Below are 115,343 nucleotides of genomic sequence, written 5' to 3'. Positions count from 1 at the left end.
TCGACAAAAGATGAAGAGTAAATTTATTTTCATATACACATTACGAAAAAAGAATACCGTTAATCGATTGCTCGAATGGACTTACATGGAATGATACCCCCGCTACGGGAGCAAAAGTCACTGACTATATCAGGATTATCGACAAAAAAAGGCCCGTCGGATAATCCGACGGGCCTTCATATGCAGTGGCTCAAACTACAGCTTTAACTCTTACCAACCAAGGGTCAGATAATCGTGCATGGAGTTGGCGGCAGCACGACCTGCGCCCATGGCCAGGATAACGGTTGCAGCACCGGTCACAATATCACCACCAGCCCAGACACCTCTCATGGTAGTCTTGCCGTTGGCCTCGTCCGCATCGATGTTGCCCCATCTGTTCAGCTTGATATCAGGAGTTTCCGCAGTGAGCAGCGGGTTCGCACCGGAACCTACAGCCACGATACAGAGATCGGTTTCCAGGTGGAACTCGGAACCCTCGATGGCTACCGGGCGGCGACGTCCGGAAGCATCCGGCTCGCCAAGTTCCATCTTCAGGCATTCCATACCGGTCAGACGACCATTCTCGTCACCAATGTATTTAGTGGGGTTGGTGAGCAGAAACAGCTCTATACCCTCTTCTTCCGCATGATGAATCTCCGCGGCACGGGCAGGCATCTCTTCGCGGGAGCGGCGGTAAACGACACGAACCTTCTCCGCACCGAGACGCATTGCGGTACGGGCCGCATCCATGGCCACATTACCTGCACCAAGTACGGTGACGTTTTTGCCCTTTGGAATTGGAGTATCCACTTTCGGGTACTCATAGGCCTTCATAAGATTGGCCCGGGTCAGGTATTCGTTGGCTGAGAGGATGCCGACCAGGTTCTCACCAGGGATGTTCATAAAACGTGGCAGACCTGCGCCAACGCCAATGTAGACGGCATCGAAACCTTCATCCAGGAGTTCCTGAATGGAAACAGTCTTGCCTACCACGGCATTACACTCGACTTTTACGCCAAGACGCTCCAGAAAATTGACCTCCTGAGCCACGATAGCCTTGGGTAGACGGAACTCCGGGATTCCGTAGACCAGAACGCCGCCCGGCTTGTGAAAAGCTTCAAAAATGGTGACGTCATGACCTTTGACAATGAGGTCGCCGGCAACGGTAAGACCGGAAGGACCGGAACCAACCACGGCAACTTTCTTGCCGGTAGGCTCAGCTTTTGGTGGCAACTCGCCGGTACCGTTTTCACGCTCGTAGTCGGCGCAAAAACGCTCAAGGTTACCAATAGCCACCGGCTCGCCTTTCCTGCCAACGATACATAAACCTTCACACTGGGACTCCTGCGGGCAGACACGGCCACAGACCGCAGGCAGGGCATTTTTGCTCCAGAGATTACGAATAGCGCCAGTCATATCACCCTGACTCAACAGATCGATGAAACCTGGAATATCAACACCTACCGGGCAGCCCTGAACACAGGCCGGCTTTTTACACTGCAGGCAGCGGGCAGCTTCTTCCTGGGCCATTTTCACAGTATAGCCGGTGGGTACTTCAAGAAAATTGCGCGCCCTTACCTTCGGCTCCTGCTCAGGCATGGCAATTCTTGGATTTTTGGTATTCTTCGCAGCTTTCTCAGCCATTGTTTCCTCCATATATAGAAACGATCAGACCATTACGTCTCAATCGTCACTTATCTATTTATGCTCCGGCTTTTCCGGAGACCAGATCACCTGAAACCAAGATTTTAGTTCGCGTCACGAATGGTGCAGTACTCGTCGTGGCATTTCTTTTCTTCTTCCTGGTAGGCACGGAGACGGAGCATAAGCTCATCGTAGTCGACTTTGTGACCGTCAAATTCTGGGCCGTCTACACAGGCAAATTTGGTCTCACCGCCAATTGTGACACGGCAACCGCCGCACATGCCGGTGCCATCAACCATAATGGGGTTCAAGCTGACCATGGTTGGAACATCATAGTCTTTGGTTATATTGGAAACAGCTTTCATCATCGGCACAGGGCCAATAGCGACTACCAGCTTCACATCTCCGCCTTCCAGCACCTCTTTCATAACCTCTGTTACGAAGCCGTGATGACCGTAAGAGCCGTCATCGGTGCAGACACGCAGATCGTTACTGGCATCTTTCATCTGCTCTTCCATGATGAGCAGGCCTTTGTTTCTGGCACCTATAATACACGTAACATCGTTGCCAATCTCTTTGAGAGCACGGGTGATCGGATGAAGGACCGCTACACCGGTACCACCGCCAACGCAGATCACTTTGCCAACTTTTTCGATATGGGTTGCTTTACCCAGGGGACCGATGACATCCTGGTACCCATCGCCGACCTTCAGATCCCTGAAAATCGCAGTTGATTTGCCAACAACCATGTAGATTATGGTGATGGTTCCTTTTTCCGGATCGGTATCAGCCATGGTGAGAGGAATGCGTTCACCTTCCTCATTGGCTTTCAGGATTACAAACTGGCCAGGTTTCGCCTTCTTTGCAATGAGCGGAGCCTCAATCTCATTGAGAATCACCGTTCCTTCAGCCATTTCTTCTCGTCTTACAATCTTAAACATATTGTCCTCCGGGTTGATAAATACCATTGGCCTGAACAGGTTACCTACAGTTCAGCTATATGATGAAACGAACCACTCCCGTACTATGTTCATAACTACGTTCTACATTTCTTCGTAGCAAAATATAAGAACCTCGGGCTCCTGCACGACGATGAGCATATCGCCGCACTCGACGCTAAAAAATGAACGCTCGTTCGGATTCCCTTTCGGTTTACGTACTTCCGGGTCTTTCGGTAATTCGGGTAATTGCACTGCGTCAGCCAACGCTTAGCCCATTTACAGGGGTGTAGTCAAGACAGAAAATCTCTTTTAGATAAAATAGTTACTCCATAATGCCCTACCGTGTCAGGTGACGAAGAAATTTGTGCATCTTCGTCATGTTGTGCACATCCTCCCGCCCCGAGCCTATCCAGGTACAGCAGTTACAACAAACATTCAATTTGCATAAATTGATTTCACTTGACCAGCATCCAAAATCAATAGTACACATATGTACTATGTATCTCACATAATGTATAGTCATTGAGCAAAGAGCACTTTACCAGATAAGCTGGCATCATTAAACCGTAATCCTTTACTCAAGGAGGAAACAGGAGCATGAGCAAGCTGTATGAGCTGTACAAAGCTGTTGGTAATGAGGCGTTTTCCCATGAAATCACCAAGATTGCCCCTTATTTTGGCACAATTGACCCGATGTTTGTGGCATTGCGTCCCGGCTATGCCGAAGTGACCATGCCAAACACCCCTGAAGTCCACAATCATATCGGCAGCGTCCACGCCATAGCCATGTGTAATGCCGCTGAAGTTGCCGCGGGCCTGATGACCGAAGTATCCATCCCCAAGAACTGCCGCTGGATACCCGTCGGCATGAGTGTGAAATATCTGGCCAGGGCCTCAACCGATCTCAGAGCGATTGCTGATGGTTCCGGTATCGACTGGGAGATCCCCGGCGACAAGGATGTTCCGGTTTCAATTACTGACACTGAAGGTGTGGAGGTTTGCTGCGCTGAAATCACCATGAAAGTGAGTGAACTGACAAAGTAACGGGGATAGTTGCAGCTATGGAACATCAGCTCTTTTTCAAGCTCAACCTCTCCCAACGGGTGTTAATAAAGTGGGTAGACCGGGAAATGACCGATCTGGTCGGTGCCACCACCACCCAGATCGCCGCCATCCTCTACCTGATGGAAAACGACGGCTGTCAGCCGGTAGATTTGAGCCGGGAACTGTTGCAGAACAAATCCGCCATCACCACCCTCGCAGAACGTATGGAAAAAAATGGCTTGATTTACCGGGCTCCATCAGCGAAGGATGGTCGCGCCTCAATCCTTCATCTCACTGAAAAAGGTAGAGAAATCGGGATAAAGGCCATACCCTATATTTCTGAATACAACCGGGAACTGATGAAAGGATTCAGCGAAGTGGAGGTGGCTGTTATAGACCGTTTTTTCGAATCGATCATGCGACGCTTCGAGACTGTGCCTGATAATTACTTCAAAAGGTTGAGCGAGGAATAAAAGAGCTGAGTGAGGAGCAGAAGCTACAGCCCTACTCCTCGCTCCTTAATCCTCACATTATATCAACCAAGCTCCGCCCGGATTGCCTCAGACACTTCACGGGTCAGCCTGAGCACCTTGGTCGCCTGCTCCAGGCTGATGGTTCCGGTTCCGCAACTTGGGGTGATAAAGGTTTGCTCGTAAACAGTCTGCCTGGAGATACCAAGCTCTTCAAGCTGTGCCGCCTGCTCAAACCATTGCTTTACCAGTTCCTCGGTATTGGCTGCCTCCACAAACTCGGCATTGGTCGGCACTATTCCGGAAGCGAGCATACCGCCCCTGGCAAAGAAATCCCTGAGCTGATCAGGATAGAGCACCAGGCGGTCGAAGTAGCCATAGGCATCATAACTCAGCACATCCACCCCGGCCTCAAAGAGCAGTGACCACTCGGTATTGCCGCAGACATGTACCCCGTTCAGCCCCCCCTCTGCCTTCACCGCATCGAAGACCTCAGAAAGACAGCCAATAACGTCTTCCTTGGTAATGGTGATAAAAGCGGAAGTACCAAAACCAGACAGACCAGGTTCATCGAAGAAAACAATAGCAGGAGTCTTGATTTCCGCCATCTTGCGTGCCTGGTACTGGGCTTTCAGAGCCAGCATCTTCACAGCCGCGTCACGGAGTTGATCATTATAGAAGATCGCCCTGCCCGCCTGGTCCACGGTACCGGTACAGAAAGTGATCGGGCCGGTAATCTGCCCCTTCAAACCAACAAGTTCCTCCTTTTTACTACCGGCGAGTTCAATGAATTCAAAAAAGCCCCTGGCAATATCAGGAGTAAGAGCAAATCTTGAATCCCCGAGCGGCATGGCCCCTTCGGTGACCATCAGATAATCTTCAAAAAAGGCCAGGAACTCAGCATCAAAATTTTCGCTTTCGCCGTTAATAAAGATTTTGCCGTCACATTCATCTACGCCGGGAAAACCGGGAAGGAACTGGGGCACCATGCCCTCCTTCTTGTATATCGGCAGCTGAGGCCAGATTGGCATCTCAGGAGTATATTGAAAAATAAGCTCTGCAGCCTCTTTATGATCCGCAAGCGGGAGACTGCCAATGAGCAGAGGAAGACAACATGGTTTAAAATCAGACATCTTTACAACCCTTTTGTAAGCGTTCATTCAATGATGCATCAGAAGAATACTAATAACTGTAATTCCGCTCGCACCTCTGTCACTTCGTATTTCATGTCACACGGTCCGCCCGCTGTTTTTTGATCTCAAGTTTGTATAAAATGAGTACGGAGGATCTGCTCGATAGAGCCCTGTGACAGGCACCTTCAACCAACTTCAGCTCTAAACAGCACGAATGAAAACGATATTTTTCTTAACCCACCCCTTTATTCGGCTCCATGCAATTGCTATGATTACTGCAAGGCGATTTTTCAGGCGTTAAGTAATACTTTTTTCACTTCGTCTTTCCCGGCCGGCAGGCCCTGGGCGAAATAGCCTTCCGAAAACTTCCGCTGATGGGACTGAGGATCTTCTCGGAACACGTATCAATACCAGAGCAGCAATGAAACTTCAACACTATGATGTCCTCAAATCAAGGAGAATACAATGAAAATTGAAATCGATAATAGAGTTGTGGAGATCACTCCTGAGTCAGAAACAGAAACCGAACAGCTCGATGCACTCTGGAAAGTCATAATCGACTGTGTTGGCAGCAATAAGCGGTTATTGCCCATCGGCGAATATATTCCCGGGAAATCAGATCTGGCCAGATTTTCAATAGAAGGCTGAGAGCAATCACCTCCGGCACAAACAGACGCCGGAGGTGACTACAAGGCCGCCCCCTACAATCTTGTTACTTCAACAAGATAGCGAACACCCTTGTCAATCTCAGTATTACAACCTTGATTTTTGACCTCAACAAGACAATATTGTTTAGGTTTTAATAATTCACAATTCTCTGCCGCGCATTCCTCACTGTGTCTGGTCACACCCCAGCTGTCTGCTCCTGCTCGCAGTAAATAGTCCGGCTTTCCCCCAATTCCTTGATTAGAATCAACATGAAGCCCAATTTTCTTGAATATATACAGGACCGGGTCATCCTCGGCGACGGTGCACTCGGTGCCTACCTTTACCAGCGCGGAGTAAGCCGGGACAAGAACATAGACCTGCTCAACTTGCAGTCTCCCGAGACGGTACATAACGCCCATGAAGAGTACATTCGAGCCGGCAGCCAACTCATAGAGACAAACACCTTCGGCGCCAGTCGCTATCAACTCGAACCAATGGGTTTTGGCGATTCGCTACGGGAAATCAACCGGGCCGGCGCTGAAATTGCGGTAAAGGCCGCTGGCGGCAAAGTCTTTGTCGCAGGTTCCGTCGGCCCATCTGGGATCCGCTTTCCGCTTATCGATGAAGAGACAACCATAGATGAGATCAGGGATTCTTTTCGGGAACAGTTCCTGGGTCTTGCCGAAGGCGGAGTCGACGCATTCATTATCGAAACCTTCAGCAGTCTCGACGAAATGCTGCTTGCTCTTGAAGTGGCAAAAGAAACTGTTACGGATATGCCCCTCATTGCCCAGATGGTCTTCCCGACCGGTGGCACCACCACCCACGGGGAGGACGCCCTCCATTGCGGTGAAGCGATGCTTCGTGCCGGAGCCGATGTTATCGGCACCAACTGCGGCCGTGGCGTCGATACCGCCGCTACCGCGATCAGAAAAATGGCCCAGGCAGGCGGTGGCAAGGCTATTCTCTCCGCTTTCCCGAATGCCGGTATGCCGGAGATGATAGGACACAGAACCATTTATCCGGCCCAGCCGGACTACATGGCCAAAAAAGCGGCCGAGATGATACGCGGCGGCGTTCATCTTATCGGCGGTTGCTGCGGCACAACACCTGCTCATATCCAGCAATTCAAATCGGTCCTCAAAATTAAACCTGTCCGCCCAGCGGCACACTCTGCGGTAGCGCAGGCCGCTACTGAACCTGACAGTGAAAGAACTACCGGGCCAGGCAGATTTCTGGCTGGCCTTACCGGTGATCGCCTGCCAATAATTGTGGAACTTGACCCGCCCACCCATCTAGACATTGAACATGTGCTGACAGGGGCTGAAAAACTTGCCGAGGCAGGTACCGATGCCATATCCCTTGCCGAGAACCCCCTGGCGATACTGCGAACCGGCAACCTTGGTCTCGCCTCGCTTATTCAGAAACAGGCAAAAATCTCAACCATTCTTCATCAGACCGGGCGGGACCTCAATGCGCTTGCTCTTCAGGCCCGGATGATGGAAGCACACCTGCTCGACATCCCTGCGGTTCTCGGGGTAACCGGCGACTCAGCCACAGGCACCGACCAGCCTGGCGTAAGCGGCGTTTTTGATCTACGCTCCCACGGCATTATCTCCATGCTGAACGGTCTCAACAATGGTGCCAACATGGCAGGGAAATCACTTAAAAAAAATACTGATTTTTCCATCGGTGCAGCCTTTAGCTTCAGGCCGCAAAACCCCGATTTCCAGATTCGCCGCCTGGAAAAGAAAGTTGAACTCGGGGCCCGCTTTGTTATGACGCAGCCGCTGTTTTCGGCTGAAGCGATATCACAGATGGTGGAAAAGACTTCCCACATCAATGCCTTGATCTTCCCTGGGATATTTCCACTCATCTCCCTTCGCAATGCCGAATTTCTACATAACGAAGTTCCAGGAATCCATGTCCCGTCAAAAGTGCGTGAGCAACTTGCCAGGTACGACCAGGTTGCCGACCAGCGCAAGGTCGCACTTGAGCTTACTGCCCAACTGATTGACCAGGTCGCCACCATGATAGATGGCATTTACCTGATCAGCCCTCTCAACAAGTGGGACATCGTCCTCAATTACGTAAAACAGATCCGGAACGCTCAATACCAGGGCAGTGGTCGCATTAAGGATTTCACCCGCGCCTAGCCCTTTTGTGGTGCCACAGAACCACTCCTGGCACCACATTTTCGACCAATTGTGCAAACGTTGCTATCACAAAGATTCATTCAGATTTATTTAGTTATTTCATAACTCTTACTGATATACAGCTCTATTTATCAATTATTTTTCTGGTGCAAAATTCCAACACAATCCTAATTACCCGAAACTACTGAATTGCAGCTCACACGCGCGTTGACGATCGGTCGCTCGGCTCCGTTTTCTCAAGCCCCTGTAGTAAGTTACAGCCTAATCTAAACAATTGACTTTTAAAAATCCTCTCAGTAGATTCGGTTCAGCCTCATTGGTTATGGCAGGAAACAGGCCAACTTAGATATGAGATAATTGTCCCCCCATGTTTGGGCCGACAACTGTCTCCAACACTGATGACACTTAACGGACACCAGCGGTATGGTATGTAACCAACTATCATATTTCCCGTTCTCTTCCGCTCGCATTTGCAAGCGTTACCGAACCGCTATACTCCGTATCCCTGAACTGGCTTATCCCAGATCACACTCCCCTTGAAAAGATCCCGCCTTCCAGCGCCCGTGAGAGTATCACAGACGCTTATCAAGCATGCTTAAACGATTCGCGCATGCAGAGTATTCAGCAAAACCCAGAAATATAAAACGGAGGTCAACTAATTACATAATGGTGATATCAGCCATAGCAGCCTGAAAAATGATGTTTTTTGTTCTGACTGGCAATCGAATTTACCTGCTCCATAACGCGGGCAGGGCAGAAAGAGGATTGAGTTTATGGCAGAAAGCAGTATCAAAATCAAAGGCAAGAAAGAGAGCTTCTTCATCGACCAGGTAAAGGAGATCCTGCCGACAGGCGGGAACCTCAATCTATGTCTCACCTGTGGCGCTTGCGCCTCAGGGTGCCCGGCTACGGGACTTTCAGACATGGATCCGCGCAAATTCCTGCGCATGTGTGCCATGGGCATGGATGAAGAGGCAACCAAATCACCATGGGTCTGGATGTGCACTATGTGCCAGAGATGTATCTACGTCTGCCCCATGCAAATCGACATTCCTCAACTGGTTTTCAACGCCCGCGCCAGCTGGCCGCGTGATGAACGCCCCAAGGGTATTCGCGACTCCTGCGACATGGCCCTGAGGAACCCCTCCAACAGCGCCATGGGAACCGCTCCCGACGACTTCATCTTCGTGGTCGAAGACGTTCTGGCCGAATATCAGGAATCACAGCCCGAGTTCAAGGATATGGCAGCGCCCATTGATAAACCCGGCGCCCATTTTTTCCTGAATCAGAACTCCCGTGAACCGGTAACCGAACCGGATGAACTGGTACCGCTCTGGAAGATCCTGCACCTGGCAGGAGTAGACTGGACGTACGGTTCCAAAGGTTGGGCGGCAGAAAATTACTGCCTGTTCCTGGCCGACAATGAATGCTGGGAGCATGTTACCCGGGTCTCGGCCAACCAGGCCAACGAGTTGGGGACAAAGGTCTTTCTCAATACGGAATGAGGACACATCACATTCTCAGTCCGGGCCGGACTGAAAAAATTCGGTGTTGAGCATAACTTTGAAGTTGCATCCATCTATCAATACTACGCCAAGTGGATCCGTGAGGGTCGACTCAAGGTGAACTCCGACTGGAACCGCGATCGCAAGATCAAGTTCACCATCCAGGACCCATGTCAGATCGTCAGGAAGGGCTATGGTGACGCTGTGGCCGATGACCTCCGTTTTGTCGTGAAATCAGTGGTCGGTGAAGAAAATGTCATCGAGATGACACCAAACAAATCCAACAACTACTGCTGCGGCGGTGGCGGTGGCTTCCTGCAGTCTGGTTACCCTGAAGAACGCAGGGCCTACGGCAAGAAGAAGTTCGACCAGATTATCGAAACCGGAGCCGATTACTGCATCACCGGCTGCCATAACTGTCACGCCCAGGTCCATGACATCGGTCATCATTTCGGTGGAACATACAGCACTGTCCATCTCTGGACACTCATCTGCCTCTCACTGGGAATTTTAGGTCCCAATGAGCGGGAATATTTAGGAGAAGATTTAAAAGACGTAGACGTTTTTCACCCCGAAACAGCTCTTTTTTAGTGGCCATACGATGTTTTCACCAATGTCCTGGAGCTGATCACAACTTACAGGAATGAAGGGAGCAGAAACGTATGAGTTTTCAAAAGCGATTAGCAGCGAACGAGTTTGTTGTTCTGGCCGAGATGCACACACCCAAGGGGGTGAATATCTCAAGGCTGGTGAATGACGCCCGCAGAATGAAAGGGAAGATCGACGGAGTTGTCATCCCGGACATGGACAACGGTATTATGCGAATGAGCAGCATCGCCGGCGGCGTGCTGATGCAGCAGCAGGGTATCGAGTCAATTCTGCATGTGTATTGCCGTGACCGCAACAGAATGGCCCTGCAGGGTGACATTCTCGCGGCCCATGTACTTGGTATCCAGAACCTTATTGTTGCCCATAGCGAGGATATTGAAAATGGAGACCATCCTGAAGCTGTCGTGGTCAATGACCTCAACGAAGTTGAGTTGCTGAAAGGCATTGCTCAGCTACAGCGTGGAAAGGACATGGAAGGTTTCGAACTTGACGGCGTTCCCACATTCACCACCGGTTGCACTATCGAACCTTTTGCCGATGAAGCGCAAATGGTACAGCAACTCAAACTGGCCAAAGACAAAGTGGCAGCAGGTGCCTCATTTGTCATCACCCCGGCGGTGTTTGATATAACGCACTTCAGTGGCTTTTACTCCAAGGTTCGCGAACTGGGCGTTCCTGTTATTCCGACCGTATTTCTCATCAAGTCACTGGCTATAGCCCAGTACATAGCCACCACGGAACCCAGCTCCCAAATCTCCAATGAGCTCATCAGCCGTATCCGTAAATCCCCCAACCGCGACCAGGAGGGGGTCAAGATTGCAGGTGAGACCATTGCAGCATTACGTGAAATGACCCAAGGCGTGCTGGTGCAGACGCTCGGCTGGGAACACAAGCTGCCTGAGATCCTGGACGCGGCAGGAATGTAATTAGAGGCGGCATATTGCAGAAGGATTGACCGATTATTTCGTTTAACCCTGCGTAACCTGTGCAAATGAAGGGTAGAAATGCAGAACACAAATAAACTTCAAAGCAGCAACAAGGTACTTGTTATCGGTGGAGGCATGGGTGGTATTCGTACTGCTCTTGATCTTGCCGAGGCGGAGAAGGATGTTGTGCTGGTGGATAAGGCCCCCGCTATTGGCGGCCTTATGACCCAGCTGGACAGAACCTTCCCCACCAATAACTGTGATCTCTGTACACTGGCTCCCAATCTCTCTGAGAGCAGCAGGCAGGATCATATCGATCTACTGGCACTCACCAGCGTCACCGACGTTCAAGGCGAAAAAGGCAACTTCACCGTCAGCCTTACCACTGCCCCACGATACGTCAATCTTGATAAATGTACAGCCTGTGGTGAATGCCATAAGGCTTTTCCGGAGTGCGTAACCTTCACTCCCGGTCTCGATCACCGCGCGCCTACCTGCATGCGGTACCCGCAAGCTACGCCACAGGCATTCGCCATCGATCTGACTAAATGCGACGATGTGGAAGCACTTATGAAGGTGTGCCCGGCCGGCGCTATCAACCCGGACGATATCGGTCGCAATCAGGAATTGAAATGCGGAGCTATCGTTTTCAGCCCCGGCGCATCTCTTTTTGATCCGAGCCACCTCGACTATCTGGCCTATGCAACACAACCAGACGTGGTAACCAGCCTGGAGTACGAGCGTATTCTTTCTGCATCCGGTCCTACCCAGGGCAAGCTGGTTCGCCCCTCCAATGGTGAGCCACCAAAGAAAGTAGCCTGGATTCAATGTATCGGCTCACGCGGTCTGCAAAAAGGTGCCGGTGAGCATTGCTCCAGTGCCTGTTGTATGTTCGCCATGAAAGAAGCGATGGTTACCAGGGAGCGTTTCGGTGACGATATTGAAGCGACCATATTCTATATGGATATGCGTACTTTCGGTAAAGACTACGAGCTGCTTTATACCCGCGCCAAAGATGAGTTCGGCGTTCGTTTCGTACATAGCCGGCCACATAGTATCCTCCAGCCTGAAGGCGAAGAGAAACTCCTGCTCTCCTACACCAACGACGGGTCAACCGAGCAGCATGACGAAGCATTCGACATGGTGGTTCTCTCCACCGGCTTCAAGGTTGGTGACGACGTCAAGGTGCTGGCCGAAAAGATGGGTATCGAACTGCGCAGCGACGGCTTTCCTAAAACCGAGTCGTTCAACCCACAGGCAACCTCGGTTCCCGGTATCTATGTTTGTGGTGCCTACCAAGCGCCGAAAGATATCCCCGAGACCATGATCCAGGCGAGTGCCGCTGCCTGTATGGCCTCTCGCGATGTCGAGTCCGTCAAGAAAACCAAACATGCCTCAGAACTGTTCCCAGCCGAGCGCGAAGTTGCAAATGAAGCACCCAAAGTTGGTGTCTTTGTCTGTGAATGCGGTGAGAATATAGGCAATACCGTCAATGTTGAACAACTTGTCGAGAGCGCCGGCAAGATCTCCAATGTTGCCGTGGCCCAGGCTGTCGGGCATGGCTGCAGCAGGGAATCGATGGCAACCATCAAGGCTACCATCGAGGAGCAGGGATTAAACCGCGTTGTTATAGGCGGCTGCTCCCCGCGCACCCACCAGGAGAAATTCCAGGATCTGCTCCGTTCCACAGGTCTCAACAAGTATCTGCTTGAAATCGCCAATATACGTGAGCAGGCAACCTGGGTCCATCCAGGTGATCCCGCAAGAGCGACCGCCAAGGCCGAAGATCTTATCAAGATGGCTGTGGGCGGCGTATTAAAGGCACAACCTCTTGCCGACCAGACCCTGCCGATGAACAAAGACGCCCTCGTGGTAGGCGGCGGTGTGGCAGGTATGACCGCTGCTATCGAATTGGCTGATCAGGGTTCCAAGGTATATCTGGCAGAGAAGTTTGATCAGCTTGGCGGTATAACCAGTATGCTCAGCAAGACCCTCGAGGGTGCCGACGTTAAAGCATTCCTGGCAGAATTGATAGAAAAGGTTAATAGTCACGAAAACATCGAGGTTATTACCCGTGCTCTTATCGTCGACCATACCGGTATGCCCGGCATGTTCAAGACCGGCATGCAGGTAGGCAAGCAGTTATTCTATCGCCAGATCTCCCATGGCGTGACAATCCTTGCCACCGGTGCCAAACCAAACCGCCCGGATCAGTACCTGCTCGACAGGTCTGACAAGGTAGGTACCCAGATCGAGATTCAGAACATTCTCGACGAAACTCCTGAGTTGGTGAAAAGCTGGGACAACGTCGTGATGATCCAATGCGTTGGCTCCCGCAACGAGGATAATCCAAATTGTTCACGCATCTGTTGCCAGAATGCGATCAAAAATGCTCTGCGGATAACTGATATCAACCCGGAAGCCAGAGTTTTCGTACTCTACCGCGACATGCGCACCTACGGTTTCCAGGAAGAGTACTATCGCAAGGCCAGAGAAAAAGGTGTCATCTTCGTCCGCTACGACCTCGACAACCTGCCACAGGTAGCCGAGGCAGACGGCCTGATCGACGTAACCTTCACCGACCCGCTTCTGGGCAGAGAGATTACCGTAAGCGCTGACCAGCTCTGTCTCTCCACCGGCCTGATCGCCGATCAGGACACCAACGAGGAGATTGCGATGATCTTCAAACTGCCGCGGACCCACGACGGCTATTTCCTTGAAGATCATATCAAGTTGCGACCGGTTGACCTCCCTGAACCCGGCTTTTTTATCGCCGGTACCGCCCACTCACCGAAGTCCATTCGCGAGAGTGTCTCCCAGGCCAGAGCTGCTGCTTCCAGAGCGCTCACCATGCTGACCAAGGATACCATCAACCTTGGCGCACGGGTGGCACGGGTTGACGGCGATAAATGTGCAGCTTGCCTGGTTTGTGTACGCGCCTGTCCTTTTGACGTGCCGTTCATTAACGCAGACGGCTATTCCGAGATTGATCCGGCCAAGTGCCAGGGTTGTGGTGCCTGTGCTTCAGAATGTCCTGCCAAGGCCATACAGCTTATGGAATTCGAGGATGACCGCATACTCGCCAAACTCCAGGAACTCTTTCTGAAGGTGAACGCATAATGGAAACTTTTGAACCGGTAATTGTGGCTTTCTGTTGCCACTACTGTGCTTATACAGCGGCGGATATGGCAGGTAGCCAGCGTATTGCCTATCCCTCCAATGTCAAAATCATTCGGGTACCCTGCTCCTGCAAAGTAGACGCCCTGCACCTGGTAAAAGCCTTTGAAAAAGGCGCCGACGGGGTCTATGTGGCTGGTTGCCTGAAAGGAGATTGTCATTTCAAGAAAGGGAACGACCAGGCTGCAAACAGGGTCAAATACGTTCAGAAATATCTTGATGAATTGGGTATCGGCCCTGAACGTCTGGCCATGTACCGTATGTCGGCCGGCATGGGAAACCAGTTTGCGGAAACCGCAAAAGAGATGACGGAAAAAATTCGCGAGCTCGGCCCGAGCCCGATCAATGTCGCCACCGCCCAGCTTAAAGGGCAGGCGGCGTGATGGCAGGTAAAACCAAGAAGGAGAGTGAATTACAATGATCACCGCTGAACGTAAACCTCTAGAAGAACTGATTGAGTACATCTCACCTTACCAGAAGATTCTTCTTGTCGGCTGCAACGAGTGCGTCACCGTCTGTGCCGCCGGTGGACGCAAAGAAGTCGGCTTACTCGCCTCGGGTCTGCAGATGTCCATGTTGCAGAAAGGCAAGAATATTGAAATACGGGAACACACCCTGGAGCGCCAGTGCGACCCTGAATATGTGGAAGAACTGATCACCATGGCTGACGATGCCGATGCCATCATGTCCATGGCCTGCGGTTGTGGCGTACAGACCCTGGCCGGTCGCTATAAAGACAAGCCTGTTTTCCCTGCTGTAAACACCAAGTTCATGGGTGCCTCGGAGCAGCAGGGAGTCTGGGCCGAAAGATGCCAGGGCTGCGGTAACTGCCTGCTTGGCGAGACCGGTGGCATCTGCCCCATCGCTCGCTGTGCCAAGAAATTGATGAATGGTCCTTGTGGTGGTTCAACTAAAGGCAGCTGCGAAATCGACCCCGAGGTCGATTGCGCCTGGCAGCTGATCTGGGATCGCCTCAAGGCTCTCGGTCAGACCGAAAACTTTGTAAAGATTAATCCTGCAAAAGACTGGCGTACCGGTTATGGCAGTGGACCCCGTAAGATCATCAGAGAGGACTTGGCAGAATGAAAACTGAGAGCAGATTAGAAAAAGTACTCGCAGCAGGCCATCTTGCAGTTACCGGGGAATGTGGTCCCCCACGCGGAGCGATGCCTGATAAGGTCCGGGAGAAAGCCAAATACCTGGAGGGTGTGGTCGATGCCGTCAACATCACCGATAACCAGACAGCTATGGTACGCATGTCCAGCTTTGCTGCCTCCGTCATCTGTAAACAAGAAGGGCTGAATCCCTTATTGCAGATGGTAACCCGTGACCGTAACCGTCTGGCCATGCAGGCAGATATCATTGGCGCCTACTCTCTTGGCATAGATACCATGCTCTGTCTCTCCGGCGATCATACCAAATTTGGCGATCACCCAATGGCAGCCAACGTTCATGATATCGACTCTGTCCAGCTGATCCAGATGGTCAAAGATATGCGTGACGAAGGCAAATTCCAGGGTGGAGCCGAAATCAAGGGTGCGCCCAAGATGTTCATCGGTGCCGCCGCCAACCCATTTGCCGATCCGTTTGAGCTTCGCGTAATGCGTCTCGCCAAGAAGATCAACGCCGGGGCTGACTTTATCCAGACCCAGTGCATCTTCAACATTCCCAAGTTTGAAGAGTGGATGGAAGGCGTACGCAAAATGGGTCTGCACAAGAAAGCCTACATTATGGCTGGTGTTACACCGATTAAATCTGTTGGTGCGGCACGTTTCATGAAGAACAGAGTGCCGGGGATGGACGTTCCTCAAGAGATTGTCGATCGCATGGCGTCTGTTCCTAAAGAGCAACAGCCTGAAGAAGGCGTCAAGATCTGCGTTGAGGCTATCGAGCGCATCAAAAAGATCGAGGGCGTCGCCGGGTTCCATATCATGGCTATCGAATGGGAAGAAAAAGTTGAGGAAATTTGCGAAAGAGCGGGACTTCTGCCACGCCCTCAAGTATAAATGCGTGTTAGGATGATATCAATTCAACCTTGTGCAAGGAGGAAGTACACGTGAGCGATAAGCAACTGATTTTGGTCGTAGATGACGATACAGATCTCGTGGAAATGGTCTCCATGAAACTGGAAAATGAACACTTCCGGGTAGCCAAGGCGTATGATGGCATTGAGGCTATGGACAGGATTCAGGAAGAACGTCCCGATCTCATGGTGCTCGATGTAATGATGCCCAGAAAGGATGGCTACACTCTGTGTGATGAACTTAAAACATCAGACGACTACAAGGATATCAATATTGTCCTGTTAACCGCTGTTACCGAGGCTATCGGTACCACCAACTATACCCATCTGGGGGGCAAGACTACCCTCGCCGATGATTTTATCTCCAAGCCGATTGACCTGGATAAACTCGTCGGGATAGTTCGTGACAATCTGTAGTATATAAAGTTCACTCTACAGGTGACTTTACACAGTAGTACAACTGCTGCAGCGGTAGAGGCAAGTCCATACCCTGCAGCAGTTTTTCTGATATATTTCAAATTGCAGCACGTAATCCCGCATTTTCCATAAACATGTGACATTCGCGGGTTGTGTTCGTTTTTCGTTTTTTTGCATGAAAACCTCTAAAACCGCTCATCTCCACTATGGAGGTCCATGGATAGAGAGCTTGCAAGAACAGAGAATCGTCTCAGTGTTGGCGGAATAAAGCTCAGCCCCGAGCTTGTTCTATTCAAGTACTCACGCCGCATACACCAGCCGTGCGCCCTGCTTTCGGCACTCCGCACACTTTCCCGTCAACAGATCAACATTTTCTTTCTCAGCCAATCGCTGTACGCTGAAAAAAGTTCCGTTACAACCAACTTTTGCACACTCCCCGAATATACAGACACCACCCTGGCCGCGCTTACGGGAATGAAACCGGCAGGGAAGAATATTACGACTCATTCAACCGTCGGGGCACTGAGCATATACCCCCACAAACATAATTTTTCATTATTAGGTAAGGTTCTCTCAACATTAGTTGGAGATGGACTGCCAATTAATGGCCTCTGTACTTCCGTCTCGGCCTTATCCATCCTGACTGATTTTAGCCAATATGACGCTGCACTATCAGCTTTAGCGAAGGTTCTCGATCTGCCGGATAATCACTCGCCATTTCGTCAGGAATTTCGCATTCGACAGATCAGCCCCTGATACTTTCTCCCTCAGCTTCATGGAGGTACGATTTGGAAACGATTGCAGTATATTGGGAACCGGTAGTACGGGTTTATGGCTATGAAATCAAGCGTAACATATCCCTGATCGAACTGGACTTGCCGTTTGACAAGCTTGAGGCCGCAGGTGAACGTGCAGACCAGTTAGCCCGCAATAATAAAGGTTTCACCATGACTCTGGTTCAGCAGGACTCTGAACGCAGATATCGTTTCTGTATTGCCACCGACAACGAAGATGCAGATACCGTAGTCAGAATATTCTGCCAGATTGCAGCTACATCCGATGATGTGTTGGTACGCGAACCTCGCAAGGTCGAATTGCTCTCCTTTCATGGCCCCCACTTTCAGGACAGGTATGGAATCGCCGAAGCAACCTTCAGCACTTTGGCTCAAAGCGATATACTGATTTATGCCGCGAGTTGTACCGGCACCAGTGTCTATCTGATAGTGGAGGAAGGCAAAGCCGAAGAAGCCCGAAATATACTTTCAGCATCATTTGTAGTTCCTGAACCCAAAGCCAGAAAAGACCTGCTGCGAAATTGAACACCCTTTAAATCTCATTTATGGAGTTGTTACTGGCATGGAACGTTTTTTGGACGAACTCGACTGGCGGATACGAATATTTGATTCGCTCTCTCATCCTACCCTGATACTGAACAGGGAAAGAGAGATTATTGCCGCCAACAAAGTTTTTTACGAACGATTTCAAACCAGTCGTGAAGAACTGGCAGGCCGATGCTGTTATGATAAAAAAAACAATCAGCTCCTCGCCTCATTTCTGCCCTGTACCACTGAACGGTGCCCCCATCAAATTGCGGTCGAAACCGGCACCACACAATCGATCCAGATAAAATCTACAGATCTTTCCGGTAACCTCAAGTGGGAAGAACGCTTCTTCTCCCCCATCCTCGATGATAACGGCGAAGTAAAATACATCATTGAATCAATCAGGGATATTAGTAAAATCAAGCATCTTGAGCGAAAATACTCAAAAATGCGGGAGTTGATCGATAAGGTTGTGCAAAGCTCAGTCAGCGCCATTGTTGCAGCAGACCGTAGTGGGGAAATCATTCTGGTCAATGAAGCAGCTGAAAAGTTATTCGGCTATTCACTCCTGGATGAAGAATCAATAAGCATTGAGGATTTCTACCCCCCCGGCGTGGCGCGGGCAATAATGGAGGACCTGCGTGATGAGTCCATCGGCGGCCGGGGTAAACTCCCTGTCACCAACGTGGCAATAGTCTCTCGATCAGGTGAATCGATCCCTGTGGAAATGACTGCGGCCATAATTTACGAGGATGGTACAGAGACAGCTACCGCAGCCATATTCAATGACCTTCGTGAAAAGCACGCTGTCGCCAGAAGGCTCAAGGAAACAGAGGTTCAACTGGCCCACTCTGAAAAACTCGCATCTATCGGACGCCTTGCTGCCGGAGTCGCCCACGAGATCAACAACCCGCTCACCTCGATTCTGCTTTACGGCAATATCATGTATAACGCGCTTGAGTCTGACCACCCGTTTTCTGAGAATCTCCGTTTTATTCTTGAAGACGCAGAGCGTTGCACCTCGATTGTCAAAAACCTGCTGGCCTACTCACGACAGACCAGCCCGTCACGAGCTATTTTCTATCTCAACAATATGGTCAATGAAAGTCTGGGCCTGATTCGGGATCAAAAACTCTTTATCAATGTCAAAATTATCAAGAATTACGATGAACGGCCAATACTTGTTAATGCAGATAAGAATCAGCTTTGTCAGGTGGTTATCAACCTCTTGCTGAACGCCTTCGACGCCATGGGAGGAAATGGCACCCTCACCCTTACAACCTATAAAACCGAAGACTTCAAAGCTTTTATTGAAATTAAGGACTCCGGTGACGGTATCAGCAGCGAGATTCGCTCGAAGATTTTTGATCCTTTCTTTACCACCAAACAACCCGGTAAGGGTACTGGTCTCGGACTCAGCATGGCATATGGCATAATGCAGGAAAACGCAGGAGAAATTTACCTCAAGGAAACGGGCGATGACGGTACGACAATTGTTCTCGAACTTCCGGAAGAACCGGTTAACGACGATTTTCCATATTGCTCTATCTGTTGATAGATATTCCTGATTATCCCTCACGCGCTGCTTCACGAAGCAAGAGGCGTGAGGAGCAAGGAGTTAGGTGGAAAGGTGTACTATATTAACCTTCAGGAAGCGTTTCCTGCAACACGACCTAATGAATCTATTCAAGAAAAAACATTTGCCCATCTGTCACGCCTCACACCTCTCTCCTCCCCTTTTCAAGCTAAAGATTAGGGGTAATAAGCGTCCCACAGGGCTCGCCAGGTGTAATTTAATGGCTGACAGAATTCCAATGATAAAAGCCTCATACAACTTTGGCAGTTAGAAGAAAGATATTTAAACAACCTATTCCCTTAGAAGCTTGATCAATCCCTATACAAATTTAGATATTTATGCAAAAAACTTTATAAGAATATGGATTTGGCAAACAATACACGTTATAAATCAAGGAGCCTCTGACAAACGTTTACCTCAATCTTTTTTATCAACTCCAATGCTGAACCATAAGCCCTTGAAACCATATCATACATCTAAAACTACCTAGCCAGCTGAAAAGACAACGGAGGGATCCAGCAGCACAACTACACAGATGTAATCAGTATTCGAAAGGAATATATAACCAATTACATAGCGTGTTTTTGTGAAGCCTTAACAAGTTCAACCACGAACATAACAGAGGGCAGAGAGACCTATTATGAACTTCAACATACTTCTGACACTAGCAGTTCTCACCTGTCTGGTAGGTTTGGCGCTCCGACTCTACGCATGGTTTTCCCAGGGAATTCATCCGCCATCATTCTCTATTTCACCCTTTCAAAGACTAACCTGGGCCCTGCAAGCTGTTGTTGCCACTCTTTTCAGCGGCAAGGTCATCTCGCTCATCAAATCGATATTCACCGATCTGCTTTTTCAAAAGCGGATAATGCAGAAATCACTCCTTCGCTGGACCGCGCACAGCCTCATCTTTGCTGGTTTCATACTGCTTCTTTTGATGCACGCCATGGAGTCGGTAATCAGTGCCAACCTTTTTACGAATTACGTCTCTACCCTGAACCCATATCTCTTTCTCCGTAACCTCTTCGGAGTAATGGTTCTTGCTGGCATTGGTATCGCGGTCTTCAGAAGAATCACGCTCAAGTCAAAGCGTCTCATAAGTTACAATAGTGACTGGGCTGCCTTGATTCTGGTTGGGGTAATTATTTTATCAGGAATGCTGCTGGAAGGTTCGCGCATATCCTCCTACACTGTTTTCCAGTCGATGATGGAGGAGTATGGTGCATTCGACGAGGCAGAAGCTGCCAATGTTGAGGCGTTCTGGGTCGCTGAGAATGGTCTTGTTTCACCGAATATCTCTGGCCAAATTCCAGCCGCGCAGATTGAGCTTGGTCGCGAGGCGAACAGCTTCAGCTGTATTGAGTGCCACGCCTCAAACAGTTCCGCTTTTGCCAGTTACAGCCTTAAGGCTATAACGCGTCCCTTTGCCATGATTCTTGGCGACAGTACAGCGGTAGGCTTGTTCTATTTTCTCCACGTACTGTTCTGTCTGACCTTCCTCGCCTGGCTGCCGTTCAGCAAGATGTTTCATATCATCTCCGCACCGGTCAGCCTTCTTTCAAGAAGCGTAGTCGGCCCGGGCGCCCAAGAATTAGAAGAGAATGAGGGGCCCGGTCTCGCCAACACACTTACCAGTCAGATGGTTGGCCTGTCTGCCTGCACCCACTGCGGATCATGCTCTACAGAATGTTCCTCTTCCATGTTTTTCGAATCATTTAAAAATGATTTCATCCTTCCTTCAGAGAAGATGCAGTTTCTCAAGCATCTGGCAGCCGGCAATCCGATTGCCCCCCAAACCCGCAAGCAACTCCAGGAAGGGTTATACGTCTGCACAAGTTGTGACAGGTGCACCGAGATCTGCCCATCCGGAATCAACCTTAAAGGTATCTTCATCAATGCCCGTTACGCGCTTCTGGAAGACGGCATACCCGAAAAGACCCTGATCAGCCACTTTTCCTTTCCGCTGGCTCTTGCTCAACGATATCCAGACAGTCATCTCAAGGCGCTGAAGGCAGTTGAAGAAATATTTCGCAGAACCTTCCAAAAACTCACGGACCTTGCCCTGCCACTGTCTCTCTCACCTGCCGGAGGCATGCTGAATGACAGTTATAAAAGTTGTTACTCCTGCCAGCGATGCACCAACATCTGCCCCGTGGTCCGCAGTTACAGCAATCCTGTCGAGTCTCTTGATATGCTGCCACATCAGCTCATATACAGCCTCGGAATCGGTAACAGTGAAGTCGCCATGGGCTCTCAAATGATCTGGAGTTGCTCGACCTGCTACCTGTGCCAGGAACATTGCCCCAACCAGGTTGAACTCACCGATATTTTTTACAACTTGAAAAACGCTGCATTGAAGAAAATTGATTCCGGAGAACGCTCATGAAATACGCTTTTTTTCAAGGCTGTAACATCCCAATACGCATACAGCAATATGCAACGGCGACAGAGGCTGTATTGAAAGTTTTTGATGTTGAGTTGCACGTGGAAAACGATTTTAACTGCTGTGGCTATCCAATGCGTAATGTCGATGAAAAATCGTATATTCTGCCTTCAGCAAGAAATCTCGCCCTGGCTGAGAAAGCCTGCCTCGACATCATGGTGCTCTGCAACTGCTGCTTCCAGAGCCTGAAAAAAGCACAGCATGTACTCGCCAATGACGAAGCTCTAGCCGCTGAACTCAATGAGGTACTGGCCAGAGAAGGTCTGGAATATACGGGCAAGACGCAGGTGAAACATTTCCTGACCATCCTCCATGACCAGATTGGTATTGATACCATCAAGTCCAAACTCCACTACCGATACACCAAACTCGATTGCGCAGTGATTCATGGCTGTCATCTTCTGCGACCACGAAAAATCACCAATTTCGATGACTCTTTTGTACCCGCGATTACCGATTCGCTCATGCAGGCTGCAGGGGCAAAGAGCATCGACTGGCAAGGGCGGCTCGAATGCTGCGGCGCGGCCCTGGCCGGCATCAATGATGAACTCGCCAACAGTTTACTCGATGAAAAAATCAAAGGAGCCCAGGCAGCAGGAGTTGATTTTATCGTGCCGATCTGCGCATACTGCTATCTTCAGTTTGATATCGCCCAGGTCAACAACCTGAAAAAACAGCCGGATAAAGCTACCGATACGCCCTTCCCCGTATTGTTGTATCCGCAACTGCTCGGTTTATGCCTGGGACTTCCACCCACCACTCTTGGCCTGCCCGATAATCAGACCATCAGCAGTGATGATATTGATTCGTTACAATCCCTGCTCGGTCCCCCGGTCGAGCCCAAGAAGAGTCGTAAAAAGGTCAAAACAACTACCTGAGCTCCATAGATTTTCTCGCTTTAACATAGATGAATTAAAAGCCATCCTTTTATCCGTCGGGGTGGCTTTTTACTTTCATAAATTCCATGAATGGTATTATCTATGACTTGACCCGAATGACTCATGAGACAGTCGGGTTAACCGGAGCGGAGAGTGACAAAAGAGAATCGCTCTTCGTCTTTATATTTGCCCGGAAGGATGTCGCTGTTTTAGATGGATGGCGTGTCAATTCTAAGCATGCCATACTTCTACACCAAACTTCCTGCCGGTGCAGTACAACGTGTCATTTTCAACCTGGAACGGAGATAGTATGGGTAAAGTTATAGCTTTTGCTGGCAAAGGCGGCGTTGGGAAAACCACCGTTGCATCCCTCGTTATTCGTCATCTTTCCAATACCGGTCAAACACCGATTCTCGCGGTTGACGCCGACCCCAATAGTAATCTCGGGGAAACATTGGGAGTCGAGGTACCGACCACTGTAGGAGATATCCGGGAAAACTATATGCGTGACCCGCAAGGTGTCCCTTCCGGTATGGATAAGGTGAACTATCTGGAAACACTTGTTGAGCAGGCCCTCATCGAGCGGTCAACTTTCGATTTGCTGGTAATGGGCAGACAAGAAGGCCAGGGCTGTTATTGCATGGTCAACAATATTCTCAATAATTTTACCGATCGTCTCGCCGCCAGCTATAAACACCTGATCGTCGACAACGAAGCCGGCATGGAGCACTTAAGCAGAAGGACCTCCGGCAAGGTTGATATGCTCTACCTGGTAACCGATTACTCTTTGCGTGGTTTACGCGCTCTTCGCCGTATTTACGAGATGCTCGACAGCCTGAAACTCGAAGTTGTGCGGCTCGGCATTGTAGTTACCCGGGCTCCGGAAACCTTAGGTGAGGCATTCATGGCAGAAGTCGATGAAATCGGGGTGGAAATAGTTGGAACGATTCCGAATGACCCGGCTTTGCTCGAATTCGACATGGCTAAGCGATCGCTTATGGAGCTTGATGATTCTTCACCCGCTGTGCTCGCTGTTCAGCAAATGATGGAAGAAACCATCACTGCCTGAAAAACATTTCCACCCGAATATGTCATCAACTCAGGCGGTGTCTGCCTCTAAGATATTGTCGGCACTGGTCAGAAAACTACAGGTCCCGACAGTCACCCGAGTTTATGACACTGCAAGGGCAACCTCGGGCCAACGTTGAAAAACATGGTTAACATGGAAAATCTTAATATCCCTATCCCCTTGTCCCTCTCGCCTCACTTCTTGAAGCTGGGCTTTTCAAGCTGAAGATCAGGGGGAGTCAGAATAGCAAATACCAAAAGGGTGAGTTTAGCGACTCACCCTTTTTTATTCGTCTTTTTTTGATTCAGGTCAATTACCTCAATGTTGATTTCCTGTAGAGTTGTCATAGAATAAGAAAACGCTTAAATGTTTTCTGCTACTATTATCGAATTTTGCCAGAGAGGTAGATATGCGATGCCCCGGCCAGGATACCCAGTATTGGGATGCAGAAGCGATCTATGACGTCAACTGCCCACAGTGCAACAGTATCGTTGAGTTTTACAAGGATGACACCCAGAGAAAGTGCCACTCCTGCGGACATCGCTTTGTAAACCCGAAAATGGATTTTGGTTGTGCGAGCTATTGTCAATTTGCTGAGCAATGCGTCGGGACTCTCCCCGAAGGAATGGTCATTTCCAGCGACAACCTTCTTAAAGATAAAGTCGCAATTGAAATGAAGAGATTTTTCCGAAGTGATTTTAGGCGAATAGGCAGATCAATGAGATTAGCACGTTATGCTGAGCCCATAGCCATAACGGAAGGGGCGGCCCTTGGTCCGACATTATGTGCTGCCTACCTGCTTGAGGTTCATTGCTTGGAGAGTAATGACCAGGTCGAAATGAAACAGACTACGGTCGAACAACTGCTCATCAAAGCTGGGGCCGAGCCTCCGCTGAGACAGCAAGTGCACTCTCTTCTTGGCCTCCTGACCCGATCTGATTTCGCATCATCTCCGGAAATCAGAACCCTTTATGACGCAAAACGTATTCTGGAAATTGATGAACAGATTAAAGCTGGTAAGGTTTCTGCTGAAGATCTTCAAAAATTGCCAAACACCCTGGCAACATCAACAGGAAGAGATACTGCAGAAAAAGTCATCTCGGGACACCTGAATGGCTCTGCCGAAACAACCGGATCATAGGCGGAGGGTGAAAACCACTCCTTTAGCAGGAGTGGTTTTCAATTCCGGTCATGGGTGCTCAATCGTTATAGTGAGAACTTATTCTTCATGGCAGAACCAAATTGAACAGCCTGCTCATCTGAGGGAATCTCCTGTGCCAGTTTATCAATGGCTGTAGCCAAATCCTGCTCGTCTGCCAGATGCTCCTCGCAGATTATTGTGGCCATAGGACCAATAAAGATTGCCAAGCCCTCTTCAAGTGCTTTTTTCTGATCCTCATTCAACATACCACCTGCATAGGTCCTCGATTCAATCGCAGGCCCCAGCCCGGCTACCGCCGACAGATAGCGTAATATCTCTTCGGTATCAGGCAACTCACAGTTAAGTTCCGGTGCACCACCGTCACTGAATCGAACCCGGCCCATTTTAATTTCGGGGATCAACCGCAGGGCTTCATCACCACGTTTATTGAAGAAGTATATATAGCTGATCTCTCCATTGTTCAGAACCAGTTGCGCCGACTGATTGGCATCGGTCGCAATGTACATCATGCCTGATCTCTTATCGGCACAATATCTTTTCAGCAGAGAAACAATTTCAGCAAATGCAATACTCTCGTCATGGCTCATTTCTTCTTCCGCAGTCTGTCAAATGCCATTTGCAAACTTACGCCCATGCGTTCAATTGCCCTCGCAAGAGCCCCTATCTCATCTCCTCTATCCCTTTCGCCAATATCTGCACTTAGATTGCCTTTACTGATATCATCGGCAATTTTCGTCAATCTCCTGATAGGTGTTGCCAGATGATTAGCGAGCAGGTAGGCCATAAGCACCACACTAACCAGCGTTGCGGCCAGCAGAATAAGTGATTGGTTTTTCGATTTAACAGCAGAGCTGTAGGCTTCATCATAGTCCTGCTGAACAATAAGCTTCCAACCCATTCTGGTTTTAAATTTATAGGCAACTATCTTTTTGCCCCTCTCGGTAAAAACAAAATTGCTCCCTGCAAGTTTCTCTCTGTACTGCATGACAGGATGATAACTCATATCCTGTAGCTGGTTTTTTACCCTGCCGAGACCATGGGCAAGCAACCGGTTGTTTTCATCAAGCAAGATCGCATATCCGGTCTTGCCAATTCGTGTTTCTGTCACCGCCTTTGAAAGATCTTCCAGTGTCATGGCGATGGCGAGTACACCTTGAATCTTTTGCCTTTCAGAAAGTATAGGTTTGGCGAGGATTAAAGCAGGTTTTCCCGAGGTCTTGCCCATCAACAGCTGTTTGCCGATAGTTTTCCCACCCATAACCTGCTTGAAGTAATCACGATCACCATAAAATTTTGCTTCTTTGCCATCACTCCTGCCGATATTTTCGCCATCCGGCTGTACAGTAAAGGCCAGGTAAACCCAGTCATAGGTATCCTGGATAGACTTCAGGATCGGATTCTGTCCTTCGGCAGTCATACTCAACATTGCCGGAGACTTACTGTTCTGCTCGAGAAGTCTCAGATTGAATTCAGTCCACTCATCAACCCTGTTCGCCAAGGCCGAAGTATCTTGAACCAGGGCCTGAAAAACATTCTCCGTCCAATCCTGTTTCGCCTTGTGGATACTGATGAACCACAACCCCCCAATAGGAATGACGGCAATCAGCATCATTGCTGTTAAGATCCTATAGAGAATCGTAAAACCTTTAGGCCCACTTTCGAGTGCATTAGTTGCTTCCATCTCTCTCCTCATCAAAATCAAAACTCCCTAAAAGACACCTACCACTGCCAACGGAAACTTGGTTTCACAGATGTGCGGAAGCAATTGTTTATACGCACATATCGCACAGCAAAACATTTAAAACGACTGACCGCCTGGAGGAAAATGTAAACCTTGAAAGCTACATTGAGAAAATAGATCTGTCTCAAAGTGATCAGCCCTTGTGTAACGTTTGCACCACAAAAAACTTCATACCACCGTTGAACCAAATTCTTACGTCAACCTAGCGTAAAGCCAACCCAATATCAAGCAATTTCATAAATTTCATATATTTACGTGATATGCTCAAACAGAAAAATTAACCGCGCAATTTCAGGAAGATAAGAGACAGCCGCAAAAGCCCTGATAGCAAGTTGAACTTCATCTTAATCAGGATCAAACCGTAATATCGACAACCAGTACAAGGCTGAAAATGCGCTGGTACAAGAGATATAGAAAGGAGAGTGCTAAACTAGAGGGTATTGATCCCCCATCACAAAAAGAACATTTTAGATGAGGGATCAATATGAACGAGTCCAATTACCACCAATTCCTCACCTCAATATTTGAGAGGGGTTGGGAGTGACACTACATCAAAGCATGTTTTCAATACTGTGCTCAATGGTGTTTGAGCATCAGGCACATACTGAACACTGCCTATGCGCCCGCCATCTCACATCCAACCCCTGATCAGTTCTTACTGGGTGTAAGAGGTGTAATCAGAAAATCGTTTTACATAGACACAGCATCCTTGGGTGTTATTTTAACTCCACATTCCGGACACTTAATAGTTTTATCGATTTCATCCGAAAAGATTTCAATAGTAACACCGCATTCAGGGCATTTCAATTTGACCTCATTCAAGGTCTTATTGGCCTCAAAGCCAGGACAATGTTGATCACTCATGCAGATGCCTCCTTTCATTGTAGTTTGTTGAAACTCAACATAATTTTACAGCAATCTCATTTGCTCCTATGAGATTGCCCGCAACAACCTTTGTGAAATAGCTCTCTCTGGTTCAATAAAGGTACAGTACCTCAACATCATTACAGCTGTTTTACGCAGACCCCAACTCCTTGAGTTGGCTTTTTATGATCTTTTTTTCCCCTTTAAGTGGCTTTCTCTTTTCCATGCTATAAAAAGAGGTACTCCCCATTTTCCCGCTTCTGGTAAAGACAACCACATCAAAATCACCACTGTTATCTCCAAGTTCCTCTGCCCATAGCACCTTCTCAATCTCCATCGAAAAGTCGCTGCAGACTTTCTTGGCAAATTTTTCCGGATTCTCAGAGATGGACATTCCGTCACCAGTCTTTGAATAGATGCAAATGTATGGTTTTAAGTGACGAACACCAACCCCTCTGTCTGCGAGTCTGAAGATTTTCAGGTTATATGAGCCTGGAAACCAGGCTACAGGTTCCTGCTCATCATGTTTTTTGCCATCCCAGCTATATCTGCCAGCGAAAACCTTCATGACATCCTCCACCATCAAACAGCACCCGAAGCACACCCTGCACAAACGGTTGCCCAGGCATATTTCTGGTGGAAGGACTCAACATGGTCCTTCCACCTTGTCACATCTGATAAAATTATACATCTTCCAGTGCCCGTCTGTCTGCCATATCCATCAGAACCCGCTCCTGCCCCTTGTCGATACCAAGTTGCATTCTTTTTTTGTCTATGTGGGCAATCATCAACCGCGCCATGGCTATAGGGTCATCTGCAAATCCCCACTTTCCAAAACCTTTGGTTTCAAGTTCGCTGAAAAGATGTTTTTCGAATTTAGTACCCTTAGTCATCGGGAAAGTATGCCCAAACACCGTATAAACACCTGAAGCGACAAAGTACTGACCAATTGCAATCGCTTTCTCGCTCATCCATTCCGGAGCACAGCCGGCTGCCGGTAAATCCGCAATGGAATTACCCAGCCCGCCTGTCTTAACCATTTCTGCCAGAATCATCAGTATTCGCGAATTATCCACGCAAGCACCAAGTCCTAAAACAGGTGGAATCCCAACGGTTTCACAAACTTCAGCCAAGCCTGGCCCCGCCAGGGCTGCAGCGCCCGGGGTAGTAAGCCCTGCCTTGGCCAGCGCTATCTGGGAACAACCTGTCTGCACGACCAGTACATCATTCTTGATAAGCTCTTTCACCAGTTCTACATGCGAGAAATCCTGTTTTGAACGAGGATTGGTGCAGCCCACCACTCCGGCTGCTCCCCTGATGCGACCATTGATTATATTTGCGTTCAGCGGCTCATATCCGCTCCGAAACGAGCCTCCGAGCATATATTTAATGTATTCGTTTGAAAATCCGTGAATTCCCTTGGCAGTATTTCTCGGAATCTGAATTTCTTTGGACCTTTGTTTAAAGCGGCTTATCGCCTGAATAATTATCTCGTCAGTACATTCGAGCGGAGCATGCTCGTTCATTTCGATATGCCGGGCACCTTCAATTTTTGCTCTGTAATTGGTTGTAATAAATACTGTGTCGTAGCATTCACAGACTCTTTGAAGATCCTGTTTGATACATTGCACATCGACGGTCATGGCGTCAACGGCGCCAGACACGAGCACTGCTTCTGTGGAGGAAAAGTTCCCTGCATGGGGAATGCCGTGTCTCGAAAGCACATCAAGGCCAGAACAGCACATTCCCACCAGGTTTATCCCCTTCGCACCAGCCTCTACCGCCTTCTTGTTCAGAGTGGGAGAGCCTGCTGAGACAATCATTGATTCCAGCAGAATCGGCTCATGGCCATGAACGATGATATTCACCTGATCTTCTTTCAAGACCCCCATATCCACCTCAACCTCCACCGGAGCTGGGGTACCGAAAAGAATATCTGAGATATCCGTCGACACCATTGAGCCACCCCAACCGTCGGCAAGCGCAGTCCTTGAAATCTGTTTGGTCAGATTCTCGTAATCCTGATCGACACCGATCGCGGTACGATGCATCATCTCCATAATTTCACGCATTGCACCACGGGGCACAATGCCCTCCTGCCTCCACGTCTCAAGGGTTTCGGGTGGGACACGTTTAACAAGTGGAATCTCGCCATCAACCTGGGTATAGGTCCGCTCCAACTCTTTGTAGAGATCCTTTGCTATGTCAAGCAATGGCCGGTTTTCGGTTGGAATTTCAAGAGACTCTGCAACTTCACGCAATTTGATTGGATCTTTGATCTCAAAATCTTTTACGGTACCTTCAATTACTCCACGAAACAGGTCAAGCATCGCCATGCCATGATCTGTATGAGCCGCTGTTCCCGCAGCAACCATTCGGCCAAAGTTTCTGGCTACAATTGTGTCTATGGTTGCGCCACAAATACCGACCCTGGAGTACGGGTCTTTGGTGTTAAGCCGACATGGTCCCATGGAGCAGTTCTTACAACATGCAGAATCACTACCAATAGGACACGGACGCATGTTCTCTGCCCGATCAAAAAACAACTCTACACCATCTTTCCTGGCTTTAACGATCATCTGCTGTGTAGAATCACAGGTTGTAATATCTTCAGGCCGAATCAGTTCTTTGAGCTTCGCCATACTGCCTCCGATGTAAATAAGTTGGTATACGTCTCATTGTTCCGACAAATCGCCAACGCTGATCTGGCGTGATGTCTAGTCTACGTCACTGTGTTACACATCAAGAGTCTGCTAAGACATTGTTACGGCAGTGAGATCTAATCACATTTGGCACTAGGAATCATTCCCACCTACCCAAATTTATACCTCCACATAGTGGCAGTGTCAATAGTTACTGAACACATTTAACTGGTATTCCGAAACTTTCCTTAATTGCAGCATGACCAATGAGGGCCCACGCCCTTCATTGCTGCCCAGACCAGCTGATAATTAAGTGTAAAAGAAAGAGTATGAATAATCCAAGTGTCCAGTAAAAATTTCCTCTCTATGAAGACGCTGTGGGCTCGGAGGATTTTTACTGTATCTCAATTTGGTCGTTTCTATGCCAAGGAAGTATGAAATCAGCGCTATGAGTTGATTAAAGTGAGTTTTCTACCAGGATATTTATTCCTGTATCTCCAATTGATACCAATTATCAATCATAAAGTGAGGATTGATAATATAAGGAACAATTGTAAGATATGATTGCCGCTAAAACTTCGTTTCAAGGAATGAGGCGTGAGGAGTAACAGTAACAGCTTAATGCTATAATGATTCATGGGATTGGTCACTTGCCAATCGGTCGCGTCTCACAGCTCACATCTGTCACCTAACTTTCTAAGCTGACGATTATGAGAAAACCGATTGTAAGATTGACTGAATCTTTATGAGAAAAGAGACCTGAAAAAAGGCAGCTCTGAGCAGGGGAAACTCTGGAAAATTCGAGGATGGCTCCAGCAGATTATCTATGAAATCTGCTGGAGTCACATCTGGAAATAGCTTGAGAAGCTATTCGGGCCGGTACTAATTTTTAGCGTAGCCCTGCAGTGTTTCTGCTATATCAAGGAGCTCCTGGGGGACATCATTGATGGTGGTATCAAAAGGCCTTCGTCCCATTCGGTCCGCTTTAACGATTTCATCATGCTCAGGAATACAACCCAGCAATGGAAAGTCCGGCAGAGACTCCCGGATCAGTTCTATATCTTCTTCACTTCGAACCCTGTTGCCTAAAATAACAATATTCTTTATGCCGATGTCTTCGCCGAGCTTACGGATTTTATGGGCCGCATTCCTACTGCGTGCGCCAGGGTTTACAACTACAACCAATGCGTCGACCGAACCTGAAGTTGCCCGGCCAAGATGCTCGACCCCGGCCTCCATGTCCATTAACACAATTTCATCCCTGAACAGTACCAGGTGATTCATCAATGCTTTTAAAATTGTACTCTCAGGACAGATACACCCGGAACCACCACTCTGGACAGTTCCCATAACCAGCAGTTTGACGCCATCCTTTTCTTTTGAGAAACGATCCGGAATATCGTCAACTTTTGGGTTCAAGGTAAAAAAACCACCCATGGTTCCAGGTTTGGCCCCAGTGCGCTCTGAGATAAGATCAGAAAGCTCAGCGATTGGTGTGATCGGTTCTTCCTCCGGGATGCCCAGACCCGCAGCCAGATTCGCCACCGGGTCTGCGTCTATGGCGATCACCCTGTTCTTTCCCCCAGCGGCCAGGCAACGGGCCAGTAATGCAGTTACCGTAGTTTTTCCCACGCCACCTTTACCGCCAACAGCTATTTTCAAGCCCACGTCGATTCTCCTGTAGAGATAATTTGATCCGGCACCATTCGCATATATTCAGGTTCCGGCTTGATATCATGCAACCACTCCAAGTCAGCTTTTTCATCAGTTCAGACAGTGTCAGACGTGAAGTCTTCGGCTGAAGAACTCAGCATACTAGGGAATGCGAGTTTGTACCCATTGGAATGCTTACCTGTTTACTTCTAAAATACACAAGAAACTTAGACAATATTTACCGTCTCTAAAAGCGTTTCAGTACATCTCAGGTGAACATTAGGTATACCTTAAACATGTCTTCAATTTCAATTGGCAAGAACCACCCAGACACACTACACATAAGAAATTCGGTAGAGCCCCTGATCAAAATCCAGTTCTGTTAGTTCTCTTTAATAATCTTGCCATTCCCGTCAACCAGGGTTACCAGGAAGTTATTTTTGTGTGCTACGTCGTTCAATTCCTCAACATGGACAGCCTGCACTTCATATTTTTTACCCTTTTCACGGGGTATGGAAAGGAAGCAATCGTTGGCTTCATCCTTGGTTTTAAAGGCCGGGATAAAGTTCACGTCTTTATCCTGATCGTAGAGACCGAGATAACTTTCTTCAGTTCCCACTTTATCGACATATACGTATACCCACTCGTCAGACTGCTTATCAGAGGTCATTTTTAGCTCCGTTGAACATATCAGTTTGATATCTTGCCTTTTCCACGATGATATATCAGCCGGAATTTCTCACGATAAATTCCGGCTGGTGCTACCGCTATCCTAATACATCTGAACCGTTCAGGAAATCGGTAATAGTATATAGTGCATTTGTCAACTTGCCACGCTGTTTCAAAAAAAAAAGCCCCGCTCTAAAAAGAGCGGGGCTTTTTTACCATATCTTTCCGGAAATATTTAGATATCCAGATAAGAATCAGAGAACAGGTTCTCACCGGTGATTACCCTCACGGTCTTCACGTAATCACCAAGTTCTTTGCTCAGGGTGGATGGATCAGGAGCGGTCCCGTCCATGGCCTGATGAACAACATCAACGATATCAGGACGCTGACCCTTAGCAACTGCGGTAAGGCCATCATCAAGAGGATCGGAGATAACAGACTTCATGCCGTAACGCTCAAGCATGATCATATAGGTGGTATTGAGAATAGGACGAAGCTCTACAGGAGGTCCATTGGAGATGTTTGAAAGACCACAGGTAGACATTGCGCCAGGAGCTATGTCTTCGAGCATCATCTGGAAGTTCAACAGACTCATACACTGCTGCTGCTGAATATTCACTGGAGTAACGATACCATCAACCCAGATTTTCTCATTTGGAATTCCTGCCTCATTTGCAGCGTAAAGCAGTTCAACACAGAGAGCGGCGCGCTCATTCTCATCACGTGGCAGGCCATCCGGTCCCCACATCAGGGCAACGATGTCAGCCTCGTACTTGGCAGCCATCGGTAACATTGCATTATATCGCTCCGGACGAGCCATGATAGAGTTGACGATATGTGGCTTGGCACATGGCTTCAACACTTTCAGTCCTTCTTCAATGGCCTGTATATTGGAAGTATCGAGAAGCAGCGGAATCTCAGGTACTACTTCCTGCACGACCTGGCATACCCATGGCATCAGCTCATGTCCGTCCTTCTTGGCCGGTCCGAGATTGATGTCAACGTAATCCATTCCTTTCTCTTTCTGCTCGAGAGCTTCTTCCTGGATTGGTTTCGGATCGCGCTCCTTGAATGCTCTTCCTATTTTAGTGGAGATAACATTCAAGCTTTCACCAAAAAGAATCATTGTACTCCTCCGTAACTGAGTTCGTAATCAATATTCCACAGTTAAAATCTGGAATATTTATCATCAGCGGTAGCCTCTACATAGCTTCCCACCAGGATTGTCACTCTGCCGGTTCGAGAACCGGCAGAGTGCATCACCAATTATCACCAATTAAACACGTGCTTTCAGAAAACCTGCCAAATGGGCCGATTCTCTTGGACCTACTGTAATTTTCCAACCGGAAAGTTCTTCCTCAACGTCACCTGCGATAGCAGCGGCGTAACCAGGAATAACCAATTCCTGATGCTTGACTTTGTCCATAATTCCACACTTCTTCACGAACATACCAACATCATCACCACCAAACTTGCCGGCCGCCCATGCTGTAAGAACTGACAGACCTTCCGCATCCTTGATAAGCAGCCATGCGGGCACCTTACTCGCTTCAATCTCACCGGAAACTATGAAGTAGGTAAGAGCAAAGTTGGTTGTTACCAGTACAGGCGAATTGTCATCCGGGTTGCCGATCGGGTAAATACCTTCGGTTACGGTCATCGGCCGCTGAGGATCGGTGAAGATATTCAATCGTTCCAGGAGCAGCGGGAAAATAACCTCGGTCTCCAGGCTGGAGAGCACGACAATACCGGCATACTTGGAAACAAACATACCGGCAACCAGTGCTTCCATATCGGAGTTTGATGCCATCTCGGATGCAAATACGATGGTCGGGAACCCGAGGGAACGGTTGGTGTCTTTCAGCGCGGCGCGACGGATAGCGACCTGATCTTCCAGGGCCTGCTTCAGCTCACGACTTCCGGAATCAATGACCAGATCCTTGAGCCCCATACCGGTAAGTTTATCGGTAAGAGCTATAATGCCGTCGATGGAATCAGCCTTAACAGCCAATGGCAGATCGTTATCAAGCGCGATCTTACCCAATTCATCTGCATTTGCCTCAGTTGCTGCATAAATGAGCGGTCTCTTGAAGGCGGACGTTGCTACTGCCGCCTCAATGGCTGCGACATCGTCACTCATGAGGATCAGGTTGAACTCAGAGGTCTCTGCAATCTGTTTGGCAAGAGCTGCAAAAGCAACGCTATCACCATTAACATCTTTCAATGCAACCAGCTCAGGACGCAGATTCAGACCAACACGCTCATATTGCAACGCGTTCCAGGCCTTCATTTTAGCTTCCACCTCGGCCGCATCGGTGTCTGAGGTGATGGTTCCCGCAAACATAGTCGGGTTGAAAAATGTTTTTTCATGCCGGAACATGACAGTTTCACCACCGGTGGTCGCCTTACGCACACCCTGGCCAACAACAACAGGACGAATTGGTGGTGCGGAAGCCTCCGCCAGCTGAGCACGGGCCTCATCGGATACGTATGGGCAGGAATCAAGCTCGGCCTTACCGGAAGCGAGATTCATTGCAAACGCCAGACAGGTAGGAACGCCACATTCCTTACAATTGGTCTTGGGCAGGAGTTTGAATATCTGTATACCTGTTAACGCCATTTGTTTTTTCTCCTTGTCTATATGTCCACACAGACTTCAGTGGCCAGCCACTTCGGATAATATATCATACGAAGTGGCTGAACCGTCTGCGAAAATAATTAGCCAATCAGCGGATCCATGCTCAGTGCAGGGTGTCCTTTCTCCTGAAGCCATGGCATGATCTCGTCCTCAGTGATACCCACGGTCTCATCGGCGATCATATCCGCAAAATTCTTCACGCCCATCTCTTCGCCTCTGGCGTTCAGTCTGTCACGAATCTCATCTTTCAGGATCTTAGGCATCCAGACCATTCTCAGGATACCACCATCACCAAGGATAAACTTCTTCTGGGTAATGTTGAACTTGGAGTGGCCAACAAAACCAGGTGAAGAAGCACCACCGCCCATAACACCGGCCAGAGTGGTGAATTTCATACCCGATGGAGTCTCGCCAGCATAGTCACGTCCAACAGTCATGATGCCGTTACAGCTTGGCAACATGGCGGCGATACACTCACAACAACCACAGGTGGTCATAGGAGCTTGAACCATGGAATAGAAGTTATAGGTATCGACGGCGCCTTTGGATGCGATCTTGATGAACTCATCTACACCCTCGAAACGTCCCAGTACCGGATCGAGAACCTTGCCTTTCTTGATCGGCTGGTTCGGACCGGTGGGGTTGATTTCGTAGGAAGCTTTACAGTCCATCCAGTTATAGGCACCACAAAGACCTGTACGCTCAGGACTTACGGTACAAACGTGGCTTGGGGCAAAAGACTGACAGAGACTACAACTGTAGAAGGTCTCGACATCTTCATCGGTCATAGTGTCTACACGCTCGTCACGCATCTTGTACTCGGCACGTGCACGGGTAGTCATCTCATCAACATCTTTCTGATTGGTGAAAAGAGTAACCTGAACCTTGTCGACGATCTTCTGAAAATCCTGATGGAACTTGGCATGCAGTACCACACCGATATCCTTCAGAGTGAAGCCCTTGTCGATGGCAGCCTTGCTGATACGTACCCAGGAGATATCTCTCTGGCCGATATGCATGATGCCCTGGATATAGTTTACAAGGTGATGGATCTGACGCTCCATGATCGGCTCGAAATCAGCCTGGAACTCACGACCGGCAATCTGTACATAGATGCCCAGCGGCAGGGTATCGCCCTCTTTCATATCGCCGATATCCGGTCCGACAACCTCAACCTTGCCATCTTCAATATCTTTCATGTCTGCCAGCTTCACCAGCTCGGTACACTGGGTCTTACCACCACCCATCTGGCCAAACAGATCTGCGCCACGTACACGCTCGCCCTCAAAAGCAGGACCAAATGCGCATGGAATGTCGATCTCGGTGATGTTAATCTTCAGACCGCGAACCTCAACGGACTTCTGGCAGATCTCATCATGAGGCACGTTGGCAACAACATGCTCGTAGGTACAGATACCCGTTGGCAGAATCTCAGGGATATCAGTATCGGCCAGAGTCGGGAAGCCCCAGTTAACACAACCGGCGGCGGCAACGGCCCACTCTGTTCCGACATCACCAAGGGCATTAACAAATGCGAAAACACGCTCTTTGTTGTACATCAGCATCTTGCGGAAATCACCAGGCTGAACACCACCAAAGGCCATTGCTGCCCTGTTGGCGAAACCTAGTGCGAAGACGGCAGAAGAAATATCAGGGCCAAAAGGTACGATACGGGTATTCCAACCTACCTGCATACCAGCTTCGACACACTGCTCAACCGCTGTTTTGCCGTAATGGTTTGCCGCACAGAAGATATACAGAGACTTCTTCTGGTAATCTTCAATGATCATCTTGGCAGTCTCAGCATTTGGGGCTGCACCAACGATAGCTGCAAAACCCGGTGCAGAACCATCAACAAACTCAACACCACGCTTTCTGAGAATGGTATCGTCAGCAGGACCAACCCAGATCTTTCCAGCCTCTGTATCGGGATCTTCTGTAAAGGTATAGAAATCAGGCTCATTCAGAATACGAATGGCTTCTTTAATCTCATAAGCGAAGATACCGGCCATACCGGCATCCAGCAGGGGGCCGAGGTATGGCAGATGATTGGCGCCTTTCAGGTGCGGTGGCAGCAATCCACGGGCAAACGCCAGAGGCTTCTTGAGATCCTCGAGGGTCTCACACTTCATGCCGGTAAGGGAATAGATAACCGGCAGATAATATGCGGTGTTTCCGAAGCCGATTTTGGTAGAAGCATCGTACGTCTGGAGAGCTCTCTCAAGTTCGCCCTCAACCTGTGATACGACCTTATAGCCGCCCTGTATCGCTGCAAAAGCTACTAATCTAGACATGCTTTCCTCCTTCTTTGAGGATTAATTTATCACGTGTTCGTCAACTTCGAATGTTATTCCATTCCAAGAGCTTGCCTGTCGGCCATGTCCATGAGAACCCTCTCGCGTGCCTTATCGATGCCAAGCGCAGCGCGTTTCTTATCGATATGCGCGATCATCTTATGGGCGTGCTTGATAGGATCGGCCTCGCAATCCCACTTACCGCCATACATTTTCTCCATATCTTTATAGAGATAGTCCTTGAATACAGGGGCACCTTCAACCGGCATATGATAGCCGAACACGGTATAAACACCTGAAGATACGAAATACTGTCCGATAGATATAGCTTTCTCACTCATCCACTCCGGGGCAGAACCGGCCGCCGGCAGATCAGAGATGTCATCACCAAGTCCACCAGCCTTCACAACTTCAGTGGCTGCCAGCAGGATACGACTGTTATCTACACAGGAACCGAGGTGCAGAACCGGTGGGATACCGACAGTCTCACAAACCTCAGCAAGACCAGGACCGCAGTGAACACCGGCAGCCTCAGGAGTAAGCAGCCCTTCCATACCAGCGGCAATTGCTGAACAACCTGTGGTCAGAACGATGACGTCGTTCTTGATCAGTTCCTTGATGATCTTGATATGCGCATCATTGTGCTTGGTACGGGCGTTGTTACAACCAACAACACCGGCGATACCGCGGATACGACCGTTAATGATGTTATCGTTCAAGGTGTAGTAATCGCCACGGAAAGTTCCACCAAGATGATACTGGATGGACTCAACACCAAATCCGGCGATCTGCTTGGTCTTATGACGCGGGATCATGATCTCGGCGCCACGTTCCTGGAAGTTATCGATGGCCATCTTGACGATGCGCTTGGCATCCTGCATGGCGTAATGTTCGTCAAACTCAATGTGGATGACGTTTTCCTGCTCCATCTTGGCGATCGGATGGGTGGTGATCAGCTTGGTATGGAAACACTTGGCAACGTTGGCCAGGTTCTGGAATACACACTGAACGTCAACAACCATCGCGTCACAGGCACCGGTGATAATTGCCAACTCCTGCTGGAGATAGGTTCCTGCAGGTGGCACGCCGTGGCGCTGAAGGATCTCGTTTGCGGTACAGCAGATACCACCGAGCTGGATACCCTTGGCACCTTTCTCTTTGGCGTAGTCGAGCATTTCCTGAGACTGGGAAGCGGCAACGATCATCTCGGAGAGCAGCGGCTCATGACCATGAACGATAATGTTGACGTGATCTTCCTTCATGATGCCCAGATTCGCTTCAGACTGCAGCGGGGAAGGAGTACCAAACATTACGTCCTGAAGGTCAGTACCGATCATGGAGCCACCCCAACCATCAGCCAGAGAGGCCCGTGCGCCCTGCTTCATCAGGTTTTTGTAGTCCTGATCAACGCCCATATGGGTGCGGTGCATGATCTCTACGATCTCGCGATCGATTGCGCGGGGTTTAACGCCCATTGCTTCCCACTTCTCCTGCAGCGGCTTGGGAGCGCGCTCAAGATAGAGAAGTTCTCCACCGTTCTTGCCCCATTCGGCGATAGCCGACTCGGCAACGGCCAGTGCAATCTCATCGATATCTCTATCGAGGGTCTCACCATCTACCTCTACTGTGGTCTCTACACCGTAATATGGTGCAATGGCGCGCAGTTTGGCAGGATCTTTAATGGTGTAATCCTCGGTTTCCTTACGTGCTACGGACAAAAAGGTTTCGGCAACGCCACGACCATGGTCGGAGTGAGCTGCCGCACCACCTGCGATCATACGAATGAAGTTACGTGCTGCGATTGTGTTTGCGGTTGCACCACACAGTCCTTTACGGGTGTCTTCGCCTTGGATTCCATCTTTTGGTAAAGGCAGTCGACATGGTCCCATTGCACAGTTCTTACAACAGATCCCCTGCATGCCGATGGCACAGGGTTTCATGGTAACTGCTCTGTCAAAAACTGTCTCTATCTGAAGTTGCTGCGCGCGACGGATCATCTCCTGGGTTGCCACGTCAATGGAAGCTTCCATCGGATCTGCTAGTTTGGGAGCTTTAGCGGGTGCTTTTGTTGCTTCTGCCATCAGAGGTTCCTCCTCAAGTATGTTCTTAGCTTGTTTCGCTTGCACTACCACATTTTCTCAACAATGCATGTCCCGTTTAACGCTTATGGAACCTGTTCAGCATGTCGAGAATTTTCTCCTGAACAGTCATCTGAACAGCATCCGGGGTTTTGGCGATCTCCCCTTCCGGTGCGGTTGGCCGTGCAGTAGCATGCTTGGCACGCTCTTTGGCACGTTCTGCGCGAATTGCTGCCTCTTCCGCCTCACGCTGCTCAACAGCCTCACGTGCAGCTGCAGCTTCAGCCTCTTGCTTGGCTTTGGCTTCTGCCTCTGCTTTGGCTTCCGCATCAGCTTTAGCTTTGGCTTCTGCCGCGGCTTTAGCTTCTGCATCTGCTTGAGCTTTGGCCTCTGCATCTGCTTTGGCTTTTGCTTCGGCCTCTGCCTTGGCTTTAGCATCTACCTCAGGAGCAACCTTTGGCTCTGCCGGCGCTTCCGGTTTGGTCTCTTTCAGCTCGGCTTTTACCTCAGGCTTGGCTGCCGGTGCCGCAGGAGCTTCTTTCTTAGCCGCAGGAGCAGCTTTCTTGGCCGGTGCCGCTTTTTTCTCTACCTCTATGGTCAGATCAGGCTCAGGAGCCAGTGCTGCAAAATCGACAGAAGCCTCGGCAAGCCGCTTAGCAATGCCTGCAGTTCCGTTTAAGGAGCCGCCATCACTCATGGCCTTGATAAACTCTTTGGTCATGCGGATGGCCTCAGGATGACGCATGATCAGGATATTTGATCCGGTCATCAGGTACGATACCGCCGCAACTGATTCCATGAGAATTCCGCGACGCTCCGGGTCACCCAGCAATGGAGCCTCTTCCACAGACAACTTAGCTTCCTTACACTTCCATACTTCATTTCCGAGATTGTTGATCATCGGGAACTGCAATTTCTCGTCGCCCTGGGTCATGGCGGCCAGGTTCAGGCGCTCCATGACAGAGTAGGTGTACTCAAGTCCATACCCCAGTCCACCGGTAGTCGGATCTACCAGTATCCTGTCCATGGGCATGCCGAGATTCTCGAGCAGAATGTTGACCTGCTTGGCAAGGTTTACATCAATCGGAGAAGAAGAAATAAGTGTATGGCCATAACCCATTGCCGCAGCACCGATTCCTTTGTAGTTCTTCTCTTCAACCGGTCCGAGAACGAGATTGCAACCCTCGCACTTCTCTGCAACAACTTTCAATACCTCCTCGTCTTTCTCAGGCGATGCACAGCCCCAGACGATAAGGGGAACATCAATAGCATCAAAAACATTCTTTACTGTCTCTGCAGCCGATTCCGGGCTGGCATCCTTATCGTTTGGATCGATGGATTTCAGTTGGAGAACGATTGCCTCTGCACCATACTCATCAACACATTTTTTGGCCCAGGCGGCAGGGTCTGCCATGACCCCCTCAAAAGGAGCTGTGACCGCTTCCGGCCAGTCCTCGGGTTCCATGTCCCAAATTTCCATCGCAATTAAGGGCTTGTTCGGCATCTCTCCCTCAAATGTGTAAAATGGGAAAGATGTCTCGCCACCAACAGTTATGGCAGAATCTCCCTTGCCTATGGAAATTTCCCTTATACCACCAGTATAGGATTCCTTCTTAATTTCAAATCCCACTTTTGCCTCCTTAATGGTGAGTGTTTGTTACCTGAAGGTTGCCGTTACCACCCAACCTCAACCTTCCCTTTTTATGACTCAAAATGTAGAGGTACATATAATGAGCAGCTAGTTTCTTTACATAAAACTTCTGTTCTCCTTTTTGACCTTATTGTGCAATTCCACCTGCCATATTAAATCGCAGCCATTTTTTTTATTGATTCCGAGACTCCATTCGAGATTTGAGTCGAGGAAACTTCTCGATCTCGGTGTGCGGTATGAACATAGCCGCAACATAGTTATTCATGTACGACGGGGTTTCAGACAGCTCGAAATTTGTCATTCTCCCGGTTACTTCCACTACATCCCTGCGAATAGCGTTGGTCAATGCGCTCATACGGGCTCCAAGCAAGGAGCCATTGCCTATATACGTTACTCTTTCAGGATCAATCTCCGGCAACAAACCGAGGGTCATTGCTTTTTCAAGATCTATATAACTGCCGAAGCCACCCGCCAGGATGATTTGTTCGATAGAGTCCATGGTCAGGCCAACTTCTTCGAGCAATGTCATGCAACCACTGTAAATAGCTCCCTTGGCGCGGATCAGATTCTCCAGATCAACCTCGGTGAGAACGATGTCGCGATCAATCTGAGTTTCTTCCTGCCAGGCTACAACATATTCCCAGATGTTCTCGCGACAGCGGATACGATCGGTATTCAGTTCACGATTAAACTTACCGTTGTTGTTAATCACACCGAGTTCGAACATCACCGCAGCCATGGTGAGCAATCCTGAGCCACAAATGCCTTTTGGGCGTTCATCGCCTATGGTCAGTATCATCGGTTCATAGGTGACCGGGTCAATCAGGAAGTCTTCAATGGCGCCTTTTGCGGCACGCATGCCGAATTCAATCCCACCCCCCTCAAAGGCCGGGCCGGCCGAACATGCTGTACAGGCCAGCCAGTCTTTATTGCCTATAACCAGTTCTGCATTGGTGCCGATATCGAGAAACAGGGTCAACTCTTCACTGCGATACATGCCTGTTCCCATGATGCCGGCAACAATATCACCGCCTACGTAACTGGAAACTTGGGGAAAAACGAGAGCAATTGCCTGATCACTCAGATCGATACCTATCGAAACCGCATCAAACGGCGGGTACAGAGTAGAAGCCGGCACGTAAGGTGCCCTGCGCAGATGCCTTGGATCAATCTCAAGCAGCAACTGGGTCATGGTGGTATTGCCGGCTATAGTAATGGTGGAGATATTCTCTTTTTCCACCCCGGCCTCTCGTACCACTGACCTGATGACCGTGTTGATGGTCTCCACCACTACTTTCTGCAAGGTCTGCAGACCGCCATCTTTTTCTGCGTACATGATCCTGCTTATGACATCCTCGCCATAGCTGATCTGACCGTTGAATTCACCTTTTTCAGCCAGACACTCACCAGTTTTTAAATCGATCAACTGGCAATATACTGTCGTGGTACCGATATCCAGCGCAATGGCAAAACTTTGAGACGATGTATCCCCAGCCTGCACGTTGGTTATCAGCGTTTTGCCATCCTCACGTACCGGCTTGATCATGGTGGCAGTTACCCGGAAATCATTTTCCCTCATAACAGCTGGCAATTTGCGGATAACGGGCAGGGTTAATTCCAACTTGTGGTAGTCCGCCTTAGTCTTTAACTCCTCAACGAGCCTCGAAACATCAGGCATATTGTTCTGGGCATCGGGTGGCGGAATTTCAAGATATTCCTTAACCACCGGTGCCACGAACAGTCCTTGCTCCTTCAGAGTATCAAAATCCAATTCCTGGATTGTTGCTGTACGTCGGGGAGTTACCTGATTATTCAGGGCACTGGCATCGATTGACGATTCTACAGGGATACGAACCGTCACATCACCTTCGATATGCGCAAGGCAAGCCAGCCTGTATCCTCGCTCAAGATCCTCAGCCGCGAGTCGCTCGGAGATCCCCCCAGCTACGCTGCCCTCTTCGATGAGTACCCTGCATTTGCCGCAAACCCCGCCGCCGCCGCATGAAGCGTTTACGTGCACTCCTGCCTGCAATGCAGCTCTAATAAGACTTTCACCAGCAACAACATCAATCTCTCTGCCATGGGGCAGGAAAAGGACTCTATTCGTTTCAACTTTGGATTCTTTTAGCAAAACTTCACAATCCTTTTAAAACCATTAAACAGACAGACCTCTGCATTATCAATGCAGACACGTCTGCAATAAATAACCTAAGCCGTTTAAACAGTTACCCAACCTCGGGCCGCTGTTGTCTCGGGCAAACCACAATCCATTATATAGATAAGAGAAACTAAGGCCTGATCGCCGGGACAATGTCCGGGCTACGGCATAGAGTAAAAAACAGTATTGATAGAAAACAGTATCTTTCCGGCTTGAAAGGACATCCGGGGAGAAAAGACAAAGAAATGCAGTTTCTTCACGTAAACGACATGAAGAGAGGGTCATACTCGACAAACTCAATGGGTAACAATAAATTCCCACTGAAAATTCACCTTGAGCAAATGTTTAGCATCGACACGCAGAACGGCAGTCCTTAAAAACCACCCCTCCGCACTCAATTTAACTCCGCATGGTTTAACTCGTAATTTGAGAAAAATCAACATTTAGCGCGAATAGTTTTAACATAAAAATGTTGTTTCTCAAGCGCATCAAATCCACTTTAATATTGCATAAATTCTACTGATAACAACCTGCACTCCAGGGCACACCTAGCACGCTCACACCCTCAATTGTGCAAATTGTTCATCTTCAACCGCAGCGATCATACTTTCTTTGTTTGTCAGGCAGTATTCACAGCCATTATCTTGCGGTATATGCCTGACCTCATTTAGTAATAGTCAGAAATCTGAATCTCAACCGCAGTAACCCCGTAGATATCTGCCAGAGAGTTTTCCATTCGCTTTCTTACTGTCTCTCGTTGGCCCTGGGGAATTTTAACCTGCACGCGAACATGCCCTGCCTCAACTGCAACTGCAGCCTGGGGGTAATCGAACAGGGCAGCCTTAACCTCTGATTTCAGGGCCAGTTCATGAATATATCGTGTAGATTCCTCAGTCGCCTGATAGCAGTCAAATTGTGCAGTTCGTGCAACGAGTTCTGCTGCTTCTCCCACACCCATTGTGCTTATATTGAGCACTATGTCGTAGTTCTCTGGCTCTGAGATATCAATACCATACAGCAACATAGCCCATTTTCGCCTCTCTTCGTCATCCTGCATGAGCTGCTGTCGCGCAACATCAGCAGAAATCCCTTTACGACGAACCTCGGCGGCAACCCTGTCTTCGATATCAGCAATGATTCTGACTTTGATGACATGACTGACCCCTTGCACAAAAAATTGCCCGGCCAGACCATGATAAATGTGATTGTCTTTTTGCAGGAATCGCAGGAGCGACGACGCCATATAATTGATGTAGCGGTCCCGGCCAAATGAGAATCGCTCAAGAATATGAGCAGCATGTTTGACATTGGGCATCAACTTGATTTCCGGTATATCAAACACTTCACTGTTCTCCAGCAGGGAATCACGAGAGATACTTTCATATCTGAGTATCTCAGCCACCTTGTGAGCGACTTCCCTGCCGCGATGAAAACTCCCTCTCGAAATACTGATTATCGGCATACGCTTTTCCCTCATGGCAAGTTCATTCGTGTCCTTGTGAGTATTTCGTCACCATCCCTTCAGATGACGTACATCGGGCAGCCTAGCGCAATAACACTGTATTTGCAACTGAATTGTATACTGCTGGCAAGCTGCAAATGGTCACACTTGCGAACATCTTGAAGGGTCTGCCGATTATCAGCGCAAGACTTGAAATATTTCTCGTGAAAGGTACCGGAATTCAGCCAAGAAGTGGCAGGCGTTGAGCAATGGTACGTTGAATCGATATGCTCAAAAGCTTAAATGCATAACGCTAAACCGCTAAAATATTTTTTCTGAAAACAGGGCTGAATGCTTTTTCACTCCTAACTCCTAACTCCTAACTCCTAACCCGTAACTCCTTACGCCCAGATCCTCCCTCCTCCCTCACAAACCTCAACCAGAGAATTTGTGGCAACCAGAATTTCTTTTCTCTTTCCACTCAGCCAATTGCACAGTCTTGATTCTTAATGTATAATGATTCTCAGTTTCAGTTAGTTCTATGATCTCAAATAGGTACAGAAATTCACTATCACAACTGGTTAACAGCTACTTAAAGTCGAGGAGATTATTATGGCTACCACCACAGACAATTTAAATGATGCATTTGCCGGAGAAAGTCAGGCAAACCAGAAATACAGAGCTTTTGCCAAAAAGGCTGACAAAGAGGGCTTTGCCAACATCGCCAAACTGTTCCGGACCACCGCCGAGGCAGAACGCATTCACGCAGAAGGTCATCTGCGCGCTTTGGATAAAATCAAATCCACCGCAGACAACCTCAAAGAGGCAATTGGAGGGGAAACCTACGAATTTGAAAAAATGTATCCGCCCATGCTCGAGCAGGCTGTCAAAGATGGGCACAAAGCGAAGACCATGTTCAAGTTCGCTGTAGATGCCGAAGAAGTACACGCTATGATTTACCAGAAAGCCCTTGAAGCAGTTGAAAAAGGCCAGGATCTGGATATCAGCGACTTTCAGCTCTGCCCTATCTGCGGCTATATCGAGCTGGGGGAAGCCCCTGACAAATGCCCTGTATGTGGCGCACTGAAAAAAGTCTTCCATGATGTGGCTTAGAGCCACGCCCGCTTAACGAGATATTACTCAAGCGTTCATGCCTGTCATGAACGCTTTTTTTTCCCTGTCCCCAGAACACCCAGGCGAGCTGAAACTTCGCAAATCCAGGCACAAGATTCTTTTAAAAACCGTAAAATTACATTGTTTCTCTCAATTCCCTGAACAGTGCTTGTTCTTTTATATTCAATAGACTATGTATGCACCATTGAGATAAAGCATGATGCCCGGCACGTGCCAAGCACCTAACATTCCCTTATTATTGATTAGTTTTGCCCATGTTTACCAATCGTTACCTACCAATTCTCTCTTTGCTTGCCTTAATGCTTATCACCCCGCTTGATGGTTTCAGCACTGAATTCCCGAAAATCGCCAAACTTGAAGACAAGATTTACCGTGGCAAAGAAACGGTCTGGATTGGAGACAAGGAATATGATGTTCCGTACCCGTGGCGAGGAAACAAAATTCCCGCTCCGGCAATACCGCCATCAAACTTCAGCCAAATCCCTGTTGAACACACCAAGGATGGAAGCAGGCTTTACGTAACCAGGCAGACCCACGCCTCATTGCTCAAGCTTTTCGACAAGGCCAGGGAGGACGGTTTTCACTTCAAGGTTGAATCAGGCTATCGCAGCCCCGACTACCAGAGAAGAATCTTCCTGCGTAAATTCAAAGAAGGCCGGGATTTTGACGATGTCATCCGATATGTAGCTCCTCCCGGATACTCGCAACATGCGCTTGGCACATGTGTGGATTTTGCACCTGGCAACTGGCGATTTGGCCAGAGAGAAGAGTACCAGTGGCTAAAAAGGAACGCTTCAGCGTACGGCTTCACTGAGACGTACCCACAAAAGAATAAATACAACTATCCTTGGGAATCGTGGCATTGGAACTATTCTCCGAATGATGACCCGCATATCCAGGATGATATCGACATACAACCCGAAAACAGCAAAGATCAGGAGATTAAAATTCTCGCCGAAAAGGAGCTGGATAACAACCAGATCCCCGCCTCCTGAGACGGTCTGGAGATCGTTGAACTCGACAAGCAACACCGCATGTACAAAAAAAAATCCCTGTTTCAGAGTAAAGATCTGAAACAGGGATTTTTTTATTCTCAAACTTTCATCATCGTTACAGACCCGGAATTCTTCACCTGGTTCACGTAAACGAGCAGAGCGAGACTTCGCAGAAAGAGTTGACTTCGACAGAGGCCAGGCCTGCCCTGGTCACCAGTTCAGGCAGGCTCCGGTTCGATCTGTTGCACGATAAATCATGGTAATCTGATATTACTGCAAAAAGACTGATGAAGATCGTGATGCTCTGACCTGCGATGTGAGCATTGTGGAAGCAGCACATTCGCCGACAACTTGCCGGCGACTTTTATCTGCCTGCTCCATGATAACGATGACACAATGCTCATACAAAATCGGGCGAGTCCGACAGGCTCCTAGAGCAGGGAAGATTTCCTGCGTCTGGAAGGACTCGGAAGCCTTCCTATAAGAATACCAATAAGGAACACACCTGCACCTGCCAGAAACCAATGGATCGCAGCCTCTTTCTTCAATTTTCTATTTTCTTCCTTTACGGAACCCAGCGTTTCCTGCAACTGCCCATTCTCGGTGGTAACCCGTTCCAGATCATTCTTGATCTGGACGACATTGGCGGTATCGTCTTTCAGTATTGTGTAATCACTAAGAATTTTGTCACGCTCGGCAAGCACAACGTCCAGGTCACCCTTGATTCGCGACAGTTCGGATGATGTCTGCTGGGCCTGTTCAGATACTTCTATATTGTTCTGCTCAAGGCGATCGCGCTCCTGCTTCAGGGCGGAAACAACCTCTCCAAGAGGTTTTTCCGCACTCAGATACCTTTTGAGCATCCAACCTTCCTTATCGTCAAAGCGGATGCGGGCATAGCTCCCTGACTCTTCGAGAAAATCAACGCGATCTCCATCCTTGACCATACCGATGATCTTGAATTCATTGCCTTGCCCTCTCCTCACCACCACTTCAGCAGTCGGCTTGACATAACGGGTTTCAATTGACGCAGCTGCAACGGAAGGTGTCAGCGCCTGAAAAGATAAAGAACAAACGAGTGTGGCAAGTGGCACAATATGACGGCCAGCTATTTTCGGTATACATTTCAACTTCATATCTATTTTCTCCAGAGACGAATACAGCGTATCGGGAATAACGCTTAAATTTGCGGTAACTCACTACTTCATGTGATAAATATCCGAGCATTCTTACCGACCACCCTATGAAAGTCAACCCGTCTTTTCATCATGCCCAGCTTCGATTGCATTGCATAACTATGAAGGCCATTACCGAATTACACCTCACTCGCCTAGCAATCACATGGACCTCACCCCAATCACCCTCCACTCCAAATTGTCGGCGACAAATCCGTGTGGCCTGCAATACCAGACTCAATTCAACATATCCCCCCGGCCACTCTGAATTTTAGCGCTTTTTTTCTCACCTGAAATTTGACTCATTATGTCAGGAAAAGCTATTATTGTCCTGTAACCACTTTAAATTCAGCCAAAGACCAACTCACGATATCAGACCAGACGTGTACTATGGAAAACCAGAACGACACCGCCATTACTCCAGGCATGCAAGAGTATATCAACCAGAGTGATCGCATACGGGCTGAACGCACTAATTACATTAACTCCGAGGTGAAAAAATGGCGATTTGACACCATAGCCGTCCATGGTCTCTACTCTGTTCAGGATGCGCTGAACTTTCATCAGGGTGCTATTATCGAACCTGCATTTCTGAGCTCTTCCCAGGCTTATCGTGATTCTGACGAGATGGCCGCCGCTCTGGCCTATAAGATCCCCACCTGGTGTTATTCACGGATCGCCAACCCCTCCACCTATTACTATGAATGGACATTGGCGTTGCTCGAAGGTTATGGATTCAGTGGAGAGACAAGTTGCTGTTCCACCTCCTCAGGTATGTCTGCGATTTTCAGTGCTGTCACCCCGTTTCTAGCGGTCAAGCGGCGGGATGAGCCAATCAACTTTGTAGCTACAGCTCAATGCTATGGTGGCACATTCCAGCAGTTTACAGTGCGTCTCATGAAGGAGCGGCAGATAGAATGTCGCTGGGTTGTCGATGCCACCGATATCGATGAATGGGCCTCGAAAATCGATGGCAACACCAGATTCCTTTACGGTGAACTGCCAAGTAATCCACAGCTCGGTTTTTTTGACATAGCTCAGGTTGCAGACCTGGCCCACTCCCACGAACTACCATTGATCGTGGATTCGACTATCGCGACTCCCGCCCTGCTCCGTCCACTATGCCATGGGGCAGATATCGTGGTGCAATCTGCCACCAAGAGTCTGACCAGTAGCGGTTTCGGTATCTGCGGTGCAGTTATCTCACGCAAGCCCATCACAGCAAACCTTGAGGAGGCCGCTTTACGAGATGATTTCGCCTTCAATATCAAACTCCTTCAGAACAGGGATCTCGGACCGAATCTCCACCCGATGCAGGCAATTCTGACACTCAACGATATACGCACCCTGCGCTCCAAGATGGACCTGATGAGCCGCAATACCATGCAGGTCGCCAAATTCCTGCAGGATCATCCAAAAGTTGAGCGGGTTGAATACCTCGGCCTGAAAAACCACAAGCTGCATGAACTCGCCAGCAAGTATATGTGGCTGGTCGATGCCGAACATGACGAACTTTACCAGAAACCGGTAAACCGTTACGGGCATCTGATGTCATTCTGTGTAGCTGGCGGGATTGAACCTGCGCGCCGCTTTTTCGACAGCCTGCAACGAATCTGGCGGGCAACGGATCTGGGCCGCATAAAATCTGTCGCCACTATCCCGGCGATCTCCACCCATCAGCAGCAAGGTGAAGAGGCCCGTAAAATGGCCCATGTTCCCGGCAACATGGTGCGACTCTGTGTTGGGGCTGAGCATCCTGATGATATTATCGCAGATCTGGATCAGGCCTTACATAAGGCATGACTTTGGTTGCCATAAACGAACTGAGCAAACATACGATGCATGAAATTCTGCCGCATTACCAAGTCCCCACAGGCAATATCAGCAGATGTTTCATGTATCAACTATTACAACCAGTGTCAGAGAAACAACGACGTACACTGACGCACAACATGAGAGGGGTAGAAGATGGAATTACAAGACAACCAGTCTGCACTTATCCTCGATATAGACGAGCTGGGCGAAATCAGCGTCAACGTAGCTTCAATTGATCAGCAGGGTCTGACAGCCCGCATTTGTCACGCCATAGCCATCAAGTTGACCTCTGATGTATCTTTTCAAACCCATATCATGGAGATGCTGGATTCATAACTGCCGTATCACTCGCCCTGCACGCTTAAGCAAACACTAAAGCCTATCTTACATGAGATGCTGGATACTATTTCGCAACTCTGCGAGCCACGAGTATACCTCTCGTCCCGGTTCCGCGCCCTGTCGACACTGCCCGCCACTCCATATCAACTGACACCGGGTCTAAACAACCCCCGCCCCTGCGAACTCATCAATATAACTATTGCTGTATCCCAACTCCCGCAATATCTCCCGGGTGTGCTGGCCAAATGTTGCCGGGCTACTATGGATTTCTGCCGGTGTTTCAGACAATTTCACCGGGCTGGTAAAGGTCTGACAGAGTTTTCCGTTTTGCCCGGGATAGAGGTGAATCATCTGCCTCTCCCTGAAAAATGGTGAATCCACAATCTCGTCAACAGTTGCCACCGCGCTATAGCAAACATCCAGATCAGAGAGCTCTGCATCCCACTCGGCCAAGTTCTTTTGACTAAATGTCTCCCTCAACCAATCAATCAGTTCAAGCCTCCTTGCGTTATCATATTGCAGTTCGGCAAACTCTGGTCTGCCCAAATGCTCACACAGTCTGTGCCAAAATCGATTTTCCACCGCACCTATTGCTACATAGCGGTTATCTTTGGTTTTGTAGGTATTGTAACAAGCGAATTTATGGGAAAGTGTTGTAGCGGAACGTAGCGGTTGCTCCCCTGCTTTCTGCTGGAAAAATCGGGGCAGAGTCAACAGGCCGAGCACACCTTCAGTCATCGAAATATCGATATACTGCCCACGCCCGCTCTGGGTGCGGCTGTAGAGAGCCATGAGAATACCAACCGCTGCCTGCATCGCTCCGCCGAGAATATCAGCAATCTGCACTGCCGGAATGGTCGGCGCCCCACCCTCCTCGCCTATCAAATTAAGCACTCCGGCAGTACTGAGATAATTGACATCGTGACCAACCTGATATCTCTTCGGCCCGGTCTGACCATATCCTGAAATCGAACAATAAATTATTCCTGGATTAATTTGGCAAAGAGCTTCGTACTCGACGCCGAGCCTATCAACAACGCCTGGCCGAAACCCTTCCAGCACCACATCGGCATCTCTCACCAGGCGCGAAAAGATCTCTTTTCCTTTTGGATTCTTCAGATTGAGCGACATATGGCGTTTATTTCGATACAGCTCCTCAAAAAACAAGCCATCATCCTGGAACTTCCTGTTCTCGATGGCAATGACATCTGCTCCGTGATCAGCCAGAATCATCGAGCAATATGGGCCGGGCAGCAAACGGGAAAGATCCAGCACCCGAACCCCGGCAAGCGCTCCTTTATGCGACATATCCCCTCCCTGTGTTGTATGTGCTAAACCACCGGCCCGAATTGCTCAGGAGAAATCCGGGCTGGTTTGCCTTACTGCGCTAATGCCTGGAGTCAACTTAAAACTCTATGCCTTTCTGGGCTGTAATACCTTCCTCAAAAGCATGTTTTAATGGACGAATCTCTGATACAGTGTCAGCTATTGCAATCAAATCTTCATGTGCGTTTCGCCCGGTCATGATCACACTGAGTCGTTCAGGCTTGTGGGCAATAAGCTCCACGATCCGCGACACGTCGAGAAATCCAAAGAGCGGCAGATAGGTGATCTCGTCCAGGATTACCAGGTCATACTCATCGCTGGTGACCTTCTCTTCGGCAAGCGCGAAACCTTCTTCCGCAACCTTTTTATCCTCGTCGATCTTTTCTTTGTTGAATACAAACCCCTTACCACAGATAAACCAATCCAGATTATCAAATTTATCAGCCATCAAACGCTCACCGTAAGCCCCCTGGCCTTTAAGGAACTGGATGACACATACCTTCTGGCCATGCCCGAGGGCGCGAAAGGCTGTACCGAGTGCTGCTGTAGTCTTGCCTTTGCCATCACCGGTATTGAGGATTACCCGACCGGGTTTTGCTTTTTTTGCTGTTTTGCGATCATTACTTCGATGCGCCATGGATTATTCCTCCTGTGGTATTCTCAATCTCAGCTGCACCACCAACCACCATCGACATACTTACATTTTTGAAACATTACATATAAATATAGTTGACATAACTTATAAATATATCTTACAATAGTACCGATGAGCGAGCGCTCGCTCACCTTGCTTTGTTGTACCGTGTCGTTCACAAAAACGCACTTTTTTTTATTATTGGCTCGAAAAGGAAATGTCACCTCCCAGCCTGTCAAAACACTACACGGAAACCTGGTTTCCGTAAAGAATGCATGATGAGGCAATTATATTAACCCCCAGCACAAGGAGGAAGAGAACCAACCGCAAGATACCAGCTAAAAAGACTCAATGTACAGGTAGCGAACAACAACAGAAAACAGCAGCAAAAAGTATATCAGGTTTGTCAATTAACCCACTAGGATGCATCGCAATCCTCAAGGAGGCGAAGATGAACAAAGCGTACAGAAAAGAAGTCCGGTACACGCTAGGTTTTACTGTTTTACTGCTTATGTGCGGCCACCTGGGCCTGCTCTTTGTCGCATTCCCTTCCCTGCAAGATCATATGATCTTCGGCTTTCCCTCGCAATACATCATTCCTGTCATTATGGGCTGGCTTGGCCTGATGGTAGTCGTCACCATACAAACCACGCTGACCAACAGGCTGGATGATGAAATTGAAGAAATGGACGGTGTCGTCGATAAAATATAATCCTTTTACAGGGGAATAGACCATGGAACAAGAATGGGCACTTGCCGACCCCACCATGGGGATCATATTTGTTGCTGCATCTTTTGCCTTTTTCTATTTTGTTGGCTGGTACTCCCAGCGCGCTGCAAAATCCTCGACCGATTACTGGACAGCCGGTCGCTCTATCGGCTCTCTGGCCAACGGCCTCGGCATGGCCTCCAGCTATATGAGTCTTGCCACATTTCTCGGTGTTACCGCACTAATCTTAAAGTTGAAAGTGCCGTTTGTTTATATGTGGATTCAGTTTGCACTTTCCATCCCGCTTATCACTCTCTGGTACGGTACGCCACTGAGACGTATGGGCGCTTTTACCCCTGCCCAGTTCGTTCGTGAGCGCTACGGCCTCAGAACATCGTATATTGTCGCCACATTTATGATTGTGATCATGCTTATGTATGCCCTGGGACAGATGATTGGTGTGGCCAAAGTCTTCGAGATGCTTTTCGGTATTAATTATAATGTTGCCCTTATCTGCGGTGGCGCACTTATTGTCGGGTATGTGACCATCGGTGGCATGTACGGCACATCGTATAATGCGGCCTTTCAAATGGTATTGATGGCTGTGGCCTTTATCATCCCGCTGGGCGCTATCATGAAGGCCATGGGCGGTTCCGGCTGGTACTTCCCGCCGCTGCTTTATGCAGATATGGTTCCGGCCATGCTCGAACGGGTGCCTGATTTCTTTGACATGAAGTACGGCTTTAAATGGTACTTCTCGCTCATCCCCTGCTTCACCATCGGAGCCATGGGCCTGCCCCACCTCGGCATGAGAATATACACCGCCAAAAACCTTAAGAGCGCCCGCGTCGCCATGATCTGGTTCACGTTCTTCTGCGGCATTACCTTCAGCGCTACCTACACCATGGGTTTTTCCGGCGTATTTTTTCAGGCGACCTCTGGTACCCCGATTGCCCCAACCGATCTTGATAAGATCACCCTCATCCTGAACAGTGTTTTCAATCCCCCGTGGGTACTCGCCCTGGTTATTGCCGGTGCTATCGCCGCCGGGCTCTCCACTATCAGCGCTAACCTGATGGCGATCGGAGCTCTTATCGCCCAGGATATTATCAGCACCTTCAAGCCTGATCTTGAAGAAAACAAAACCAAAATCGTCAATTACAGCGCCATGACAGGTGCCGGCCTGATCAGTATCCTGATCGCACTCAATCCTCCAACATTTCTTGTCGTATCTATTCTCTGGGCATTCGGCCTTGCCGGAGTCACCGTGGCACCGCTGGTTATTCTGGGAGTATGGTGGAAACAGGCCAACAGGTATGGTGCAATGGCTGCCGCTCTTTTGGCTGGCGGTACCTATATATTGGTATCTCCATACGTGGCACCGAACCTTACCATCGCCGGGGGCTTGCCAGCCAAGCTTGGCATGTCCGGCGCGCTGCTTTGTGTCCCCCTCAGTTTTTTCATCATGGCAGTGGTTTCGATGATTACCAATCGTATCCCTGCCCTGCTTGATAAACTCCCCCATGAGGCGGATAAGAAGCTGGTCGACGGTATCCACGGCTGGACCGTATACAATGAGCAACGTTATAACTCCACCGCTGCCGGAGTCACCATATCGGCAGTCAGTCTCTTTTTTGTGATCTGGTCCCTCACCCCGGGCGGTTGGTAGGTAATACACCTGATTTTTTTTGAGGAGAGAGAGCCTCAGCGCCTCTGCCCCGGCCCAAACGTCTTGTGGCCGGGGCGAGGGGTGCCCCTATTCAGCTTGTCATAATTACAGATGAACATTCCTCATCATACCTGTCATTCTTTACCATCAGATATTTCAGCGAAATGTGTTTTTCAGGTTTTTGCTGAATACTCATGGGAAATGCTCATTCAACTGACATTATTTTAACCAAAACTCATTCTCATATTCATGAACTACGCAGATTTTTTCAAATATAGCGTCTCCTGTGAACACCGCCTGTTCCTGTTGGCGAGCGAAGGCAAAGCCCATATCTTTTCAATAGTTAACATACTTATACTTGGCACACTCTTCGGCCTTTCAGATCTGGCTGGCAGCTTGAGCCAGGGCTCGCCGGTGCCCCTTGATGGCAAATTCGCATTTATCACACCACTGATATTTTCAATCTCAGGGCTGGTAAATATGATGATCGCGGTACTTGGGCTGACTCTTGTCTATTGGGCAGCAGCAAAAGCCTTCGGCGGTTACGGCAACATGTCCCACGCTTTTTATCTGGTATCCCTGTCCCTCGCCCCCTTTTGGGTACTGGCACCACTGCTGAACTATACCGTTCGCTTTCACCCGGACACTCTTGTCCAGATCCCAATACTGGTCCCGATTCTGCTCAGTGGGATATGGGCATACAGGTTACTCTGTAAAAGTTTGATAGCAGGCCAGGAGATTAGCCCGGTCAAAGCTCACCTTGCCGTAACAGGGATGGTGATCTTCTCGGTGAGCGCTATTTATGTACTGATTCCTTAAATAAAAAATGGCCTGGAACATCCTTTTTGTTCCAGACCATTTCCGTCAGGCCTCATACCGTGAGCATTATAGATTTTTCAGGCGCTGCGTAATTACTTACTTCTGGTCATGGTAATTCATGGCATTCTTGGAGGCCCACTCTTTATCCCTGCCGCCATGACAACTTAAACAACTGTATTCCACCGTCACAAAGCCTTGAGCAAAAGTCGACTTCTTACCGTTGTCTTCTACCTCCTTAAACATATTCGCATCCGCTGCTGTATTGATCTTGAATAAGTGTGTCCTCACATCACCGGTGTAACTGGCAACACTGATAGCAGACTTTGTTGCCTTGGGCATGTGACATTCGACACATCGGGTGCCTTGTTTTCCATGGATCGTCATGGCGTATGACTTGCCAATCTCTTCGTGGCATTCCAGACAATTATCCTTGACTAAAATTGCCCGCTGGTGCGGGTTATGGCAATCAACACAACCCATATCTTTATGCACACCTGCCTTCAACTCGTTAATCTGTTCGTGATGCCTTATAAACCCGCCTTTTGCCGGTGGCTCGGGCCCCATACCTCCCCGCTGGTGGCACTTGCCACAAGCTTCAGACGAGGTATCAATCTTAATCGTTTCCTTACTCGGCTCGCGGACGTGGTTCATCCCAGGGCCATGACACTCTTCACAACCAATACCATCCTCAGACCAGGTGCCAACCATCCCTTCCATATTATCCTGATTGCCCTCCTTAGAATAATTGGTCATATGGCATGGACCACAGGCGTATGGCTTTTTCTCACCCTTGTGATAAAAAGACCAACTGCCGTCTTCGAGGTTATACTGTGTCTTAGCTTCCGAACCGTCTTTTGCGGCGGTTACAATATACCCTTCTTTATCTATGAATCTTGCTTTCTTGATCGCACCGCCGATAACATAGGTAATGTCATCCCAGCTATAGCCTGGCGGCAGAGGAATTTTTGCATACCGCGCTTTGTCAACTTTGCGTAATTTCCATGGATGACCAGTTACCAGCCATTGACTGTAAATTTCCTGGTGACAGCTGAAACACTGATCCGATCCGACATAGTCATTTTCCGCCGATGCCTTTATCACTCCCAAAGGTAGCATCAGTAACGCAAGTACCAATAATTTCATTTTCATGGCTAGCCTCCCTGAAAAGCTTGAAGATTAGTTGGAACACGCTTTACAGTGTGCAAAATGCACAGAATGATGACGCTTTAAAATAATTGTATCACACCGATGCGGAGCGACAAACAGCTACAGGGGAATGGATTTGCAGGAGGAAGACTCTACCCAGATGGAAGCTATCGACATCAATAGAGAGATTGAACTCACATCGCAAAAAAAAACGGACAAGCTCCACGCTCATCCGCATTCTTTTCTTCGCTGGCTGAATGAGGCAATCAGATGCCGAGCATGATTTTTGCTGTGCTGAAATATATCAATAAGCCAGTGATATCTACTACTGTGGTCAGTGCAGGGCTCGCCACAACTGCCGGATCAAGCTTCATCCTGACTGCGGCCATTGGCAGGATTGCACCAATCAATGTCGCAGTAACAACCTGCATGCCCAAAGCAATTGCAATGGTAGCACCAATCATTGGCAATGAAAATCCCAGCGGAATATCACTGCCCGATGAAAGCCACATTACCTTACCAAACGAAAGTATCGCCAAGATCACCGCCATCAGCAACGATACCCGAAACTCTTTAAATATTACCTTGAAGGCATCGCCAGCCCGTATCTCAGACAGGGCCAAAGCACGGATGACCACAGTTGCAGACTGACTGCCGGTATTCCCGCCAGTGTCAGCGACCATTGGCATATACAGCGCCAGCACCATCAAGGCCATCAGGGAATCTTCGAAACTATGGATTATGGTACCCGAAAGCAGACCAAGTATTGAAAGCCCTACGATCCAGGAAGCTCTGTTTTTGAAATGAACCCAGAATGATGTTTTCAGATACGTTCCAGCCTTATGCTGACCACTGATAGCCATCAGTTTTTCCAGATCTTCCTGCTGCTCCTGAGTAATGATATCAAGAGCGTCATCGTGGGTGATGATACCGACCAAAGCATCTCTGCCGTTAATAACCGGCAAGGCGATGAGGTCATATTTCTGTATTTTTCTGGCAGCTTTCTCCTGATCGTCTTCGGCACGGGCGAACAACACCTCTTTGTGCATAAACGTTTCGATTATCGCATCAGGTTGAGCTACAATGAGATCTTTCAGCGACACAAAACCTGTCAGCCTGCGCTCATCGTCTACCACATAGGCGTAATAAACAGTCTCTTTGGTTGGAGCTTCAAGGCGTATCTGGTCGATAGCCTCAGTCGCACTCATGCTTTTGCGGAGCGCAACATAATCTGAGTTCATTACAGAGCCGGCACTTTCCTCCGGATATGAGGTAAGCTTTCGAATATTTTCCCGCTCAGCCTTAGCCAAAGCCGGATACAAGTGCTCTCTCTGTTCGTCTGTAAGACGACGAAAGAGATTAGCCCTGTCATCCGAATACATTGCAGTCAAAATTAAGGCTACTACCTTACGATCAAGTGTTAAAACAAGATCGTAGAGTGTGTCCTCACCAAAGCTGCAGAGAATTTCGCGCCTTATTTCAAAAGAAGTAGCCTGAAGAACTTCCCATATTTCGTACGAAGAAAGTGTGCTGAGAGCTTCAGCCACTTCGGCAGGATGCTCGGCTTCGCAAAAATGACGGAGCGCTAGAGTGTTATTTTGTGCGAGATGGTGACGAAGATCAGTGGTGGTGTTGAGAGTGGTCATGCTGCACCTCATGTAAACCGCGCTAACCCACACGGCATGAGGCAAATGCTTTCTCAGCTTTAAAAGGCTGAAAAAACATCATCACCACATGTGTGGGAACAAGCAGGGGGTATTCTGTTTTGTGATGTATTGAGTGAGTTCATGGCTCAAACTGCCATCTGGACTACCCATGTCATTCTCCCAAATTTTTTCTATTTATGGCAACGGAACAGTACAACAAAAAACGTTCAGATAATTCCGTGCCCCCGAGCGTGCGGGAAATTAGTATAAAAGAATGGTTCTAACAAGAAAAAACATCTTCAGCATTCCTTGATATAATACTCACCACTTACCCCTAACACCTTTTTTTCATTGAAATATCAGATAATTTTAACATTCTTATGCATTATGTTAAAAATTGATTAGGTTGAGTGAAGCAATGAGCAGTTCTATACCGAGAAACTGCTCTATTTTTCATTTTGACAAAAGATCTGTCTATTAAAACTGTTACATGTATTATTTCTTTGGGCAGGATGAGAACTTTACACAGAGCTCTTGGCTCTAGACAAAATATAACAAAATATTATTTGGGAATTACATGAAATCCATATGTGTTTTTCTTGGCTCCAGCGTTGGTAAAGATCCGGCGTACATGAAATTAGCCAATCAAATGGGTACGACAATAGCTCGAAAAGGTTTGACGCTGGTGTATGGTGGTTCCTCGACCGGGTGCATGAATGAACTGGCAAACGCTGCTTTGCAAGAAGGTGGGACGGTAATTGGTGTTACCGTACAGAGCCTAAAAGACAAAGAGCAATTTCACAAAGGCCTAACTGAATTGCACGTCGTCCCAACCATGCATGAACGAAAGGACCTCATGGTCCAACTCTCCGACTCATTCGTTGCCATGCCAGGAGGTATTGGAACTTTCGAGGAATTCTTTGAAGTATACACCCTTCGCCAGCTTAACTATCATAACAAACCATGCGCCATTCTTGATGTAAACGGCTTCTATGCACCACTTAAAGAGATGATGGCGGTCACAGAAAGGGAAGGTTTCTTGAAACACTCATTCAACGAGTGGGTGTTATGGTCTGAATCACCTGTGGAACTTGTTGATATGCTTATTCAGGGGAAAGACTGATATTCAGCGCTGTTCGTATAGGCGATCATGCTTGATTTAAGGGGCAATACGAACGGAAGGGTGTAAACGATGTATTGCTATAGTTGTAAACGATCATGTAAGATTGTACCTTTTGAGTGCATAACGTGGAGTTCAGGGGCCGCGGCTTTTTGCGGTCCCTGGGAACTATTGGTTATAGTTTTATATAATGTCGTTGCTTTTATTTGTTTTTATGCTGTTTATCTGCAGGAATACACAAAAACCTTAATAAATTATTCTTTACCGATCTTTTCCTTAGAACTTCATCAATAATTCGTGCAGTTAATCAACTCAGTTACTCAGAATTTATGAGTGGTGGTTCTTGGCCACATTCTTTCAAAGTAATGTAAAATACATATTCGCCTTTATCAAGGCCGATAGGCCTTTCATGGCTATAACGTGAAATTCAGGGGCGCGCAGCTTTTGCGCGTCCCTTGAAATGGTTTGTTATATTTATTTTCATATTTTTAATGGCCATTTCATGGAAACTTATCAAGATTCTGAAAGGTAATAGTTTTTAAGTGCTCAAATATTTGTTGTGAATTTATATTTTCACCTAATTTTTCAATTTGCTTCATTGCCTTTTCTGTTTGTATTATTTGTTTATCAACATCACCTTTTCTCTTATATATTGCACTAAGCATTAAATGTACTTGGGCATTAGCTATATTGATTAACTTTTCATCAGGCTTATATTCCTGACATAAATAATCTTCAACAACAGCTTTTTTATATAAATATTCACTTTTGTCTAATTCATTATTTACATAACTAGCCTTTGCCAGCAACTCAATTAGTAAACGATCTTCATTTCTGCTATTGGTGTATTTTTCTAGAATTTCTATAGCTTCATAAATATCAGATTTTTCTATAATTGCATAATCAGACAGGACTTTTTCACAATATTTTTTATGCCGAGCATTTAATTCTAGCAACGTTACGCTTAACAAAACGATAACCACTAGGGAAAAACTGGATATTAGTATTATCGTTTTTTTCTTCTTCATTAATATAACGTAAAGTTGTGGGGCGCGTAGCTTTTGCGCGTCCTTACAAACGCATTGTTATCTCTTTATATTTTTAATTTTATAGTATAGTAACCCTAAGCCAGCACCTAATAGCGCCAACATAGGATTATCCATAATCCCTTCTTTCATATTTGGAAACATTAACACGAATTTTATTACTATTCCTAATATGCCAACTATAAATAGTATAATTAATAAATTGCTTTTATTTTTTTCTTTGATTGGGTCAGAACTTAGCGCAAATATCTCGGTTAGACCGGCATTTGCCACTGAGTCTGGAATTTCTATTGTTACTATTTGATGATTTTCATTTAAAAATAGAAAGTTTGTTATTCCGGTTTTATAATTTTGCGTTGTTTGGATAAATTTAAACCTTTCATTTGGGTTTAGTTCAACTTGGCTAAATGCGACTTTCTTTAATACTGAGTATGTTTGACCACTCTTAAGAGCGCACTTTTTCCAGACAGATTTCTTCATTCATTGAGATAACGTGAAGTTAAGGGGCTGCGGGGCCTCTAGTATTTCATTGTGCAGATTTGAATTAGCTTTTGATCTATTTCGGACTTATTAAACGCCGTGCCTCACGCAGTCCCTTTGAACGCCTGGTTATACAATTTATATTTTTTCTTTAGTTTAGGTCGACACTTCTTTTACTTGGAAACGTGCAAGCTCATCAGAATTAAATATTTCAGGAATTTCATTATTCTTTACCGTTAGAAATAAAGCTGCTTGAAAAATAGTTAATATTGCTGAAAATAAAGACCATAAAACTGCCAAATATAAAATTGAGATAAATGCAGCGATAATCAGACTTTTATAGGTACCGAATAAAAGGGCGAACAAAGGGAAAAATATTGCTTTTGAACTCAGTACAGAAATTAATAGACCAAAGGTGAATTCTTCTAACAAAGCAACCACCCAAGTACCTTTTATTATTTTGGCTGAGCGTTTCAGCGATGTGAGAGGTCCTACCTTTTCGTACACCATTATTGGGAGCACGAGCCAAGATGCTAATGTCCAAGTTAAACCAATAAGCTTTGCCATAAGATTACCTACCCAGTTGGATCGCTCTTCAACTAGTTGTAAGACAAAGCCTATTGTAGATGACAAAAAGCTCCAACAAAGTATTGATGGTAAACGAGAAATGGCCACAGATATACCATCGAAAAATGTAGGATTTTGCTTATTCATTCTCATAATTGCACATTGAACTGTTGCAACATTAAAAAACATGCTGATAAAATATGTGCTTGAAAACAATAGGAACAATTTACTGTAATAGACTGCTTTCTCTGCAATTGACTCACCACTATCAGGGATATCGAATAACGTACCGTTCAAAAAGCTTTCAACAAGATTTTCAGAAGGGTTGAACAGTGGCAGAATGAAAAATGACAAAATTAAAACACAACATACTGCTGAAATGATTTGAAATAAAAATATTTCTTTATCTTTTTTTAGAACATTCCAAGATGTTTTTAGTAAAGAATTTGAGTTCAAACTATTTCCTTTTCTGAGGCTCTAAATAAGGTTCCAATGTATAACGTGAAGTTGAGGGGCGCGTGCCTTTTACGCGTCCCTCTCTAACGATTTGTTATCGCTTTTCTTGATTTTTTATATATAATATTATTATTCCAAGACCTAAATTAAGACAAATACCAATTAATCATTTATATAGTTTGTACTTAATTTTAAAATAAACAACTAGTACAACAAACATCAAAACCCCAATAAATTCCCACCAGTCTTCAAACCCTAACACATTAATCAGATCGTACTCTACAACACCTGAAGAGAGAGAGTGTTTATTTACTCTAAGCAAATACAAACTACCTATGGCACATCCAGTAAACACAATCCATACTAATGGCTTAATAATAGTTTTCAAGTTACTCATTATTTGATGTCTCAAGATCGATTTAAAATATGATAACGTGAAGTTGTGGGGCGCGCGCCTTTTGCGCGTCCTTACCAACGACTGGTTATCTCAAAATTTCATTTAGCATATTGGTTGTGTTAATACAGCTTTCTATTTTACTAGGGCCGTTTTCAAAATATTTCTTATAGTTTTCCATATTTTCATCTCTATGCTTGTCTATTTCAATTAACAATGACAGCAATTGCAATTTCCTCTCACTGTTAGATGAAATTGCCCACACATTAGGAATAGAGGCTATATCACTACAGAAATTAATATTAATGAATCCATGAGCGCCTTCATAATCTTTTGAATCTAGTTTCTTCAATAAGGCATTATTTATAGCCAACCGTGAATACAGGTTCATTTCCATTTCTGGAATATAATTTAGCAATATATTTCTTTCCCCTAATTTAAATCCTGCAAAAAACATAAACGCAAACAACGCTAAGGTTAATATCCAAAGCCTAGTCTTGATATGGATTTTCATTTTTTCATAGAGATAACGTGAAGTTGTGGGGCGCACGCCTTTTGTGCGTCCCTACTAACGCTTAGTTATACGTTTTTTATTATTATTGTTATATTGAACTAATATCCATAAAGTGTAGACGCCTATAAATGTTCCCATTGGGAACTGAATAACAAATATCAACCCCAATATATAGCCAAAGAAGTTAGTAGACCATTTCTGATTATTATGAATACCATATGCAAAAACAACTGTTAATATTGAGCAACAGACTACAGCGATGTTTACGTTCCACGCAATGGAAAACATTTGCTCAACATCGATTTTCTGAGCTATTTCAGGATCATTTTTAGCGCTTGCATATCTCTTTTGATCTCGAATTAGTGTGAATGTAAAGAAACAAAAGATAATAAATAATAAAAAACCGTATATTAAATAAAGGTATTTTAATATATTCAGATGTTTATATTTATCTATTTGTGGCCCAATAGCACTGAACATTATTTACTCGTATAACGTGGAGTTGAGGGGCGCGTGCCTTTTACGCGTCCCTTCAAACGGTTTGTTACATTTATATTTTATTCTTTAATATATAGCAAAAACAACAACATCAGTGACATTAATACTAAAATAGAATCATGTAATGTGTGTACTCTATATAAGACATTACTTTTGACAAAATCAAATTGAGCCAACACTTTTTCTATTTTTTTATCACTTATGGCTTTAACGCTAAAATTTTTATCTTTAACCTCAAATAATACTTTACCATTTTCAGTTAACTGCCAAGCACCACCTATGTACTTAAATATTAAAATACGCTTTTTGTCATATATGTTAAATCGGTAAGTGACTGTCATTTCAAGATTTACCGATTCAATGGTTGCTATATTTTTCAATCCACTATCAAACAACACATATTTACTAGTAAACAGTTTGTTTAGTATTCCTTTTTTGGCCGCGAGTAAAAGGAAAATATTATCTTTTTCATCTATTAGATAAACTTTCCCTTCACCGATTAAATCCGGCTTATGTACAACCTTTCCTATCATTCAGTAATGTAACGTGGAGTTCAGGGGCGCGCGCCTTTTGCGCGTCCCTTGCAACGTTTTGTGTGCGCCCGGCATGGGCATGAACTAATGGGGTTCAAGTCCCCTGTGTGTGATCCTGTGTTAAGTCAAATATTTAACATAAAACACTAACCGATGGCAAGAGCATTACCGTGAGGTAGTGTTTGGAGGAAGCCGGAGTGTAACGATATGGGCCGACGGACAGAAACGTCATATAAGGCCGAGCCTCTGGGTAAGACAGCACAACATGTTTAAGCCCAAGGATCAGGAGATACGGTAAATGGCGCGGTCGCTTATCAGAAGTTCATGTTCTTACCCGGGGAGACCTGCTTTGCATGCCCCGTTTCCCGGTGCGCAGCAAGTGGCAACATTGGCTGTGACAAAGCAGGAGTCAGCAGAGGCCATAGTAGATGGATGACGGCATCAAAGGTGGACAGATGTCTGGAAACGAGCTCGGTGAATAGAAAAGCCGGGAGGATTCACCCCATTGAAGGGCCAAACATGAAGACTAAAGGAAAAGTGCCTGTAAGCTATACGTCTGTGTCGATCCCGATCGGGAGAGCAGCCTGTGTGCGCATTGCTGGAAAACAGCCTTTACATCCAATTACCATAGAGCGTATCGCTTCATCTGAAAACATCTCGATGGCATGGCATAAGGTAAAGTCGAATAAAGGTGCGGCTGGTGTTGATGGCGTTACCATTGATGACTTTCCCTATCGTTATCGTGAATGTTGGCAGGAGATACGCACCACCATTCTCAACGGCAGTTATCAACCTCAACCGGTCCTTCGGGTGGAAATTCCCAAAGAAGACGGCACTACCCGTCTCCTTGGAATCCCTACTGTGCTGGATCGTGTAGTACAACAAGCCATTACACAGGTGCTGGAACCTTGGTTCGATAAGGACTTCTCTGATTCCAGTCACGGTTTTCGACCTCAAAGATCAGCACAAGACGCCATCAAAAGCGTCCAGTCTTATGTTCGGCAAGGCAGACGCATTGCCGTGGATGCAGACCTGTCAAAATTCTTTGACAGGGTAGACCATGACATACTCATGAAACTTGTATCCAGAAAAGTCGCGGATAAATGCGTGCTGAAGCTCATGGGCAGATACCTTCGGGCAGGAGTAATGATAGATGGACGTCTGCAGGCGACACCATTAGGTGTACCCCAGGGCGGACCGTTATCACCTCTTCTGGCCAATATCTTGCTTGACGAGTTGGATAAAGAGCTGGAAAGTCGCGGTCACTGTTTTGCACGTTATGCTGATGACTTCATTATCCTGGTCAAAAGCAAACGGGCAGGAGAACGGGTAATAACGTCGATCTCGAATTATCTCGAGCGACGTCTTAAATTGCTGGTCAATGACCAGAAAAGCAAAGTGGTTCATGTCGAGCAGTGCTCATTTCTCGGGTTCACTTTTAAAAAGAGTAAGATCTGCTGGACCGATAAGTCGCTTTCGAAATTCAAACGACGAATCAAAGAGCTTACTGGTAGAAGTTGGCGGGTTGCCATGGAATACAGGATGCACAAACTCACGCAGTATATGCGGGGGTGGATCAACTATTTCGGTATCTCTGAACTCTATAAGCCAATCCCTGGTCTCGATCATTGGATCAGGAGGCGGTTGAGGATGTGCTACTGGAAACAGTGGCGAAATCCTAGAACAAGAGTACGCAACCTACTCAAACTCGGGACAAACAAACGACAGGCGATCATGACAGCTCTCAGCAGGAAGAGTTACTGGCACCTATCAAAGACCCTGGCTACCCAGTCAGGGATGACGAACAAATGGCTTGAAAGTACAGGGTTGCTGTCTTTGAAGAAACTATGGAGTGTGATTCACTATCCGACCTCGGTCCGATAGCCTTCGTGAAACGCCTAGTGCGGACCCGCATGCTAGGTGTTGTGGGGAGGGCGGGAGAAAAACCCGTCCTTACCCGATTATGTCAGATTTTATTCATTTCATATATTGCAACTGGGAGTACACATAATATAATGTTACACATTACATACAGTGCTTTATATTTCAGCTCTAATTTTGAATACAATGACCAAGACAACAGCCAAAACCCTAAGGAAACTATCATGGATATTGCTTTGTTATCACAAAAATTAAAACCCAAATACTCTCTACAAATATGTAATATTATTTGAGGTATAATAATAACCGTAATAAAAAACAATATAGCTATTACTTTCTTGTGAATCGATAAAAGTAAATGATTATAAAATATAGAGAAATATAACATTATAGATATATTCTAATCGCCGTTTCCAGTTGCGCTTCTTCTTTTACTAAAACGTTTACGATGTGTATTGAACATAACGTGGAGTTCAGGGGCGCGCGCCTTTTGCGCGTCCCTTGAAACGGTTTGTTATCGCTTTTTTAATATTCTTCTTGGGACAAACCACCTAAAAATTAAAAACTCTATAATGACACTGATCTTCACTTTTAGTTTTTCTTCTTCATTATAGTATCCATCATTATTGTATGAATTTTCTAAGTAAATTTCTATTAGTTCATTTGCTTTCTCTACATCTTCATTTATAACGTAAATAGTTTTCTGGTTGAATAGTTCAATTGGTGGCCCTAGCCTCAATGAACCAAAAAAGTCGTTATGAACATAAAAATTTACATTTTCACTCATTAAAATACTTTTGATAAAGATTAAATCGAATTCATTTTCTGGATTGTAGATCTTTATCATCAGTTTTTATTTCGATAACGTTGAATTCAGGGGCGCGCGATTTTTGCGCGTCCCTTGAAATGGTTTGTTATGTCTATTTTTTAATTCAATTTACCATTAAAGCAGTCTACATCTTTTCTTTTTTCTTTTTTTGCTCTATATACAACCAGCATGACAGTAAAACATACAACAAATATTGATTCGTAAATATTATTAGTTTCAAGATAATACTTAAAATGATTAAACTCCCATTCACCTGTGACAGTGTATATTCGTAAAGTATGCACTGAATGATAAGCTAGAAAACAAATTACAATTATTAAAATATTTATAAGAGTTTTCATATTGACTAAAACTTGACCATGGAGAGTATAATTAAATTTAAAGGTTTTGTTATATACAAATAATCCTTGACATAAACATTGATGAGTTTTCCAAGTTCTGAACTTATTGTGACATAACGTGTAATATAGGACTAGTCCCATTTTGGGAGTTTTTCATTAATTTAAATTTCAAAATTCCCGCATAGCCAATACCCACATAGTGGTATCATGGTTTTTTTTCATTTATAAAACTCATCGTTATGTAAGTGAAATGTAATAACTTTATGCCATAGTATGCCAATCAACGACAAGTTGCAAGTTCAATATTCCTAGCCAACATATGTCTTATAATACGTTGATATCCATCATATGGGACTATGTGTATAATATGCAATTCTGATATTTTTCTTATCTTTTGCATAAGGATTGTTACTAATATGAGAGGTTTTTTTGTCCTATAATACGCATTATCCCGTCATATAGGACTAGTCCTTATAACTCACGATAATTAAGCTATGGATAAAAAAACACTGTATTCACGCTCTTTTCAAGCGTCCGATTTTGGGGAATATCTTTTAAAAAGTCCTATTGTGCCCCCTGGGAAAGAGCAGTATATGGTCAGGTGGGTTCGCAAATTTTTTCAAACAAGGGTCAAGTTTACAGAAAATGACTGGCGATTACAGCTACCGCTGTTCATAGAGATTTTAGCAAAATCTGGCTTTGATACATGGCAACTTCAACAAGCGGAAGAAGCTGTTCGATTATACTTTTTCAATTTTATAAACTCGACCGTTGAAAACCCAAGCGTCGGCAAAGTCTCAGCCGACTCTCAAGAAGTAGTAACACCCCAAAAAGCCGTAAATGCATTTTTGTCTAACCTTAGACTGAGGCATTATGCAAGAACCACTGAAAAAATCTACCTTCAATGGGTTAAACAATTTCTTGCTTTTTGTATCAATAAAGACAAGAAATTCAACGATACCAATGCCATTACCCAAACTCTAGCCAAAGACTTTTTAGCCTATCTTGCAATAAATAAGCACGTATCCGCTTCCACTCAAAATCAGGCCTTCAATGCTTTGCTACTCTTTTTCAAGGTGGTACTAGATGTTGAACTCTCGGAAATGCGGGACGGAATTCGGGCCAAAGTTGACCGTAAGCTTCCTGTGGTATTTTCCATAGATGAGGTAAGAATTCTACTCGAAAAAGTATCCGGAACACGAGGCCTCATGCTACAGCTTATCTATGGAGGAGGTTTGCGCGTTAATGAATGTTGCCGCTTGCGAATTCAAGATATCGACTTCACACATAATCTGATCTACGTACGTGATGGAAAAGGAGGAAAGGATAGAACTACCCTTTTGCCTGAAATGCTGAAGCCGAAACTCAAACCTCACATAGAAAATGTTATCGATTTACACCGGGAAGATATTGCAGCCGGTTATGGTGAAGTCTGGTTGCCCAATGCATTATCGAGAAAATACCCTAATGCTTCGAAACAAACAGCCTGGCAATGGCTATTTCCAAGTGGCAGGATCTCAGTTGATCCGGTTTCTGGCAGGATAGGCAGGCATCATGTATTGGATAAGATGCTCCAACGGTATTTCAAAAACATATTGAATTCAAGCGGCATTCATAAGCATGCTTCGGTGCATACTCTGCGACACTCTTTTGCCACCCATCTGCTCCTGAATGGTATCGACCTACGACAGATTCAAGAATACCTTGGACATACACGTGTTGAAACCACCATGATATATACACATGTGATAAAAGATTTGAGAGAACCAACAGCCAGCCCGCTAGATCTGCTTTAATTAAATGACAGACATATTATTGCATCATTATCTTAAATTACATCCTCAAACTTACAGGTCAGCACAAGGTCCCCGTCTTCCAAACGCTTCTGCACCTTGTAGGGTAATGTCTGAAACAGTTTGATCATGCCCTTGTTCCCCGGGGAAGTAAAAGCCATAAGGCCCGCCAAACCGTTTTCGCGCGCTGCTTCAGCCAATTTGCGCAGGAAAATTTTACCCAGGCCTTTGCCCTGCAGATCCCTGCCCACAGAAAAGGCCACCTCTGCCATATTTGCCCCCCTGAGTCGCATCATCTCAGCCACACCTACGATTTTACCAAAACCGAATTCACCGGTGACTGCCACCAGGCTCAAGGCGTTGACATAGTCGGTATGCGAACGTGCTTCAACATCGGTCCGGGTAAAATGCGATTTCTGGCAAAAAAAGCGGGACAAAACGTCTTCTTTAGGCAGCGTGTAATAATGCTCCTGAATTCTTCTCTCATCCACGGGTTTGCTTGGCCGGATAGTGACTCGCTGCCCATCGAGGTCAAGGACCTCTTCAAGCTTGACCGGGTAAATTGCCTTCACGGCCTCACCAAGGGTTCGCTCTGTGCCAATCAAGCCCAATTCTTTAGACTCCTTGAAGAGCTCTTCACGGAAATCGGGGTGAGCCAGACTGATCATTGCTATAACTCGTTCCTGCAGGCTTTTGCCGAACAGATTGACAATACCATATTCAGAAGCGACAAAATGCACATCACCACGCGGAACCAACACCACGTCATCCTGCAGATGTGGAACGATATTCGATCTGACTGACCCATCTTCATTCTGTGAGGTGGAACGAATCATCAGGATGGATTTACCACCAGGTGAGCGCCGGGCCCCCCGAACAAAATCCGCAATCCCAGAGATACCGGCAAAACGCGAACTGAGCCGCGCTTCTGCAGCCATCTGCCCTGTAAGATCCATAGAATGTGCGACATTGAGGGATACCATCCTGTTATGCCGTGAAATGACGAATGGGTCGTTTACATAATCCGAGGGGTGGAAATCCACCGCAGGATTGTCGTTTAAAAATTCGTAGAGATCTTCGCTTCCCACCGCCATGGAGGCAACCATCTTGCCGTCGTTAAAGCCCTTTCGCTGGTTGGTAATATTACCACGGGCATAGAGTTGCATAATGTCATCGGTAAGAAACTGGGAGTGCACGCCAAGATCGGTCTTGTTGGAGAGGGCCTGCAATGTAGCCTGGGAGGCTGCATCGAGGCCAATTTGCAGGGTCGAACCATCTTCTATGACCCGGGCGATATGTTTGCCGATTAACTGGTCTGCTTCTGAAGGATCATTGGTGTATGGGACAGAGAGAATCGGTTCCTCATGCTCGACAAATACATCTACATAGTTCACATGAAGAAAGCTCTGACCCATTACCCGTGGCATGCGGGGGTTAATCTGGGCGATAACCAGATCAGCCGCCCGTGCGGCTGCAAGAGTGACGTCCACTGAAATACCAAGGCTCATCCAACCAAAGTCATCGGGTGGCGAAACCTGGATCATGGCCACATTGATCGGCAATTTTCTGGTTGAAAAAAGCATTGGCACATCCGACATGTTCATCGGGGTGATAAAGCGCTTGTGTCTTGAAATCGCCTCTGAACGGGTTGAACCAAGGTAAATGGAACGTACATTGAGACTGGTGTCTTTGGTCCTGTCGGCAATAGCCGCAAAGGAGACCGTTTCGAGGGTGAGCAGACGCAGGATCTCAAGCCCGCTGAAACTGTTGGCTTTAGCCACCAGCGCCTTTACCAGTTCCTGGGGTTCACCGCAGCCCGAGCCAATAAACACCCGCTGACCGGATTGAATTTTCCCGATTGCAGCTTCTGCGCTTACGGTTTTCTCGACATAACTGTCTGCCCAGTGTTTTGAAGTCGGCATATCCTACGTCCTTTGAGTATGATGCCAGCCCCTTTTAGCATTGCGCGGCGCTGAAATCCTGTTTTTTTTCTGATTTCCCCAACTACCCTTAACAGTAAAGCAAGCGTGATTAACCTACAATATTTTTAATATTTTCAAAGTACAGCACCACTATTTACCCTGCTTTTTACCTGGCGGTCTCTCTTGACACATCTGCGTCAAAATCCGCATCTTTACCTTGCTCTATATCCGAATAGTGCTCAGCAAAAGTCCGGCGAATCTCAGTGAGCGGCAGGTCGTGGTATCTGCCCCTGTCATGCAAATATTCCATATGCCTGTTCCCTTTATTATCAAAGGGATGAAAAACAGAGTCCTCTCTACCGTTAAATTCAAGAGGCGGAAAACCAAACTTCTCGCAGAGCTGGAGGTTAAAGGCAGGCGTTGCCTTAACCCACACACCCTCTAAATACATATCGGTAAATCCGTGCCAGTAAAATACATCGGTTTTCATCAGCCGGCGAAGCCGCTCGGTGGAAAGATGATTTCGGACGTCTCCAAAGCCCAGCCGGGCCGGAATATTCTTCGCCCGACAACATGCGGCGAGCAGCACCGCCTTGCTCACACACCAGCCATACCCTTTGCTTAAAGTCGCCGAGGCTCGTATTTCCTCAAGTGTAAGATCGACCTTATACGGATTGTAGCGGAAGTCATCACGCACTGCATAATAAAGTGATACAGCCATTTCAACAACTGATGTACCGGCAACAGTGTTGCGGTTTGCATATTCTCTTACTGCGGGATGATCACAATCGATACTCGGGGTACAGGCAAGATAGCCGTCTGGCACTGTCATTATTGATAACTCCTTTTTTATGATATCTAAAGACATTACAAGGTATAGCAGGGTTGCAGTTTTCACAAACAATTTTCGCATTTCATAAAAATCTTGCCTGCTTCACATTCTGGTGTTTTTTCTTCTCTTCAAAAAGCCTCTTCTTTCAGCTAGGATATTTATAGCAGCCTGGAGAATGCCATATTTAAGGGTATTCCCGCCAACGGGCACCAGATTGGAACAATGCTGTAGTTATTTGCCAGCGTTACCCACACGATTCATCAGCAGTGCCTGGATAGTACCAGCGGAACAGCAGACACAGTACTTATGCAGGTTTTCAATTCTGCATCAACACCAGGAATGTGAAGATGCAGCGACCGGCAAAGTTCCAGCCAGAGCTCTAGAATTAACAAAGGAGGATTACACAATGAAAAGGTGGAAAACTACTAAACTTTCAGCTATCGCAACACTTTTTATGGTTTGCACCATGATGTTGTCCAGTGGTTGTGCACACAAAAAAAATACCGAGCAAGAAGCTATGATGAATCGGACTGAAGCCGCCGCCACCAGGGCTGAAGATGCTGCTATGAGAGCAGAAAATGCCGCCGAGAAGATGGAGCGCATGTACGAGCATGGAATGAAGAAGTAGCTATCATTACCTTTTTTAACTTTTCTTTATGAGCTATTCGTTTAAGGCTGCCTTTGCTGGTTTGCGACGGAGCCGTAATCAACAACAGCGCAACCCTGTTGCGCTGTTGCTTTTTTCCATCCTGTGCTGCGTCCTTTTTCTGCCACCTTCGCACCTTCCTGTCGCAAACGCAGGTGAGGCCAGGGCAATGGGGCGTGACGAGCATGTTTCCCATGGCAGACTGATTGTCGTGTCCCCTAACTCCAATATAGTCATAGTCGATGCCGATCAGTCCGGCAGACAGCGCATCGTTGGTGGAAAAGTCGCTCCCGACGCCATCCTGGTAAAGGATGGGAAAAAAGTCAACCTCAAGGCTTATCGGGTTGGAGACTATGTTAAGATTCTCTGGCGCTACACCAGCATAGGTAAACAAATCGTCTCTCTTGCCACAACCGATGAAAGACCTGCCCCCAGACCCGCTCCAGTCAGGAGCAATGGTATAATTCAACCATCCCAAACACAGGTCTCATATAATGGCTCCGGGCTCTATACCTCGCAGATTCGACCTATCATCGGTTACAAGGTCAGTCATGTGGTTGGCCCTAAAGAGACCTTGCTCAAAATCGCCCGCAAATACAGTCTTGGTTACAACGAAATAATTGATCTCTACCCGCACTACGACCCCTGGCTGCCGCCGGTAGGTCAAAGACTGGCACTTCCTACCGAACGCATCCTGCCCGACGCACGCCAGCAGGGCATCGTCATAAATATTGCTGAGCTAAGGCTCTATTATTACCATAAGCGCAATGGCATACCCATGGTCACCACCTATCCGGTCAGCATCGGCACGCCCTCGCATCAGACGCCCCTCGGTCGCTACCATATTGCCAGCAAAACCGTTGACCCAACCTGGACCGTGCCGTCGTCGCTGAGGCACAAATATTCTTTCCGCTCCGTTCCACCCGGCCCGGACAACCCACTTGGCAAATACTGGCTTGGCCTGAGCATACGTGCTTATGGTATTCACGGCACCGATATCGCCTGGTCTGTGGGCCGCACCATTACGCAGGGTTGCATTCGGATGTACCCTGAAGATATCGAACGATTTTTCGGGGTGGTAAAAATGGGGACCAAAGTCAACCTGGTCTACCAGCCCGTCAAAGCTGCACGGGACGGCAACAAGATCTACATCGAAATACACAGGGACGTATACCAAAAGCACCTCAGTCTCGGCAGCCTCGCAAGGCGTGCCCTGAGCGACAAGGATCTCTGGCCGCTAGTAGATCGACACAAGCTGGCGGTTGCTCTGCGGGACCAGAGCGGAGTTCCGGTGGATATCACCGATGACTCTCTGCAGGCCCGCCGATAACCGCCGCTGCCACTTCAGATATTTCCGGCAAAACCCGATCAGGACAGTTCGCTCAGGATTTCCCGCGCTATGATCACTCTCTGAATTTCGCTGGTTCCCTCGTAGATTGTGGTAATACGCGCATCCCGGGTATAGCGTTCGATCGGGTAATCCCTGGTGTAGCCATAGCCTCCGAGTATCTGCATTGCCTCGTAGCAGGCTTTGTTGGCAGTCTCAGATGCAAATAACTTGGCCATGGATGCTTCTTTGGCAAAACTTCGACCCTGTTCCTTTTTATACGCGGCGTTCATTAGCAGCAGACGACTTGCTTCAAGCGCGGTATACATGTCGGATATTTTCCACTGTATGGCCTGAAATTCACTGATCAGCTTACCGAATTGTTTGCGTTCCAGCGAATATGTGGTGGCGACGTCCATGGCAGCCAACCCTATCCCCAGTGCCAGTGAACCGATGCCGATACGCCCACCGGCGAGCTCTGTCACCGCGACCCGAAAGCCATCATTTTCCTTGCCCATCATCGCATCGGCGGGGACACGGCAATTCTGAAAAAGAATCTCGTTGGTGGCCGAAGCATTCTGGCCCATTTTCTCTTCCTTTTTACCGACTACCAATCCTTCCGTATCTGCTTCCACCAGAAACAGACTGATTCCTTTGCCTTTCGGTGCGGCCGGATCGGTTACCGCCCAGACCACGAAAACTCCTGCACAGTTACCACTGGTGATAAAAATCTTCGAGCCGTTAAGCACCCATTCATCGCCGTCGCGCACTGCTCTGGTGGTCATGCCTGCCGGGTCTGAACCGGCACCGGGCTCTGTCAGGGCAAAGGCACCAGCCAGATACTCGCCATCACAGATCCGCCTGATATACTTTTGTTTCTGCTCCTCGCTCCCAAGCGCCTGAATTACCTCGTTGACCATATTATTGACAGAAACCGTCACCGCAGTCGATGAACATGCTCTGGCAATCTCTGTGAGGGCTATGCTGAATGCAACCACACCCGCTTCTGAACCACCATATTCATCATTCACATTGAGCCCCATCAACCCCAGCTCTGCCAGCTTTTTCAAATTGGCATGGAACGTTTCAATATTGTCACCGCGATCAAGCTCATCAGCCACCGGCGCCAGTTCGGCTGCTGCAAATTCGCGGGTCATATCCTGTATCAATCGCTGTTCTTCTGTTAAATCAAGATTCATGCTTTCTCCAATCATTTGTTGTATGACCAAAGGTCGGTACTTCCGTCCCAAGCCCGTGCTGACTAAAGATTCCAGTTGGAGCTTGTGAAGGCCGGTACAGAGTAAAAGCTCTGCGAACCAGCCAACCGGATCGACTCGTGGAACAATCGACCGAAATTACTCACCGGTGAACTCGGCTCTCCGCTTTTCAAGAAATGCCTTCATCCCCTCTTTCTGATCCGAAGTCGCAAAGCATTGACCAAATTGCACCGCCTCATACCTGCAGGCACGGCCAATATCCATCTCCAGACCATTCTTCATGGTCTCTTTACAGAGGCGAATTGCCACGGGGCCTTTACTGGTGATTTTCTCCGCCATGGTCATGCAGGTTGGGAGCAACTGCTCTGCCAGCACCACCTTGTTTACCAGACCGATGCGATGCGCTTCCGTTGCGTCGATCATATCGCCGGTAAAGAGCAGTTCCGCCGCCAGCCCCCGACCAATAATCCTCGGTAAGCGCTGGGTTCCGCCAAAACCTGGAATAACCCCAAGATTTACCTCGGGTTGACCGAATCTTGCATTCTCTGAGGCTATTCTGATATCGCAGGAAATAGCCAGTTCACAACCTCCACCCAGAGCGAAACCGTTTACAGCGGCAATCACCGGTTGATTCAGGTTTTCCAACGCACTCATCACCTGATGCCCAAGTTCGGCAAACTCTGCTCCGGCCCGGGCATCGAGTTCCTGCATATGGGCAATATCCGCACCGGCCACAAAGGCCTTATCACCTCCACCGGTAAGGATCACCGCACCGATCTCCCGATCCATATCGATCTCATAAAAAAAACATTGTAATTCTTTCAACGTTTCAAAGTTCAGTGCATTGAGTGCCTTGGGGCGATCTATGGTAACTACTGCAACAGCACCTTTTTTCTCAAAACGAACGTTGTTCATGGCGTGCATTTATCTCTCCTTTTTGCGGTCAGTCTTCTCATACGGCCCTGGCCTGATCCGTGTCGTTCAATACAAATCTCCAGGCACAATACCAATCTTCAGGGTGCTCATCCGGAGGACAGCCGATACATTCGGTACTGATTCTGCTGTCTATGCTTCTGGCGAAATAGGTATACTCCACCAGGCCTGCAGACTTGCATGGGTAATCAGCCATGCCCTTTCGCTTCCTGGCGCTCTGCACCCGGCACTCGTTCATCTGAAAAACAAACGATTCAGGTGTTTCCTCACATATCGACTGCGTGTTGATATTTGCATACAACCTGAGCGCCAGAGCCTGCTGTAATCCTGCCAGCCCAGACTGCTCCCCCAGCTGCAGCTTCTCTTTTATTGTTTCAGCCTCAAAAGGTGAAAAGCGCGCCCAGCATGAATCGTTGCATCGTTTGGCGTCGTTCATCCCTTCCGACTTCTCAATGGTCTGAAACCAGACACCATCGTTGACCAGCCAGTTTTTCGCAATACGCTGCCGCAGTTCATGCAGCCTGGCCTCATCCATCTCCAGAAGCGGCTCCGGTATGCCATCCACCAGATCGAACTCAAAAAGCTTGGCCAGATGTTTGAGCTGAATGTTGATTGAAGTTTTAGCGGCCTTCGAGAGTATCCTGCTTGCCTTTTCATGGCCCAACTGGTGGTGCACCTCGCTGTACCAGAGAGCGTGGTGAATGATGAGACGGTGAAACAGATCCAGCACATAGCCTGCCGTCTCTCTCTGGTCCAGCTCCGAAACATTTTTAATATCGGTTGGCATAGTATCTCCATGTTGGATATAACCGCAGCAACTGTTTGTAATGTCGTACCCTGTCAGGATTTCACATCACTTCATACCAGGGCATGGATCTCATCCGGAAAATGCGTCAACCGCTCAAGCCCGCCCGGAGTCACCACATGGGTGTTTTCAATTCCCACCACACCTTTGCCAGGGAGAATGACTTTGGGCTCCAGGGCGATGACCATGTTCTCTGCCAGCGTCAGTTTCTGTCCCTTGGCAATGAATGGAAATTCGTCCAGTTCCAACCCCACGCCATGACCTGTAAAACGTATTTTTCGATCTCCTGCGCCCATGAAGTTTTCCGCCAGCCCTTTGGCCTCTGCCAGGGATATCATCTGCTCATAGAGTTCCCCTGCTATCGCACCGGGCACAGCGAGTCTGGCAATACATTCCTGAATCTCCAGCATCGCTTCGTGGGCTATTAAAAACTCATCCGGCACAGTGCCCAGCGAGAAGACTCTGGTGTGGTCCGAGATATAGCCATTGTAAGCGAAAACATAATCAACCAGCACCGGCTCATTGGCTGCTATTTTATTAAATCCGGCACCTTGACTGATCAAACCGCTTACCCCTTTACCACCGGTGGGTGAGGCCAGATAACTGGGGACTGCTGCGGCTGCTCCCGCCATGATGTGGCCGTAAAACAGCTCGCTGCCAAAAAGCCGCATACGCACTATGCCCTGATGCCCAAGGCTTCTGGCATACGCCTCCACCTCGCCTGCCAGGGCTACTTCCGTTTTGCCCTCTGCCAGCAGCTCCGGCACCCGCGACGCCACCTTGTCTGAAAGCGCGGCTGCCGAACGTAGCAGACCCAGCTCGTGCTCCGATTTAATGGAGCGGATCAACCGGATCTCAAGGGAGACATCCTCAATCTCCGCCCCATCAAAAATTTGTTTGTATTGAAAGTAGAGTGCGGTCGGCAACACGTCCAGCTCCATTCCCAGACGCTTTGGGGACGGATAGCCATACTCCTTGAGAAGGGCCGGTATCTTTTTCGGGCTGACCAGGGGTACAATCCATTCCAGCCCAGATTCCTCCTCTGCCCTTTCAAACTCCTTGAAAATCATCAGCAGCGGCCTGCCCTCAACCGGCACGAATAGCCAGCCCTGCTGAGAGGTTCCGCTGAAATAGTAGAAATCGGTTTTCTGTACGATCAGTGCTGCATCGATACTCTTCGCCGCCAGAGCCTGTTGTAGCTTTTGTATTCGGCTGGCCAGTTCCGACGCCGGTGTTCCGATAATTTCTGCTTTCATCACAATCCCCTGAGTTACACGACGTTCAGTTTGAAGATTGGCGAAGGTGTTTTTCTACTCCGCCCGGATTTCTCATCAGCTCAGGCAGCGTTATCTTCTGCAGCATTTTGCAGATCACAAGCACCGTGCTGATCTTATCGAAGATCTAATGTGGTATCGCCTTCCTGCCAATCAACGGCATGTTCACGAGAAATTCGGCTTAATAGTCGTAGAACCCCTTGCCGGTCTTTCTTCCGTACCAGCCCGCCTCCACATATTTTCTGAGCAATGGACATGGCCGGTATTTCGAGTCCTTGAAACCATCGTAGAGGGTCTCCATAATAGCCAGGCAGGTGTCTAAACCAATAAGATCCGCAAGCGCCAGCGGCCCCATCGGGTGATTCATGCCGAGCATCATTACGGTATCGATATCTTCTTTTTTGCCCACACCGGTATAGAGGCAGAATATCGCCTCATTAATCATGGGCATCAGGATTCTGTTAGCAATAAAGCCCGGAAAATCATTGGCCTCGGCCGGAGTCTTTCCAAACCGCTCGCACAGTTCCCAGGTGGTTGAAAAGGTCTCATCCGAGGTCGCAATTCCCTTGATCACCTCAACCAGTTTCATGACAGGCACCGGATTCATAAAATGCATGCCGATCACCTTATCAGGTCTCCCGGTCTGGGCCGCAATTCTGCCAATGGGAATAGAGGAGGTATTGGTGCCGAGGATTACCCTGGCCGGACAGATTCGATCGAGATCACGAAAAATTGCGAATTTCAAATCCTCCTGTTCGGTCGCGGCCTCCACCACATAATCGACCTTAGCCATATCATCCAGGCTTGAGGTAATGCTGATACGGTCAATGGCTTCCTGGCGGGAGTCATCAGACATTTTTCCCCGCTCTACCATCCTGTTGAGATTTTTTATGATGTGATTCAGGCCAGTTTCAGCGAATTCCTGCTTGATATCACTCATCAGTACCTGCAGGCCGCTCATTGCCGCAACCTGGGCAATACCGTTACCCATCTGCCCTGCCCCAACCACACCAAATGTCTGTACGCTCATAACTCGCTCACCTTTCAGTAATCCGTTTGTTGAAGTACTTCTGAGGCTATACAACCTGCCTGTTATCGACTGCAGTCATAGACTGTCCCCCGGCAGCTTATGACTGCAGTCTGTCTTCTCCTTTAAACAGCACACTCAACTGCTTCAAACTTTTTGACCTGTTGCGTAATTGTTGTTTTTTGACAACGTTATGGCATTGGATTTCTTTTCAATTCAGCCTAGGGTCGACGAACAATCAACGCCACCGCTTCCCCACCGCCAAGGCAGAGAGAAACCAATCCCCGCTGTAAATCTCTACGCTCAAGTTCATAGAGCAGATCGGTCAACAGTCTTGCACCGCTTGCTCCGATTGGATGACCAAGAGCGACGGCGCCACCGTTGACGTTGACTTTGTCCGGGTCCAGTTCCAGGACCCTGTTTATACCAACCGAGGTACCGCTGAAGGCTTCGTTTATCTCGAAAAGATCAATATCCTGAATGGCAATCCCTTCTTTCTTGAGAACTTTCGGGATTGCGTAGATTGGTGCCATCAACACATATTTCAACTCTATTCCGTGGGATGCCTGGGCCCCGACCTCGGCCATTATCGTGCAACCGAGTTCCTCGGCCTTTTCCCTGCTCATGAGTACTAAAGCGGCAGCACCGTCACTGATAATCGACGCATTACCGGCTGTGCCAACCCCATCCTTGGCAAAGGCCGGCCTCATTCTGGCAAGAGTCTCATAGTCCGTAGGCTGAACACATTCATCCACAGAAAATATCTGCGGCTCCTTACCTCGTCGCGGTATGGATACCGGAGCTATCTGATCTGTAAAACGTCCTTCTTCAATCGCTTTACCTGCCCGCCTGAATGATTCTGCCGCAAACCTGTCCTGATCTTCCCGGCTGATCTGCCACTTCTGGCTGCTCAACTCATTGGACATACCCATGTGGAAATCATTGACCACATCCCAGAGTCCATCATGAACCATATGATCCTCTATCTTGCCCGGCCCCATTCTGTAGCCCCATCGCGCTTTTTCCATATAGTACGGAGCGCTACTCATGTTCTCCATACCGCCGGCTACAATGATATCAGCATCACCACATTGAATGGCCTGGGCCGCGAGCATTACCGCTTTCAATGAAGAACCACACACTTTGTTGACGGTGATCGCTTCCACCAGATCAGGAAGCCCGCCCTTGATCGCTGCCTGCTTTGCCGGGTTCTGACCGTAACCGCAGGGCAGTACCATACCCATGATACATTCATCAACAGACTCTGGAGCAAGACCAGCGCGCCCCACGGCTTCCCGAATCACATGGCCACCCAGTTCTGTTGCCCCCGTTCCGGCAAGAGAGCCGCCAAAGCTGCCCAGTGGAGTACGCACCGCACTTACGATTACAGCCTGTTTCATGACATTCCCCTCATGTTGAGTTGCTGTTCAGATAGAAGGAACAATTTTTATCTCTCTGTCAGATAGTTACGACCACTTCCCCTCGTATTTACGCGCTCCCGGAGTGCTCCTGCCGGTTTACTTCACAATTGTGTAAAAAAAATATCTTGAACTACTCTGCATTTCATTGTTTAATCGAACAAAACATAAACCGACCAAGCGCTCGCTCTCCTGTTGAAGATGTTTACTCACCGGCATCTTTTTGTCAATCATTTTCAACGAAGAGCCAAACTTTCATCTCTCTGGAGATATGAGTAAAAGATTGGACGGCTGCCCTGATCCGGCGAATTGAGATTTTTTGTTCCAGCGATACAGGCAGGTAATCTGCCAGATGCAATCTGAACCCTGGCCACAATGACGAGCGAGCGCTCGTTAGATTTTCGATGTACTGAGTGAAGTTTTTTGCAGTGTTGTGGATGTTTCTTTAGTGGGCATGGGCCTTTGGCCTGCTCTGATGTACACCTCAAAACCTGAACTGCAAGGAGTCATTATGGGTATGGAAAATCTGTACAAAGAGGTTATGGACCTCAACCTGATGGAGGACAACGATCAAAAAGAGGCGGTTGCAAAGGATTTTTTTAAAAAATTCAATGCAATGGAACTCCCGGAAACTTTTAACTGGGCCGAAGAAATCTTTGAAGGGCTCCATGTCCAGGAACGCCCCGACCATCTGGCCCTGATCTGGGCAGATATTCATACCGGTGACAGTAAACAGTTCACGTATAAAGAGTTTGCTGAGCGAGGCAACCAGTGCCTGAACGGGCTTCATAAAGCCGGGGTCGACAAAGGCGATAATATGTACCTGATGGCACCCATCGTGCCGGAGACCTGGTTCGCCAGCTATGCTTGTGTCAAGGGCGGTGTTATAGCTGTTCCCACCGCCACTACCATGACTGTCCGTGAGCTGCAATTCAGATTTGAGACGTATAAGCCCGACTGTATACTGGCAGATGAAATTTACACCGACATCATGGATGAAGCGCTGAAACTGACCGGTGTAACGCCAAAAATCAAGCTGGTACTCGGTGAGAAAGACGGCTGGACAAATTTCAAACAGCTCAACGATGAACCCACAGAGGCAAAAGCCGCAGCCACAGCCTCCAACGACCTGTTGTTCTGTTTCTTCACCTCCGGCACCACCGGGCTTCCCAAGCGGGTTGGTCATACGGCGGCCTCCTACCCCATCGGCCATCTTTCCACCTCGGTGATGATCGGTATCCGCCCTGACGATGTGCATCACAACCTGAGCGCACCAGGCTGGGCTAAATGGGCATGGTCGAGCTTTTTCGCACCGCTCAATGTCGGCGCCACCGCCACCGGTTTTAACTTTGCCGCCCTGGATGGCGACAAGTACCTCGCCACCATCGCCAAACACAAGGTTTCCACTTTTTGCGCTCCACCAACGGCATGGCGACTGTTCATTAATCTCGATGTCTCTAAATTCGATTTTTCGGCGCTGCGTCAATCAATCGGTGCGGGCGAACCATTGAACCCGGAGGTGATCTCCAAGTGGAAGGGTCTTACCGGCACCGAGATTCGCGATTTCTACGGCCAGACAGAATCCACCGCTATGATCGGCAATCCTCCATGGATGACAGGTAAAATGCGTAGCGGATCGTTCGGCTATCCATCATTCATGTACGATGTCACCCTGGTCGATGAAGAAGGAAACGAGGTCACCAAAACCGATGAACCCGGCCATATCGTCGTTCGTCTCGACCGCTGGCGCTCGGTTGGCCTCTTTACCGAATATATCGGTAACCCCGAAAAGATGGCCTCGGTATTTATCGACAATTATTACTATACCGGTGATAGAGCTTCCATCGACGAAGACGGCTACTGGTGGTTTGTCGGTCGCAGCGATGACGTTATCAAGTCTTCCGATTTTCGTATCGGTCCATTCGAGGTTGAGAGTGCGCTTATCGAACACGATTCTGTCGCCGAGTCTGCCGTAGTAGGTGTTCCCGATCCCAAACGGCATCAGCTGGTCAAAGCATTCGTCATCCTGAAAGAGGGATATGAACCTTCCAGGGAACTGGCGCTTGAGCTCTTCCAGCACACCATTCAGATTCTTGCCAAGTTCAAGATTCCGAGAATCATCGAGTTCGTCCCTGAGCTGCCCAAGACCTTAAGCGGTAAGATCCGCCGTATCGAACTCAGGCAACAGGAAACTGATCGCCCCGATTCCGGCAAGGCTGGTGAACGTAAAGAATTCTTCTATTGGGATTTTCCAGAGCTGAGTTCTAAGAAAAACTGATCAGGCATAGACGTTCGATTTCTATGAAAAGGTTTTATTAAGACTGGCAGTTGCATCATTTGAGATCATTCTGCACCCGGCTGGCAGCACGCTTCGGCCCCTGTTACCACCGCCCACTGGAACAGCCGTACACGTCGACGACTCCTCCTCCGGGTGTGGGATGCATCTCTTTTACAGCTATTCCGACCGATAATACCATCGTCAGGCATATGGAGCGGGCTATATGAATTTTGAATTATCAGAAGAACAACGGTTGATTAAAGATATGGTTCGTGACTTCGCCGAAAACGAAGTCGCCCCAAGCGCCGCCGAGCGCGATGAAGAAGAGCGGTTCGACCGTGCTTTAATGTTTGACCGCCTTGCTGAACTCGGTCTTACCGGCATAATTTTCCCGGAAGAGTATGGCGGAGGCGGGGCCGATTATCTCAGTTATGCCCTAGCCGTTGAAGAACTCTCGAGAGTCTGTGCCTCCACCGGAGTCACCCTTTCGGCCCATATCTCACTCGGCTCAAATCCCATCTACCTGTTCGGCACCGAAGAGCAAAAACAGAAATTTCTGACTCCACTCGCCGAAGGAAGCAAGATGGGCGCTTTCGGACTTACCGAACCTTCTGCCGGATCGGATGCCGGAGGTACCAGAACCACAGCCAACCTCGAAGGCGACCAGTATATACTGAACGGCACCAAGGTCTTTATTACCAACGGTGGAGATGCGGAAACATATCTGGTGCTGGCTCGAACTGATAAAAATGCGCAAAAACATCATGGCATCAGCGCGTTCATCGTAGAAAAAGGCACTCCCGGTTTTACTTTCGGAAAAAAAGAAAAGAAAATGGGAATCCGCTCATCCCCTACCATGGAACTGGTTTTCGAAAATTGCGCGATCCCTGCCTCCAATCTCCTGGGAGAGGCCGGAGAAGGGTTCAAGATCGCCATGAAGACCCTGGACGGTGGACGTATCGGTATTGGTTCCCAGGCACTGGGCATCGCCCAGGGTGCTTTGGATCTTGCTGTCGATTACGCCAAAGAACGCAAACAGTTCGACACTCCAATTGCCAGGTTCCAGGGCGTGCAGTTCCAGCTGGCAGATATGGCCTGCCTGATTGAGGCCGCCCGGCTGCTGATATACAAGGCCGCCTATCGGGCAAGTAATAATCTGTCGTACAGCCAGGAAGCGGCAATGGCCAAACTCGTTGCCAGCGAGGCTGCCATGAAGGTGACCACCCAGGCTGTGCAGATATTTGGCGGATATGGTTATTCCCGTGAGTTCCCGGTGGAACGCATGATGAGGGACGCCAAGATCACCGAGATATACGAAGGAACCAGCGAAATCCAGAGGCTGGTTATCGGTACTCATCTTTGCCGCTGAGCTACCAGCCCGAATTTCTCTTGAGATACGCCTTTTGTCGAGACAGAAAAATGGAAAACCGGGCTGTAAGCGTTTAAGAGGTGCTGACTAAGACTGTTTGAGAGATCTGCGGACGGGGCGGTTAAATCAGGTTTTTCTTTTGTTCTTTCTTAATATTGTATAGTTTACCATCGTATTTCCTTTGCAAGATCAATAAGTAACCGAACAACGATAGGCAAAAACAACATATGAGAACGAAAGATAGCGATGCAAAAGAGGTAGTTACCCAGATCAAGAATCAGGAGCTGGTGAAAGAGAGGCGCCGTCAGATTGTCGACGCCGCTGTACCGCTCTTCATTGAACACGGCTACCACAAAACCACCACCCGATTGCTGGCGAAAGCCACCGGTCTCTCAATAGGTACCATGTATGACTATATCTCCACCAAGGAGGATGTGCTGTATCTGGTCTGCATGGCAATTTTTTCCGAAGTTGAACACGGCGTCAAAGAGGCGCTGGCCAGACCGTTGAGAGGAAAAGACGCTCTGGCAGAAGTTATTCGGGAATATTTTCTGGTCTGCGACAAAATGAGTGACCACGTGCTGCTGATGTATCAGGTCACCCAGTTCCTGTCGCCCAAATGGCAGAAAAAGGTGCTCGAAGCAGAGATAAACATCACCGACCTTTTTATCGAGGCAATGCACCAGATCAGAAGCACCGGCACCTTGCCGGAGCTCGACGACGACACCATCAACCTGATGGGCCATAACATCTCCATTCTTGGCCACTCATGGACTTTTAGAAGATGGTACTTTGCCAAACACTTCACCATTGAGAGCTACATCGCGCAGCAGACTGATTTTATCATGAACTTCCTGGACAGTAAGAAGGAGCATGTTTAGCCCCGGCGCCTTCTGCTGTATCCTCCTGGCTGCTACGCTTCGCGTGAAAGTGTCTGGAAATCGTCGTGCGCGATTTCACCTGAAACATGAGGAAACACCATGAACGCGAATGTAGAAATCTATTCTCCCAATCACGCTGTCAGGGTCATAACGGCCACTTCACTCTTTGACGGTCACGACGCCTCAACCAATATCATGCGGAGAATCCTGCAGGACTCCGGGGTTGAGGTCATCCACCTGGCTCATAACCGCTCCGTGCAGGAACTTGTAGACACCGCCATCGAAGAAGATGCCAATGGTATTGCCATGTCCAGCTATCAGGGCGGACACATGGAGGCGTTTAAATATATGATCGACCTCCTGAAAGAACGGGGGGCATCACATATCAAGGTGTTTGGCGGTGGTGGCGGAGTAATCGTCGCCGACGAAATCAAAGAGCTCGAAGAATATGGCGTCACCAGGATCTATTCCCCTGAAGATGGTGCGACCATGGGCCTGCAGGGCATGATCAATGACATGATCTCCCGTATGGACTTTGCCACCACCAGCCTCAAGGAGCTCAATCCCGATCAACTGAACTGTTCTGATAAAAGAGAAGTCGCCAGATTTATCACTGCGGCCCAGCAGGCGAGGACAGAGAGCAGCGGTAATCTGGCTGAACTGCTGGCCATGATCGAGCCGATGGCCGCCAAAAACACGCCGCCGGTGATTGGCATTACCGGTACCGGTGGAGCAGGAAAATCTTCTCTCACCGATGAGTTACTGCTCAGATTCTTAAACGATATACCAGATATCAATATTGCCATTATCTGCTGTGATCCGTCCCGGCGGAAAACCGGCGGTGCCCTGCTCGGTGACAGGATTCGCATGAATTCCATCTCCGGCTCTTCACGGGTCTATATGCGCAGCCTGGCTACCCGCGATTCTGCCAACGAAGTCTCCGCGTCACTCCCCGATGCGATAAAGGTCGCCAAAGCCGCAGGCTTTGACCTGATTATCGCCGAGACAGCCGGCATCGGCCAGGGTGATTCAAAAATTACTGACCTCTCTGATCTCTCGGTGTATGTGATGACCAGCGAGTATGGCGCCCCCTCGCAGCTCGAAAAAATCGACATGCTGGATTACGCCGATATTATCGTCATCAATAAATTTGAGAAAAAAGGCAGCGACGACGCCATTCGAGACGTACGCAAACAGGTGAAACGCAATCGCAAGGCCTGGGAAACAGACACTGAGGATTTTCCGGTGTACGGTACCATCGCCTCGAAATTCAATGATGATGGGGTAACGGCACTTTATCATGGCATCATCGAAGGGTTGGCAGCCAAAACCAGCCTGCAGCTCACTCCAGGCTTACCAAAGCCGGACAAGAAGACCCCGAGTTCAAAAACCATAGTAATCCCTGCCAACCGCATCCGTTACCTCGCGGAAATTGCCGATACCGTTCGCGGCTATCATCAGTATACTGAAACCCAGTCCCTGGCTGTTCGTAACGCCTGGCACCTCAACCAATCAATCAGTATGCTTGAAGATGCAGGTACCTGCGTACCAGAGGCATTGAACGCATTGCAGGAACAAGAAGAAGCGCTGCGGCTCCATGTTGCCAAGGAGACCGAAGAGGCTCTGGAAACCTGGGAAGACCGCCGTAAAGCGTATTCCGGTGATGAGCTGGTTTATGTAATCCGCGGCAAGGAGATCAGGGTGCCACTCTACACCACGTCTCTCTCCCATTCAAAAATCCCTAAGATCGCCCTGCCCTGGTTCAGTGATCCGGGCGATACTTACCGCTGGCTGAGAAAAGAGAATCTGCCCGGTTTCTTCCCTTTTACCGGAGGAGTCTTCCCGCTCAAACGTACCGAAGAAGACCCGACCAGGATGTTTGCCGGTGAAGGAGGTCCCGGTGAAACCAACAAGCGATTCAAACTGCTCTCCGCCAACTATGAAGCCAAGCGTCTCTCCACCGCCTTCGACTCGGTGACCCTGTATGGCTGGGACCCGCACAGCAGACCCGATATCTATGGCAAGATCGGTACCTCAGGCGTTTCAATCTGTACCCTTGATGACGTCAAGCTGCTTTATGACGGTTTCGAGCTCTGCTCACCGACCACTTCGGTCTCCATGACCATAAACGGACCCGCACCGATTATCCTGGCCATGTTCATGAACACAGCCATGGACCAGCAGCTTGACAGATACCAGCAGGAGAATGGCAGAAAACCTGATGCCGAGACCGAAGCGCAGATCAGAAAGGATGTACTTGCCAATGTCCGTGGTACTGTTCAGGCAGACATTTTAAAAGAGGACCAGGGCCAGAACACCTGCATTTTTTCCATAGAGTTTGCCCTGAAGATGATGGGTGACATTCAGGAGTTCTTTATCGAAAACAGGGTCCGCAATTTCTACTCAGTCTCCGTCTCGGGCTACCATATCGCCGAAGCCGGAGCCAATCCCATCACCCAGTTGGCGCTGACACTCTCCAACGGTTTTACCTATGTAGAGTACTATCTGGCCAGAGGTATGGACATCGACAGCATCGCCCCCAACCTGTCATTCTTTTTTTCCAACGGCATGGACCCGGAATACACGGTTATCGGCAGGGTGGCCCGTCGAATCTGGGCGGTAACCATGCGCGAAAAATATGGTGCTTCCGAGCGATCGCAAAAACTGAAGTATCACATCCAGACGTCAGGCCGTTCCCTGCACTGCCAGGAGATCCAGTTCAACGATATCCGCACCTCCCTGCAGGCACTCTGTGCGATCTATGACAACTGCAACAGCCTGCACACCAACGCCTACGATGAGGCGATCACCACCCCAAGTCAGGAATCTGTTCGCAGAGCCCTGGCGATCCAGTTGATCATCAACCGCGAATGGGGCCTTGCCAAAAATGAGAACCCGCTGCAAGGCAGTTTTGTGGTCGATGAGTTGACCGATCTGGTGGAAGAAGCGGTTCTCAGCGAGTTTGAACGCATCAGTGATCGGGGCGGCGTGCTTGGTGCCATGGAGACCGGCTACCAACGGAGCAAAATCCAGGAAGAGTCTCTGTATTATGAGCATCTCAAGCATTCAGGCGAGTATCCGATTATCGGCGTGAATGCCTTCAGGAACCCAGATGCCAACTTCGATGAAGAAAACGCCACACTGGAACTTTCCCGCGCATCGGATGATATCAAACAGGACCAGTTGCGCCGGCTGGCGGACTTCCATGAAAGAAATTCCACGCAAAGCCAGGAACAGCTGGAAAAATTAAAAGCGGTCGCGTTAGGCGGCGGTAACATCTTTGAACAGCTCATCGAAACTGTTCGTTACTGCAGCCTCGGCCAAATTACCACTGCTCTCTACGAAGCAGGAGGGCAATACAGAAGAAACATGTAACCCTGGAACCTTCAGGGTGTCATTTACAAATGCCGGTTTGTCTTTTTACAAACCGGCATTTGTTATCTGCCCCCCCATAACATCCCCCCGTTGCAGGAATAATCGCACTATATTCGGCCTGACCTCAGCATCCATTGGCCTTGCAACCAATGGATGCGGGCTGATTGCCACCCTGATAAATATTGCCACATATGTTGCACAGATTTACTATGTAATCAGCATGAGGTTTTATACGCTCAAATAGCGCTTTGCAATACAATACGTTTATCGATTCCAAACAGCACAACCTGGCAAATACTGCCTGGACAATAGACAAAGTTATTTTGCAACATTCTAATATGATTGACTTATCCGTAACACTTTCACAACATTAGGGGCAAGAAATTGTTATAGAACAGCAAACAGACTAAGGGACTGGGACAGAATATACCGGGTTTGCCTGAGGCCGCCATACCCATGCACGACGTTCCGGGCAATTTGGCTTTATTGCTTGATAACACGTTTTTTACATCACAGTTGACAATCACCTAACGTCATCAATCACCATCTCATTATCCCAGCTCCATATTCTGTCTGAGAACTGCAGCACTATGCAGCAGTAGTCCTTAAAGATCCGGCCTTAAAAACTGTTGAAGCTTTTGACACCAGTGTCAGCATGTTTCAAATCTCACCGCTGTAAGGCACTGCCCCACCCACAAAGGGAAGACCAAAATGGCAAACAAACCTCTCGACAGAAACGATAAATTTTCGGCTTTGCGCAAAAGAGCAGAAAGATGGTTACGCAAACAACCCGGTCAGACCCTACCCTCATCCGTCACCAGTGAAATGCAGAAACTGGTACATGAACTTTCTACGTATCAGGCAGAACTTGAAATCCAAAATGAGGATTTACTCCAAGCACAGAGTGAATTAGAGCGAGCCAATCAAATCTGTTGCGATCTTTACGATTTCGCTCCCGTCGGCTACCTAACCATAGACAATAATGGCTTGATAACACAAATAAACATTGCTGCAGCAGAAATGTTTGGCAGAGACAGGCTCCGACTCCTCAACAAGTCTTTTTCTTCCTTCATTGTCCGTGACGATCTTCCAGTATATTACCGTTTTCGTAAGGATATTATTCAGACCCACCTCAAACAGAATTGCGAACTCCAAATCCTCAGCGACGAAAAAAGTACGATTCATGTTTTATTGTCCGGCACCGAGTTCAACCACTCCGATGATGACAGGCAATTCAGAATAACCCTGACCGACATTTCTGCCCGTAAGGCCCTTGAACATGTCCTCACCCGGAAAAACAGGGAATTGGAACACGCCATCGATTCAATGCATGACATGATCACTATCCATGATAGGGAAATGAACATTATCCGGGCCAGCAAATCAATGTGCGACACTTTCAATTTAGAGATTGAAGACCTGCAGGGCAAACACTGTTATGAGATATTTTGCGGATCATCAGAGGTCTGCCCCTCGTGCCCGTCAATTAAAGCAATAGACAAACAGAAAACATTCACTTCTGTGATCAAAAATCACCAAACAGGCAAGTCATTCCACGTAACCTGCTCGCCACTTATTAATAACGGCGACGATCGTAACCTGGCAGTTCACATAGTCCGGGATATTACCCAACAGCTCAAGCTGGATGAAGAATATCTCCAACACCAGAAGATGGAAGCCATAGGCACATTGGCTGGAGGAATTGCTCATGATTTCAACAATATTCTCACTTCGGTTCTTGGTTTCTCTGAAATTGCACAGCGCAAGATACCAGAAGGAAATGAAGCGAAAGAAGATTTAGACCACGTCATTCTTGCTGCGAAGCATGCCAAAACACTCGTTCAACAGATACTTACCTTCAGTAAAAAGAAGCAGGAAAAGAGAGAACCCATACAGATAGCACCTGTTATACATGAAGTCTTGCAGCTTATTCGCGCATCACTGCCTTCTACTATCCGGGTAATTGAAAAGATTGACGATGACTGCGGCCATATCCTGGCAACTCAGATGGGTCTTTATCAGATCACTATGGACCTCTGTAGCAACGCAGTTCACGCCATGACCAGCGCCCACGGTCAGCTCTCGGTTAACTTGCAGAGAGTTGCACATTCCCCATGTGAAAATGGCACGGCGGATAGTGCCCCAAAGAATTATGTACTCCTTACGATCACCGACACCGGCATTGGCATTGAAGAGAAAATAGTAAGCCGCATCTACGAACCCTACTTCACAACCAGGTCCACAGACAAAGGAAATGGCATGGGATTGGCAATGGTTTACGGACTGGTAAACGATTTTGGAGGATATATAGAATTTGAAAGCAGCCCGGGAGAAGGGACTGGTTTCCATGTCTATTTTCCTATAATCGGCAAGGAAACTGATATAAAGATACGAGACACTGCTGGTCCCTCTCCAAGGGGTGATGAGCATATTTTAGCAGTGGATGATGACAAGGTTATAGCTCGACTTTATCAGGCCTTTTTAGGCAAACTTGGCTACCAGGTCACCATCTTTTCAGATAGCGAACTGGCTCTTGAATATTTTCGTGCAAATCCTGATAAATTTGACCTCATCATCACAGACCAGACCATGCCCCACATTACCGGTATGGAATTATTAGAGTATATTCTGCAGATCAGAAGAGACATCCCGGTGATACTTTGTACAGGATACAGCTCTTTTATTTCCGAAAAGCAGGTTAAAGAAATCGGCTTCAAGAGTCTGATCCCAAAACCCATCAGCCAGCGCCAGCTTGCCAATACAGTTCGCACCCTCCTTGATGCAACACCGACGCAAACGATATGACAATCTTTACCCTTCGGGCGAGTTGAGACGGCCAGCCATCCCGCCTCGCTTTTGAGCTTTAGCTACTTGTTATCATAAACCTCACGTCTCCCTGGCGATCAGGCCGTCTCAACGCGAGACATATGCGGGTTGGGGGTGGTTAGTAGCCGGGACTTTTCCAGTGGTTCAATATGAAAATTGTGAACTGCGTGCAAAGACAAGGTTGCAGAGCCATCAATTGGTTAGATTGTATTTGACTATTTTTCGATAAATTGTTCTACGACTCATATTGAGCATCCTTGAAGCTTTGGCCTTGTTACCACCAGTTTCTTTCAATGCTCTTTTCAACCTTTCCAGTTCGTTGTCCTGAATCGGTATCTGGCTCAAACCCTCATCATCCATGCCGCTCTCTCTTTGTATTTCCATCGGCAGGTCAGATGTTGCTATCATGCCCGTTTTGCAAAAAATGTACGCGTGCTCCAGGCAGTGCTTCAGTTCACGTATATTTCCAGGCCAGGAATACTTCTGAAAAAAGTTCTGTGCATTCTCTGTCATGCCTCTGATTTTTTTGTTATATTGACAATTGAGCTGTTGAATAAAATAACGTGTCAACAGAGGTAGGTCATCCTTACGCTCTCTCAGGGGCGGAAGGGAAATTTGAACGACTTTCAGCCTGTAATAAAGATCTTCGCGAAACTCTCCCCTGGCAACCTTTAAAGCAAGATCAGAGTTGGTCGCGGCAATGATCCGTACCTCCACTTTTTCTGTCGTTGAACTCCCGACACGTTCAAAGCACATTGTCTCGATAACCCGCAATAATTGCAGCTGCGTCTTCGGCGTAATATCACCTATCTCGTCTAAAAATATCGTGCCGCCATCCGCAAAATGAAATCGCCCATCCCGTTGAGTGGTCGCCCCGGTAAAGGCGCCTTTGACATGACCAAATAGTTCACTCTCGAGAATATTATCCGACAATGCGCCACAATTCACCTTTATGAGCGGCCCGTCCGACAATTTCCCGAAGCTGTGTAACGCATCAACCGTCAGCTCCTTGCCCGTGCCACTTTCCCCAGTGATTAACACCGTTGTCCGCAACTCACCAAGAGTCCTTATGAGTTTTTTAACTAATATCATTTGGGAATTTTCACCTATCAGCTTGGCAAGCTCAGGCTCATCCACGGACAGGTTCTCCTTCTGGTGCAGTTTGGTCTCATCCCGCATAACCATTACATAACCGGAAAACCCATTGCTGTTGTCAAACAATGGCGAGACACTCAAGTTGACTATCTGATCGTGTTTATGTGTACGTTGGCATTCAATATAGCAATGTTGCTTTGCCTCATTCCCGGTAAACACATCTTGCAGGATTCCCAGACATCCTCGCCCACAATCAACAGCCTGCTCGCTGATAGGTCTGCCAACCGCATCACTCAAACCACAGAGCACCATAGCGGCCTCGTTGAGGTGCACGATCCTCATAGACGTATCGACAGTGACAATACCATCCCTGACACTTCTGAAAATTGTTTCAAGATTTGATCTATAGTATTCGTTCTCACCAGATAGATGTTTCTGGCGCAGGGCAAGCCTGGAGGCTTTGAGAAGTTCATTGAGACGAACCGGTTTGAGAATGAAGTCGATGACTCCCAGCTGAAGCGAGTTTAGAGCCTTATCGATATCCGGACTACCGGTCACAACAATTACCTGCGTATCAGGATATGATTCGCGTACTTTCTTGAGGAAATCGAAACCGAGGCTGCCAGCGATAGCAATTTCTACGAATATTATGTCGTACTCCGTACGCGACAAAAAGATTTCCGCCTCTTCGTAACTGGTAGTCAGGGTAACCTCAAACCCCTCTCCCAGGAGGAAGTAGTTGAGAGAAAAACGGGATGTTTCCTCATCATCTATGATAAGCGTTTTCTGGGTGGGCCTCCTGCAACAGGAGAGACTCTTCTGATCCATTTTTTTTGCGTTATATCATAGGCGATTACTGGAAAACAAACAAAACGGCTTGGGCTACAAACAATCACAACCGATGTTACATTCCCACAAACAATCTTATTAAATTGTATCCTGATTAGCAGCAAATGTGAAAAGCGTTCTCCCAGTAAATCGAGTTTTGGCACAACTTTTCAGCAAAGTCGAATATCTCAGTAAATGCTTGACTCCTAAAATCATCGTGCCCATGAATTCCTTTGGATGAAAATTTTTAAAAAAAAGGGTATACGCTATGTTCCCTTTATTAACATGTTATGTTTTGCTCCAGTAATCCGCAGAGTTCACTGCGATAACCTGGCAATCTTAAAGCAGTAGCGCGAGACTGATGAAGAGTAACTCTGATAAATCCAATTTTCTATTGGAACTCCAGGGAATGACCAAAAGCTTCCCGGGAGTGTTGGCCAACGATTGTGTCGATCTGTGTCTTCAATCCGGCGAGGTGCATGCCCTCCTTGGCGAAAACGGCGCAGGCAAGTCGACCCTGGTGAAGATGATCTATGGCATCCTCAAACCAGACAGCGGCACCATCTATTACAAGGGCACACCTGTTGAAATAGACTCACCGGCCAAGGCGCGTGAGCTTGGCATTGCCATGGTATTTCAGCACTTTTCCCTGTTTGACTCCCTCTCCGTCGTTGAAAACATCTCTTTAGGCATGGATGAAGAGGTTGACCGTGAGACACTCGCCAATGAAATCATAGAGGTTTCTGATCGTTACGGCCTTCCCCTCGATCCCCATCGCCATGTCTATACACTCTCAGTTGGCGAGCGCCAACGGATCGAGATTGTTCGTTGCCTCCTGCAGAAGCCGCAACTGCTGGTAATGGATGAGCCAACCTCGGTGCTTACGCCTCAGGAGGTGCAAAAGCTCTTTGTCACCTTGAAGCGTCTTGCCGGCGAAGGTCTTGCCATCCTTTACATCAGTCACAAACTTGACGAGATAAAAGAAATCTGCCAGAAAGCCACCATTCTGAGAACGGGCAAACATATTGCCACTGTGGACGTTGAAAAAGAATCCACCTCTTCTCTGGCCACCATGATGATGGGCGAAGAATTCACCTCCAGCCAGGCAGAACGCACAACTGACTTTGGTGAAATTCGCCTTCAGGTGAAAGGCTTGAATCTGGCCGCAGCCGAATCAACCGGTGTCTCTCTCACTGATATAGATCTTGACGTCCGGGCAGGTGAGATTGTCGGCATTGCCGGTGTGGCCGGTAATGGCCAGGACGAGTTGCTCAAGGCACTCAACGGCGAGGAGAGCTGTAAAAATAACGAATGCATCATTATTGACGGAAAACACTCCGGCAGGCTTGATCCCAACGCCAGGCGACGTGCAGGTCTGGCCAGCGTCCCTGAGAAGCGTCTCGGCCATGGTGCGGTGCCGGACATGAGCCTGGTTGACAATGCGTTTATGACAGGCTTTCAGCGGATGAAACTGCTCATGCGGGGCCTGATCAATTACGGCAGGACTAAAAAATTCGCCAACCGGGTTATTGACGATTTCAGCGTCAAAACCCCCGGCTCAAATGTTCAGGCCGAGAGTCTCTCCGGCGGCAACCTGCAAAAGTTCATAATTGGCCGTGAGCTGACCCAGAACCCTGACATTCTCATTATCTCCCAACCGACCTGGGGTGTTGATGCCGGTGCTGCCCAGACCATCCGCGACGCTCTGCGCGAGCTTGCCAACAAGGGAGCGGCAATGCTCATAATATCCCAGGATCTTGATGAATTGATGGATATCTCAGACAGAATCGGCGCTATCTGCGGCGGCCGACTGTCCAGATTTTACCCTACAGACGAAATGACCGTCGAAAAGGTCGGGCTCCTGATGGCAGGTGTCTCGCTTGACAAAGGAGAGAACAATGCTGCCTAGCCTGGTCAAACGTCAGCAGATTTCAAAATCGATGGTTTACCTTTCACCGGTGCTTGCCTTTGTGCTTTCACTGCTGGCTGGTGTGATACTTTTTATTATTATGGGTGTTTCTCCACTCGCTGCCCTGCATTCCTATTTTGTCGAGCCGCTCTCATCCAGTTATAATCTGGCCGAGCTTGCGGTGAAAGCAACCCCTCTTGTTCTCATCGGCGTGGCGCTATCTTTGGGTTTTAAAGCAGGAGTGTGGAATATCGGCGCCGAGGGCCAGCTGACAATGGGCGGCCTCTGCGGTGGTGTGGTCGCCCTGTACTTTTATGATCAGCAAGGGTTTTATATCCTGCCGCTGATGCTCGCTGCAGGTATGGCCGGTGGTATGGCCTGGGCCGGAATCGTGGCCTTTTTACGGGTACGCTTTAACGCCAACGAAATCCTCACCAGCCTGATGCTCAGTTACGTGGCTGGTCTGTTCCTGAACCTGATGGTACATGGTCCGCTCAAGGACCCGGATGGATTTAACTTTCCTGAATCAAGACTGTTTGGTGATTCCGCCATGCTGCCTATCCTCATCGAGGGAACACGACTGCATGTTGGCGCGCTGATGGCATTAATAGCTGTCGGCCTGGGTTGGGTCATAATCTCCAGAACTCTGCTCGGTTACCAGATCAAGGTTGCCGGTTCAGCACCTGCGGCCAGCGCCCATGCCGGGTTCAGCGGTGCCCGAATTATCTGGATAACCCTCCTGATCGGAGGTGCCATGGCCGGACTCGCTGGTGTCATAGAGGTTTCCGGCCCTATCGGTCAATTATTGCCGTCCATTTCTCCCGGTTATGGCTTTACCGCCATCATTGTCGCCTATGTGGGCAGACTGCATCCGGTTGGAGCGCTTTTTGCGGGTATCTTGCTGGCGCTCACCTATCTGGGTGGCGAAATGGCGCAAATCCAACTCAACCTGCCGGTGGCTGTTACAGGCGTCTTTCAAGGCTTGCTGCTGTTTTTCCTGCTGGCCTGTGACGTACTCATTCACTATCGCGTTCAATTCGGTAAGCCTGCTCTGGCTCGGGAGAAGAGATAATGGAAGCATACATTCCCATGCTGCTCACTATCATTACAGCAGCAACACCACTATTATTTGCCGCAATCGGCGAGATGGTTACAGAAAAATCCGGGGTACTGAACCTTGGTGTCGAGGGGATGATGGTCATGGGTGCCATCATCGGCTTTCTCACCGTTCATGTCACCGGCAGTGCCACCTTCGCTATCCTGGCTGCCATCATGGCCGGTATGGTAATGGCCACCCTGTTTGGCGTTTTGATCCTCTATTTTCACGCAAGCCAGGTGCCAACCGGCCTTGCATTAACCATTTTTGGTGTCGGCCTGAGTGCTCTGGTTGGCCAGTCAATGATCGGTGTGGCGTACCAGGGTATTCCCGATGTCTCGATCCCATTTCTCTCCGATATCCCGCTCCTTGGCGATCTGCTGTTTAACCATGACATAATGGTCTATCTCAGTGTGCTGATGGTCGGCCTAGTTCATCTCTTTTTAACACGGACCAGAGCCGGTCTCATTCTGCGTGCGGTGGGCGACTCCCACGATGCCGCTCATGCCATGGGCTATTCGGTTATTCGGATCAGATTCCTGGCTACTCTTTTCGGTGGCGCCATGGCCGGCCTGGGTGGAGCATATCTCTCCCTCGCCTACTCGCCGCTCTGGGTTGAGCAGATGACCGCAGGCAGAGGCTGGATCGCCCTGGCACTGGTGGTATTTGCCAGCTGGCGTCCATGGCGTGTGCTGTTTGGCGCATACCTCTTCGGCGGTATCTCCATCCTGCAGCTCCACGCCCAGGCGTACGGCATTGCGGTGCCGGCCCAGGTGATGTCGATGCTGCCGTACTTGGCAACCATCGTCGTGCTGGTAATAATCTCCAGGGATCTTTCCAAGATACGCATCAATGCCCCGGCAAGCCTCGGCCGCTCATTTCATCCGAGCAAATAAATCATTTTCCTTTCGCTCCATCGACGTTGTTACGCCATCGTCGATGGAGCGCTTTTCTTTTCTCTTCTCACCTGCCATCGAAAGCTGACAGGTGAGAAGACCGTTGCCGAGTCTTCACCCTTCGCGGCATCTCCAGTCTATGATTCCCCGCGTAATACCGTTATCATTGAGTCATGCTCGTTTCAAGCGTGACAAAAACTGTAACTTTATTATATTTCAAATGTTTGTATTCAGATTGTGTATGCTTTGTAAACAGGATGGCGGGTTGAAGCGAATAGAGTTGATGCTTCCAGTTCGTGAGAGGTTGTTTACAATTTAAAATTTCACCAGTTGATTTCACAAGAGGAGAGCGAGATGTTGAAAAGAGCAGCAGTAGCATTAATGCTTGCCGCAGGGCTGGCATTTGCTGGCAGCGCGGCAGCTAAAGAGACTAAGGTTGGTTTTGTGTACGTAGGCCCGATCGGTGACCACGGTTGGAGCTACCAGCATAACCAGGGACGTCTTGCGGTTGAAAAAGAACTCGGCGTGAAGACCTCTTACGTTGAGAGCGTCTCCGAAGGTGCGGATGCTGAGCGCGTTATCCGCCAGCTGGCTAGCTCCGGTCACGACCTGATCTTCACCACCTCGTTCGGTTACATGAACCCGACCGTTAAAGTGGCAAAGCAGTTCCCCAATGTGAAGTTCGAGCACTCCACCGGTTACAAACGTGCGGATAACGTCACCACCTACTCCGCCCGCTTCTACGAGGGACGCGCCATCATCGGTGCAATGGCCGGCAAAATGACCAAATCCAACGTAGTTGGCTACATCGGCTCATTTCCTATCCCCGAGGTTATCCGCGGTATCGATGCCTTTACCATCGCTCTTCGCAAGGTAAATCCTGAAGCGACAGTGAAAGTTGTCTGGGTAAACTCCTGGTTCGATCCGGGCAAAGAGAGTGACGCGGCCAAGACTCTTATCGATCAGGGCTGTGACATTATCTCCCAGCACACCGACTCCCCTGCCCCACTGCAGGTTGCTGAGCAGCGTGGCGTATACGGTTTCGGTCAGGCTTCCGACATGATCAAGTTCGCACCGAAAGCCCAGCTCACCGCCATCGTCGACAACTGGGACCCATACTACATCGAGAGAACCAAGGCGGTTATGGACGGCACCTGGAAGTCTGAGGACACCTGGGACGGCCTGAGCACCGGTATGGTAAAAATGGCTCCTTTCGGAGATGCGGTTCCTGAAGATGTTCGCAAGATGGCTGAAGAGATCAAGCAGTCCATCATCGACGGCTCCTTCCACCCGTTCCAGGGACCAATCAAGAATCAGAAAGGCGAGATCGTTGTCAAAGAGGGCGAGGTGCTCTCCGACAAGGAACTTCTCGGCCTGAGCTGGTATGTTGAGGGTGTTGAAGGCTCCATCCCCAAGTAATACAGCAAAGCTGATTTACCTCAGACGGCACATTGGATAAACTTCCAATGTGCCGTTTATATTTCCCTCACTCCTCACTCCTCACTCCTCACAATGAGACTAATACAACTCTTTAACTGTATGCCTGAAGTTGATTTTCTTCGGCATCCCTTTCACCCGTTTTTTGCGCTTGCCAAGGTCGGGCGCCTCAAATTCCAGATGCTCGTAAGGAATCATACTGAGTAGGTGAGTTATGCAGTTCAACCTGGCTTTTTTCTTGTCATCTGCCCGCACCCTGTACCAGGGAGCATGTTCACTATCCGTCTCCTGGATCATTCGATTATAGGCTGCGGTATAGTCCCACCACCTCTGATATGACTCCACATCCATCGGCGAGAGTTTCCATTGCCGTCTGGGATCGGTCAACCGCTTCCTGAACCGTCTCTCCTGTTCCTCCATGGTGACATCGAAAAAATATTTAATGAGCACGATACCGACAGTTGTGAGATACTTTTCAAATTGAGGAGTGTTCGCCAGAAAATTTTCATATTCCCACTCGCTGCAAAAGCCCATCACCTTTTCCACCCCGGCACGGTTATACCACGAGCGGTCAAAGAGAATCACTTCCCCCGCCGCCGGCATGTGCTTGATGTAGCGTTGCATATACAACTGTGTTTTTTCACGTTCATTGGGAGCAGGCAAGGCAATCACCCTGAAAATCCGGGGACTGACCCGCTCCGTTATTCTTTTTATGACTCCCCCCTTGCCTGCAGCGTCCCTCCCCTCAAAGACCACAACCACCCTGAGGCCCTGCTCTTTTACATAACGCTGCAACAGACACAGCTCAACCTGAAGCTTCTCCAGTGCCTTTTCATATTCCTCGGTGGAGAGTTTATCCCTGGCCATGAAATCCTCCCTTTATAGTTTGAGAACCACGTATCATGCTGAAACATCTTCCTGATACTCACCACCTCCCTATCAATGTGATTAGGTAGCCCCTATTCTCTATCAATATATCAGGGAATCATCTCTTTTATGCCTCTGGCTCACTTTTATTATCAGCCTTTCAGGCCTATTCCCACTTTCACCTTGCCCGTTATAAGAGAAAAGAACGTACTCTGGGCTTGATAAAGATTCTGATTTCACTGAAAATCAATATGAATATTTTGACATCAGGCTGATTATTCGAACGAAATTTGACAGCTCATTGAAAAACAAAAAAAGTTACTTTTCATATACTCCGGTTCGAGAGCCGGTAGGAATCAGAAAGCTACGACAGCATGGAGAAAATGGTGCACGAGCGTTTAGCAAAAGCAGAACCACGACACATTACAGCCGAATCAAATACCAACTCCTGCTCCCTCAAAATATTTTCTGAAGGTAATCGAAAATGTTTTGAGGGGTCGAAGTACTGTCTTCGTATAATTATTATTAACGAACCAGGAGGTTGATATGGATAACATAAGGCGAAAAATAGACAGTTCTCTTCGAAAGCACCCTGATTACAGGCGGCTGGAAAATTTATCAGGCGATGTCTGGGAGAGAGTGCGCTCGGCCAGGAAAGAGGACAAGACCGGTTTTGTGATACCACTAGGTTTTAAAGTCGCCACCCTCGGTCTGAGTCTGCTCGCCTTTGTCGCCTTATCGCAGGTGTTGCTTCAAGCCAACCAGTATCAGTCTGATATCTTTGACCTGAGGTATTTTTCATATCAGTCCGCCCCCTCACTCAATCTTGCGTCAGTTCAGACCTGGGAGTTTACACCATGAAATGGAAATTTTTGGTTTCCCTGGCTGTTTTTTTCTTTTGCGGTATTTCAATCGGCCTGTGGGTTGGCCAGAAAACCGCTCTCGATAACGCCCTGAAAGTTGCATGCAGACCGGCTGAACCTCAGGAGCTGGACTCATTCTATACAAATGTACTGAAAGTCTCTGATGAGCAGAAAACCGAGCTCACTGAAATACAGCAAAGGTATCAAAACAAAAGAAACCAATTCACCAACAGGATGCACCAGGCGAATTTGCAACTCGCGGACGTGATCGAACATGAGGGGTACGAAAGCGATAAAATACAACCTCTGGTCTCTGAAATACATGCTGCCATGGGAGAGCTACAAACACTTTCCCTGACGCACCTCGCTACGATTGAAAAGGTACTCGACCAGAATCAGGCTGCACTTCTCAAAAACAATGCAGTAATGAGACTCCGCCAGAATTAATGTTGAACGGTCAAGCAGATAACGACGCAATCCTGGTTCAAAGACTCGTAGCAGGCGAAAATATTGCCCTTGATATCATCATGAAACGGTATCAGGAGCCACTCTTTTTTTTCGTGCTTCGTTATGTTCACGATGAAGATGTTGCCTACGATCTGGTGCAGGAAACATTCTTTCGTGTTTACACCAGGGCGGACAAATATAACCCGGAATACAAATTTTCAACATGGCTGTATCAGATAGCCCTCAATCTCTGCCGCGACTTTGGGCGAAAACAGACGCTTCGAAAATTTTTTTCTTTGTCTGACCAAAGCGATGGAACAAAGGCCAAAACCGAAATGGTGCATGATGCCCGGATTGAGGAGAGTTATGACACTGAAGTTGAGATTGACAAACTGCATGAGGAGATAGCCAGACTACCTCACAAACTGAAAGCGGCTCTTATCCTCTACACCCTTGAGGAAAAAAGTCAGGCAACATGCGGCGAGATTCTTGGCATAAGTCAGAAAGCTGTTGAAACAAGAGTTTACCGTGCCCGCAAAATTCTCGAACAAAAAATGGCAGGACGTTGAAGGAAGAAACGACTTACCATGTATCATTAAAAGCATAAGGTTATTTTGATTCTCTTAAAATAGTTCACAGGGAGGTTTTATGAAACATGTCCTTTTCACGGTTCTCCTGACATTCAACCTTTGCATAAGTCAGGTATACGGCAAAGAACTGGGCTATTATCTCGACCTGCTTGACAAGCATCCCAAGATTCAGGCCGTGCTCGAGCAGCATAACGCTCTTCAATACCAAGCCGAAGGAGCCATGGGGCTACCGGACCCATCGGTTTTCCTGGGGGTTGACAATGTCCCGATATCTGACCCGGCATTTGACCGATTTCTTCCCACCTCTAAAGTAATCGGCCTCTCACAGGATATCCCCAACCCCAAGGGCAGAAAGGCACAAAGAGACATTTTCCTCTCCACTGCCGGCAGTACGGAATTGCTGGCCGAGTACACCAGATCCCGTCTCCAGGCACTCTTTTTCACACGAATAGCCGAATTGCAGAGGGTGAATAAGCAGGCTGGATATGAGGAACAAAAGAAACTGATCATCGATCAACTGCAGGATTACTATGAAGGACAGATTGTTGCAGGTGAACCGATATATCAAAAGACCTTTCTGACAGAAATTGAACTCGCTGAAGTCGAACAAAAACTCAATTCCCTGCAAGCCGAGAAGGCTTTCATCGAGGCTGACCTGATCCAGCTGATTGGAGAAGTTCCCGAAATTGATGATCTCGACTTTGACGAGAAACTGTGGACAGGTGACCTGGGCGAACTGTATCCGGTCCAGCTCGCCGCCAGCAACATAGAGGTTGAAAAAGCCCGTGTCAATTTAGCCGACAGCAAATATTCACCAAATTTTGGCATGGTCGCGACCTATAAAATCAGAGAGGACGGTGAAAATGATTCATTTGATGGTGACGACTGGTTCTCTCTCCAATTCAGGATGACCATTCCTCTCTGGGCATCCAAAAATCAACATCCCAAACTTGAGGCGGCCCAAAGCGGCAGAAAAAGTGCCCAGCATATTTACGACGAGGCCATCAGGACCTGGCAAATGGAGACAACCCGCCTTTTGAGTGAAAAGCACTCATCTTTCCTCAACATAGAGGTTCTGCAAAAGAAAGACATGGCTCTTGAAAAGAAGATTGAAGCAATGGAGAGGACCTATTCGGCAGGCCAGACAAGTCTTGAACCTGTCCTCCAGGCGGAAATAGCACGGCTTTCCCTCCTGTCGCAGATTACCGGCGAAAAAACCCAGTACAGACGTATTGCTGAAGAACTCAACGCACACATAACACCTACAGATATCCATGAAACTTATTAAGCAATTTCAGGCTACTCGTGCCGCACTGTGTACTCTTACTCTCCTCTTTACCCTGCTGAGCGGATTCATCCACGCGGCAGAAACTCAATACACCTGCCCGATGCATCCGCACTATATCTCCGACTCCTTTGGCACCTGCCCGATCTGTGGCATGGATCTGGTGGAATTGGAAGGGGGGGCGGTTATCGAGGGAGATGAAGCGGAGCACGGTCTTACTTTGCCTCCCTACATGATTCAGCGCACAGGGGTTCGGATCAAACCGGCAGAAACAGCCTATTTTGGCAGATCCATCCGGAGTTTCGGCGAAGTGGTCGTCAACCAGAGGCTGCAAACCGATGTTTCGTTACGCGTGGAGGGGTGGATAGAGGAGTTGATCGTTAACGCCGAGGGCGATGAAGTGGAACCCGAATCATTGCTGTTTCGCTTTTACAGTCCACAGCTCATTGCCGCCCAACAGGACTATATTACAGCACTCTCCTCCGGTATCACCGACAGAGTCAGGGTGACAGAAGACAGACTGCGCTCTCTTGGTGTGCAGAAGAAAGTGGTTGAGGAGATACGAAACAGAAGACAGATCAAACCCAGCCTGCCGTACTACGCGGAGCAGAAAGGGAGCGTAGAAAACATCTCGATCCGTCAGGGAAGTTATTTGCGTCCCGGAGCTATTGCCATGCGAATTCAGAGCTATGAAAAGGTCTGGGTACGTGTCAACCTGGCCGAACAGGACATCTCATTCGTCAACCGGGAGAGTCGGGTAGATGTGGATTTTCCAAGCATCGGCATTCACCGGGAAAATGTAACAATCGATTACATTTCACCGGCGGTTGAAGAAGCCACCCGTACGGCGCAGATGCGTCTTATTCTGGAAAACCCCGACGGTATCATCCGCCCCGGTACCTATGTGGATGTGACAATCATGTCCGATATCAGACCCCGTCTGGCTGTTCCATACGAGAGCGTCCTGCAGAACAAGGAGGGAAGCTACGTGATCCTCGAACGTGGCGATGGAACCTATCAGGCACGGGAAATCTTGACAGGTCTGCAGTACAAGGGACTTATGGAGGTTCAGGCCGGTCTTGCAGAAGGTGACCAGGTTGTGGTCTCCGGCCAGTTTCTCATTGATTCTGAAAGTTCACTGCGTGAATCTTTTCGACGCATGGAAAAGCTGGCGCTCTCCCTTGCCGAATTGGATGTGAGCGAACACCAGCTTGTACTCCTCAATCATATGGTCGAGGGAACCCTCTACGTTCATGAGGAGCTTATAGCCGGCAGACTCCCCAATCCCCAGTTACTTGACGTTGCCGAACAATCTGCACAAAAGCTGTACCATGAGATGAAAGGAAGCAGGCTTGCCTTTGTGGCTGAGGATTTTCTCGCTACTTTACAAGACCGTGCCGGGATTATGACATTCAGTGGCTGGCGGGAGCTGCTTGCCGGCTCAGTAGAGGCTATCGAGCCCTGGGTTCTCGAGGGTCGCCCCCGCTATTACAACGAGCTTGGCCTGGCTTTTTTTACTACAGAAGACAGGCGTAGCTGGATACAGTTGGCCGGGGACATACAAAATCCTTTCGGCGATGATGTCACGGCACGCGAAATACCCCTTGATGACAATAACCTGAAAGGGTCAGAGGAGCACTCACATGCACAGTAACGAAAGTGAGAGCACCGGAGCCATCGCAAGTCTCATCGCCTGGTCGGTAAAGAATCAACTGCTGGTTGCTCTATTTGTCATTACCCTCCTGGTCGCAGGGATTCGCGCTCTGGGCGAGATGCCTCTTGATGCCATCCCGGACATGAGCGATACGCAGGTGATCATCCGCACCGACTTCGCAGGCCAGGCTCCACAGATTGTTGAGGACCTCGTTACCTACCCGCTTTCAACGACCATGCTCGGCCTGCCTCGCAGTAAAGCAGTGCGCGGGTTCTCCATGTTCGGTACCTCATTTGTCTATATCATTTTTGAGGACGGGGTTGACCAGTACTGGGCCCGGTCACGGGTTATTGAAGCGCTCTCCAAAATAGGGGCCGAATTGCCGGAGACAGCCCGTCCGCAGATTGGCCCGGATGCAACAGGTGTCGGCTGGGTATTTCAGTATGCCGTAATTGACCGGAACCAGAAATATGATCTGGCCCAACTGCGTAGCCTGCAAGACTGGTTTCTCCGTTATGAGTTAGCCACTGTGCCAGGCGTGGCCGAGGTCGCTTCGGTTGGCGGATTTGTAAAAGAGTACCAGGTCCTGGTAGATCCCAACCGGCTTCGCGCTTTTGATGTGCCGTTAGTCCGTTTGATCGAAGCTGTTCGTAAGGCTAGTGTAGAGGCGGGCGGCCGTGTTCTTGAACGGGGCGAAACAGAATATATCATCCGTTCCAAAGGCTATGCTGAAAACCTTGAGGATCTGCAGAAAATTGTCCTGTACTCGCGAAATAGCATTCCGGTTTTGCTCACTGATGTGGCTAGTGTTGTTGAGGGACCGGAACTGCGTCGGGGTGTTACCGAGCTCGATGGTGAAGGCGAGGTTGTGGCCGGCATCGTGGTAATGCGGGCCGGCGAGAATGCCCTAAACGTCATCCGCGGCATAGAAAAGAAGATAGATGAGATAAAAAGCGGCCTGCCTGAAGGTGTTGAGATTATCCCCGTCTACAACCGCGCCCCCCTTATAGAAGGTTCCATCTCCTATCTCCAGGATAAGCTGATAGAAGAAGGTATCGTCGTCGCAATGGTCTGTCTTGTATTCCTGCTCCATGCCCGCTCGGCCCTGGTGGCGATCATCACCCTGCCGCTGGCAATTCTCGCTGCTTTCATCGTTATGACGGCCCAGGGAATTACCGCCAATATCATGTCTCTTGGCGGCATTGCCATAGCCATCGGTGCAATGGTGGATGCATCCATCGTTATGGTGGAAAACGCCCACCGTAAACTCTCTGAGCTGGGAGGTACCATAAGTAAACGGGAAAGAGCTGAAGTAATTTTACAGGCGGCCCAGGAAGTAGGTCCCGGGCTGTTTTTTTCTCTATTGATAATCACCGTCTCCTTCCTGCCCGTCTTTGCCTTAACCGGACAATCCTATAAGCTTTTTTCTCCCCTTGCCTACACCAAGACCTATTCCATGGCCTTTGCCGCCCTGCTTTCGGTAACGCTGGTACCGGTGCTGATGCTCTGGCTGATCAGGGGGCGGATACGCAGAGAAGATGAAAACTGGATTAACCGATTTTTCATATTTATTTACAGGCCATTACTGGTACGAGCCCTTAAGTGGAAATGGCTGACCATAGTTCTTGCCCTGCTGATGCTCATTTCCATGGTTTATCCAGTCTCCAAAACCGGCTCTGAGTTCATGCCTGCCCTTTACGAGGGTGAGTTGTTGTACATGCCGACAACCTTACCCGGCATCTCGGTTACAAAGGCCAAAGAGATCCTGCAGAAGACCAACCTCCTGATTCGCTCCGTGCCGGAGGTGGAGATGGTTTTCGGTAAACTTGGTCGTGCCGAAACCGCTACAGATCCTGCCCCTGTCTCGATGATTGAGAGTTGGATTCGCCTGAAACCCAAAGAAGAATGGCGAGAAGGGTTGACCAAGGACGATCTGATTAAAGAACTCGACAAGAGGGTCAAGTTGCCGGGACTGGTCAACTCGTGGGGTTACCCCATCAAAATCCGTATGGATATGATTTCAACAGGTATCCGCACTCCCATCGGCATTAAAATTACCGGAGACAAGCTTGAAACAATTAACCGCCTGGCTCTTTCTGTAGAATCCGCAGTCAAGGATATAGATGGTACCCGATCTGTTTTCGCTGACCGGGTAACTGGTGGAAAATACCTGGAAATAACGCCGGACCGTGACAAGATAGCCCGTTACAACATAGATCTCGGCACTGTTCAAGCCATCATCGGCGCCGCCCTGGGCGGCAGCAGGGTAAGCGAGGTAGTACAGGGTAGAGAACGGTACAACATTATTGTCAGGTACGACAGGGCGTTCCGGGAAGACTTTGATGATCTCACCAATATTTTAGTGCCGAGCCCAATGGGTCAACACATACCACTGGGCCAATTAGCGGACGTTGAGTTTGTCGAAGGCCCCCCCATGATCAAGTCTGAAAACGCCCGGCTGACAGGTTGGGTTTTTGTGGACATCGACAGCAGGGATATTGGCAGCTATGTCGACGAGGCAAGGGATATTGTTAACCAAAAGGTTGCTCTTCCTCCCGGATATAACCTTATCTGGTCAGGTCAGTTCGAGCAGATGCAGGAAGCCGAGGAGCGAATGAGGATCGCAGTGCCTGCAACGATTCTTATAATTTTCACCTTGCTCATGCTGCATTTTGGCAGACTCGACAGGACATTGATGATTATGCTCTCTCTACCGTTCGGACTGATCGGTGGAGTGTGGGCAGTGCACCTTGCAGGCTATTACTTCTCAGTAGCGGTCGGTGTGGGTTTTATTGCCCTTGCCGGTATCGCAGTGGAGACGGGGGTGGTGATGTTGCTCTACATCGACCAACAGGTAAAGATGACCAAACCGGCAAACAGGAAAGAATTGCTGGATGCGATCATTTTCGGTGCCGCCCTCAGGGTAAGGCCCAAACTGATGACGGTTGCCACAACAATGATCGGCCTTACCCCCATTTTTATAACCGAAGGCCTGGGCTCCGATGTTATGCGCCGTATTGCCCTGCCAATGATAGGTGGCATGGGCAGCACAACGCTGCTCACACTTTTTATGATTCCTGTGGTCTACTTTATCTGGGAAGCGGGAAAACTGAAAAAAAGTGAGGGATGAGAGAAACTACATCGTATCAATATAAACAACATCCCAATCAACACATTCTACAACGAGGTGTATCATGCAATCTATGACAATCAAAGCAGTAATAGCGGCATTCGCCATTTCTCTTATCTCATCAGTGGCGATGGCTGATAAGCATGGTTCAATGCAGGGCCATGACTCTATGGATCACAGTGCAATGGATCAATCCCAAGGAAAGCAAGCCGAAATGAATCACGGTTCAATGGATCACGGTTCAATGGATCACAGTTCAATGGATCACGGCAAAATGGGAGATACTGCTGATGGAGACACCCCAGCAATAATGGGTGTCGGGGTTATCCACCAGGTCAGCAAGCTCAACAGGATGGTCAACATGACCCACGAGCCGATTCCGGCCCTGAACTGGCCGGAAATGACCATGGATCTGCCTGTGGCAAAATCTGTGGACCTGGGAAGCATCAAGGCCGGTGAGCAGGTTAAATTTCATCTTGAGCTTGGTCCTGACAACAAATATATCATCACGGATATCATGAAATAACCTTGATGTCCCTATTCCAATTGCAGCAGGAGCGACAACCTCTTATTGTCGATACCTGCTGCAAACGGAACTGGCCGTGGAATATTTGTAAGGCTCAGTTCTCTCCCGATTTTCTCTCTGTTTCCCCCCTTACTGTTATCGGATAGCATCTTAACCAGACCAGCCTGCTGAATGTTTTGGCTTGGCAGTGCAAACCGTCAATCTAAGAAGGCTCTGCACCTGTCAGGTGGAGAGAATGATTTGGTATGGGAAATGAATACTCTATGATTTAAAATCAGCTGAAACGATGTTGTAGCGCCGCATGATTCGTTGTAATCCCTGGCGTTCCAGACCGCAGGCTGCGGCAGCATTGGTCACGTTTCCCTGATGTTCCTGCAGAAGATTACGCAGATATCCCACTGAAAAGCGCCTGAGAATTTCAGATTTGGCATCATTGTAATGGATTGGATACAGATCCTCAAACCGCTCTGTCTTATTGGCAGAATCAGTTTCGCCTTCACCATTTTCTGCAATACCGCTATCTCCAATCAATACTATTCGTTTGATGGTATTCCGTAGTTCGCGGATGTTTCCCGGCCAGTTGTTCGAGTAAAGATATTGCAGGGTCTTGGGAGATATTTCAGCTTCCGGCCGGTTGTAATGATCTTTGAAGTATGAGAGATAATGGTGAATAAGCAACGGGACATCTTCCGACATCTCACGCAAACTCGGCATTGTAATGGTGACGACGTTTAGGCGGTAAAAGAGATCTTCCCTGAATTCTCCTGCCTCTATCTTTGCCTCAAGATCCTGATTGGTAGAAGCAACCACCCTGGCATCGATCTTCATGGTTTTATTCTGGCCAAGCGGCTGAATCTCTTTTTCCTGCAACACCCGCAAAAGTTTGGTCTGCACAGAGACAGGGATATCCGCAATTTCGTCCAGCAGGATAGTTGAGCGGTCAGCTTCCAGAAACAACCCCTTTTTCGCCTGCACTGCCCCTGTAAATGCACCTTTTGAGTACCCGAAAAGTTCACTCTCAAGAATATGCTCAGGAAGTGCGGGACAATTCACTGTTACCATCGTATGGTTTTTACGATTGCTGAGATTATGCAGGGCTCGGGCAGCAACTTCTTTCCCCGTCCCGCTTTCACCGCGAATCAGCACCGTTGCATCCGTGTCGGCAACTCTTTTGATGAGGTCGAGAGCGCGCTTTAAGGCAGGGCTTTTACCTACAAATCCTTCAGGTTGAGCAATAGTGTTGAGCTGATTCTGTAATCGCTGATTCGTTCGAAGCAGGGCTGTGCGCTCGAGTCCTTTTTTGGCGATATGAACAATATGATTCTGATCAAACGGTTTCTCCAGAAAATCATATGCACCATCTTTTAGCGCCTGCACGGCCATATCTATGGTGCCGTAGCCCGTCATGATTATGACTGAAATCGTGGCGTCATGTTCGCGAACTTTTTTAAGCAGCTCCAAGCCGTCCAGGTCCGGCATCTTGATGTCGGTTACAATGACGTCCGGATGTGAATTTTTGAGTTTTTCAAGAGCAACCCTACCTGAAGCAGCGGTAATAACATCGCAACGGCATTTTTTTTGGATTACAAGCCGTAGCATGGCGAGCATATCCGGCTCATCATCGACTATCATGACCAGTTTGGGGCTTAATTGGGGTTTATTGCTATCGCTGGTCATGTGTTTCCGGTGTTTTTTTGGGCTGCTAAAAATTGAAAGTATTTTTGTATAAACCTGCCGGATACAACATCAGTCAGCTGCACCTGCGGAAGAGATGTATTACTGCTCACGTCAAAGACCGCGCTGAATATTTCTTTTGAAAGATTCTCCAGTTCAGCCTGAATTGTTTTCTCTACTGCAGTCACATCATGATCATGCAGCCTGCAGCTTACAGGTCTGAATTGATGCAGCAGGCAGGCGACATCGCGGTACAGCGGGCAGGTTACCTCGCTGGCTGTTGTTGTATTGTTTATAGCCTGTTTGTCCCCTGTAGAAAATGTTTTTTGTGGGCGACTGAATTGATCAATCAGATTGTTTCGCTGGTCGATGCTGAGGAATACATTAATCTTGGTATGAAGGTAGAGGGCTTCGATCAGGTACAAGTTGATTTCGCCGTCACAATGACTGCAAGCTGGCGGAGTTGTACATTCAGAACATTCAGGAAAGCGGGAACGTAATGACTCGAGTAGCAGTTCGTAGCGCAGGAAAAACGGTTCAAGGTCATCATTCTTTCTGTTTTCAGGAGTGGGCTCCTGCAGGGAAAGCTGACCTTCTTTTTTGCCGAATTTTCTGAGTAACCACCACTGGGAAAAATTCGTCGGTGTCGCCCGTGTGCTCTTAAGCATTTTTCCGGCTTTATTTAAACTGAAGCCGCGGCGAAGCAAATAGGCTGTAACAAATGTGCCGGTTCTGCCGATTCCATGACGGCAGTGGACAAGAACTTTTTTACCAAGGTAAACTGCCTCATCAAGCCATTCAAGCCCTTTTTCCATCTCGTCCATGGATGGTGCTGTTTCATCAGGGATTGGAATCCAGAAAACCTCAAAACCGGCCTGCTCTTCAAGTTCATGTAAGTCGCTGAACTCACCGCAAAGGTTGACTATCGCATCTATTCCCTGCTCTTTGAGCCCGCCAAGTTCGTCGTAGGACATGGGTGCCCGTGATACTACGAGATTATCCGTTATCCAGAATAACGGATAATCTACCATTTTCAGATCAGCCTTTTTCATCAGCGCGCTTTTCCTGTAATAGCGTGGGATTTCTGCTAAACACTAATTATCCCTCCTGTGAAAATGAATAGCGGCCAGCAAAGAAATCTGCAGCACACGACTGAACCATTTCATCATCTTCAAGCACCATATCCATGAGTTTGGTTGCACCGAGGAGACGCCCAAGCATATCCAGTTTTTCTTCCATGATTTCTACGGCAAGCCCGGAAAGTTTTGCCTCAAGTAAATCGCCTTTTACAACTACATGAAAACCAAGTTGTTTCAGGACCAGATGTATAAATTCTATACGCAGTGATCTATGCCAAAAGTCACCACCACCTCCGGCAAAGCGAAGCATACAGTGATTTTCTGCACTGTTCTCACTGCAGAGAACGTCTACAATGGTGAAGTGATAACCGAATCGAATATTGAAGTGGAGGTAGTCTTTGCTGATAACGGCGTAACTGGCAAAGGCAAAGCTATCTTTTTTCGGAGGGACAGCACCGGATAATTCAATTCGTTCATAGGCTTCCCAATCAAAAGGTTTCTGTTTCCACTTGACATCAGGATGGCTTAATCCCCGCCACAAAGCATGAAAAGGTATGGATTTGATGGCTGCAAGCTCCACAGGAGTGTTTGTTGAACCAGCAGATGACATTCCGCCACCCACGTCAAAAAGATAAACATCAATTGGAATATCGGCTGCAAAACGAACTGCGCCACGCGCAGACCCTGGCTTTCCGGTAGAAAAGAGCGCCTGAAGGCCTTTTTCATGACAGAAACGGATGATGTCGTGCATAGAGCGACATCCTTCAGGAGTAAAGTTTTCGGCAGTCGGGTCGATGAGCTCAAGAGGTGCTATAAATTTCAGCATTTCTCCTATAACACGCCGGTATTTATTACCTGTGACAGGACGTTGCTTTTTATTCAGTAACTCTTCAACTCTTCCTGGATATACGGTTCCCCTAAAGCCATCCACAGTGACAAGGTCCCCGGTAGTAAAACGTGTATATGCATCATCAATAGCGCTGAGAAACGGTACTCCAAATTCACGGGCCACAGTTGCAAAATGGCTGGCCCGACTGCCACTCTGACTCAGGACTGCTGAAACCCTGTGAATGATTTTCACATAATCGGGAGGAGTATTGAGGCATACAAGTACGGCACCGGATGGAATGTCATCTAAATTATGGTATTCATCCAGCCTGTAAATTATGCCTGAGGCTGTTCCTGCAGATGCACACTCGCAGTTGTCTACAAGTGCGTTTGCATTGTGTTTATGGATTACAAGCTGCTCTTCCGAATCTTGGAGTATTGAATTATGTAGTGATCTGGCCTGCAGGATAAATATTTTGTCAGAGGCATCAACTGCCCACTCGATATCCTGTGGAGTCTGGTAATACTTTTCAATATCGATAGCCAGAGCCGAAATTTTGCGAATGTGCATTTCGGCAATCTCTGAACAGGCTTCTGAACATTTCCTGATGTCGTGTGGTGCTGTACGCTGCACCAGAAATTGAGCTGGGGTAGCCCTGCCACCGACCAGTTCTTCACCGATTCCATCAATCACATGAAGATGTATGCTGTCCCGTTTTTTGCTCAAGTCAAGAATGTCACTGGTGTATGCAACTCCACTGAATTTTGCGGGAATCATCTTCATCACCAGTACAGACATGGTGGTCTCTTCATCTCCCCACCCCTGGCGAATACGGTAATACATGGCACCCGGCGAATATTTGGAAGCGAGTACATCTTTATACGCTTTCAATACTCCTGCTCTGCTGACGTTGAGAACCGTTTCGAACTGGCCTGCAAATGAACTGTCACCATCTTCTCCCAGCGCACTGCTTCTGACAGCGACATGCAGGACCTGATTGCCTTCGGCAAGTGTATCAAAACCTGAAAGTATGTCCTGCTCAAGGTCTGCTGGTGTGACTCCTGAAGTGATCAGCTCAAAGAGTTGCTTCGAGGTACTTGAGAGTGATTCAGCAGAGTGTATATCAAGGCTTGCCAGCAAGCCATCGATCGTCTCTCTAAAATTGTTGTGCTCTATGAACCGGTGAAAACTGTTGGTGGTAATAACAAATGCTTCAGGAACATCTATATTCAGTTCGTTTTGCAGCGTGGCCAGATGTTGAGCTTTGTTGCCGACACAGTCAATGTTCTCAGCTATCGAGTCCAGTGTCAGAATGTATGGTGGAGTGGTAGGTGTTCGGGGAGGTTCCAGGAGAAAGCGGGTGTAAAAATCGAATTTCTTATGGTAATTCCTGAGAGCGGAATATTTGCCTGGCTCCATCAATTCAAGCGCATCAAGCATTGCTGAAACATCAGCGGAGAACAGCCTGAAACGTTCTCGTACCCTGGCATAATCCTCAGGCTGTTCGCTATAAAGCAACTCCTGAAGTTCCGCCATCTGCTCGTGGCAGCGAACGTCGTACTGCAGGAGTTTTTTGAGCGCCTCATACTGTTCGCGCAACAGAGTGCCCGGTGCCAGAAGTTGATAACTCCAGCGTTTAAGAAGTGACGTTATCAACATAGTGAATGCAGAGGAATTATGTCTGAATTGTATTGTTATCTTCTGCTTGAGCTATGACAACATATGTAGTGATCAGCATCCCGATTCTTCGGTATGGGGCTTTACCGACCCGAAAGAGGTACTGGTTAATTTCCCAATGATCTTTGGAATAGCATACCACAGCAGATATCCTGCAATGATGGAGATTATGTACCAGACTACTGCACCAACAAAAATCGGCTCACCACTTGTTGACGGCAATTGAGTAACATATCCCCGGCCGAAAAATTCCAGCAGACGCTCAGCTCGATAAAATTCGTTAATGAAGGCGAACATGAAAAATATCGGCATAACTCTTCTGGCGAGGCCAAGAAGAAAACCTTCAAAAAAATAGTCGTAATATGCCCGGTTCAGTTCAGCCTGATCGATATTACGAGCCAGTCGTTTACCTTTTTCGCGGTCTTCGCACTTTAACGCTTCCTGACGCAACTGGAACCAGTGCTGGAAGTTTTTTTCTAACTCCCCATAACGCTTGGTAACAATAATGCGATTGAGAACTTTGGTGACGGCTATGGTACAGAGTGCCAATAAGCTTATCAGCACAACAGGGCCTAAAAAATGCAGATGTTGCAGCACTCCATCAAGGCTATTGCCGAGGAACTGAATTCCGGCCTCAATATATTCCCATAATCTATCTAGAAAATCTTCCATCCTGAATACTCGCTTTTAAAGTTTTCCGGCGGAGTAACGTTTGGGGTACTCCGACCTTTTTGTTACGTAGCATATTTTTACCACAGACATTGCAGAAAAAAAGTTCTGTAGCAAAAATATGGTACGTATCGCATGAGGTCGCCGGGCTCAATCCCCGGCGACCTCTATTCTTATCTACTCAATTATATCCATACTTCGATCTTGAAGAAACGGAAGAAGAGGAAAAAGAGAGTGATTGCAAGAACAACCTTGAGCTGCATCTCGCTAAAAAATTTCTGAGCACGACTACCGAGCATACCGCCGGCAAAACCACCGATGATGATTGCACCCGCAAGTACCCAGTCAGGCCAGTAACCGATCATGACATAACCGAAGAAGGAACCGATAGATGAGAAACAGGTTCCGATCAGGGAGATCGGTACAGCAACGTACATTGGCAACGCGCCAAGAGTGGTCATTGCAGGTACGAGGAGGAAACCACCACCAATACCGAAAGAGCGGGAGACGATACCGATAATAATACCAAGGAATGCAAAGAGCAGCGGGTTAATGCGGAACTCTTCTCCCCAGAACTTGAAACGGTAATCGGTGAGGCCGGTCTTTACAGGTTCGATTGAACCCATCTCCATAGCGTCGCCGGTCTCTTTGGCTTTCTTTACTGCGGCGTTGAACTTCTGGGTCATTGCCTTGATGTTCTTACGCTTGTTCATCGCCTTTGGGGTCATCTCCGTGAGGGTCTTGATACCCATGATGACAACCAGAACTGCGAGCCACTCTTTGTATGCCTGCATTGGCAGCAGAGCAGAAACGTATTTACCGAGCCAGATGGAACCGATGAAAATACCGACACCAAAAGAGATACCTACAGGCCATGCAACACGCTTCTCAACAACAGCAAACCGGTAAAAAGAACCGAGTGGGGAGAAGAGAGTAAGCGCCATGTTGGAAGGCTTGAGTACGTTAGCCGCGTTGACACCAACAGGACCCATGGTGTTAACAACGAGTACCTGGAAAGCAGCCATCAACATACCACCGGCAGCACCGATCATGGAGAAGTAGGTGCCCACAAGAATAGCACCAATCACGATCCAGAGAGGGTTCATGTAACGGTAACCTTTTTTCAGCCAGAATCCTTTTCCTTCAAGGCTGAAAGAGTCGGCTTTGGCACCGTTTACATACACATCAAATTGAGTATCTGGCGGAGTGTGACGAAAGGAGGCAAAAGTTGCGGTAAATTTACCAGTCTCTTTGTCGAGATTGATCTTGGTACCTTTGTCCCAGTAGTTGGTGCTCGAATCGTCGCCAAGTACGGTTCTTGAGAAGATAACGATCTTACCAACACGGTTACCTTCTTTTACAATGGTGTTGATACCGTAGCTGGACTCATTTGCCCACTTCAGGAATTTCCACTGTTCTTCGGTCTTGATCGGGCCAAGACCTGTTTTGGCATCAGCGTCGATTGCGTTGAAATCATCGTTGAGCAGGTAACTGTAGGTTGAATAGAGACCTTTGGTGCGACCTTTGCCAAGAAAAACAGACGGTCCACCGAATCTGGTGTCATCTACGCGCTTACCGAAAGCAGTTGGGTTGCTGGTCAAGACGTAATAGAGAGGTGGAATGGAGGTGTCCATACCAAAACCACTTTTTGCAGTCTGTTTAGTAAACTTGCTTTTCTCGTGGGGCATGGTCGCATCGCCGGGTTTGAACTCGTCCTGCTGAGCGATTGCGAGATACAGTTCTTTACCTGGCTCGATGGAGCCTTCGATGGTAACGGTGTCTCCAACGCTACCATTAGTGGTTATTTTTGTTTCGGCAAACGAAAGACTGTAGCTTGCCAGGAAAAACAGGG

The 115,343-nt window shown here is 48.1% G+C and carries 91 protein-coding genes (1 of these 91 only partly in view); 46 read left to right on the top strand and 45 right to left on the bottom strand.

Annotation, left to right across the window (positions count from 1 at the left end):
- Positions 1 to 210 precede the first annotated feature (210 nt).
- From gltA to ACN5NT_RS17705, 3 genes are all read right to left on the bottom strand, one after another.
- Positions 211 to 1,623: an NADPH-dependent glutamate synthase gene (gene gltA, locus ACN5NT_RS17715; RefSeq protein ID WP_136799062.1), complete on the bottom strand. Its 1,413-nt coding sequence runs from the start codon at positions 1,621 to 1,623 to the stop codon at positions 211 to 213.
- A 104-nt stretch (positions 1,624 to 1,727) separates the two neighbouring features.
- Complete coding sequence (locus ACN5NT_RS17710) at positions 1,728 to 2,564, bottom strand: sulfide/dihydroorotate dehydrogenase-like FAD/NAD-binding protein (protein WP_136799061.1); 837 nt, start codon at positions 2,562 to 2,564, stop codon at positions 1,728 to 1,730.
- A 102-nt stretch (positions 2,565 to 2,666) separates the two neighbouring features.
- Positions 2,667 to 2,828, bottom strand: coding sequence for a hypothetical protein (locus ACN5NT_RS17705; RefSeq protein WP_419176312.1), 162 nt, complete (start codon positions 2,826 to 2,828; stop codon positions 2,667 to 2,669).
- A gap of 333 nt (positions 2,829 to 3,161) precedes the next feature.
- On the opposite strand from ACN5NT_RS17705, the gene ACN5NT_RS17700 reads away from it, so the two are divergent.
- Together ACN5NT_RS17700 and ACN5NT_RS17695 are read left to right on the top strand one after the other, a co-directional pair.
- Complete coding sequence (locus ACN5NT_RS17700; protein ID WP_136799060.1) at positions 3,162 to 3,608, top strand: hotdog fold domain-containing protein; 447 nt, start codon at positions 3,162 to 3,164, stop codon at positions 3,606 to 3,608.
- Between the two features lie 17 nt (positions 3,609 to 3,625).
- Positions 3,626 to 4,081, top strand: a complete 456-nt coding sequence (locus ACN5NT_RS17695; RefSeq protein ID WP_419176311.1) for a MarR family winged helix-turn-helix transcriptional regulator — start codon at positions 3,626 to 3,628, stop codon at positions 4,079 to 4,081.
- Between the two features lie 62 nt (positions 4,082 to 4,143).
- On the opposite strand, the gene ACN5NT_RS17690 is transcribed toward ACN5NT_RS17695, so the two are convergent.
- A complete protein-coding gene (locus tag ACN5NT_RS17690; RefSeq protein WP_136799058.1) occupies positions 4,144 to 5,211 on the bottom strand; it encodes a hypothetical protein in 1,068 nt (355 codons plus the stop codon).
- A gap of 465 nt (positions 5,212 to 5,676) precedes the next feature.
- Here ACN5NT_RS17690 and ACN5NT_RS17685 point away from each other — a divergent pair, with 465 nt between their 5' ends.
- The 16 genes from ACN5NT_RS17685 (at position 5,677) to ACN5NT_RS17610 (ending at position 25,101) form a co-directional block, all read left to right on the top strand.
- A complete protein-coding gene (locus ACN5NT_RS17685; protein ID WP_136799057.1) occupies positions 5,677 to 5,859 on the top strand; it encodes a hypothetical protein in 183 nt (60 codons plus the stop codon).
- A 269-nt stretch (positions 5,860 to 6,128) separates the two neighbouring features.
- Entirely contained in the window at positions 6,129 to 8,015 is a 1,887-nt protein-coding gene (locus ACN5NT_RS17680; protein ID WP_419176310.1) for a bifunctional homocysteine S-methyltransferase/methylenetetrahydrofolate reductase, read from the top strand.
- 773 nt (positions 8,016 to 8,788) lie between these two features.
- Positions 8,789 to 10,111 carry a (Fe-S)-binding protein gene (locus tag ACN5NT_RS17675; protein ID WP_419176309.1) on the top strand — a complete coding sequence of 441 codons (1,323 nt, stop codon included), beginning with the start codon at positions 8,789 to 8,791 and terminating at the stop codon, positions 10,109 to 10,111.
- Positions 10,112 to 10,182: 71 nt separating this feature from the next.
- On the top strand, positions 10,183 to 11,055 hold the full coding sequence (locus ACN5NT_RS17670; RefSeq protein ID WP_419176308.1) for a methylenetetrahydrofolate reductase: 873 nt from the start codon (positions 10,183 to 10,185) through the stop codon (positions 11,053 to 11,055).
- Between the two features lie 78 nt (positions 11,056 to 11,133).
- Positions 11,134 to 14,175, top strand: coding sequence for an FAD-dependent oxidoreductase (locus ACN5NT_RS17665; RefSeq protein ID WP_419176307.1), 3,042 nt, complete (start codon positions 11,134 to 11,136; stop codon positions 14,173 to 14,175).
- Positions 14,175 to 14,615: a hydrogenase iron-sulfur subunit gene (locus tag ACN5NT_RS17660; protein WP_419176306.1), complete on the top strand. Its 441-nt coding sequence runs from the start codon at positions 14,175 to 14,177 to the stop codon at positions 14,613 to 14,615. Before ACN5NT_RS17665 ends, ACN5NT_RS17660 begins: the two co-directional genes overlap by 1 nt.
- A gap of 34 nt (positions 14,616 to 14,649) precedes the next feature.
- The gene (locus ACN5NT_RS17655) at positions 14,650 to 15,318 is read left to right on the top strand and encodes a methylenetetrahydrofolate reductase C-terminal domain-containing protein (protein ID WP_419176305.1); all 669 of its coding nucleotides are present in this window, start codon (positions 14,650 to 14,652) and stop codon (positions 15,316 to 15,318) included.
- Positions 15,315 to 16,238: a methylenetetrahydrofolate reductase gene (locus ACN5NT_RS17650; protein ID WP_136799050.1), complete on the top strand. Its 924-nt coding sequence runs from the start codon at positions 15,315 to 15,317 to the stop codon at positions 16,236 to 16,238. The genes ACN5NT_RS17655 and ACN5NT_RS17650 overlap by 4 nt, the downstream gene beginning before the upstream one ends.
- 50 nt (positions 16,239 to 16,288) lie before the next feature.
- A complete protein-coding gene (locus ACN5NT_RS17645; protein ID WP_136799049.1) occupies positions 16,289 to 16,672 on the top strand; it encodes a response regulator in 384 nt (127 codons plus the stop codon).
- A 216-nt stretch (positions 16,673 to 16,888) separates the two neighbouring features.
- On the top strand, positions 16,889 to 17,428 hold the full coding sequence (locus ACN5NT_RS17640) for a hypothetical protein (protein ID WP_419176304.1): 540 nt from the start codon (positions 16,889 to 16,891) through the stop codon (positions 17,426 to 17,428).
- 32 nt (positions 17,429 to 17,460) lie between these two features.
- Positions 17,461 to 17,991, top strand: coding sequence for a hypothetical protein (locus ACN5NT_RS17635; protein ID WP_419176303.1), 531 nt, complete (start codon positions 17,461 to 17,463; stop codon positions 17,989 to 17,991).
- 37 nt (positions 17,992 to 18,028) lie between these two features.
- Entirely contained in the window at positions 18,029 to 19,549 is a 1,521-nt protein-coding gene (locus ACN5NT_RS17630) for a PAS domain-containing sensor histidine kinase (protein WP_136799046.1), read from the top strand.
- A gap of 661 nt (positions 19,550 to 20,210) precedes the next feature.
- A complete protein-coding gene (locus ACN5NT_RS17625) occupies positions 20,211 to 21,956 on the top strand; it encodes a 4Fe-4S dicluster domain-containing protein (RefSeq protein WP_419176302.1) in 1,746 nt (581 codons plus the stop codon).
- Positions 21,953 to 22,891: a CoB--CoM heterodisulfide reductase iron-sulfur subunit B family protein gene (locus ACN5NT_RS17620; protein WP_419176301.1), complete on the top strand. Its 939-nt coding sequence runs from the start codon at positions 21,953 to 21,955 to the stop codon at positions 22,889 to 22,891. The genes ACN5NT_RS17625 and ACN5NT_RS17620 overlap by 4 nt, the downstream gene beginning before the upstream one ends.
- Positions 22,892 to 23,201: 310 nt before the next feature.
- A complete protein-coding gene (locus tag ACN5NT_RS17615) occupies positions 23,202 to 23,960 on the top strand; it encodes an AAA family ATPase (protein ID WP_136799043.1) in 759 nt (252 codons plus the stop codon).
- 409 nt (positions 23,961 to 24,369) lie between these two features.
- Complete coding sequence (locus tag ACN5NT_RS17610; protein WP_136799042.1) at positions 24,370 to 25,101, top strand: phosphohydrolase; 732 nt, start codon at positions 24,370 to 24,372, stop codon at positions 25,099 to 25,101.
- Between the two features lie 65 nt (positions 25,102 to 25,166).
- Here the strand turns inward: ACN5NT_RS17610 and ACN5NT_RS17605 are convergent, their stop codons facing one another.
- From ACN5NT_RS17605 to ACN5NT_RS17540, 14 genes are all read right to left on the bottom strand, one after another.
- Entirely contained in the window at positions 25,167 to 25,709 is a 543-nt protein-coding gene (locus ACN5NT_RS17605) for a hypothetical protein (RefSeq protein WP_136799041.1), read from the bottom strand.
- Entirely contained in the window at positions 25,706 to 26,803 is a 1,098-nt protein-coding gene (locus tag ACN5NT_RS17600; RefSeq protein ID WP_419176300.1) for a cache domain-containing protein, read from the bottom strand. Before ACN5NT_RS17600 ends, ACN5NT_RS17605 begins: the two co-directional genes overlap by 4 nt.
- 750 nt (positions 26,804 to 27,553) lie before the next feature.
- A complete protein-coding gene (locus ACN5NT_RS17595; protein ID WP_167495862.1) occupies positions 27,554 to 27,727 on the bottom strand; it encodes a hypothetical protein in 174 nt (57 codons plus the stop codon).
- A 151-nt stretch (positions 27,728 to 27,878) separates the two neighbouring features.
- Positions 27,879 to 28,295 (bottom strand): hypothetical protein, encoded by a 417-nt coding sequence (locus ACN5NT_RS17590; RefSeq protein ID WP_136799039.1) that lies wholly within the window; start codon positions 28,293 to 28,295, stop codon positions 27,879 to 27,881.
- Between the two features lie 115 nt (positions 28,296 to 28,410).
- A complete protein-coding gene (gene cooS, locus ACN5NT_RS17585) occupies positions 28,411 to 30,369 on the bottom strand; it encodes an anaerobic carbon-monoxide dehydrogenase catalytic subunit (RefSeq protein ID WP_136799038.1) in 1,959 nt (652 codons plus the stop codon).
- A gap of 882 nt (positions 30,370 to 31,251) precedes the next feature.
- A complete protein-coding gene (locus ACN5NT_RS17580) occupies positions 31,252 to 32,031 on the bottom strand; it encodes an AAA family ATPase (RefSeq protein WP_419176351.1) in 780 nt (259 codons plus the stop codon).
- A gap of 373 nt (positions 32,032 to 32,404) precedes the next feature.
- Positions 32,405 to 32,692: a hypothetical protein gene (locus ACN5NT_RS17575; protein WP_136799036.1), complete on the bottom strand. Its 288-nt coding sequence runs from the start codon at positions 32,690 to 32,692 to the stop codon at positions 32,405 to 32,407.
- A gap of 234 nt (positions 32,693 to 32,926) precedes the next feature.
- On the bottom strand, positions 32,927 to 33,817 hold the full coding sequence (locus ACN5NT_RS17570) for a dihydropteroate synthase (RefSeq protein WP_419176299.1): 891 nt from the start codon (positions 33,815 to 33,817) through the stop codon (positions 32,927 to 32,929).
- A gap of 150 nt (positions 33,818 to 33,967) precedes the next feature.
- Complete coding sequence (gene acsC / locus ACN5NT_RS17565) at positions 33,968 to 35,311, bottom strand: acetyl-CoA decarbonylase/synthase complex subunit gamma (protein WP_419176298.1); 1,344 nt, start codon at positions 35,309 to 35,311, stop codon at positions 33,968 to 33,970.
- A 98-nt stretch (positions 35,312 to 35,409) separates the two neighbouring features.
- Entirely contained in the window at positions 35,410 to 37,623 is a 2,214-nt protein-coding gene (acsB, locus tag ACN5NT_RS17560; RefSeq protein ID WP_419176297.1) for an acetyl-CoA decarbonylase/synthase complex subunit alpha/beta, read from the bottom strand.
- Positions 37,624 to 37,676: 53 nt separating this feature from the next.
- On the bottom strand, positions 37,677 to 39,704 hold the full coding sequence (cooS, locus tag ACN5NT_RS17555; protein ID WP_419176296.1) for an anaerobic carbon-monoxide dehydrogenase catalytic subunit: 2,028 nt from the start codon (positions 39,702 to 39,704) through the stop codon (positions 37,677 to 37,679).
- 76 nt (positions 39,705 to 39,780) lie between these two features.
- Positions 39,781 to 41,331 carry an acetyl-CoA decarbonylase/synthase complex subunit delta gene (locus ACN5NT_RS17550; protein ID WP_136799031.1) on the bottom strand — a complete coding sequence of 517 codons (1,551 nt, stop codon included), beginning with the start codon at positions 41,329 to 41,331 and terminating at the stop codon, positions 39,781 to 39,783.
- A 193-nt stretch (positions 41,332 to 41,524) separates the two neighbouring features.
- Entirely contained in the window at positions 41,525 to 43,483 is a 1,959-nt protein-coding gene (locus tag ACN5NT_RS17545) for an ASKHA domain-containing protein (RefSeq protein WP_136799030.1), read from the bottom strand.
- A 694-nt stretch (positions 43,484 to 44,177) separates the two neighbouring features.
- Positions 44,178 to 44,972, bottom strand: coding sequence for an AAA family ATPase (locus tag ACN5NT_RS17540; protein WP_136799029.1), 795 nt, complete (start codon positions 44,970 to 44,972; stop codon positions 44,178 to 44,180).
- Positions 44,973 to 45,563: 591 nt separating this feature from the next.
- Between ACN5NT_RS17540 and ACN5NT_RS17535 the strand changes: the two genes are divergently transcribed.
- Both ACN5NT_RS17535 and ACN5NT_RS17530 read left to right on the top strand, forming a co-directional pair.
- Positions 45,564 to 46,064 carry a rubrerythrin family protein gene (locus tag ACN5NT_RS17535; protein WP_136799028.1) on the top strand — a complete coding sequence of 167 codons (501 nt, stop codon included), beginning with the start codon at positions 45,564 to 45,566 and terminating at the stop codon, positions 46,062 to 46,064.
- A gap of 275 nt (positions 46,065 to 46,339) precedes the next feature.
- The gene (locus ACN5NT_RS17530; protein WP_419176295.1) at positions 46,340 to 47,080 is read left to right on the top strand and encodes a M15 family metallopeptidase; all 741 of its coding nucleotides are present in this window, start codon (positions 46,340 to 46,342) and stop codon (positions 47,078 to 47,080) included.
- A 431-nt stretch (positions 47,081 to 47,511) separates the two neighbouring features.
- On the opposite strand, the gene ACN5NT_RS17525 is transcribed toward ACN5NT_RS17530, so the two are convergent.
- Positions 47,512 to 48,216, bottom strand: a complete 705-nt coding sequence (locus ACN5NT_RS17525) for a TIGR04211 family SH3 domain-containing protein (protein ID WP_136799026.1) — start codon at positions 48,214 to 48,216, stop codon at positions 47,512 to 47,514.
- 429 nt (positions 48,217 to 48,645) lie between these two features.
- Here ACN5NT_RS17525 and ACN5NT_RS17520 point away from each other — a divergent pair, with 429 nt between their 5' ends.
- Both ACN5NT_RS17520 and ACN5NT_RS17515 read left to right on the top strand, forming a co-directional pair.
- Positions 48,646 to 50,058 (top strand): PLP-dependent transferase, encoded by a 1,413-nt coding sequence (locus ACN5NT_RS17520; RefSeq protein ID WP_419176294.1) that lies wholly within the window; start codon positions 48,646 to 48,648, stop codon positions 50,056 to 50,058.
- A 165-nt stretch (positions 50,059 to 50,223) separates the two neighbouring features.
- Positions 50,224 to 50,406 carry a twitching motility protein gene (locus ACN5NT_RS17515; protein WP_136799024.1) on the top strand — a complete coding sequence of 61 codons (183 nt, stop codon included), beginning with the start codon at positions 50,224 to 50,226 and terminating at the stop codon, positions 50,404 to 50,406.
- A 162-nt stretch (positions 50,407 to 50,568) separates the two neighbouring features.
- Here the strand turns inward: ACN5NT_RS17515 and ACN5NT_RS17510 are convergent, their stop codons facing one another.
- Both ACN5NT_RS17510 and cobO read right to left on the bottom strand, forming a co-directional pair.
- On the bottom strand, positions 50,569 to 51,717 hold the full coding sequence (locus ACN5NT_RS17510; protein WP_419176293.1) for a CaiB/BaiF CoA transferase family protein: 1,149 nt from the start codon (positions 51,715 to 51,717) through the stop codon (positions 50,569 to 50,571).
- A 97-nt stretch (positions 51,718 to 51,814) separates the two neighbouring features.
- Complete coding sequence (gene cobO / locus ACN5NT_RS17505; protein ID WP_136799022.1) at positions 51,815 to 52,372, bottom strand: cob(I)yrinic acid a,c-diamide adenosyltransferase; 558 nt, start codon at positions 52,370 to 52,372, stop codon at positions 51,815 to 51,817.
- Positions 52,373 to 52,820: 448 nt separating this feature from the next.
- Between cobO and ACN5NT_RS17500 the strand changes: the two genes are divergently transcribed.
- The 3 genes from ACN5NT_RS17500 (at position 52,821) to ACN5NT_RS17490 (ending at position 55,566) form a co-directional block, all read left to right on the top strand.
- Positions 52,821 to 53,081 (top strand): hypothetical protein, encoded by a 261-nt coding sequence (locus tag ACN5NT_RS17500; RefSeq protein ID WP_136799021.1) that lies wholly within the window; start codon positions 52,821 to 52,823, stop codon positions 53,079 to 53,081.
- Positions 53,082 to 53,103: 22 nt separating this feature from the next.
- Positions 53,104 to 54,747, top strand: a complete 1,644-nt coding sequence (locus ACN5NT_RS17495; protein WP_136799020.1) for a sodium:solute symporter family transporter — start codon at positions 53,104 to 53,106, stop codon at positions 54,745 to 54,747.
- A 249-nt stretch (positions 54,748 to 54,996) separates the two neighbouring features.
- On the top strand, positions 54,997 to 55,566 hold the full coding sequence (locus ACN5NT_RS17490) for a YIP1 family protein (RefSeq protein WP_136799019.1): 570 nt from the start codon (positions 54,997 to 54,999) through the stop codon (positions 55,564 to 55,566).
- Positions 55,567 to 55,662: 96 nt separating this feature from the next.
- Here ACN5NT_RS17490 and ACN5NT_RS17485 read toward each other — a convergent pair whose 3' ends face one another.
- Positions 55,663 to 56,715, bottom strand: coding sequence for a multiheme c-type cytochrome (locus ACN5NT_RS17485; RefSeq protein ID WP_419176292.1), 1,053 nt, complete (start codon positions 56,713 to 56,715; stop codon positions 55,663 to 55,665).
- A gap of 263 nt (positions 56,716 to 56,978) precedes the next feature.
- Entirely contained in the window at positions 56,979 to 58,358 is a 1,380-nt protein-coding gene (gene mgtE / locus ACN5NT_RS17480) for a magnesium transporter (protein ID WP_419176291.1), read from the bottom strand.
- Positions 58,359 to 58,935: 577 nt separating this feature from the next.
- Between mgtE and ACN5NT_RS17475 the strand changes: the two genes are divergently transcribed.
- Positions 58,936 to 59,481 carry a TIGR00730 family Rossman fold protein gene (locus ACN5NT_RS17475; protein ID WP_419176290.1) on the top strand — a complete coding sequence of 182 codons (546 nt, stop codon included), beginning with the start codon at positions 58,936 to 58,938 and terminating at the stop codon, positions 59,479 to 59,481.
- A gap of 497 nt (positions 59,482 to 59,978) precedes the next feature.
- Here the strand turns inward: ACN5NT_RS17475 and ACN5NT_RS17470 are convergent, their stop codons facing one another.
- The 6 genes from ACN5NT_RS17470 to ACN5NT_RS17445 all read right to left on the bottom strand — a co-directional run bounded on the left by ACN5NT_RS17470 (position 59,979) and on the right by ACN5NT_RS17445 (position 63,966).
- Positions 59,979 to 60,506, bottom strand: coding sequence for a hypothetical protein (locus ACN5NT_RS17470; RefSeq protein ID WP_419176289.1), 528 nt, complete (start codon positions 60,504 to 60,506; stop codon positions 59,979 to 59,981).
- Between the two features lie 57 nt (positions 60,507 to 60,563).
- The gene (locus ACN5NT_RS17465) at positions 60,564 to 61,004 is read right to left on the bottom strand and encodes a hypothetical protein (protein ID WP_419176288.1); all 441 of its coding nucleotides are present in this window, start codon (positions 61,002 to 61,004) and stop codon (positions 60,564 to 60,566) included.
- A 156-nt stretch (positions 61,005 to 61,160) separates the two neighbouring features.
- Positions 61,161 to 62,027, bottom strand: coding sequence for a DUF6159 family protein (locus ACN5NT_RS17460; RefSeq protein WP_419176287.1), 867 nt, complete (start codon positions 62,025 to 62,027; stop codon positions 61,161 to 61,163).
- 482 nt (positions 62,028 to 62,509) lie between these two features.
- Positions 62,510 to 62,935, bottom strand: a complete 426-nt coding sequence (locus ACN5NT_RS17455; protein ID WP_419176286.1) for a hypothetical protein — start codon at positions 62,933 to 62,935, stop codon at positions 62,510 to 62,512.
- A 54-nt stretch (positions 62,936 to 62,989) separates the two neighbouring features.
- Positions 62,990 to 63,415 (bottom strand): hypothetical protein, encoded by a 426-nt coding sequence (locus tag ACN5NT_RS17450; RefSeq protein WP_419176285.1) that lies wholly within the window; start codon positions 63,413 to 63,415, stop codon positions 62,990 to 62,992.
- Between the two features lie 77 nt (positions 63,416 to 63,492).
- The gene (locus ACN5NT_RS17445) at positions 63,493 to 63,966 is read right to left on the bottom strand and encodes a hypothetical protein (protein WP_419176284.1); all 474 of its coding nucleotides are present in this window, start codon (positions 63,964 to 63,966) and stop codon (positions 63,493 to 63,495) included.
- Between the two features lie 519 nt (positions 63,967 to 64,485).
- Here ACN5NT_RS17445 and ltrA point away from each other — a divergent pair.
- Complete coding sequence (gene ltrA, locus ACN5NT_RS17440) at positions 64,486 to 65,850, top strand: group II intron reverse transcriptase/maturase (protein WP_419176283.1); 1,365 nt, start codon at positions 64,486 to 64,488, stop codon at positions 65,848 to 65,850.
- Positions 65,851 to 66,361: 511 nt separating this feature from the next.
- Here ltrA and ACN5NT_RS17435 read toward each other — a convergent pair.
- Entirely contained in the window at positions 66,362 to 66,694 is a 333-nt protein-coding gene (locus ACN5NT_RS17435) for a DUF2007 domain-containing protein (protein ID WP_176360062.1), read from the bottom strand.
- A gap of 817 nt (positions 66,695 to 67,511) precedes the next feature.
- On the opposite strand from ACN5NT_RS17435, the gene ACN5NT_RS17430 reads away from it, so the two are divergent.
- Positions 67,512 to 68,813, top strand: a complete 1,302-nt coding sequence (locus tag ACN5NT_RS17430) for an integron integrase (RefSeq protein ID WP_419176282.1) — start codon at positions 67,512 to 67,514, stop codon at positions 68,811 to 68,813.
- A 32-nt stretch (positions 68,814 to 68,845) separates the two neighbouring features.
- Here the strand turns inward: ACN5NT_RS17430 and ACN5NT_RS17425 are convergent, their stop codons facing one another.
- Both ACN5NT_RS17425 and ACN5NT_RS17420 read right to left on the bottom strand, forming a co-directional pair.
- Positions 68,846 to 70,732, bottom strand: a complete 1,887-nt coding sequence (locus ACN5NT_RS17425; RefSeq protein WP_419176281.1) for a GNAT family N-acetyltransferase — start codon at positions 70,730 to 70,732, stop codon at positions 68,846 to 68,848.
- Positions 70,733 to 70,898: 166 nt separating this feature from the next.
- On the bottom strand, positions 70,899 to 71,564 hold the full coding sequence (locus ACN5NT_RS17420) for a transglutaminase-like domain-containing protein (RefSeq protein WP_419176280.1): 666 nt from the start codon (positions 71,562 to 71,564) through the stop codon (positions 70,899 to 70,901).
- Between the two features lie 406 nt (positions 71,565 to 71,970).
- Between ACN5NT_RS17420 and ACN5NT_RS17415 the strand changes: the two genes are divergently transcribed.
- Together ACN5NT_RS17415 and ACN5NT_RS17410 are read left to right on the top strand one after the other, a co-directional pair.
- Positions 71,971 to 72,192, top strand: coding sequence for a hypothetical protein (locus tag ACN5NT_RS17415; protein WP_136798327.1), 222 nt, complete (start codon positions 71,971 to 71,973; stop codon positions 72,190 to 72,192).
- Between the two features lie 28 nt (positions 72,193 to 72,220).
- Positions 72,221 to 73,540, top strand: a complete 1,320-nt coding sequence (locus ACN5NT_RS17410; protein WP_419176279.1) for a L,D-transpeptidase family protein — start codon at positions 72,221 to 72,223, stop codon at positions 73,538 to 73,540.
- Between the two features lie 38 nt (positions 73,541 to 73,578).
- On the opposite strand, the gene ACN5NT_RS17405 is transcribed toward ACN5NT_RS17410, so the two are convergent.
- The 6 genes from ACN5NT_RS17405 to ACN5NT_RS17380 all read right to left on the bottom strand — a co-directional run bounded on the left by ACN5NT_RS17405 (position 73,579) and on the right by ACN5NT_RS17380 (position 80,193).
- Positions 73,579 to 74,736 (bottom strand): acyl-CoA dehydrogenase family protein, encoded by a 1,158-nt coding sequence (locus ACN5NT_RS17405; RefSeq protein ID WP_419176278.1) that lies wholly within the window; start codon positions 74,734 to 74,736, stop codon positions 73,579 to 73,581.
- Positions 74,737 to 74,892: 156 nt separating this feature from the next.
- Positions 74,893 to 75,678 (bottom strand): enoyl-CoA hydratase-related protein, encoded by a 786-nt coding sequence (locus ACN5NT_RS17400; protein WP_419176277.1) that lies wholly within the window; start codon positions 75,676 to 75,678, stop codon positions 74,893 to 74,895.
- Between the two features lie 28 nt (positions 75,679 to 75,706).
- The gene (locus tag ACN5NT_RS17395; protein WP_136798330.1) at positions 75,707 to 76,474 is read right to left on the bottom strand and encodes a DUF6125 family protein; all 768 of its coding nucleotides are present in this window, start codon (positions 76,472 to 76,474) and stop codon (positions 75,707 to 75,709) included.
- 71 nt (positions 76,475 to 76,545) lie between these two features.
- Positions 76,546 to 77,748, bottom strand: coding sequence for a M24 family metallopeptidase (locus tag ACN5NT_RS17390; RefSeq protein WP_419176276.1), 1,203 nt, complete (start codon positions 77,746 to 77,748; stop codon positions 76,546 to 76,548).
- A gap of 199 nt (positions 77,749 to 77,947) precedes the next feature.
- Positions 77,948 to 78,796, bottom strand: coding sequence for a 3-hydroxybutyryl-CoA dehydrogenase (locus ACN5NT_RS17385; RefSeq protein WP_136798332.1), 849 nt, complete (start codon positions 78,794 to 78,796; stop codon positions 77,948 to 77,950).
- 218 nt (positions 78,797 to 79,014) lie between these two features.
- Positions 79,015 to 80,193: an acetyl-CoA C-acetyltransferase gene (locus tag ACN5NT_RS17380; protein ID WP_136798333.1), complete on the bottom strand. Its 1,179-nt coding sequence runs from the start codon at positions 80,191 to 80,193 to the stop codon at positions 79,015 to 79,017.
- A 529-nt stretch (positions 80,194 to 80,722) separates the two neighbouring features.
- Here ACN5NT_RS17380 and ACN5NT_RS17375 point away from each other — a divergent pair.
- The 5 genes from ACN5NT_RS17375 (at position 80,723) to ACN5NT_RS17355 (ending at position 90,919) form a co-directional block, all read left to right on the top strand.
- Positions 80,723 to 82,489, top strand: coding sequence for an acyl-CoA synthetase (locus ACN5NT_RS17375; protein ID WP_419176275.1), 1,767 nt, complete (start codon positions 80,723 to 80,725; stop codon positions 82,487 to 82,489).
- A gap of 223 nt (positions 82,490 to 82,712) precedes the next feature.
- Positions 82,713 to 83,858, top strand: coding sequence for an acyl-CoA dehydrogenase (locus tag ACN5NT_RS17370; protein ID WP_419176274.1), 1,146 nt, complete (start codon positions 82,713 to 82,715; stop codon positions 83,856 to 83,858).
- Positions 83,859 to 84,085: 227 nt separating this feature from the next.
- On the top strand, positions 84,086 to 84,739 hold the full coding sequence (locus tag ACN5NT_RS17365; protein WP_419176273.1) for a TetR/AcrR family transcriptional regulator: 654 nt from the start codon (positions 84,086 to 84,088) through the stop codon (positions 84,737 to 84,739).
- Positions 84,740 to 84,838: 99 nt separating this feature from the next.
- Positions 84,839 to 88,114 carry a fused isobutyryl-CoA mutase/GTPase IcmF gene (icmF, locus tag ACN5NT_RS17360; RefSeq protein ID WP_419176272.1) on the top strand — a complete coding sequence of 1,092 codons (3,276 nt, stop codon included), beginning with the start codon at positions 84,839 to 84,841 and terminating at the stop codon, positions 88,112 to 88,114.
- Between the two features lie 711 nt (positions 88,115 to 88,825).
- Positions 88,826 to 90,919 carry a PAS domain-containing hybrid sensor histidine kinase/response regulator gene (locus tag ACN5NT_RS17355; RefSeq protein ID WP_419176271.1) on the top strand — a complete coding sequence of 698 codons (2,094 nt, stop codon included), beginning with the start codon at positions 88,826 to 88,828 and terminating at the stop codon, positions 90,917 to 90,919.
- Positions 90,920 to 91,132: 213 nt separating this feature from the next.
- On the opposite strand, the gene ACN5NT_RS17350 is transcribed toward ACN5NT_RS17355, so the two are convergent.
- On the bottom strand, positions 91,133 to 92,863 hold the full coding sequence (locus ACN5NT_RS17350) for a sigma 54-interacting transcriptional regulator (protein ID WP_419176270.1): 1,731 nt from the start codon (positions 92,861 to 92,863) through the stop codon (positions 91,133 to 91,135).
- 361 nt (positions 92,864 to 93,224) lie between these two features.
- Here ACN5NT_RS17350 and ACN5NT_RS17345 point away from each other — a divergent pair, with 361 nt between their 5' ends.
- The 4 genes from ACN5NT_RS17345 to ACN5NT_RS17330 all read left to right on the top strand — a co-directional run bounded on the left by ACN5NT_RS17345 (position 93,225) and on the right by ACN5NT_RS17330 (position 98,183).
- Positions 93,225 to 94,772 (top strand): ABC transporter ATP-binding protein, encoded by a 1,548-nt coding sequence (locus ACN5NT_RS17345; protein WP_419176269.1) that lies wholly within the window; start codon positions 93,225 to 93,227, stop codon positions 94,770 to 94,772.
- Positions 94,762 to 95,844, top strand: coding sequence for an ABC transporter permease (locus ACN5NT_RS17340; protein ID WP_217907601.1), 1,083 nt, complete (start codon positions 94,762 to 94,764; stop codon positions 95,842 to 95,844). The genes ACN5NT_RS17345 and ACN5NT_RS17340 overlap by 11 nt, the downstream gene beginning before the upstream one ends.
- The gene (locus ACN5NT_RS17335) at positions 95,844 to 96,764 is read left to right on the top strand and encodes an ABC transporter permease (RefSeq protein ID WP_419176268.1); all 921 of its coding nucleotides are present in this window, start codon (positions 95,844 to 95,846) and stop codon (positions 96,762 to 96,764) included. Before ACN5NT_RS17340 ends, ACN5NT_RS17335 begins: the two co-directional genes overlap by 1 nt.
- 354 nt (positions 96,765 to 97,118) lie before the next feature.
- Complete coding sequence (locus tag ACN5NT_RS17330; protein WP_419176267.1) at positions 97,119 to 98,183, top strand: BMP family ABC transporter substrate-binding protein; 1,065 nt, start codon at positions 97,119 to 97,121, stop codon at positions 98,181 to 98,183.
- Between the two features lie 99 nt (positions 98,184 to 98,282).
- On the opposite strand, the gene ppk2 is transcribed toward ACN5NT_RS17330, so the two are convergent.
- Positions 98,283 to 99,068, bottom strand: a complete 786-nt coding sequence (gene ppk2 / locus ACN5NT_RS17325) for a polyphosphate kinase 2 (protein ID WP_136798343.1) — start codon at positions 99,066 to 99,068, stop codon at positions 98,283 to 98,285.
- Between the two features lie 546 nt (positions 99,069 to 99,614).
- Between ppk2 and ACN5NT_RS17320 the strand changes: the two genes are divergently transcribed.
- From ACN5NT_RS17320 to ACN5NT_RS17290, 7 genes are all read left to right on the top strand, one after another.
- Positions 99,615 to 99,929: a hypothetical protein gene (locus ACN5NT_RS17320; RefSeq protein WP_419176266.1), complete on the top strand. Its 315-nt coding sequence runs from the start codon at positions 99,615 to 99,617 to the stop codon at positions 99,927 to 99,929.
- A complete protein-coding gene (locus ACN5NT_RS17315; protein WP_419176265.1) occupies positions 99,926 to 100,378 on the top strand; it encodes a hypothetical protein in 453 nt (150 codons plus the stop codon). The genes ACN5NT_RS17320 and ACN5NT_RS17315 overlap by 4 nt, the downstream gene beginning before the upstream one ends.
- Positions 100,378 to 100,947: an RNA polymerase sigma factor gene (locus tag ACN5NT_RS17310; RefSeq protein ID WP_419176264.1), complete on the top strand. Its 570-nt coding sequence runs from the start codon at positions 100,378 to 100,380 to the stop codon at positions 100,945 to 100,947. The genes ACN5NT_RS17315 and ACN5NT_RS17310 overlap by 1 nt, the downstream gene beginning before the upstream one ends.
- Before the next feature lie 79 nt (positions 100,948 to 101,026).
- Positions 101,027 to 102,256 carry a TolC family protein gene (locus ACN5NT_RS17305; protein WP_419176263.1) on the top strand — a complete coding sequence of 410 codons (1,230 nt, stop codon included), beginning with the start codon at positions 101,027 to 101,029 and terminating at the stop codon, positions 102,254 to 102,256.
- A complete protein-coding gene (locus ACN5NT_RS17300; RefSeq protein ID WP_419176262.1) occupies positions 102,243 to 103,907 on the top strand; it encodes an efflux RND transporter periplasmic adaptor subunit in 1,665 nt (554 codons plus the stop codon). Before ACN5NT_RS17305 ends, ACN5NT_RS17300 begins: the two co-directional genes overlap by 14 nt.
- A complete protein-coding gene (locus ACN5NT_RS17295) occupies positions 103,897 to 107,037 on the top strand; it encodes an efflux RND transporter permease subunit (RefSeq protein WP_419176261.1) in 3,141 nt (1,046 codons plus the stop codon). Before ACN5NT_RS17300 ends, ACN5NT_RS17295 begins: the two co-directional genes overlap by 11 nt.
- Positions 107,038 to 107,101: 64 nt before the next feature.
- Positions 107,102 to 107,563, top strand: coding sequence for a copper-binding protein (locus tag ACN5NT_RS17290; protein WP_419176260.1), 462 nt, complete (start codon positions 107,102 to 107,104; stop codon positions 107,561 to 107,563).
- Positions 107,564 to 107,824: 261 nt separating this feature from the next.
- Here ACN5NT_RS17290 and ACN5NT_RS17285 read toward each other — a convergent pair whose 3' ends face one another.
- From ACN5NT_RS17285 to ACN5NT_RS17265, 5 genes are all read right to left on the bottom strand, one after another.
- On the bottom strand, positions 107,825 to 109,240 hold the full coding sequence (locus ACN5NT_RS17285) for a sigma-54-dependent transcriptional regulator (protein WP_419176259.1): 1,416 nt from the start codon (positions 109,238 to 109,240) through the stop codon (positions 107,825 to 107,827).
- The gene (locus ACN5NT_RS17280) at positions 109,237 to 110,289 is read right to left on the bottom strand and encodes a protein-tyrosine phosphatase family protein (RefSeq protein WP_419176258.1); all 1,053 of its coding nucleotides are present in this window, start codon (positions 110,287 to 110,289) and stop codon (positions 109,237 to 109,239) included. Before ACN5NT_RS17280 ends, ACN5NT_RS17285 begins: the two co-directional genes overlap by 4 nt.
- Before the next feature lie 46 nt (positions 110,290 to 110,335).
- Positions 110,336 to 112,804 carry a PEP/pyruvate-binding domain-containing protein gene (locus ACN5NT_RS17275; protein ID WP_419176257.1) on the bottom strand — a complete coding sequence of 823 codons (2,469 nt, stop codon included), beginning with the start codon at positions 112,802 to 112,804 and terminating at the stop codon, positions 110,336 to 110,338.
- A 72-nt stretch (positions 112,805 to 112,876) separates the two neighbouring features.
- A complete protein-coding gene (locus ACN5NT_RS17270; RefSeq protein ID WP_419176256.1) occupies positions 112,877 to 113,494 on the bottom strand; it encodes a hypothetical protein in 618 nt (205 codons plus the stop codon).
- A 182-nt stretch (positions 113,495 to 113,676) separates the two neighbouring features.
- On the bottom strand, positions 113,677 to 115,343 hold the 3' portion of the coding sequence (locus ACN5NT_RS17265; RefSeq protein WP_419176255.1) for a sulfite exporter TauE/SafE family protein. It continues 43 nt past the right edge of the window; 1,667 of the gene's 1,710 nt are visible here — the last part of the coding sequence; its start codon lies off the right edge, out of view; it ends in the stop codon at positions 113,677 to 113,679.

It is taken from the genome of Desulfosediminicola sp. (genome assembly GCF_048381775.1).
GTDB classification, from domain to species: Bacteria; Desulfobacterota; Desulfobulbia; order Desulfobulbales; family Desulfocapsaceae; genus Desulfopila; species Desulfopila ganghwensis.
Note: the sequence above shows the minus strand (reverse complement) of the source record. Positions and strands in the feature narration are given on the sequence as shown.

Excerpts from the sequence above, each read along its gene's own strand:
- ACN5NT_RS17630 (WP_136799046.1), top strand. The coding sequence starts at position 18,029 with ATGGAACGTTTTTTGGACGAACTCGACTGGCGGATACGAATATTTGAT.
- ACN5NT_RS17540 (WP_136799029.1), bottom strand. The coding sequence starts at position 44,972 with ATGCCGATAATCAGTATTTCGAGAGGGAGTTTTCATCGCGGCAGGGAA.
- ACN5NT_RS17690 (WP_136799058.1), bottom strand. The coding sequence starts at position 5,211 with ATGTCTGATTTTAAACCATGTTGTCTTCCTCTGCTCATTGGCAGTCTC.
- ACN5NT_RS17595 (WP_167495862.1), bottom strand. The coding sequence starts at position 27,727 with ATGAGTGATCAACATTGTCCTGGCTTTGAGGCCAATAAGACCTTGAAT.
- ACN5NT_RS17490 (WP_136799019.1), top strand. The coding sequence starts at position 54,997 with ATGAACTACGCAGATTTTTTCAAATATAGCGTCTCCTGTGAACACCGC.
- ACN5NT_RS17350 (WP_419176270.1), bottom strand. The coding sequence starts at position 92,863 with ATGGATCAGAAGAGTCTCTCCTGTTGCAGGAGGCCCACCCAGAAAACG.
- ACN5NT_RS17470 (WP_419176289.1), bottom strand. The coding sequence starts at position 60,506 with ATGAAGAAGAAAAAAACGATAATACTAATATCCAGTTTTTCCCTAGTG.
- ACN5NT_RS17465 (WP_419176288.1), bottom strand. The coding sequence starts at position 61,004 with ATGAAGAAATCTGTCTGGAAAAAGTGCGCTCTTAAGAGTGGTCAAACA.
- ACN5NT_RS17650 (WP_136799050.1), top strand. The coding sequence starts at position 15,315 with ATGAAAACTGAGAGCAGATTAGAAAAAGTACTCGCAGCAGGCCATCTT.
- ACN5NT_RS17430 (WP_419176282.1), top strand. The coding sequence starts at position 67,512 with ATGGATAAAAAAACACTGTATTCACGCTCTTTTCAAGCGTCCGATTTT.
- ACN5NT_RS17640 (WP_419176304.1), top strand. The coding sequence starts at position 16,889 with ATGGATAGAGAGCTTGCAAGAACAGAGAATCGTCTCAGTGTTGGCGGA.
- ACN5NT_RS17615 (WP_136799043.1), top strand. The coding sequence starts at position 23,202 with ATGGGTAAAGTTATAGCTTTTGCTGGCAAAGGCGGCGTTGGGAAAACC.
- ACN5NT_RS17600 (WP_419176300.1), bottom strand. The coding sequence starts at position 26,803 with ATGGAAGCAACTAATGCACTCGAAAGTGGGCCTAAAGGTTTTACGATT.
- mgtE (WP_419176291.1), bottom strand. The coding sequence starts at position 58,358 with ATGACCACTCTCAACACCACCACTGATCTTCGTCACCATCTCGCACAA.
- ACN5NT_RS17575 (WP_136799036.1), bottom strand. The coding sequence starts at position 32,692 with ATGACCTCTGATAAGCAGTCTGACGAGTGGGTATACGTATATGTCGAT.
- ACN5NT_RS17605 (WP_136799041.1), bottom strand. The coding sequence starts at position 25,709 with ATGAGCCATGACGAGAGTATTGCATTTGCTGAAATTGTTTCTCTGCTG.
- ACN5NT_RS17625 (WP_419176302.1), top strand. The coding sequence starts at position 20,211 with ATGAACTTCAACATACTTCTGACACTAGCAGTTCTCACCTGTCTGGTA.
- ltrA (WP_419176283.1), top strand. The coding sequence starts at position 64,486 with ATGAAGACTAAAGGAAAAGTGCCTGTAAGCTATACGTCTGTGTCGATC.
- icmF (WP_419176272.1), top strand. The coding sequence starts at position 84,839 with ATGAACGCGAATGTAGAAATCTATTCTCCCAATCACGCTGTCAGGGTC.
- ACN5NT_RS17520 (WP_419176294.1), top strand. The coding sequence starts at position 48,646 with ATGGAAAACCAGAACGACACCGCCATTACTCCAGGCATGCAAGAGTAT.
- ACN5NT_RS17390 (WP_419176276.1), bottom strand. The coding sequence starts at position 77,748 with ATGAAAGCAGAAATTATCGGAACACCGGCGTCGGAACTGGCCAGCCGA.
- ACN5NT_RS17700 (WP_136799060.1), top strand. The coding sequence starts at position 3,162 with ATGAGCAAGCTGTATGAGCTGTACAAAGCTGTTGGTAATGAGGCGTTT.
- ACN5NT_RS17300 (WP_419176262.1), top strand. The coding sequence starts at position 102,243 with ATGAAACTTATTAAGCAATTTCAGGCTACTCGTGCCGCACTGTGTACT.
- ACN5NT_RS17385 (WP_136798332.1), bottom strand. The coding sequence starts at position 78,796 with ATGAGCGTACAGACATTTGGTGTGGTTGGGGCAGGGCAGATGGGTAAC.
- ACN5NT_RS17405 (WP_419176278.1), bottom strand. The coding sequence starts at position 74,736 with ATGAATCTTGATTTAACAGAAGAACAGCGATTGATACAGGATATGACC.
- ACN5NT_RS17530 (WP_419176295.1), top strand. The coding sequence starts at position 46,340 with ATGTTTACCAATCGTTACCTACCAATTCTCTCTTTGCTTGCCTTAATG.
- ACN5NT_RS17270 (WP_419176256.1), bottom strand. The coding sequence starts at position 113,494 with ATGGAAGATTTTCTAGATAGATTATGGGAATATATTGAGGCCGGAATT.
- ppk2 (WP_136798343.1), bottom strand. The coding sequence starts at position 99,068 with ATGGCCAGGGATAAACTCTCCACCGAGGAATATGAAAAGGCACTGGAG.
- ACN5NT_RS17535 (WP_136799028.1), top strand. The coding sequence starts at position 45,564 with ATGGCTACCACCACAGACAATTTAAATGATGCATTTGCCGGAGAAAGT.
- acsC (WP_419176298.1), bottom strand. The coding sequence starts at position 35,311 with ATGGCGTTAACAGGTATACAGATATTCAAACTCCTGCCCAAGACCAAT.
- ACN5NT_RS17450 (WP_419176285.1), bottom strand. The coding sequence starts at position 63,415 with ATGTTCAGTGCTATTGGGCCACAAATAGATAAATATAAACATCTGAAT.
- ACN5NT_RS17420 (WP_419176280.1), bottom strand. The coding sequence starts at position 71,564 with ATGACAGTGCCAGACGGCTATCTTGCCTGTACCCCGAGTATCGATTGT.
- ACN5NT_RS17355 (WP_419176271.1), top strand. The coding sequence starts at position 88,826 with ATGGCAAACAAACCTCTCGACAGAAACGATAAATTTTCGGCTTTGCGC.
- cooS (WP_136799038.1), bottom strand. The coding sequence starts at position 30,369 with ATGGCGAAGCTCAAAGAACTGATTCGGCCTGAAGATATTACAACCTGT.
- ACN5NT_RS17665 (WP_419176307.1), top strand. The coding sequence starts at position 11,134 with ATGCAGAACACAAATAAACTTCAAAGCAGCAACAAGGTACTTGTTATC.
- ACN5NT_RS17290 (WP_419176260.1), top strand. The coding sequence starts at position 107,102 with ATGCAATCTATGACAATCAAAGCAGTAATAGCGGCATTCGCCATTTCT.
- ACN5NT_RS17525 (WP_136799026.1), bottom strand. The coding sequence starts at position 48,216 with ATGAAGTTGAAATGTATACCGAAAATAGCTGGCCGTCATATTGTGCCA.
- ACN5NT_RS17695 (WP_419176311.1), top strand. The coding sequence starts at position 3,626 with ATGGAACATCAGCTCTTTTTCAAGCTCAACCTCTCCCAACGGGTGTTA.
- ACN5NT_RS17515 (WP_136799024.1), top strand. The coding sequence starts at position 50,224 with ATGGAATTACAAGACAACCAGTCTGCACTTATCCTCGATATAGACGAG.
- ACN5NT_RS17570 (WP_419176299.1), bottom strand. The coding sequence starts at position 33,817 with ATGATTCTTTTTGGTGAAAGCTTGAATGTTATCTCCACTAAAATAGGA.
- ACN5NT_RS17330 (WP_419176267.1), top strand. The coding sequence starts at position 97,119 with ATGTTGAAAAGAGCAGCAGTAGCATTAATGCTTGCCGCAGGGCTGGCA.
- ACN5NT_RS17400 (WP_419176277.1), bottom strand. The coding sequence starts at position 75,678 with ATGCACGCCATGAACAACGTTCGTTTTGAGAAAAAAGGTGCTGTTGCA.
- ACN5NT_RS17685 (WP_136799057.1), top strand. The coding sequence starts at position 5,677 with ATGAAAATTGAAATCGATAATAGAGTTGTGGAGATCACTCCTGAGTCA.
- ACN5NT_RS17510 (WP_419176293.1), bottom strand. The coding sequence starts at position 51,717 with ATGTCGCATAAAGGAGCGCTTGCCGGGGTTCGGGTGCTGGATCTTTCC.
- ACN5NT_RS17340 (WP_217907601.1), top strand. The coding sequence starts at position 94,762 with ATGCTGCCTAGCCTGGTCAAACGTCAGCAGATTTCAAAATCGATGGTT.
- ACN5NT_RS17345 (WP_419176269.1), top strand. The coding sequence starts at position 93,225 with ATGAAGAGTAACTCTGATAAATCCAATTTTCTATTGGAACTCCAGGGA.
- ACN5NT_RS17380 (WP_136798333.1), bottom strand. The coding sequence starts at position 80,193 with ATGAAACAGGCTGTAATCGTAAGTGCGGTGCGTACTCCACTGGGCAGC.
- ACN5NT_RS17495 (WP_136799020.1), top strand. The coding sequence starts at position 53,104 with ATGGAACAAGAATGGGCACTTGCCGACCCCACCATGGGGATCATATTT.
- ACN5NT_RS17425 (WP_419176281.1), bottom strand. The coding sequence starts at position 70,732 with ATGCCGACTTCAAAACACTGGGCAGACAGTTATGTCGAGAAAACCGTA.
- ACN5NT_RS17415 (WP_136798327.1), top strand. The coding sequence starts at position 71,971 with ATGAAAAGGTGGAAAACTACTAAACTTTCAGCTATCGCAACACTTTTT.
- ACN5NT_RS17455 (WP_419176286.1), bottom strand. The coding sequence starts at position 62,935 with ATGAAAATCCATATCAAGACTAGGCTTTGGATATTAACCTTAGCGTTG.
- ACN5NT_RS17335 (WP_419176268.1), top strand. The coding sequence starts at position 95,844 with ATGGAAGCATACATTCCCATGCTGCTCACTATCATTACAGCAGCAACA.
- ACN5NT_RS17315 (WP_419176265.1), top strand. The coding sequence starts at position 99,926 with ATGAAATGGAAATTTTTGGTTTCCCTGGCTGTTTTTTTCTTTTGCGGT.
- ACN5NT_RS17370 (WP_419176274.1), top strand. The coding sequence starts at position 82,713 with ATGAATTTTGAATTATCAGAAGAACAACGGTTGATTAAAGATATGGTT.
- ACN5NT_RS17660 (WP_419176306.1), top strand. The coding sequence starts at position 14,175 with ATGGAAACTTTTGAACCGGTAATTGTGGCTTTCTGTTGCCACTACTGT.
- ACN5NT_RS17310 (WP_419176264.1), top strand. The coding sequence starts at position 100,378 with ATGTTGAACGGTCAAGCAGATAACGACGCAATCCTGGTTCAAAGACTC.
- ACN5NT_RS17500 (WP_136799021.1), top strand. The coding sequence starts at position 52,821 with ATGAACAAAGCGTACAGAAAAGAAGTCCGGTACACGCTAGGTTTTACT.
- ACN5NT_RS17670 (WP_419176308.1), top strand. The coding sequence starts at position 10,183 with ATGAGTTTTCAAAAGCGATTAGCAGCGAACGAGTTTGTTGTTCTGGCC.
- ACN5NT_RS17295 (WP_419176261.1), top strand. The coding sequence starts at position 103,897 with ATGCACAGTAACGAAAGTGAGAGCACCGGAGCCATCGCAAGTCTCATC.
- ACN5NT_RS17395 (WP_136798330.1), bottom strand. The coding sequence starts at position 76,474 with ATGCCAACCGATATTAAAAATGTTTCGGAGCTGGACCAGAGAGAGACG.
- ACN5NT_RS17590 (WP_136799039.1), bottom strand. The coding sequence starts at position 28,295 with ATGAAGGTTTTCGCTGGCAGATATAGCTGGGATGGCAAAAAACATGAT.
- ACN5NT_RS17475 (WP_419176290.1), top strand. The coding sequence starts at position 58,936 with ATGAAATCCATATGTGTTTTTCTTGGCTCCAGCGTTGGTAAAGATCCG.
- acsB (WP_419176297.1), bottom strand. The coding sequence starts at position 37,623 with ATGTCTAGATTAGTAGCTTTTGCAGCGATACAGGGCGGCTATAAGGTC.
- ACN5NT_RS17655 (WP_419176305.1), top strand. The coding sequence starts at position 14,650 with ATGATCACCGCTGAACGTAAACCTCTAGAAGAACTGATTGAGTACATC.
- ACN5NT_RS17445 (WP_419176284.1), bottom strand. The coding sequence starts at position 63,966 with ATGATAGGAAAGGTTGTACATAAGCCGGATTTAATCGGTGAAGGGAAA.
- ACN5NT_RS17375 (WP_419176275.1), top strand. The coding sequence starts at position 80,723 with ATGGGTATGGAAAATCTGTACAAAGAGGTTATGGACCTCAACCTGATG.
- ACN5NT_RS17275 (WP_419176257.1), bottom strand. The coding sequence starts at position 112,804 with ATGTTGATAACGTCACTTCTTAAACGCTGGAGTTATCAACTTCTGGCA.
- ACN5NT_RS17305 (WP_419176263.1), top strand. The coding sequence starts at position 101,027 with ATGAAACATGTCCTTTTCACGGTTCTCCTGACATTCAACCTTTGCATA.
- ACN5NT_RS17435 (WP_176360062.1), bottom strand. The coding sequence starts at position 66,694 with ATGATAAAGATCTACAATCCAGAAAATGAATTCGATTTAATCTTTATC.
- ACN5NT_RS17485 (WP_419176292.1), bottom strand. The coding sequence starts at position 56,715 with ATGAAAATGAAATTATTGGTACTTGCGTTACTGATGCTACCTTTGGGA.
- cooS (WP_419176296.1), bottom strand. The coding sequence starts at position 39,704 with ATGGCAGAAGCAACAAAAGCACCCGCTAAAGCTCCCAAACTAGCAGAT.
- cobO (WP_136799022.1), bottom strand. The coding sequence starts at position 52,372 with ATGGCGCATCGAAGTAATGATCGCAAAACAGCAAAAAAAGCAAAACCC.
- ACN5NT_RS17280 (WP_419176258.1), bottom strand. The coding sequence starts at position 110,289 with ATGAAAAAGGCTGATCTGAAAATGGTAGATTATCCGTTATTCTGGATA.
- ACN5NT_RS17320 (WP_419176266.1), top strand. The coding sequence starts at position 99,615 with ATGGATAACATAAGGCGAAAAATAGACAGTTCTCTTCGAAAGCACCCT.
- ACN5NT_RS17365 (WP_419176273.1), top strand. The coding sequence starts at position 84,086 with ATGAGAACGAAAGATAGCGATGCAAAAGAGGTAGTTACCCAGATCAAG.
- ACN5NT_RS17680 (WP_419176310.1), top strand. The coding sequence starts at position 6,129 with ATGAAGCCCAATTTTCTTGAATATATACAGGACCGGGTCATCCTCGGC.
- ACN5NT_RS17610 (WP_136799042.1), top strand. The coding sequence starts at position 24,370 with ATGCGATGCCCCGGCCAGGATACCCAGTATTGGGATGCAGAAGCGATC.
- ACN5NT_RS17620 (WP_419176301.1), top strand. The coding sequence starts at position 21,953 with ATGAAATACGCTTTTTTTCAAGGCTGTAACATCCCAATACGCATACAG.
- ACN5NT_RS17710 (WP_136799061.1), bottom strand. The coding sequence starts at position 2,564 with ATGTTTAAGATTGTAAGACGAGAAGAAATGGCTGAAGGAACGGTGATT.
- ACN5NT_RS17285 (WP_419176259.1), bottom strand. The coding sequence starts at position 109,240 with ATGACCAGCGATAGCAATAAACCCCAATTAAGCCCCAAACTGGTCATG.
- gltA (WP_136799062.1), bottom strand. The coding sequence starts at position 1,623 with ATGGCTGAGAAAGCTGCGAAGAATACCAAAAATCCAAGAATTGCCATG.
- ACN5NT_RS17410 (WP_419176279.1), top strand. The coding sequence starts at position 72,221 with ATGAGCTATTCGTTTAAGGCTGCCTTTGCTGGTTTGCGACGGAGCCGT.